The sequence below is a fragment of the Pseudarthrobacter sp. RHLT3-21 genome (assembly GCF_059383495.1).
Genome location: NZ_JBWZCI010000001.1, coordinates 402679 through 513928, shown reverse-complemented (window position 1 = coordinate 513928; position 111250 = coordinate 402679). Strand labels below are relative to the sequence as shown.

112 protein-coding genes, 5 tRNA genes, 1 other RNA gene and 1 riboswitch (2 of these 119 running past the window's edge) are annotated in these 111250 nt (G+C 65.0%); of the genes, 48 read left to right on the top strand and 70 right to left on the bottom strand.

Annotated elements, in window-relative coordinates; translation table 11 throughout:
• Positions 1-2861, bottom strand: the 5' portion of a protein-coding gene (locus AC50YA_RS02435) for an Rne/Rng family ribonuclease (RefSeq protein WP_494980774.1). Its footprint begins 430 nt before the window's first position; the window shows 2861 of its 3291 coding nt (coding positions 1-2861); it begins with the start codon at positions 2859-2861; its stop codon lies off the left edge, out of view.
• 454 nt (positions 2862-3315) lie between these two features.
• Here AC50YA_RS02435 and AC50YA_RS02430 point away from each other — a divergent pair, with 454 nt between their 5' ends.
• Positions 3316-3990 carry a vitamin K epoxide reductase family protein gene (locus AC50YA_RS02430; RefSeq protein WP_494980773.1) on the top strand — a complete coding sequence of 225 codons (675 nt, stop codon included), beginning with the start codon at positions 3316-3318 and terminating at the stop codon, positions 3988-3990.
• Positions 3991-4115: 125 nt separating this feature from the next.
• Here AC50YA_RS02430 and ndk read toward each other — a convergent pair whose 3' ends face one another.
• Genes ndk through ileS form a run of 4 tightly spaced genes read right to left on the bottom strand, consistent with a single transcriptional unit; the run spans position 4116 to position 9736 of the window.
• Positions 4116-4535, bottom strand: a complete 420-nt coding sequence (gene ndk, locus AC50YA_RS02425) for a nucleoside-diphosphate kinase (RefSeq protein WP_494980772.1) — start codon at positions 4533-4535, stop codon at positions 4116-4118.
• Between the two features lie 39 nt (positions 4536-4574).
• A complete protein-coding gene (locus AC50YA_RS02420; RefSeq protein WP_494980771.1) occupies positions 4575-5021 on the bottom strand; it encodes a DUF4233 domain-containing protein in 447 nt (148 codons plus the stop codon).
• A gap of 2 nt (positions 5022-5023) precedes the next feature.
• Positions 5024-6382, bottom strand: a complete 1359-nt coding sequence (locus AC50YA_RS02415) for a bifunctional folylpolyglutamate synthase/dihydrofolate synthase (protein WP_494980770.1) — start codon at positions 6380-6382, stop codon at positions 5024-5026.
• Positions 6383-6385: 3 nt separating this feature from the next.
• A complete protein-coding gene (gene ileS, locus AC50YA_RS02410; protein WP_494980769.1) occupies positions 6386-9736 on the bottom strand; it encodes an isoleucine--tRNA ligase in 3351 nt (1116 codons plus the stop codon).
• A 425-nt stretch (positions 9737-10161) separates the two neighbouring features.
• On the opposite strand from ileS, the gene AC50YA_RS02405 reads away from it, so the two are divergent.
• Positions 10162-11220, top strand: a complete 1059-nt coding sequence (locus tag AC50YA_RS02405; RefSeq protein WP_494980768.1) for an endonuclease/exonuclease/phosphatase family protein — start codon at positions 10162-10164, stop codon at positions 11218-11220.
• A gap of 47 nt (positions 11221-11267) precedes the next feature.
• Complete coding sequence (locus AC50YA_RS02400; protein WP_494980767.1) at positions 11268-12266, top strand: endonuclease/exonuclease/phosphatase family protein; 999 nt, start codon at positions 11268-11270, stop codon at positions 12264-12266.
• A gap of 72 nt (positions 12267-12338) precedes the next feature.
• Here the strand turns inward: AC50YA_RS02400 and AC50YA_RS02395 are convergent, their stop codons facing one another.
• Both AC50YA_RS02395 and AC50YA_RS02390 read right to left on the bottom strand, forming a co-directional pair.
• Positions 12339-13097: an SDR family oxidoreductase gene (locus AC50YA_RS02395; protein ID WP_494980766.1), complete on the bottom strand. Its 759-nt coding sequence runs from the start codon at positions 13095-13097 to the stop codon at positions 12339-12341.
• Positions 13098-13121: 24 nt separating this feature from the next.
• Entirely contained in the window at positions 13122-13487 is a 366-nt protein-coding gene (locus AC50YA_RS02390) for a DUF488 domain-containing protein (protein WP_494980765.1), read from the bottom strand.
• A gap of 51 nt (positions 13488-13538) precedes the next feature.
• Between AC50YA_RS02390 and valS the strand changes: the two genes are divergently transcribed.
• Complete coding sequence (valS, locus tag AC50YA_RS02385) at positions 13539-16157, top strand: valine--tRNA ligase (protein ID WP_494980764.1); 2619 nt, start codon at positions 13539-13541, stop codon at positions 16155-16157.
• Between the two features lie 324 nt (positions 16158-16481).
• On the opposite strand, the gene AC50YA_RS02380 is transcribed toward valS, so the two are convergent.
• The 6 genes from AC50YA_RS02380 to AC50YA_RS02355 form a co-directional block, all read right to left on the bottom strand.
• Positions 16482-17096 carry a mycothiol-dependent nitroreductase Rv2466c family protein gene (locus tag AC50YA_RS02380; protein ID WP_494980763.1) on the bottom strand — a complete coding sequence of 205 codons (615 nt, stop codon included), beginning with the start codon at positions 17094-17096 and terminating at the stop codon, positions 16482-16484.
• Between the two features lie 69 nt (positions 17097-17165).
• Complete coding sequence (gene clpX / locus AC50YA_RS02375) at positions 17166-18446, bottom strand: ATP-dependent Clp protease ATP-binding subunit ClpX (protein WP_252565723.1); 1281 nt, start codon at positions 18444-18446, stop codon at positions 17166-17168.
• 182 nt (positions 18447-18628) lie between these two features.
• On the bottom strand, positions 18629-19288 hold the full coding sequence (locus AC50YA_RS02370) for an ATP-dependent Clp protease proteolytic subunit (protein ID WP_104060840.1): 660 nt from the start codon (positions 19286-19288) through the stop codon (positions 18629-18631).
• 38 nt (positions 19289-19326) lie between these two features.
• Complete coding sequence (locus AC50YA_RS02365; RefSeq protein ID WP_494980838.1) at positions 19327-19950, bottom strand: ATP-dependent Clp protease proteolytic subunit; 624 nt, start codon at positions 19948-19950, stop codon at positions 19327-19329.
• Positions 19951-20174: 224 nt separating this feature from the next.
• Positions 20175-21566 carry a trigger factor gene (tig, locus tag AC50YA_RS02360; RefSeq protein WP_494980762.1) on the bottom strand — a complete coding sequence of 464 codons (1392 nt, stop codon included), beginning with the start codon at positions 21564-21566 and terminating at the stop codon, positions 20175-20177.
• An 85-nt stretch (positions 21567-21651) separates the two neighbouring features.
• Positions 21652-21726 (bottom strand) — tRNA-Pro (locus tag AC50YA_RS02355).
• A gap of 148 nt (positions 21727-21874) precedes the next feature.
• Here AC50YA_RS02355 and AC50YA_RS02350 point away from each other — a divergent pair.
• A tRNA-Gly gene (locus tag AC50YA_RS02350) sits at positions 21875-21945 on the top strand.
• A gap of 78 nt (positions 21946-22023) precedes the next feature.
• Here AC50YA_RS02350 and AC50YA_RS02345 read toward each other — a convergent pair.
• From AC50YA_RS02345 to AC50YA_RS02335, 3 genes are all read right to left on the bottom strand, one after another.
• Positions 22024-22944 (bottom strand): Fpg/Nei family DNA glycosylase, encoded by a 921-nt coding sequence (locus AC50YA_RS02345; protein ID WP_494980761.1) that lies wholly within the window; start codon positions 22942-22944, stop codon positions 22024-22026.
• Entirely contained in the window at positions 22944-23438 is a 495-nt protein-coding gene (locus tag AC50YA_RS02340; protein ID WP_354251608.1) for a ribose-5-phosphate isomerase, read from the bottom strand. The genes AC50YA_RS02345 and AC50YA_RS02340 overlap by 1 nt, the downstream gene beginning before the upstream one ends.
• 78 nt (positions 23439-23516) lie before the next feature.
• Positions 23517-24533: a hypothetical protein gene (locus tag AC50YA_RS02335; protein WP_494980760.1), complete on the bottom strand. Its 1017-nt coding sequence runs from the start codon at positions 24531-24533 to the stop codon at positions 23517-23519.
• Between the two features lie 110 nt (positions 24534-24643).
• On the opposite strand from AC50YA_RS02335, the gene pepN reads away from it, so the two are divergent.
• Complete coding sequence (pepN, locus tag AC50YA_RS02330) at positions 24644-27217, top strand: aminopeptidase N (RefSeq protein WP_494980759.1); 2574 nt, start codon at positions 24644-24646, stop codon at positions 27215-27217.
• A 9-nt stretch (positions 27218-27226) separates the two neighbouring features.
• Positions 27227-27700, top strand: a complete 474-nt coding sequence (locus AC50YA_RS02325) for an OsmC family protein (RefSeq protein WP_494980758.1) — start codon at positions 27227-27229, stop codon at positions 27698-27700.
• A gap of 101 nt (positions 27701-27801) precedes the next feature.
• Here the strand turns inward: AC50YA_RS02325 and AC50YA_RS02320 are convergent, their stop codons facing one another.
• Positions 27802-28794: an NAD-dependent epimerase/dehydratase family protein gene (locus AC50YA_RS02320; RefSeq protein WP_494980757.1), complete on the bottom strand. Its 993-nt coding sequence runs from the start codon at positions 28792-28794 to the stop codon at positions 27802-27804.
• Positions 28795-28928: 134 nt separating this feature from the next.
• Between AC50YA_RS02320 and AC50YA_RS02315 the strand changes: the two genes are divergently transcribed.
• Positions 28929-29624 carry a mechanosensitive ion channel family protein gene (locus tag AC50YA_RS02315; protein WP_494980756.1) on the top strand — a complete coding sequence of 232 codons (696 nt, stop codon included), beginning with the start codon at positions 28929-28931 and terminating at the stop codon, positions 29622-29624.
• 4 nt (positions 29625-29628) lie between these two features.
• Positions 29629-30081 carry a globin gene (locus AC50YA_RS02310; protein ID WP_494980755.1) on the top strand — a complete coding sequence of 151 codons (453 nt, stop codon included), beginning with the start codon at positions 29629-29631 and terminating at the stop codon, positions 30079-30081.
• A 54-nt stretch (positions 30082-30135) separates the two neighbouring features.
• On the opposite strand, the gene AC50YA_RS02305 is transcribed toward AC50YA_RS02310, so the two are convergent.
• A complete protein-coding gene (locus tag AC50YA_RS02305) occupies positions 30136-30792 on the bottom strand; it encodes a DUF8185 domain-containing protein (RefSeq protein WP_494980754.1) in 657 nt (218 codons plus the stop codon).
• A gap of 63 nt (positions 30793-30855) precedes the next feature.
• Between AC50YA_RS02305 and AC50YA_RS02300 the strand changes: the two genes are divergently transcribed.
• On the top strand, positions 30856-31836 hold the full coding sequence (locus AC50YA_RS02300) for an acyl-CoA thioesterase (protein ID WP_494980753.1): 981 nt from the start codon (positions 30856-30858) through the stop codon (positions 31834-31836).
• A 59-nt stretch (positions 31837-31895) separates the two neighbouring features.
• Here the strand turns inward: AC50YA_RS02300 and ettA are convergent, their stop codons facing one another.
• From ettA to AC50YA_RS02285, 3 genes are all read right to left on the bottom strand, one after another.
• A complete protein-coding gene (ettA, locus tag AC50YA_RS02295; RefSeq protein WP_494980752.1) occupies positions 31896-33578 on the bottom strand; it encodes an energy-dependent translational throttle protein EttA in 1683 nt (560 codons plus the stop codon).
• A gap of 46 nt (positions 33579-33624) precedes the next feature.
• Positions 33625-34182: a DUF6993 domain-containing protein gene (locus tag AC50YA_RS02290; RefSeq protein WP_494980751.1), complete on the bottom strand. Its 558-nt coding sequence runs from the start codon at positions 34180-34182 to the stop codon at positions 33625-33627.
• Positions 34183-34290: 108 nt separating this feature from the next.
• The gene (locus tag AC50YA_RS02285) at positions 34291-34869 is read right to left on the bottom strand and encodes a single-stranded DNA-binding protein (protein WP_494980750.1); all 579 of its coding nucleotides are present in this window, start codon (positions 34867-34869) and stop codon (positions 34291-34293) included.
• A 214-nt stretch (positions 34870-35083) separates the two neighbouring features.
• Here AC50YA_RS02285 and AC50YA_RS02280 point away from each other — a divergent pair.
• A tRNA-Arg gene (locus AC50YA_RS02280) sits at positions 35084-35156 on the top strand.
• Positions 35157-35266: 110 nt separating this feature from the next.
• Here the strand turns inward: AC50YA_RS02280 and AC50YA_RS02275 are convergent.
• Genes AC50YA_RS02275 through AC50YA_RS02265 form a run of 3 tightly spaced genes read right to left on the bottom strand, consistent with a single transcriptional unit; the run spans position 35267 to position 38486 of the window.
• On the bottom strand, positions 35267-36106 hold the full coding sequence (locus AC50YA_RS02275) for a sugar phosphate isomerase/epimerase family protein (RefSeq protein WP_494980749.1): 840 nt from the start codon (positions 36104-36106) through the stop codon (positions 35267-35269).
• Complete coding sequence (locus AC50YA_RS02270; RefSeq protein WP_494980748.1) at positions 36103-37317, bottom strand: dihydrodipicolinate synthase family protein; 1215 nt, start codon at positions 37315-37317, stop codon at positions 36103-36105. The genes AC50YA_RS02275 and AC50YA_RS02270 overlap by 4 nt, the downstream gene beginning before the upstream one ends.
• Positions 37317-38486, bottom strand: a complete 1170-nt coding sequence (locus tag AC50YA_RS02265) for a Gfo/Idh/MocA family protein (RefSeq protein ID WP_494980747.1) — start codon at positions 38484-38486, stop codon at positions 37317-37319. Before AC50YA_RS02265 ends, AC50YA_RS02270 begins: the two co-directional genes overlap by 1 nt.
• A 178-nt stretch (positions 38487-38664) precedes the next feature.
• Between AC50YA_RS02265 and AC50YA_RS02260 the strand changes: the two genes are divergently transcribed.
• Positions 38665-39753, top strand: coding sequence for a LacI family DNA-binding transcriptional regulator (locus AC50YA_RS02260; protein WP_494980746.1), 1089 nt, complete (start codon positions 38665-38667; stop codon positions 39751-39753).
• Positions 39754-39755: 2 nt separating this feature from the next.
• Positions 39756-40532, top strand: coding sequence for an alpha/beta hydrolase (locus AC50YA_RS02255; protein WP_494980745.1), 777 nt, complete (start codon positions 39756-39758; stop codon positions 40530-40532).
• On the opposite strand, the gene map is transcribed toward AC50YA_RS02255, so the two are convergent.
• Positions 40519-41286: a type I methionyl aminopeptidase gene (map, locus tag AC50YA_RS02250; protein ID WP_494980744.1), complete on the bottom strand. Its 768-nt coding sequence runs from the start codon at positions 41284-41286 to the stop codon at positions 40519-40521. The two genes, AC50YA_RS02255 and map, sit on opposite strands and share 14 nt — an antisense overlap.
• A gap of 131 nt (positions 41287-41417) precedes the next feature.
• Between map and AC50YA_RS02245 the strand changes: the two genes are divergently transcribed.
• The gene (locus AC50YA_RS02245; RefSeq protein ID WP_494980743.1) at positions 41418-42203 is read left to right on the top strand and encodes a DNA alkylation repair protein; all 786 of its coding nucleotides are present in this window, start codon (positions 41418-41420) and stop codon (positions 42201-42203) included.
• Between the two features lie 15 nt (positions 42204-42218).
• On the opposite strand, the gene mptB is transcribed toward AC50YA_RS02245, so the two are convergent.
• Entirely contained in the window at positions 42219-43775 is a 1557-nt protein-coding gene (gene mptB, locus AC50YA_RS02240) for a polyprenol phosphomannose-dependent alpha 1,6 mannosyltransferase MptB (RefSeq protein WP_494980742.1), read from the bottom strand.
• Positions 43776-43937: 162 nt separating this feature from the next.
• On the opposite strand from mptB, the gene orn reads away from it, so the two are divergent.
• The 3 genes from orn (at position 43938) to def (ending at position 45459) form a co-directional block, all read left to right on the top strand.
• Positions 43938-44570, top strand: coding sequence for an oligoribonuclease (gene orn / locus AC50YA_RS02235; protein ID WP_494980741.1), 633 nt, complete (start codon positions 43938-43940; stop codon positions 44568-44570).
• Positions 44571-44698: 128 nt separating this feature from the next.
• A tRNA-His gene (locus AC50YA_RS02230) sits at positions 44699-44771 on the top strand.
• A 115-nt stretch (positions 44772-44886) separates the two neighbouring features.
• Positions 44887-45459, top strand: coding sequence for a peptide deformylase (def, locus tag AC50YA_RS02225; protein ID WP_494980740.1), 573 nt, complete (start codon positions 44887-44889; stop codon positions 45457-45459).
• 18 nt (positions 45460-45477) lie between these two features.
• Here def and AC50YA_RS02220 read toward each other — a convergent pair whose 3' ends face one another.
• The 4 genes from AC50YA_RS02220 to rnpB all read right to left on the bottom strand — a co-directional run bounded on the left by AC50YA_RS02220 (position 45478) and on the right by rnpB (position 48820).
• Positions 45478-46275, bottom strand: a complete 798-nt coding sequence (locus AC50YA_RS02220) for an HNH endonuclease family protein (RefSeq protein WP_494980739.1) — start codon at positions 46273-46275, stop codon at positions 45478-45480.
• Between the two features lie 125 nt (positions 46276-46400).
• Complete coding sequence (locus tag AC50YA_RS02215) at positions 46401-46604, bottom strand: hypothetical protein (protein WP_494980738.1); 204 nt, start codon at positions 46602-46604, stop codon at positions 46401-46403.
• Between the two features lie 81 nt (positions 46605-46685).
• Complete coding sequence (locus tag AC50YA_RS02210; protein WP_494980737.1) at positions 46686-48164, bottom strand: glyceraldehyde-3-phosphate dehydrogenase; 1479 nt, start codon at positions 48162-48164, stop codon at positions 46686-46688.
• A gap of 269 nt (positions 48165-48433) precedes the next feature.
• An RNA gene (rnpB, locus tag AC50YA_RS02205) (RNase P RNA component class A) lies at positions 48434-48820 on the bottom strand.
• 56 nt (positions 48821-48876) lie between these two features.
• On the opposite strand from rnpB, the gene AC50YA_RS02200 reads away from it, so the two are divergent.
• On the top strand, positions 48877-49641 hold the full coding sequence (locus tag AC50YA_RS02200; RefSeq protein ID WP_494980736.1) for a YaaA family protein: 765 nt from the start codon (positions 48877-48879) through the stop codon (positions 49639-49641).
• Positions 49642-49722: 81 nt separating this feature from the next.
• Here AC50YA_RS02200 and AC50YA_RS02195 read toward each other — a convergent pair whose 3' ends face one another.
• Both AC50YA_RS02195 and AC50YA_RS02190 read right to left on the bottom strand, forming a co-directional pair.
• The gene (locus tag AC50YA_RS02195) at positions 49723-50478 is read right to left on the bottom strand and encodes a zinc ribbon domain-containing protein (protein ID WP_494980735.1); all 756 of its coding nucleotides are present in this window, start codon (positions 50476-50478) and stop codon (positions 49723-49725) included.
• A gap of 62 nt (positions 50479-50540) precedes the next feature.
• Positions 50541-51470 (bottom strand): Nif3-like dinuclear metal center hexameric protein, encoded by a 930-nt coding sequence (locus AC50YA_RS02190; protein WP_494980734.1) that lies wholly within the window; start codon positions 51468-51470, stop codon positions 50541-50543.
• A 99-nt stretch (positions 51471-51569) separates the two neighbouring features.
• Here AC50YA_RS02190 and msrA point away from each other — a divergent pair, with 99 nt between their 5' ends.
• The 3 genes from msrA (at position 51570) to epsC (ending at position 53719) form a co-directional block, all read left to right on the top strand.
• Positions 51570-52094, top strand: coding sequence for a peptide-methionine (S)-S-oxide reductase MsrA (gene msrA / locus AC50YA_RS02185; RefSeq protein WP_494980733.1), 525 nt, complete (start codon positions 51570-51572; stop codon positions 52092-52094).
• A gap of 65 nt (positions 52095-52159) precedes the next feature.
• Positions 52160-53095, top strand: a complete 936-nt coding sequence (gene cysK, locus AC50YA_RS02180) for a cysteine synthase A (RefSeq protein ID WP_494980732.1) — start codon at positions 52160-52162, stop codon at positions 53093-53095.
• Positions 53096-53134: 39 nt separating this feature from the next.
• Positions 53135-53719, top strand: coding sequence for a serine O-acetyltransferase EpsC (epsC, locus tag AC50YA_RS02175; RefSeq protein WP_494980731.1), 585 nt, complete (start codon positions 53135-53137; stop codon positions 53717-53719).
• A gap of 14 nt (positions 53720-53733) precedes the next feature.
• Here the strand turns inward: epsC and AC50YA_RS02170 are convergent, their stop codons facing one another.
• Entirely contained in the window at positions 53734-54567 is an 834-nt protein-coding gene (locus tag AC50YA_RS02170) for an oxidoreductase (RefSeq protein ID WP_494980730.1), read from the bottom strand.
• Between the two features lie 121 nt (positions 54568-54688).
• Complete coding sequence (gnd, locus tag AC50YA_RS02165) at positions 54689-56125, bottom strand: NADP-dependent phosphogluconate dehydrogenase (protein ID WP_494980729.1); 1437 nt, start codon at positions 56123-56125, stop codon at positions 54689-54691.
• A 173-nt stretch (positions 56126-56298) separates the two neighbouring features.
• On the opposite strand from gnd, the gene AC50YA_RS02160 reads away from it, so the two are divergent.
• A complete protein-coding gene (locus AC50YA_RS02160; protein WP_494980728.1) occupies positions 56299-57027 on the top strand; it encodes a FadR/GntR family transcriptional regulator in 729 nt (242 codons plus the stop codon).
• A gap of 32 nt (positions 57028-57059) precedes the next feature.
• On the opposite strand, the gene AC50YA_RS02155 is transcribed toward AC50YA_RS02160, so the two are convergent.
• The 3 genes from AC50YA_RS02155 to AC50YA_RS02145 are packed head-to-tail and all read right to left on the bottom strand — an operon-like array spanning position 57060 to position 59895.
• Complete coding sequence (locus AC50YA_RS02155; RefSeq protein ID WP_494980727.1) at positions 57060-58184, bottom strand: L-idonate 5-dehydrogenase; 1125 nt, start codon at positions 58182-58184, stop codon at positions 57060-57062.
• A complete protein-coding gene (locus AC50YA_RS02150; RefSeq protein WP_494980726.1) occupies positions 58184-58954 on the bottom strand; it encodes an SDR family oxidoreductase in 771 nt (256 codons plus the stop codon). Before AC50YA_RS02150 ends, AC50YA_RS02155 begins: the two co-directional genes overlap by 1 nt.
• A complete protein-coding gene (locus AC50YA_RS02145; RefSeq protein ID WP_494980725.1) occupies positions 58951-59895 on the bottom strand; it encodes an NAD(P)-dependent oxidoreductase in 945 nt (314 codons plus the stop codon). The genes AC50YA_RS02150 and AC50YA_RS02145 overlap by 4 nt, the downstream gene beginning before the upstream one ends.
• A gap of 73 nt (positions 59896-59968) precedes the next feature.
• Here AC50YA_RS02145 and AC50YA_RS02140 point away from each other — a divergent pair, with 73 nt between their 5' ends.
• Positions 59969-61033 carry a D-2-hydroxyacid dehydrogenase gene (locus tag AC50YA_RS02140; protein ID WP_494980724.1) on the top strand — a complete coding sequence of 355 codons (1065 nt, stop codon included), beginning with the start codon at positions 59969-59971 and terminating at the stop codon, positions 61031-61033.
• A gap of 237 nt (positions 61034-61270) precedes the next feature.
• Here the strand turns inward: AC50YA_RS02140 and AC50YA_RS02135 are convergent, their stop codons facing one another.
• From AC50YA_RS02135 to AC50YA_RS02105, 7 genes are all read right to left on the bottom strand, one after another.
• Entirely contained in the window at positions 61271-62620 is a 1350-nt protein-coding gene (locus AC50YA_RS02135) for an MFS transporter (protein ID WP_494980723.1), read from the bottom strand.
• A 180-nt stretch (positions 62621-62800) separates the two neighbouring features.
• Entirely contained in the window at positions 62801-63598 is a 798-nt protein-coding gene (locus AC50YA_RS02130; protein WP_494980722.1) for an IclR family transcriptional regulator, read from the bottom strand.
• 265 nt (positions 63599-63863) lie between these two features.
• Positions 63864-64154, bottom strand: coding sequence for a hypothetical protein (locus tag AC50YA_RS02125; RefSeq protein WP_494980721.1), 291 nt, complete (start codon positions 64152-64154; stop codon positions 63864-63866).
• Between the two features lie 169 nt (positions 64155-64323).
• Positions 64324-64399, bottom strand: a tRNA-Val gene (locus tag AC50YA_RS02120).
• A gap of 101 nt (positions 64400-64500) precedes the next feature.
• Positions 64501-65421 (bottom strand): NAD-dependent protein deacetylase, encoded by a 921-nt coding sequence (locus tag AC50YA_RS02115; protein WP_494980837.1) that lies wholly within the window; start codon positions 65419-65421, stop codon positions 64501-64503.
• Between the two features lie 7 nt (positions 65422-65428).
• Positions 65429-65923 (bottom strand): peroxiredoxin, encoded by a 495-nt coding sequence (locus tag AC50YA_RS02110; RefSeq protein WP_494980720.1) that lies wholly within the window; start codon positions 65921-65923, stop codon positions 65429-65431.
• Positions 65920-66339 carry a DUF3052 domain-containing protein gene (locus tag AC50YA_RS02105; protein WP_111909742.1) on the bottom strand — a complete coding sequence of 140 codons (420 nt, stop codon included), beginning with the start codon at positions 66337-66339 and terminating at the stop codon, positions 65920-65922. Before AC50YA_RS02105 ends, AC50YA_RS02110 begins: the two co-directional genes overlap by 4 nt.
• Positions 66340-66737: 398 nt before the next feature.
• On the opposite strand from AC50YA_RS02105, the gene aceE reads away from it, so the two are divergent.
• The 6 genes from aceE to AC50YA_RS02075 all read left to right on the top strand — a co-directional run bounded on the left by aceE (position 66738) and on the right by AC50YA_RS02075 (position 74720).
• Positions 66738-69506 (top strand): pyruvate dehydrogenase (acetyl-transferring), homodimeric type, encoded by a 2769-nt coding sequence (gene aceE, locus AC50YA_RS02100; RefSeq protein ID WP_494980719.1) that lies wholly within the window; start codon positions 66738-66740, stop codon positions 69504-69506.
• Positions 69507-69681: 175 nt separating this feature from the next.
• Positions 69682-70926 carry a PucR family transcriptional regulator gene (locus AC50YA_RS02095; RefSeq protein ID WP_494980718.1) on the top strand — a complete coding sequence of 415 codons (1245 nt, stop codon included), beginning with the start codon at positions 69682-69684 and terminating at the stop codon, positions 70924-70926.
• 88 nt (positions 70927-71014) lie between these two features.
• Positions 71015-71944, top strand: coding sequence for an ACP S-malonyltransferase (locus AC50YA_RS02090; RefSeq protein ID WP_494980717.1), 930 nt, complete (start codon positions 71015-71017; stop codon positions 71942-71944).
• Positions 71941-73002 carry a beta-ketoacyl-ACP synthase III gene (locus AC50YA_RS02085; RefSeq protein ID WP_494980716.1) on the top strand — a complete coding sequence of 354 codons (1062 nt, stop codon included), beginning with the start codon at positions 71941-71943 and terminating at the stop codon, positions 73000-73002. The genes AC50YA_RS02090 and AC50YA_RS02085 overlap by 4 nt, the downstream gene beginning before the upstream one ends.
• 81 nt (positions 73003-73083) lie before the next feature.
• Entirely contained in the window at positions 73084-73329 is a 246-nt protein-coding gene (locus tag AC50YA_RS02080) for an acyl carrier protein (protein ID WP_009359314.1), read from the top strand.
• Positions 73330-73484: 155 nt separating this feature from the next.
• Positions 73485-74720 carry a beta-ketoacyl-[acyl-carrier-protein] synthase family protein gene (locus AC50YA_RS02075; protein WP_494980715.1) on the top strand — a complete coding sequence of 412 codons (1236 nt, stop codon included), beginning with the start codon at positions 73485-73487 and terminating at the stop codon, positions 74718-74720.
• Positions 74721-74868: 148 nt separating this feature from the next.
• Here AC50YA_RS02075 and AC50YA_RS02070 read toward each other — a convergent pair whose 3' ends face one another.
• The 3 genes from AC50YA_RS02070 to dprA all read right to left on the bottom strand — a co-directional run bounded on the left by AC50YA_RS02070 (position 74869) and on the right by dprA (position 77810).
• On the bottom strand, positions 74869-75372 hold the full coding sequence (locus AC50YA_RS02070) for a DUF3145 domain-containing protein (protein ID WP_056349065.1): 504 nt from the start codon (positions 75370-75372) through the stop codon (positions 74869-74871).
• 275 nt (positions 75373-75647) lie between these two features.
• Positions 75648-76574: a tyrosine recombinase XerC gene (locus AC50YA_RS02065; protein ID WP_494980714.1), complete on the bottom strand. Its 927-nt coding sequence runs from the start codon at positions 76572-76574 to the stop codon at positions 75648-75650.
• Between the two features lie 51 nt (positions 76575-76625).
• Positions 76626-77810 (bottom strand): DNA-processing protein DprA, encoded by a 1185-nt coding sequence (dprA, locus tag AC50YA_RS02060; RefSeq protein ID WP_494980713.1) that lies wholly within the window; start codon positions 77808-77810, stop codon positions 76626-76628.
• Between the two features lie 139 nt (positions 77811-77949).
• Between dprA and AC50YA_RS02055 the strand changes: the two genes are divergently transcribed.
• The 14 genes from AC50YA_RS02055 to AC50YA_RS01990 all read left to right on the top strand — a co-directional run bounded on the left by AC50YA_RS02055 (position 77950) and on the right by AC50YA_RS01990 (position 85514).
• Positions 77950-79344 carry a recombinase family protein gene (locus tag AC50YA_RS02055; protein ID WP_494980712.1) on the top strand — a complete coding sequence of 465 codons (1395 nt, stop codon included), beginning with the start codon at positions 77950-77952 and terminating at the stop codon, positions 79342-79344.
• The gene (locus AC50YA_RS02050) at positions 79341-79916 is read left to right on the top strand and encodes a hypothetical protein (protein WP_494980711.1); all 576 of its coding nucleotides are present in this window, start codon (positions 79341-79343) and stop codon (positions 79914-79916) included. Before AC50YA_RS02055 ends, AC50YA_RS02050 begins: the two co-directional genes overlap by 4 nt.
• Before the next feature lie 146 nt (positions 79917-80062).
• Positions 80063-80260, top strand: a complete 198-nt coding sequence (locus AC50YA_RS02045) for a hypothetical protein (RefSeq protein WP_494980836.1) — start codon at positions 80063-80065, stop codon at positions 80258-80260.
• A 280-nt stretch (positions 80261-80540) separates the two neighbouring features.
• Positions 80541-80687 (top strand): hypothetical protein, encoded by a 147-nt coding sequence (locus tag AC50YA_RS02040; protein WP_494980710.1) that lies wholly within the window; start codon positions 80541-80543, stop codon positions 80685-80687.
• On the top strand, positions 80684-82093 hold the full coding sequence (locus AC50YA_RS02035) for a DNA primase family protein (protein WP_494980709.1): 1410 nt from the start codon (positions 80684-80686) through the stop codon (positions 82091-82093). Before AC50YA_RS02040 ends, AC50YA_RS02035 begins: the two co-directional genes overlap by 4 nt.
• Positions 82094-82217: 124 nt before the next feature.
• Entirely contained in the window at positions 82218-82382 is a 165-nt protein-coding gene (locus AC50YA_RS02030) for a hypothetical protein (protein WP_494980708.1), read from the top strand.
• 64 nt (positions 82383-82446) lie between these two features.
• A complete protein-coding gene (locus AC50YA_RS02025; RefSeq protein ID WP_494980707.1) occupies positions 82447-83052 on the top strand; it encodes a hypothetical protein in 606 nt (201 codons plus the stop codon).
• A 141-nt stretch (positions 83053-83193) separates the two neighbouring features.
• The gene (locus AC50YA_RS02020) at positions 83194-83484 is read left to right on the top strand and encodes a hypothetical protein (RefSeq protein WP_494980706.1); all 291 of its coding nucleotides are present in this window, start codon (positions 83194-83196) and stop codon (positions 83482-83484) included.
• A 1-nt stretch (position 83485) separates the two neighbouring features.
• Entirely contained in the window at positions 83486-83692 is a 207-nt protein-coding gene (locus AC50YA_RS02015; protein WP_494980705.1) for a hypothetical protein, read from the top strand.
• Positions 83689-83823 (top strand): hypothetical protein, encoded by a 135-nt coding sequence (locus AC50YA_RS02010; protein WP_494980704.1) that lies wholly within the window; start codon positions 83689-83691, stop codon positions 83821-83823. Before AC50YA_RS02015 ends, AC50YA_RS02010 begins: the two co-directional genes overlap by 4 nt.
• Positions 83820-84053: a hypothetical protein gene (locus AC50YA_RS02005; protein WP_494980703.1), complete on the top strand. Its 234-nt coding sequence runs from the start codon at positions 83820-83822 to the stop codon at positions 84051-84053. The genes AC50YA_RS02010 and AC50YA_RS02005 overlap by 4 nt, the downstream gene beginning before the upstream one ends.
• Positions 84054-84067: 14 nt before the next feature.
• Positions 84068-84211, top strand: a complete 144-nt coding sequence (locus AC50YA_RS02000; RefSeq protein WP_494980702.1) for a hypothetical protein — start codon at positions 84068-84070, stop codon at positions 84209-84211.
• Positions 84212-84222: 11 nt separating this feature from the next.
• The gene (locus AC50YA_RS01995) at positions 84223-84960 is read left to right on the top strand and encodes a hypothetical protein (RefSeq protein WP_494980701.1); all 738 of its coding nucleotides are present in this window, start codon (positions 84223-84225) and stop codon (positions 84958-84960) included.
• Between the two features lie 185 nt (positions 84961-85145).
• The gene (locus AC50YA_RS01990) at positions 85146-85514 is read left to right on the top strand and encodes a phage terminase small subunit (protein WP_494980700.1); all 369 of its coding nucleotides are present in this window, start codon (positions 85146-85148) and stop codon (positions 85512-85514) included.
• 524 nt (positions 85515-86038) lie between these two features.
• Here the strand turns inward: AC50YA_RS01990 and AC50YA_RS01985 are convergent.
• Complete coding sequence (locus tag AC50YA_RS01985; protein WP_494980699.1) at positions 86039-86452, bottom strand: hypothetical protein; 414 nt, start codon at positions 86450-86452, stop codon at positions 86039-86041.
• 275 nt (positions 86453-86727) lie between these two features.
• Here AC50YA_RS01985 and AC50YA_RS01980 point away from each other — a divergent pair, with 275 nt between their 5' ends.
• Both AC50YA_RS01980 and AC50YA_RS01975 read left to right on the top strand, forming a co-directional pair.
• A complete protein-coding gene (locus tag AC50YA_RS01980) occupies positions 86728-87129 on the top strand; it encodes a type II toxin-antitoxin system RelE/ParE family toxin (RefSeq protein ID WP_494980698.1) in 402 nt (133 codons plus the stop codon).
• On the top strand, positions 87107-87415 hold the full coding sequence (locus AC50YA_RS01975; protein ID WP_494980697.1) for a helix-turn-helix domain-containing protein: 309 nt from the start codon (positions 87107-87109) through the stop codon (positions 87413-87415). The genes AC50YA_RS01980 and AC50YA_RS01975 overlap by 23 nt, the downstream gene beginning before the upstream one ends.
• A gap of 136 nt (positions 87416-87551) precedes the next feature.
• Here the strand turns inward: AC50YA_RS01975 and AC50YA_RS01970 are convergent, their stop codons facing one another.
• The 16 genes from AC50YA_RS01970 to AC50YA_RS01895 all read right to left on the bottom strand — a co-directional run bounded on the left by AC50YA_RS01970 (position 87552) and on the right by AC50YA_RS01895 (position 97787).
• Positions 87552-87962, bottom strand: coding sequence for a hypothetical protein (locus tag AC50YA_RS01970; protein WP_494980696.1), 411 nt, complete (start codon positions 87960-87962; stop codon positions 87552-87554).
• A gap of 103 nt (positions 87963-88065) precedes the next feature.
• Complete coding sequence (locus tag AC50YA_RS01965) at positions 88066-88338, bottom strand: hypothetical protein (RefSeq protein ID WP_494980695.1); 273 nt, start codon at positions 88336-88338, stop codon at positions 88066-88068.
• 77 nt (positions 88339-88415) lie between these two features.
• Complete coding sequence (locus AC50YA_RS01960) at positions 88416-88595, bottom strand: hypothetical protein (protein ID WP_494980694.1); 180 nt, start codon at positions 88593-88595, stop codon at positions 88416-88418.
• A 27-nt stretch (positions 88596-88622) separates the two neighbouring features.
• On the bottom strand, positions 88623-90086 hold the full coding sequence (locus tag AC50YA_RS01955) for a YifB family Mg chelatase-like AAA ATPase (protein WP_494980693.1): 1464 nt from the start codon (positions 90084-90086) through the stop codon (positions 88623-88625).
• Complete coding sequence (locus AC50YA_RS01950) at positions 90087-90443, bottom strand: YraN family protein (protein ID WP_494980692.1); 357 nt, start codon at positions 90441-90443, stop codon at positions 90087-90089.
• A 122-nt stretch (positions 90444-90565) separates the two neighbouring features.
• The gene (locus AC50YA_RS01945; RefSeq protein ID WP_160671739.1) at positions 90566-90892 is read right to left on the bottom strand and encodes a DUF2469 domain-containing protein; all 327 of its coding nucleotides are present in this window, start codon (positions 90890-90892) and stop codon (positions 90566-90568) included.
• Positions 90893-90970: 78 nt separating this feature from the next.
• A complete protein-coding gene (rnhB, locus tag AC50YA_RS01940) occupies positions 90971-91687 on the bottom strand; it encodes a ribonuclease HII (RefSeq protein WP_494980835.1) in 717 nt (238 codons plus the stop codon).
• Positions 91688-91719: 32 nt separating this feature from the next.
• A complete protein-coding gene (gene lepB, locus AC50YA_RS01935; protein WP_494980691.1) occupies positions 91720-92607 on the bottom strand; it encodes a signal peptidase I in 888 nt (295 codons plus the stop codon).
• Complete coding sequence (gene lepB / locus AC50YA_RS01930; protein WP_494980690.1) at positions 92608-93285, bottom strand: signal peptidase I; 678 nt, start codon at positions 93283-93285, stop codon at positions 92608-92610.
• An 84-nt stretch (positions 93286-93369) separates the two neighbouring features.
• Positions 93370-93729, bottom strand: a complete 360-nt coding sequence (gene rplS / locus AC50YA_RS01925) for a 50S ribosomal protein L19 (RefSeq protein ID WP_056349088.1) — start codon at positions 93727-93729, stop codon at positions 93370-93372.
• A 243-nt stretch (positions 93730-93972) separates the two neighbouring features.
• The gene (gene trmD / locus AC50YA_RS01920; protein ID WP_494980689.1) at positions 93973-94830 is read right to left on the bottom strand and encodes a tRNA (guanosine(37)-N1)-methyltransferase TrmD; all 858 of its coding nucleotides are present in this window, start codon (positions 94828-94830) and stop codon (positions 93973-93975) included.
• Entirely contained in the window at positions 94831-95376 is a 546-nt protein-coding gene (gene rimM / locus AC50YA_RS01915; protein ID WP_494980688.1) for a ribosome maturation factor RimM, read from the bottom strand.
• Positions 95377-95487: 111 nt separating this feature from the next.
• A complete protein-coding gene (locus AC50YA_RS01910; RefSeq protein WP_056349097.1) occupies positions 95488-95730 on the bottom strand; it encodes an RNA-binding protein in 243 nt (80 codons plus the stop codon).
• 1 nt (position 95731) lies between these two features.
• Positions 95732-96148, bottom strand: a complete 417-nt coding sequence (gene rpsP / locus AC50YA_RS01905; protein ID WP_160671759.1) for a 30S ribosomal protein S16 — start codon at positions 96146-96148, stop codon at positions 95732-95734.
• Positions 96149-96360: 212 nt separating this feature from the next.
• Positions 96361-96798, bottom strand: coding sequence for a hypothetical protein (locus tag AC50YA_RS01900; RefSeq protein WP_494980687.1), 438 nt, complete (start codon positions 96796-96798; stop codon positions 96361-96363).
• A gap of 113 nt (positions 96799-96911) precedes the next feature.
• Positions 96912-97787: a VOC family protein gene (locus AC50YA_RS01895; RefSeq protein WP_494980686.1), complete on the bottom strand. Its 876-nt coding sequence runs from the start codon at positions 97785-97787 to the stop codon at positions 96912-96914.
• Positions 97788-97941: 154 nt separating this feature from the next.
• Positions 97942-98049: riboswitch (TPP riboswitch) on the top strand.
• Here AC50YA_RS01895 and thiC point away from each other — a divergent pair.
• A complete protein-coding gene (gene thiC / locus AC50YA_RS01890) occupies positions 98044-99861 on the top strand; it encodes a phosphomethylpyrimidine synthase ThiC (RefSeq protein ID WP_494980685.1) in 1818 nt (605 codons plus the stop codon). Its footprint overlaps the riboswitch before it by 6 nt.
• 4 nt (positions 99862-99865) lie before the next feature.
• Here thiC and AC50YA_RS01885 read toward each other — a convergent pair whose 3' ends face one another.
• Both AC50YA_RS01885 and ffh read right to left on the bottom strand, forming a co-directional pair.
• Positions 99866-100600, bottom strand: coding sequence for an alpha/beta hydrolase (locus AC50YA_RS01885; protein WP_494980684.1), 735 nt, complete (start codon positions 100598-100600; stop codon positions 99866-99868).
• Positions 100601-100703: 103 nt separating this feature from the next.
• Positions 100704-102284 carry a signal recognition particle protein gene (ffh, locus tag AC50YA_RS01880; protein WP_494980683.1) on the bottom strand — a complete coding sequence of 527 codons (1581 nt, stop codon included), beginning with the start codon at positions 102282-102284 and terminating at the stop codon, positions 100704-100706.
• Between the two features lie 88 nt (positions 102285-102372).
• Between ffh and AC50YA_RS01875 the strand changes: the two genes are divergently transcribed.
• Positions 102373-103776: a glucose-6-phosphate dehydrogenase gene (locus tag AC50YA_RS01875; RefSeq protein WP_494980682.1), complete on the top strand. Its 1404-nt coding sequence runs from the start codon at positions 102373-102375 to the stop codon at positions 103774-103776.
• A gap of 97 nt (positions 103777-103873) precedes the next feature.
• On the opposite strand, the gene AC50YA_RS01870 is transcribed toward AC50YA_RS01875, so the two are convergent.
• A complete protein-coding gene (locus AC50YA_RS01870) occupies positions 103874-104212 on the bottom strand; it encodes a P-II family nitrogen regulator (protein WP_056349123.1) in 339 nt (112 codons plus the stop codon).
• A complete protein-coding gene (locus AC50YA_RS01865) occupies positions 104209-105567 on the bottom strand; it encodes an ammonium transporter (protein WP_494980681.1) in 1359 nt (452 codons plus the stop codon). Before AC50YA_RS01865 ends, AC50YA_RS01870 begins: the two co-directional genes overlap by 4 nt.
• A 226-nt stretch (positions 105568-105793) precedes the next feature.
• Between AC50YA_RS01865 and AC50YA_RS01860 the strand changes: the two genes are divergently transcribed.
• Complete coding sequence (locus tag AC50YA_RS01860; protein ID WP_494980680.1) at positions 105794-107035, top strand: MFS transporter; 1242 nt, start codon at positions 105794-105796, stop codon at positions 107033-107035.
• Between the two features lie 82 nt (positions 107036-107117).
• On the opposite strand, the gene ftsY is transcribed toward AC50YA_RS01860, so the two are convergent.
• Positions 107118-108320 (bottom strand): signal recognition particle-docking protein FtsY, encoded by a 1203-nt coding sequence (gene ftsY, locus AC50YA_RS01855; RefSeq protein WP_494980679.1) that lies wholly within the window; start codon positions 108318-108320, stop codon positions 107118-107120.
• 55 nt (positions 108321-108375) lie between these two features.
• Positions 108376-111250, bottom strand: the 3' portion of a protein-coding gene (gene smc / locus AC50YA_RS01850) for a chromosome segregation protein SMC (protein ID WP_494980678.1). 716 nt of this gene lie beyond the right edge of the window; the window shows 2875 of its 3591 coding nt (coding positions 717-3591); the start codon falls outside the window, past its right edge — the gene reads right to left on this strand; it ends in the stop codon at positions 108376-108378.

Below are 111250 nucleotides of genomic sequence, written 5' to 3'. Positions count from 1 at the left end.
AACGGCAGCACAACCTGCTCTCCGCCGAACGTCAGCACAGCGGCCGGGCGGCCGTTGGAGTCCGTCTCGGAGCGCACGGCCGGAGCCGGCGCCGGCGCAGCGGGCAGCTGTCCCGCGGCGGCTGATGCGAGAGCCACCTCGTCGTCGTGCATGTGCGCAGCGTGGGCTGCCGCCGCAATGTTCGCAAGCGCTGCCCGCGTGGCCTCCGCCTTGGCATGGCGCTCGGAATCACTGGGTTCCGGGTGGACCGTGTGGATCTGCACCGGCGCTGCCGGTGCAGTTTCCAGCGGCTGGCCGCCCCGTCCGCGGCGGCGCTTCCGGTCAGTGCGGCCACCCGGCTGGCTGTCCGGGCGCTGACTGTCCGTGCGCACGGTGTCCGGGCGCTGATCGTTGATGCGGGGGTCCTGCCGGCTGTCCACCCGCTGCACATGGTGCTCAGCGGCTACGGTGTTGACGCGGCGGTGCTCCACGGGGTCGTCGTGGGTGACGATCCCGCGGCCCGCACAGGTTTCACACTGCTCGCCGAAGACTTCCAGGAGCCCGGTGCCCATGCGCTTTCGCGTCATCTGCACGAGGCCCAGCGAGGTCACTTCGGCTACCTGGTGCTTCGTCCGGTCGCGGCCCAGGCACTCCACCATGCGGCGGAGGACCAGGTCGCGGTTGGATTCGAGGACCATGTCGATGAAGTCGATGACGATGATGCCGCCGATGTCGCGGAGCCTCAGCTGCCGGACCACTTCTTCAGCTGCCTCGAGGTTGTTCTTGGTGACGGTTTCCTCGAGGTTGCCGCCGCTGCCGGTGAACTTGCCGGTGTTGACGTCCACCACGGTCATGGCTTCGGTGCGGTCGATGACCAGCGAGCCGCCCGAGGGCAGGAAGACCTTGCGTTCCAGGGCCTTGTGGATCTGCTCGTCGATGCGCCAGGCCGCGAAAATGTCCGTGTCCTTGGTCCACTTTTCCAGCCGGCCGACGAGGTCGGGCGCCACATAGGTGACGTAGGCCTCGATGGTGTCCCAGGCCTCTTCACCGGAGACGATCAGCTTGGAGAAGTCCTCGTTGAAGACATCGCGGACCACCTTGATGGTGAGGTCAGGTTCGCCGTAGAGCAGCTCCGGCGCGAGGATCTTGGTGGACGTGGACTGGCTTTCGATGCCCTCCCACTGCGCCCGCAGCCGGTTGATGTCGTGAGTGAGCTCCTCTTCCGAGGCGCCTTCGGCAGCGGTGCGGACGATGACGCCGGCGTGCTCCGGGAGGCGGTCCTTGAGGATGCGCTTGAGGCGGTTGCGCTCGACGTCGGGCAGTTTGCGGGAGATGCCGGTCATGGACCCGCCGGGCACATAGACCAGGTAACGGCCGGGCAGCGAGATCTGGCTGGTCAGGCGTGCACCCTTGTGGCCCACGGGATCCTTGGTGACCTGGACCAGGACGGTGTCGCCGGACTTGAGCGCGTTTTCGATCCGGCGCTGCTTGCCTTCGAGGTTAACGGCTTCCCAGTTCACTTCACCGGCGTAGAGGACGGCGTTGCGGCCGCGTCCGATGTCAACAAACGCCGCTTCCATGGACGGCAGGACGTTCTGCACCTTGCCGAGGTAGACGTTGCCGATCAGGGAGTCCTGCTGGGTCTTGGAGACAAAATGCTCGGCCAGGACGCCGTCTTCGAGGACGCCGATCTGGATTCTGTCGTCGCGCTGGCGGACGATCATCTGCCGGTCGACTGATTCACGGCGTGCCAGGAACTCAGCCTCGGTGATGACGGTGCGGCGACGGCCGGTATCGCGGGATTCGCGGCGGCGCTGCTTCTTGGCTTCGAGGCGGGTGGAACCCTTGACGGACGTGACGCGGTTGTTGACCGGCGCTTCGGTGGCGGCGCGCGGCGCGCGGACGCGGGTCACCGTGTTGGGCGGGTCGTCGCCTTCTCCGCCGGTCAGTTCCAGATCCTGGTCGCCACGGCGGCGACGGCGGCGACGGCGGGACGTCACGCCCTCATCGGCCTGCCCGGCGGATTCGTCATCAGTTTCATCGGCTGCGCCGTCGTCGCCTTCGTTATCGCCGTCAGCATCACTTTCGCCGGTGCGGCTGCGTCCGCGGCGACCACGGCTGCGGCGCCTGCGGCGGCCGTTGGCGTCGTCCGCTTCGCCGTCTTCGGCGTCGTCCTCTTCCGGCTCTTCAACCACGGCGGCGGCCGGTGCCGGGCGGACCACGGTGCTGAGGTCAGGGGCCTGGAAAAGCACAGACGTGGTGGACGCCGGCTCAAGGAACAGTGAGCTGAACGGGCTGGCAGGCTCGGCATCCGCCGGTTCTTCAGCCGGCGCGGCGGCAGCGTTGACGGCGGCAGCCTTGGCGGGTGCGACGGCGGCGGTTGCTGCGGGCGCGGCGGCCTCCGCAGCTGCGACTTCCTCTGCTTCCGGGGCCGGCGTCGCTGCAGCTTCAGGGGCTGCCTCAGGAGCTGTTGGTTCCACGGCCGCGGGGGCGACGTCGGGGGCCGAGGTTTTGCGCGTGGCCACGCGGCGGCGGCGGACAGGCTTGGTCTCCGCTGCAGCCTCAGGGGCTGCAGATTCGGCGGCGGCAGGCTCTACGGCGGAGGGCTCTACGGTGGCCTCGGTAACAATCGCGGCGGCGGGTGCTTCAGTGGCCTCAGCCGCGAAAGCCGGCAACGGCTCGGCGGTGTCCACCTTCTTACGTGCGCGGGTCCGGCGAACCGGTGCCTTGGGCTCCGGCGCGACGTCCTCAGCAGCGTCAGTCACCGGTGCGGCCTCTGCGGCCTTCGGCACTGCCTTCCGACGCGTCCGGGTGACCTTCTTGGGCGCTTCCGCAGCCTCGACGGCTTCATCATTAACGGCTGGTGCTTGTTCGTTTTCCATATGTGGCAACACTCCTGCCCCTGACGTACCGCCACATCCGGCACCCATTGGGGCACATATTGTCAAAACCCGCAGGCGTTGACAGAAGTCAAGTGGATACTCCCAGGTTCGCACCGGCAGAGGGGTGCGGCAGCCCGTGGGAGCCGTCGGCTGTGTCCTGAAACCCGTTGTTCTACACGCCACAACCAGGTGCCGACCAATGGAATTGCGGGAAGCCGGATCAGAGAATCCGAAGCCTGCCCTGCTCATCATTGGCGGTCTTGAAACAAGCCACCGGACCGGAGTCCGAATGTGGGTCGGCCTCCAGCCATGTTCATTCTCTCACACCCGGGCTGAAAGACGGCGGAAGCAAGGGCAACGGATCAGGACGTGAGGGCCCCGACTGAATGCTGCTTCCAGCCACCGGCGTTACAATCGGGGAAAGGAGCACCCGAAGCAAAGGACGCCACACACCATGCCCAGCATTTCCTCCCACGGCACCGACACGCCGGCGGCTTCCCCTGCGGCAGAGCCGTTGCCCGCCACGCCCGGGACTGTGCCGCCGATGGCACGTAACCGAGCGTTCGGCTGGCTGATGGTCATCACCGGCGCCATCGGCTGGCTGGCCTCGGGATCACTGGTCCTGGAAAAGCTCGCCCTCCTGGAGGATCCGAATCACGTAACGGCCTGCGACGTAAATCCGTGGATCTCCTGCGGCCAGGTCATGCAGACCTGGCAGAGCTCGGCGTTCGGGTTCCCCAACATGTTTATTGGCATCGTGGCGTTCGCTGTCATCATCACCGTGGGCATGGCCCTGTTGTCCGGCGCCACGTTTGCACGCTGGTACTGGGCAGGACTCCAGGCCGGCGTCACGCTCGGCTTCGCTTTTGTGGTGTGGCTCTGGTCCCAGGCACTTTACGACATCCACATTCTGTGCCCGTTCTGCATGATCGTCTGGGCCGCGATGATCCCACTCTTCGTCTGGGTAACCATCCGTAACGTCGTCCATGGCATCATCCCCGTCCCGGCAGGTGCGGCACGTGTGCTGGGCGAATCGGGCTGGATCATCACCGCGTTGCTGTACGTGGCAGTCATCGCCAGCATCTTCTTCGCGTTCATCCAGGTGTTTGCCGGAACATCAGGCTTCTAAGCGAGCCCCGCAAAACGCACACAAATACCACACACAACAAGGCGCGAACCGGCACGTAATACCCTCAAATCCGAGATTTGAGGGTATTACGTGCCGGTTCGCGCCTTTACTTGGCGGTGCGGGACTTAGTCCTGGAACCAGATCTTGATTTCGCGCTCGGCCGAGTCCACGGAGTCGGAGCCGTGGACCAGGTTCTGCTGGACCTTCAGGCCCCAGTCGCGGCCGAAGTCGCCACGGATGGTGCCGGGAGCCGCAGTGGTGGGATCGGTGGTGCCAGCCAGGGACCGGAAGCCTTCGATGACGCGGTGGCCTTCGAAGATCGCGGCGACAACCGGTCCGCTGAGCATAAATTCGACGAGGGGCTCGTAAAACGGCTTGCCCACGTGCTCTTTGTAGTGCTGCTCCAGCAGTTCCCGGCTGGCGTCAACCTTCTTCAGTTCGGCGAGGGTGTAGCCCTTTGCCTCAATGCGGCCCAGGATGGCGCCGCTGAGGTTGCGGGCAACGCCGTCGGGCTTGATCAGTACCAGGGTGCGCTCAATGGTCATAGCTGCTCCAATGCGTAATGGGTGGGTTTCGGGACTATTCTACGAGGATTCCGTGGCGTCCCCGTGCGACGCATTCCACTCGGTCTGTTCGCGTTCGCGCTGTGCGGCCTCGGAGTCGATCCTGATGCCGGTGCGGATTCCGTACCACCAGGCCAGGCCGAACAGCGCACCGACCAGGAACATCATGGGCTCAACAATGCCCGTCAGGATCAGCACAATCTGCAGGATCCAGCCCAGCCCCACGCCCCACGGTTTGGACAGCACAGCGCAGGCAAGGACCATCACGACGCTCAGCGCGATGCCGATCCCCAGGATCAGCGCCGGCGGAAACTCACCGCGTTTGAGTCCAAAGACGGCCAGCGTTGCGAAGAACACCACAAACGCCTCAAGCAGCAGGACTGTGGAGGCAAACATCACCTTGGTGGACCGGCGCTTCTTGGGCATTCCCGGGCGCCATTCGCGCTGGGCTTTGGTTAGCTTGGCCACGCCTAGGCCTCCGTCTTTCCGAGCAGGATCCGGGCTTCCGCCACCAGGGTAATGGAACCCGTCACCAGCACGCCGCCGGAGAGGTCGTCGTTGGCTTCGGCGCGTTCCACGGCCCATTCGAGGGCGTCGTCGAGCTTCTCAGCAATGTGGATGTTGTCTTCCCCGAAGCCCATTTCAACGGCCAGTTCGGCCAGTTCGGCCGCGGGCACTGCCCGTGGCGAGTTGGACTGGGTGAAGCAGTATTCCTGGGCGATGTCGCCCAGGGATTCCTTGAGCTGGCGCAGGATCTCTTCGGCGTCCTTCTCCTTCAGGACTCCGACCACCGGCACCAGCCGGGTGAAAGTGAAGGCCTCCTGGATGGCCTCGGCCGAGACCCTGATGCCGTCCGGGTTGTGGGCCGCGTCCACGATGATGGTGGGCGCCGTCCGGACAACCTCAAGGCGGCCGGGGGACGTGACGGACGCGAAGGCTTCCTGGAGCACCTCGGCGTCAAGTTCCTTTTCGCCGCCGAAGAAGGCCTCGAGTGCTGCCACGGCCACTGCCGCGTTCTGGGCCTGGTGCGCGCCGTGCAGCGGCAGCAGCAGTTCCGGGTACCGGCCGGCGATGCCTTGGATGCTCACTACCTGGCCGCCCACAGCTACCGTCCGGGATTCGACGCCGAACTCCACGCCTTCAAACCGGAACGGGACTGCCACTTCCTTGGCTTTCTCGAGCAGCACCTGCGCAGCATCAACGGGCTGCGAGGCACTGATGAGGTAACCGCCGGGCTTGATGATGCCGGCCTTCTCGTAGGCAATGTCCTCGGTGGTGTCGCCCAGCAGGTCGGTGTGGTCCAGCGAGATGGGGGTGACCACCGAAACCAGGCCGTCGCCCACGTTGGTGGCATCGGTGATGCCGCCCAGGCCCACCTCGATCACGGCCACGTTGACGGGCTGGTCCGCGAAGATCGCGAAGCCCAGGATGGTCAGGCACTCGAAGTACGTGAGCCGGGGCTCCCCCGCCGCGGTGAGTTCGTCGTCGACGATCTGCAGGTACGGGCGGATCTCGTCCCAGATCCGGACGAACGTTTCGTCAGAGACGGGGTGGCCGTCGATGCTGATCCGCTCAGTGACCTTGGACAGGTGCGGGCTGGTGTAGCGGCCGGTGCTTAGGCCGTGCGCGCGCAGCCCGGCCTCAATCATCCGGGCCGTGGAGGTCTTGCCGTTGGTGCCGGTCACATGGATGATCGGGAAGGCCTTGTTGGGCTCCCCCAGTACATCCATCGCCCGGAACAGCGGCGCGAGACGCGGCTCCATCTTGTTTTCCGGTGCACGCCCCAGCAGCTCGGCGTAGACACTTTCCACGGAGAATTCGTCAGTCATGGCTCAGGCCTCTGCTTTTTCGACGGTGATGCGTGGTTCGCCTGACTCAGCCGGAACTGTGGCCAGCTCCAGGGTCAGGGTTTCGGTCTTGACCAGCTTGGCGTTGGCCAGCAGAGCATCGAGCACGGTGGGAACGGCCGTAACGGTGGTCCGGATCCGGTCGCTCACGTTCAGTCCGGAGTCCTTGCGTGCCTGCTGGATGGCGCGGACCATGTCGCGGGCCGTCCCTTCGGCCTCAAGTTCGGGCGTGACCTCGGTATTGAGCACCACAAAGCCGCCTCCGGGCAATACTGCGACAGCAGAGGATGCGGTAGCAGAACCGCCGTCGGACTCCGCCACTACTGTCTCCAGCGTGTATTCCTGGGGTTCCAGCTCCAGGCCGCCGGAAACAACGACTCCAGCGACGCCGTTTATTTCTTGAACCGACCAGTCACCGGACTTGGCGCCCTTGATGGCCTGCTGGACGTTCTTGCCCAGGCGCGGTCCCGCGGCGCGGGCGTTGACCACCAGCTTCTGCTCGATGCCGAACTCCTCCGGGGAGGCGCTCTCGGCGTCCAGCAGGCGGACGGAGCGCAGGTTCAGTTCATCGGCGACGACGGCGGCGAAGCCTCCCAGCGCATCCGCGCCGGGTGCCACAACGGTCAGTTCCTGCAGCGGCAGCCGGACGCGAAGGTTGGCGGCCTTGCGCAGCGAGGATCCGGTGGAGCAGATCTGCTGCACGCGGTCCATCGCTTCCACCAGCGAAGCGTTGGCCGGGAACAGGTCAGCGTCCGGCCAGTCGGCCAGGTGCACGGAGCGGCCGCCGGTGAGGCCGCGCCAGATCTCCTCGGAGACCAGCGGGAGCAGCGAGGCGGCCACGCGGGACACGGTTTCGAGCGCTGTGTAGAGCGCGTCGAACGCGTCAGCGCTCTCGTCAAAGAAGCGCTGACGGCTGCGGCGGACGTACCAGTTGGTGAGCATGTCCAGGTAGCTGCGCAGTTCGTCGCAGGCGCCGGAGATGTCGTAGCTGTCCAGCTGGGCGGTCATGTTCCGGACCAGGTCGCCGGTGTTGGCCAGCAGGTACTGGTCCAGGGTGTCTGCGTACCCGTCGTAGCGGAGCTTCGCGTCGTAGCCCGAACCGCCGCCGGCTGCGTTCGTGTACAGCGTGAAGAAGATGTAGACGTTCCACAGCGGCAGGATGACCTGGCGGACGCCGTCGCGGATTCCCTGTTCGGTGACCACCAGGTTGCCGCCGCGCAGGATGGGGCTGGACATCAGGAACCAGCGCATGGCGTCGGAGCCGTCGCGGTCCAGGACCTCCGAGACGTCCGGGTAGTTGCGCAGGCTCTTGGACATCTTCTGCCCGTCCGAGCCCAGCACGATGCCGTGGCTGATGACGTTCCGGAAGGCCGGACGGTCAAACAGAGCCGTGGACAGGATGTGCAGCATGTAGAACCAGCCGCGGGTCTGGCCGATGTACTCCACGATGAAGTCCGCCGGGTTGTGCGTGTCAAACCAGGCCTCGTTCTGGAACGGGTAGTGCACCTGGCCGTACGGCATGGAGCCGGAGTCGAACCAGACGTCCAGGACGTCCTCCACTCGGCGCATCACGGACTGGCCCTCTTCGGGGGTCCGGGGGTCGTCCGGGTTCGGGCGGATCAGTTCGTCGATGAACGGCCGGTGCAGGTCAACCTGGCCGGCCTTGTTCAGTGGCAGGCGGCCGAAGTCCGCCTCGATCTCGGCCAGGGAGCCGTAGACGTCGGTGCGCGGGTACTCGGGGTCGCTGGACTGCCACACGGGGATGGGGCTGCCCCAGTAGCGGTTGCGGCTGATGGACCAGTCGCGGGCGTTGGCCAGCCACTTGCCGAACTGGCCGTCCTTGACGTTCCCGGGGATCCAGTTGATCTCCTGGTTCAGTTCGGACATGCGGTCCTTGAACTTGGTGACTTCCACGTACCAGGAGGAAACAGCGCGGTAGATCAGGGGGTTGCGGCAGCGCCAGCAGTGCGGGTAGCTGTGCTCGTAGCTTGCTTGGCGGACCAGGCGACCCTGCGCCCGCAGCACCTGGGTGATGGGTTTGTTGGCCTCGAACACCTGCAGGCCCACGATGTCGTGCAGGTCGCCGTGGCTGAACAGCGGCAGGAACTTGGCGCCTTCATCGACGGACAGGACTACCGGGATGCCGGCCTCTTCACAGACCTTCTGGTCGTCTTCACCGTAGGCGGGCGCCTGGTGGACGATGCCGGTGCCATCGGTGGTGGTGACGTAGTCGGCCACGAGAAAACGCCAGGCGTTCTGGGTGCCGTACTTTTCGTCGTCGCGGAAGTCGTTCCACAGCGGCTGGTACGCCAGGCCCGCAAGTTCCGCGCCGGTGTGGGTTGACGTCACGGCGGCCTCGGCGGAATCCACATCCTCATAGCCCAGGTCCTTGGCGTACGCGGCCAGCAGGTCAGCGGCCAGGAGGAAGCTTCCGGTAACCGGGGCGTCCGGCGAGGCGGCCTTGACGCCGCTGGGTCCGGCGGGCAGCACGGCGTAGGTGATGGAAGGCCCGACGGCGAGCGCGAGGTTGGTGGGCAGCGTCCAGGGCGTGGTGGTCCAGGCGAGCGCCTGCACGCCGGCGAGCTGCTTCGACAACTCCGTCTCCCCTGCAGTGATGGGGAACGTCACCGTGACTGTTTGGTCCTGGCGGTTCTTGTAGACGTCGTCGTCCATGCGCAGTTCGTGGTTGGACAGCGGCGTTTCGTCCTTCCAGCAGTAGGGCAGCACGCGGTAGCCGTTGTACGTCAGGCCTTTTTCGTGCAGCTGCTTGAAGGCCCACAGGACCGATTCCATGTATTCGACGTTGAGCGTCTTGTAGTCGTTGTCGAAGTCCACCCAGCGGGCCTGCCGGGTGACGTAGCTCTTCCATTCATCGGCGTACTTCATCACGGAGGCACGGCAGGCGTCGTTGAACTTGTCGATGCCCATGGTCTCGATCTGGGTCTTGTCAGTCATGCCCAGCTGCTTCATGGCTTCCAGTTCAGCCGGCAGGCCGTGGGTGTCCCAACCGAAGCGGCGTTCCACACGGCGGCCGCGCTGGGTCTGGTAGCGGCCCACGAGGTCCTTGGCGTACCCGGTCAGGAGGTGGCCGTAGTGCGGCAAGCCGTTGGCGAAGGGAGGACCGTCATAGAAGACGAATTCGTTGCTGCCGGGCTGCCCGCCGGGGGCGTCGGCGCTGCGCTGGTCGATGCTGGCCTGGAAGGTGCCGTCCTGGTCCCAGTACTTCAGGATGCGCTCTTCGATCTCCGGGAACTTCACGGAGTGGGAGACACCAGCGGCAGCGCCGCTCGAAACGGTAGCCGAAGGGGAGGCTGAGGCTTTGGGGTAATACGTCATTCTCGACATCCTGGGTTGAGCTGGTGAACCATTCAGCCGCTGCTGACTGGTTCCGTTCAGGATGCGAGGACGGCTCGTGTGCTGTCCTGGGACTGCACGCTGACCGCGGTACCACCTCACTTACCGGCACTCCACCACGCTCCGTGGAGAGCTGTTGTTGCGCCGGCCGCTCATTACTGCTGTGACGGGCTTACCCGTCCGGTTCTAGTAACACCGGCTGCCAGATGCCTGGCGGTCGGTGCGTTCTTCCGGAAGCTCACCGGTGATCGCCGGGTCGTAGCCATGTCTGAGTCTACTATCGCCTGCCCGTCTACCGCCATTCTCCGGAGCGCGGGGACCCGCGCCGGGACCAGTTTGAGGATCAGGGGCAGCATTAGCGGGCCAAGTCATTGGAGGATGCGTGCCGGCCCCCAATAATGAACGGTATGCAGACGGCCGGTATGCGCGGGGAGGACAGGCGGTTCCGGCGCGTAAGCGCGTGGTTCTGCTGGGCCGTCGCGGTAGTCCTTTGCCTGCCGGGCGCCGCGCTGACAGTACTGCGTTTTATCCCGTGGGACCTCGGCACGCCTTGGATCCAGCTGCTGTCCCTGTTTCCCGCAAGCCTGCTGGCCACGGCGACAGCCCTTGGAGCCATGGTCCTCGCCGTGTGCCTGGATCCCCGGCCCGCCCGCACCATCCTCGCCGCATTGGTAACCGCCGTACTGCTGCTCCAGCTGGTTGCGGTCGCGCCCCGCGTTATGTCCACCGAAGGAGCCGCAACGGCACTTCAGGCTGCGGGGGCCTCTGGCTCTCTTGGTGCCGGCCGGACGGTGACGGTGATGGCCCTCAACGTGGGCTCAATGGGAGTTGATGCCGACGCGCTGCTCTCGCTGGCCCGCGTCAGGAACATCGACATCCTGGCCCTGCCGGAGCTTGCTCCGCCAGGGCTGGAAGCCCTCGAAGCTGCTGGGCTGGCCGCACAATTCCCCTACCGTGCGCTGGACGTCGACTGGGCAGGCACAGGCAGCGCAATCCTTTCCCGGTTCCCGCTGGACTCCTCGGCGCGCGTGCCGGAAAGCAACTTTTACCAGAGCAGGGCCGAGGCGGCCATTCCCGGGACATCCGGTGGCATCCACGTGACGGCCGTTCACATAGACTCGCCCCGGCCGGGGCATACACCGTTTTGGCGGAAAGAACTGCGGCAGCTAGGAGATCTCCAGCGGGCGCTGCCCGGTTCGCCGCCCGCCATCCTGCTGGGCGATTTCAATGCCGGCCACGACCACCGCGAGTTCCGGGAGCTTCTGGCCACCGGGTTTATGGATGCCGCCCAGGCGGCCGGCAAGGGCCTGGCGCCAACCTGGCCGTCCGGATCCAGCATCCCGCCGTTCGTAGCACTGGATCATGTCCTCGTAACCCCGGACATCGAGGTCATGGCCTTCGCGACCATCACGGTTCCCGGCACCGACCACTCCGCCGTCGTGGCAGAGCTCACGCTTCCCGGATAGCAGCCTGACTCCCGCCAACAGGCACGTCTGTGCCTAGACTCGGAGCCATGACTTCCGCCCACGGCTTTCTCGGCACGGCCTGCCGCTGGCTGGCACTCTTTGCTGTGCTGCCCGTCCTGGTACTGTCCGTGTTCCGCGCGATCCCTGCCGACTGGCCGGTGCTCGCGGTCCAGCTGCTGTCCTTCACTCCTTGGCTGGCGGTGCCCGCTGCGCTGGCCACGATCCTGGCCGTTGTTGGCCGGAGCAGGTGGCAACAGACGTCCGCCGGAGCGCTTCTGCTGTGCCAGATCTTCTGGCTCTTCCCCTTCGATGCGGCGCGTCCTGCCGCCGCTGCCAGTGCGGGAGCCACGGTGGAACTAACGGCGATGAACATCAACTCGGAGTTCGGCCAGGCGGATGCGGCCCGCATCGTGCAACTGGTCAAGGACAACGGTGTAGGCCTCCTGACGGTCCAGGAGCATTCGCAGGCCCTCCAGGACCGGTTGAGCGCCGAAGGCCTGGACAGCCTCATGCCCCACCGGATCAGCGATCCGACTGATGACGGCGCCGGCAGTGCCGTGTACTCCAGTTATCCCCTCGACCTGGTGGGCATCCTCCCGGACACGCCGTTCCGGATGCCCACCGTCCGGGTGACGGCCGCATCGGGTGGATCGGTGGCGGTCCTGGAAGTCACGAACGTCCACGCCCTGCCGCCGGTGGATGTCAGGGTTGACCAGTGGCGCAGCGACCTCGCGGCCGTAGGCCGGCTGGCGGAGCGTCCCGGCAACAGGCTGCTGATCGGCGACTTCAACGCCACCTATGACCACCAGGAGTTCCGGGCGCTGCTTGGCGCGGCCCCGGACCGTACGGAACTGGTTGACGTGGGGATGGCGTCAGGATCCCGGCTGGTGCCCACCTGGCCGATGGAGGGTCCGCGGCTGCCGGGGATCGCCATCGACCACCTGGTGACCACACCGCTGGTGGGGAGCACCGGATACCAGGTCCAGCGCGTGCCGGGCACGGACCATGCGGCCGTCCTGGCCACGCTCGCCGTCCCGGCCGGCTAAGCACCCGCCACAAGGCACCCGCCAGGGGGGCACACGCCACGAAGTACTGCCGGTCGGCCGCAGCGGACCAGTTCACCCCTTGCGGATCAGCTTGTGGGTGGCCGCCTGGGCAACGGGCCGGATCACGATCTGGTCCAGGTTGACGTGGTGCGGTGCACTGACGGCGTAGCGCACCACGTCGGCTACGTCGGCCGGCGTCAGGGGCTTCTCCACACCCTGGTAGATCTTCGCGACAGCGTCCTTGTCACCGAGGCGGTTGAGCGCGAACTCTTCGGTGTGGACAAGGCCGGGGGCTACCTCGATGACGCGGATGTTGTGCTCCGCCTCTTCCAGCCGGAGGGCACCGGTCAGTGCGTGCTGGGCAAACTTGGCGGCGTTGTAGCCGCCGCCGCCCTCGTAGGCCACCAGCCCGGCGGTGGACGTCAGGTTCAGGACAGTTCCTTCGCCGTTGGCGCGGAGCATCGGCAGGAACGCCCGGGTGAGCTTCATGGTGCCGAGGACGTTGACCCGGAACATCCATTCCCAGTCCTCGGTGTTGGCAGCGCCCACCAGGTCGGCGCCCCGAGCCCCGCCGGCGATGTTGATCAGCGTCCCCACACCGCCCGCTTTGGTGACACGGGCAAGCAGCCGGGCGACGTCGTCGTCCTCGGTGATATCAGCGGGAATTCCGACGGCGCCCGTTTCAGCTTCCAGCGCGGCCAGCCGTTCTGCGCGGCGTGCCACGGCGAACACGGTCCAGCCTTCTGCCGTCAGGGCGCGGACTGTTGCCTCGCCGATGCCGGTGCTGGCCCCTGTAACAACTGCTGCTTTGTTCCGTGAATCCTCAGTCATGGCACCACCCTAACGGCATCGGCGCTACGGATGCTCCCGCATGAACTCCAGTAACACCCGGGCGTGGTTGACCTCAGGATCCCGGGCTCCGTAGAGGAGGGTCACCCGGCTATGCGCGAGCCCCAGCTCCAGGAGGGTGGCGACAGCCGGGTTGCTTTCCAGCTCCTGGCGGTACTTCAGCCGGAAGTCGCCGAAGTGCTCCTTCATGTGCCCGAATTCCTGCCGCAGCGGCGCTGAAGGCGCAATGTCCTTCAGCCAGACGTCCAACTCAGCGGCTTCCTTGCTGACCCCGCGGGGCCAGAGCCTGTCCACCAGAACCCGGCAGCCGTCGTCGTCCGTTGGCGCGTCATAGATGCGTTTGATCACAAAAGATTCCGCGGTTGTGCCCATCTCCGGCATGATACGGCAGGCCGCGCCACCGGAACATGAAACAATTGCCAGATGGCTGAAGACACTCAGGGTACAGACACGCCCTCCACCGCCCCTATCAACGTTCCGGACAAGCCCGCCCTTGAGGGGCTCGAAGCTGCCCTCACGCAGCGCTGGCTTGCCGAAGGGACCTACAAGTTCAACCCGGACACCACCCGGGAGCAGGTCTACTCGATCGACACTCCCCCGCCCACCGCGTCGGGCTCCCTGCACGTGGGGCACATGTTCTCCTTTACGCAGACGGATGTGCTGGCCCGCTACCAGCGCATGATCGGCAAGAACGTGTTCTACCCGATGGGCTGGGATGACAACGGCCTGCCCACCGAGCGCCGCGTGCAGAACTACTACGGCGTGCGCTGCGACCCGGCCATCCCGTACGATGCCGGTTACCGCGCACCGGCCGAGCCTGCCAAGAACCAGCGCGACTTCGACGTCGTCTCGCGCCGGAACTTCATCGAGCTGTGTGAAGAACTGGCCGTGGAGGACGAGAAGGTCTTCGAAAGCCTGTTCCAGCAGCTCGGGCTCTCCGTTGACTGGCAGCTGACGTACCGGACCATCGATGACGCCTCCCGCGAAGTCTCCCAGCGCGCCTTCCTGGCCAATCTGGCAGCCGGCGACGCCTACATGGCCGAGGCACCAACCCTGTGGGACATCACTTTCCGCACGGCCGTGGCCCAGGCTGAACTGGAAGACCGCGAAGTTGCCGGCGCGTACTACCGCTACCCGTTCTTCACCGAAGACGGCGACAAGATCTACGTGGAGACCACCCGTCCTGAACTGCTGGCAGCCTGTGCCGCCCTGGTGGCAAACCCCGACGACGAGCGGTACCAGCCGCTGTTCGGCAAGAAGGTCACGTCCCCGGTCTTCGGTGTTGAGGTTGAAGTCAGGGCCCACCCGCTGGCCAAGGCGGACAAAGGCTCCGGCATCGCCATGGTGTGCACCTTCGGTGACCTCACCGACGTCACCTGGTGGCGGGAACTCCAGCTGCCCACCCGCGCCATCGTTGGCCGGGACGGACGGATCATCGGCGAAACCCCGGGCTGGATCACCACCGACGCAGGCCGCACCGCCTACGAGGCCATCGCGGGCAAGACCGTCTTCAGCGCCAAGGAAGCAGTGGTGGAGCTCCTGGCCGCCGAAGATCTGATCGACGGCGAACCGAAGAAGATCATGCACCCGGTGAACTTCTACGAAAAGGGCGACAAGCCCCTCGAGGTTGTCACTTCACGCCAGTGGTACTACCGCAACGGCGGCCGCGACGAAGAGCGCCGCGCCCGCCTGATCGCGCGCGGCCACGAGATCGACTTCCACCCGGCCTTTATGCGGTCCCGCTACGAGAACTGGATCTCCGGGCTGAACGGCGACTGGCTCGTATCCCGCCAGCGCTTCTTCGGTGTGCCCATCCCCGTCTGGTACCCGCTGGATGCCGATGGCAACCCGCAGTACGACGCCCCGATCGTGCCTCTGGACGAGCAGCTGCCGGTTGACCCTGCGGCCGATGCCGCACCAGGTTACGACGAAGCCCAGCGCGGTGTTCCCGGTGGCTTCGCCGGCGACGCCGACATCCTCGATACGTGGGCCACGTCTTCCCTGACGCCGCAGATTGTGGGCGGCTGGAGCCGGGACGAGGACCTCTTCGCCAAGGTCTTCCCTTTTGATCTGCGCCCCCAGGGCCACGACATCATCCGCACCTGGCTCTTCTCCTCGGTGGTCCAGGCTGATGCGCTGCAGCACGCCGCACCGTGGAAGCACGCTGCCATCTCGGGCTGGATCCTTGACCCGGACCGGAAGAAGATGTCCAAGTCCAAGGGCAACGTGGTGGTTCCCACCGACGTGCTGGACGAATTCGGCTCCGACGCCGTCCGCTACTGGGCCACGTCCGCCAAGCTCGGCGCCGACACGGCCTACGAGATCGCGCAGATGAAGATCGGCCGCCGCCTGGCCATCAAGCTGCTGAATGCCTCAAAGTTCGTCCTGAACCTGGGTGCGACGGAGAATTCTGTGGTCTCCGGCGACCTCTCGGTCCTGGCCAACCCGCTGGACCGCGCGGTGCTGGCCCAGCTGGCCGAGGTGGTGCGCCAGTCCACCAAGGCGTTTGAGAACTACGACTACGCCCGGGCCCTGCAGATCACCGAGAGCTTCTTCTGGCAGTTCACGGACGATTACGTGGAGCTCATCAAGGACCGCGCCTACGGTGCCGCCGGCGACGCCGAGCAGGAATCCGTGCTGGCAGCCCTCGCCACCAGCCTGGACACCCTGCTGCGCCTGTTCGCCCCGTTCCTGCCCTTCGCCACCGAAGAGGTCTGGGGCTGGTGGCGAAACGGCTCCGTGCACCGCGCGCAGTGGCCCACCGCCGTAGAGGTGGACGGCGACACCACCCTGCTCGCCACCGTGGGCACGGCCCTCAGCGGCGTCCGCAAGGCAAAGTCCGAGGCCAAGGTCAAGCAGCGCACCGAGGTCCTCTCCGCCACCATCACGGCGTCGGAATCCCTGACCACGCAGCTGAAGGCCGGCCTCGGCGACCTGAAGGCAGCCTCGAACGCCCGCGAACTGACCCTCGTGGCTGGCGACGGCGAACTGACAGTCAGTGACGTTGTCCTGGCAGCTCCGGAGGAGCAGCCCAAGGCCTGACCGGATTTTGGCCTGATTTTGGGCAAAGGGGAAGCCCCATCAGCGTTTTGCCGTTGGTGGGGCTTCGACTTTGCGGCCATCCTGGTGACGTCTTTGATGGTCTGGCAGGATCCTCGGATCTTCAGGTCTTCCTACCTCGTCACTGGTAGCTTGTATCTGACTTTGCCGATGGCTGCGTCGGATACATATCACTGAATCTTTGGTTCCTGCGTCCCGCTTCTTTCGAAGTGGGTAAGACCATTGTTGTCCCGCCGGTTTGGATGCGCAAGAGCCCCGGCAGAATTACATCAGAGTAGTTCTTCCGGGGCTTTTCGCTGTCTGCGTTTAGCCGAATTCGGGGCGTTCGCTGCGGCTGCGCTTGATCTCGAAGAAGTGCGGGTAGGAGGCGAGCGTGACGGTGGCATCCCACAGCTGGCCGGCCTGTTCTCCGCGCGGGATGCGGGTCAGCACGGGGCCGAAGAAAGCAGTTCCGTTGAAGGCAACAACCGGCGTTCCAACCTCCTGGCCCACCAACGAGATACCCTCTTCGTGGCTGGCCCTCAGCTGGGTGTCAAAGGCGTCCGTGGTGGCAGCGTCTGCCAAGCTGGCCGGGAGTCCGCACTCGGCCAGCGCTTTGCTGATGACAACGCCGAAGTCCTTCTCTCCACCCTGATGGATCAGTGTGCCCATGGCGTCGTAGAGCGGCTTCACCACCTGGTCACCGTGCTGCTCCTGGGCCGCGATGATGACCCGGACCGGGCCCCACGCCTTGTCCATGAGCTCCCGATAGCCGGCGTCGAGTTCGCGCCCTTCGTTGAGGACGGCCAGGCTCATCACATGCCACACCGTCTCGATATCGCGGACGGCCTCTACCTCGCCGATCCAGCGTGAGGTGATCCAGGCGAACGGGCACAGCGGATCGAACCAGAAGTCGGCCTGGTTGATGGTTGTTTCAGTCATGCGTGAGTCCTCTGGTTCCTGGGCGTGCGGGGATGGAAGGTGGAAGTGTCAGGCTGGGTGGCGGACGCGTCAGGCGGACTTGCGTCGCTTGGTCACGTGCGGAATGAGGGTGGGCTCTGCCTTGCTGAGAACAACGTCAGCGGTGATGACCACGCTGGCCACGTCCTCGCGGCTGGGGAGGTCGAACATGACCGGGAGCAGCACTTCCTCCATGATGGCGCGGAGGCCGCGGGCACCGGTGCCACGCTCAAGGGCCTGGTCGGCGATGGCGTTGAGGGCGTCGTCATCGAAGACGAGTTCCACGCCGTCGATCTGGAACATCTTCTGGTACTGCTTGACCAGCGCGTTCTTCGGCGTGGAGAGGATCTGGATGAGGGCGTCGCGGTCCAGGCTGGAGACCGTGGTGATCACGGGCAGGCGGCCGATGAATTCCGGGATGAGTCCGAATTTCAGGAGGTCCTCGGGCATCACTTCCCCATAGGAGTCCACCTTGTTGCTGGCGTCGTTGAGCGGGGCGCCGAAGCCGATGCCCTTGCGTCCGGAACGCGAACCGATGATCTCTTCCAGCCCGGCAAAGGCGCCCGCCACGATAAACAGCACGTTGGTGGTGTCGATCTGGATGAATTCCTGGTGGGGGTGCTTGCGTCCGCCCTGGGGCGGAACGGAGGCCACTGTTCCTTCGAGGATCTTCAGGAGAGCCTGCTGCACGCCCTCACCGGAGACGTCCCGGGTGATGGAGGGGTTCTCGCTCTTGCGCGAAATCTTGTCGATTTCGTCAATGTAGATGATGCCCTGCTCGGCCTTTTTGACGTCGTAATCCGCTGACTGGATGAGCTTGAGGAGAATGTTCTCCACGTCCTCACCCACATAGCCGGCTTCGGTGAGCGCGGTGGCGTCCGCGACGGCGAACGGAACGTTCAGCCGGCGTGCCAGCGTTTGGGCGAGGTAGGTTTTGCCGCAGCCTGTGGGGCCGATCAGGAGGATGTTCGACTTGGCGATTTCAACGTCGTCGTGGTGGCCGCCATCGGCGAGGCTGCCGCTCTTCGGGGCGTGGCCTGCCTGGATCCGTTTGTAGTGGTTGTAAACGGCGACGGCGAGGGAGCGCTTGGCAGGCTCCTGGCCGATGACGTATTCCTGCAGGAAGTCGAAGATCTCGCGGGGCTTGGGCAGTTCGAAGCTGCCCAGATCGGCGACTTCCGCAAGCTCTTCCTCAATGATCTCGTTGCAGAGCTCAATGCATTCGTCGCAGATGTAGACACCGGGCCCGGCTATGAGCTTGCGTACCTGCTTCTGGCTCTTTCCGCAGAAAGAACACTTCAGCAGATCCGTGCTCTCGCCAATCCGAGCCATATGTGAACCCCTTTAGAATCTTGCTGCCAGGCAGCTGTGCACCGTTGCTGGAATCGTGGCGGGCCTGGGAGGGCCGGCCGTGACAACTTCCACTCTAGGTCACATTCGGCCTCAAGGGTGGAAAGAGAAGGCCGGTGCGGCCCAAAAACAAACTGGACCGCACCGGCCTTTGAAGAGCCTTACTACCTGGTAATTGCCTGCGGCTTCATCTTGCGGGAATCAAGGACCTGGTCAATGAGGCCGTAATCCAAGGCCTCCGCCGCGGTCAGGATCTTGTCACGCTCGATGTCGTTGTTGACCTGCTCCGAGGTGCGGCCCGAGTGGTGGGCCAGCGTGTCCTCAAGCCAGGCGCGCATCCGCATGACTTCAGCGGCCTGGATCTCAAGGTCCGATGCCTGTCCGCCCTGGCCGCCGGAGAGTGCCGGCTGGTGGATCAGGACACGGGCGTTGGGCAGGGCCAGCCGTTTGCCCGGTGTGCCAGCCGCGAGGATCACGGCGGCAGCACTAGCGGCCTGGCCGAGGCAGACGGTCTGGATCTCCGGGCGGATGTACGTCATGGTGTCGTAGATCGCGGTCATGGCGGTGAAGGAGCCGCCCGGGGAATTGATGTACAGCGTGATGTCGCGGTCCGGGTCGGTGGACTCGAGCACCAGCAGCTGGGCCATGACGTCGTCAGCGGAGGCGTCGTCGATCTGGACGCCGAGGAAGATGATGCGGTCCTCGAACAGCTTGGTGTACGGGTCCTGGCGCTTGAATCCATAAGGCGTGCGCTCTTCGAACTGGGGAAGTACGTAGCGGCTGGTCGGAAGGTTACCGGCAGTCGATCCGAAGTTGTAGTTCATTTTTGTTGCTCCTGATCTGAGTGTTCGAAAGTGCCGGGTTACTTCTCGGACGCCGACTCGCCGGAGGTACCGCTAGCGGTTCCGCCACCGCCGGAGACGGAACCGGCGTGGGCCGCGATCTTGTCGAAGAAGCCGTATTCGAGGGCCTCCGTGGCAGTAAACCACTTGTCGCGGTCGTTGTCCTTGAGGATGGTTTCCACCGCCTGGCCGGTCTGCTCCGCAGTCAGTTCAGCCATGACCTTCTTCATGTGCAGGATCAGCTCGGCCTGGATCTTGATGTCCGAGGCTGTGCCGCCGATGCCGCCGGAGGGCTGGTGCATTAGGACGCGGGCGTTAGGAGTGGCGTAGCGCTTGCCCTTGGTGCCGGAGGAGAGCAGGAACTGGCCCATGGAGGCTGCCAGGCCGGTGGCGACGGTGACGACGTCGTTCGTGATGAACTGCATGGTGTCATAGATGGCCATGCCCGCGGTCACGGAGCCGCCGGGAGAGTTGATGTAGAGGTAGATGTCCTTTTCCGGGTTCTCGGCGGACAGGAGCAGCAACTGCGAGCAGATGGCGTTGGCGTTGTCGTCACGCACCTCGGAGCCCAGCCAGATGATCCGCTCTTTCAGGAGGCGGTTGTAGATGTAGTTGTCCTGGCTGGCCGGATCGACAGTCGCCATCCGGGGGGCCTCTGCGTGCTGTGACATGTGTACTTACCTCTCGCTGGTGACGGTGACATCACTGAACTTCACTACTTGGACACTAACCGGTTTGATCACCGATTTGTTCGCCGGAATCGCGCTGTTCGCTGACGGCGCACGACCCCTGCGGCTGCCCATTAACCAAGGCAGCCCCCGGACCAGTAGGTCCGGGGGCTGCCTTTAGTCGCACTGCCAGGGGCGTGCTAGAACTTCACGGCTGCCGGGTCGTCACTCGGGGTGGCCTCGGTCTCGGCGTTGGTGTCTTCAGCGGCCTCGGCCTCAACGGCGGGAGCCTCTTCTTCGCCGCCGGGGCGGACGAAGTCGCTGAGGTCAACAGTCTTGCCGGCGGTGTCGGTCACGGTGGCCTGGCCCAGGACAACGGCCAGTGCCTTCCGGCGGCGGACCTCGGAAACCATCATGGGAACCTGGCCGCTCTGATCGATGATCTGGGCGAACTGGTTCGGGTCCATGCCGTACTGGCTGGCGGCGCTGACGATGTAGTCGATCAGCTCGGCCTGGCTGACGTTGACTTCTTCCTTTTCGGCAATGGCGTCGAGGATGACTTCGTTCTGGAAGGCGCGGGCGGTGTTGGCCTTGACTTCTTCGCGGTGCTCCTCGGTGTCGTGCTCGCCTTCACCGTGGCCGTTGCCCTCCTTGAAGTGGGCTTCGACCTGCTCTTCGACCACGGAGTCCGGAACCGGAACCTGGACGAGTTCAACGAGCTTGTCCAGGACCTTGTCGCGGGCCTCTACGCCCTGCTCAACAACCTTGGAGTCGGCAGCCTGCTTGGCCAGGTCCTCGCGGAGTTCGGCCAGGGTGTCGAACTCGGAGGCCAGCTGGGCGAAGTCGTCGTTGGCTTCCGGAAGCTCGCGCTCCTTGACGGCCTTGACAACAACCTTCACCTGAGCGGACTCGCCGGCGTGGTCACCGCCCACCAGTGTGGTTTCGAAGATGGCGTCTTCGTCAACGCTGAGGCCGGTGACGGCCTCGTCCAGGCCCTCAAGCATGGTTTCGGTGCCCACCTGGTAGGACAGGCCGGACGCGGAATCAACGTCGGCGCCGTCAATGGTGGCGGTGATGTCGATGGTCAGGAAGTCGCCATCGGCGGCCGGGCGGTCCACGGACTTCAGCGTGCCGAAGCGGCCGCGCAGTTCATCCAGGGCCTTGTCAACGTCCTCGTCGGAGGATTCCGCTGCGGCTACCTCGACCTTGATGCCGGCGTAGTCCGGGAGTTCGACCTCCGGACGGATATCAACCTCGGCGTGGAACTTCAGTTCCCCGTCCGTGGAGCTGGGGTCCGGAACTTCGGTGATTTCAACCTCGGGACGGCTCAGGGGGCGGATGCCGGATTCCTGGACTGCAGCCTGGTACCAGCCGTTGAGGCCTTCGTTGATGGCCGTCTCCAGCACGTAGCCGCGGCCAACGCGCTGATCGATCAGCTTGGACGGGACCTTGCCCTTACGGAAGCCAGGGACCTGGATCTGCGAAGCAACAGTCTTGTATGCCTCGTCGATGCTGGGCTTCAATTCCTCAAAAGGGACCTCAACATTGAGCTTGACCCGCGTGGGGGTGAGGTTCTCGACAGCGCTCTTCACGGTCTAAGTACTCCTGGGTTTGTGGGATGGGTTTCTGCAAACGCAGTTTTCTGCCCGGGCCGTATGCACGGCCCGAGCCGCAGAGTCGGGGTGACAGGATTTGAACCTGCGACTTCCTGCTCCCAAAGCAGGTGCTCTAGCCAAGCTGAGCTACACCCCGTAAGTGCACAGGCAAGTCTACGTTCATCCGGGCGTTCTTTGCACATTTGACACGTGGGGCATGAATTAGGTTTAGTTGTATCCGGCTTCAACAGCCAGCCCGAAGAAACGCAGTACAGCCTGATTCAACAGCTGAGCTGCATTTTTCCGGGGACGTAGCTTAATGGTAAAGCCTCAGTCTTCCAAACTGATTACGCGGGTTCGATTCCCGTCGTCCCCTCCGCACACAAGCAGGGCCCCTCGCTGAGGGGCCCTGCTTTTTGTTTGGCCGACTTAGGTGTTGGCCGACTTTTGTTGGCTACTGCTGGCAGCCGGGACACCAGTACAGCTTGCGGCCCACCATTTCGGTGACGGCCACCGGCACGGCACAGACCCTGCAAGGCTGCCCTTCCCGCTTGTACACAAAGTGGGCGTCGACGCCCGAGGGCAGGACCGCCCCTGGTTCCCAGGAATCCGGCTCCCAAAAATCCGCCGGCGTGGTGATGATCCGCCCGTCGCGGACGCCGTCGGCCATTACTGCGGAGGTATCGTCCCACAACAGACCGGCGGCACTGCTGGAGAGTCCAGTACCGGGCAGCCACGGATCCAGCCGCTGCCGGAACAGCACTTCAGCCCGGTAGACATTCCCGACGCCGGCAATCACCTTCTGGTCCATCAGCAGCGCAGCGATCGGCGTCTTGCGGGACAAAAGGCCCGTCACAAAGCGGGTCCTGTCCGCGGGATGGTTGTGCAGCGGATCCGGCCCCAGCCGGGCCAGGACGGCCCGCGCTTCTGCCTCCGTGATGGCCGCGCAGGTGGTGGCACCGCGCAGGTCTGCCCAGCCATGGCGGCTGACCAGCCGGACGCGTACGGCTCCCTTGGGCTCGGGCGGGCCTGCGTACTCAACCGTCCCGGCGTCGTCGACAGTGTTGCGGTCGTCGAATACCTCGCGCTCCCCGATCTTCCGCGGCGCGCCGATGCTGGAGGCGCCGCTGAAGGTCGCGTCGCCGCCGAAGTCCCAGGCACCATAGAGCCCCAGGTGGATGTGCAGCACCACGGCGTGGTCAAAATGCAGGAAGAGGTGCTTGCCGTGGGCGCGCGAATCCGTCATGACCTGGCCGTCCAGCAGGGCTGCGCTGGCAACGAACCGGCCCTGCGGGCTGCTGACGGACAGCGCCTCGCCGGTAAAAACGTCCCCGAACTGTTGCGCCAGGCGGCGGACTGAATGCCCTTCGGGCACTACTCGATGACCTCGCCCGTAGTTTCGTAAGCCGCGATCTTGCCGATGCGGCGGACGTGCCGTTCGTCGTTGCTGAAGGGCTCAGCCAGGAAGGCCTCGATCAGTTCGGTTGCTTCCTCGACCGTGTGCTGGCGGCCGCCCACGGCCACCACGTTGGCGTCGTTGTGTTCACGTGCCAGGGTGGCGGTGGAGTGGTTCCAGGCGAGGGCTGCGCGGACCCCCTTGACCTTGTTGGCCGCAATCTGTTCGCCGTTGCCCGAGCCGCCCAGGACAATGCCGAGGGCGTGGATTCCTGCCTGCTGGTCGGCCACGACGGCGAGCGCTGCGTTGATGCAGAAGGACGGGTAGTCGTCCAGGGCGTCATATTCCTTGGGGCCGTGGTCCACCACGTCGTAGCCCTTGGCCGCGAGGTGGCTGACCAGGTGGGCGCTGAGTTCCATGCCTGCGTGGTCGGTGGCGATGTGTACCCGCGGGAAGGCAGGGGAAGAAGTCACAGCAGTATCCGTTCGTTTAGGCGCCGGGGGCCAGCAGTGCTGGTTCAGGCCAGGGTCAGATCATCACGGACAAGGTTACTAGGACTCAGACTCCGGGGCACGTTCGCCCGAGGCACCCCCGTGTGCCCTGGCAGCCACCCGGGTCAGGACTTCTGCCAGCCGGGCCGCGGATGCCGGGCTGCCGCCGCTGACCGCAAGGTTGCGCCCATCGGTTTGATGCACAACGACGGCGGGGCCGCTGCTGACCAGCATCGCTGCGGTGCCGCTGTGGTTGCGGTAGCCCCACCCGCCGTAGTCGGCGGCGCGGACGTCCGCGGCACTTGCGGTGGAGATCGCGGCAGCCGGCACATCCATGACCGGCAGCACGCCGGCCACCAGGACGCGCAGGCCGCGGCGGTCGGCCTTGACGCGGGCGCAGAGGAAAGCAGCGGCCACCACAGCGAGGGCAGCGACCAGGGCCCCGAGCCAGGGCAGCGCCACAGCGATCAGCGCGGCCGGGAACAGGCTGGCCACCGCGATCATCACAAAGACGGAACTGCGGGCGTGCACCCACATCCGGAAGGTGTCTCCCGCAAGCTCCGGGTCAAGCTCGCGGGCGAGAGCCAACTCCAGGGCCCGGTCATCCTCGGACGACCACTGCCTGTCGGCTTTGAAGACAAACCCCATGATGACGCCCAGCGACAACGCCGCCCCGCTCCCGAGAGCGAGGACCGTAAGATCCACCCGGGACTCCCGGGCGTCGGCGAGGCCGGCCTGGCCCACCAGGCCGGCGGCAAGGACGCTCGTGATGAACAGGCTCAGGAACAATCCCGTCCCCATCATGATCCGGCGCATAACAGCGGGCCGGGACAGCGGCACCGCCTGGGACAGCACCAGCCAGCCTGAGGCGATGATGAGCAGCGCGCCGCCGGCCGCATAGGCGCCGAACGGGGCAAAGGAGGCGCCGCCGTCGGCCGTCCAGCTGATCGCCACGGGGTCCGGCAGATCGGGCCGCAGCAAAAAGGCGCAGAACACAAAAGCCGCCGCCAGGACCACGGGAAAGCCCAACGCGAAGCGCAGTGCCTTGGTATCCACCGAATCCCGGAACTTTCCCATGCATTAACGCTACTCCCGCCGGAGGCCGTGACAGAATGACTTCACTGTGCCGGTGCTGGCCACCGCCCGCCGGCAACCGCAACCCCTTCTGGAGGCCCCACTTGCCAGGTATGAACCTGACTCGCGCCGAAGCCCGCGAGCGTGCCGAACTCATCAACGTTGACTCCTACGATGTCATTCTGGACCTGACCAGGGGCGAGAAGGTCTTCGGGACCACCACCACGGTGAAGTTCACGGCAGTCCCGGGTTCCGCCACGTTCATTGATGCCGTCACCCACGCCGTGCACAGCGTCACGCTCAACGGGCGCGCCCTCGACCCTGAGGTAGTGTCCGACGGCGTCCGGATCCAGCTGCCCGGCCTGGCGGAATTCAACGAACTCACGGTAGCGGCCGATGCGCCCTACATGAACACCGGCGAAGGCCTGCACCGCTTTGTGGATCCGGTGGACAACGAGGTGTACCTGTACACGCAGTTCGAGGTTCCCGATTCGCGCCGGATGTTCGCGGTGTTTGAGCAGCCTGACCTCAAGGGCACCTTCAGGTTCACCGTCACGGCGCCCTCGCACTGGGATGTCATCTCCAACTCCCCCACCCCTGCCCCTGCCCCGGTTGAGGCCACACCAGCGGACGACGGCGGCGCCCGCTCGGTCTGGGCGTTCGCCCCCACACCGCGGCTGTCTTCCTACGTCACTGCCCTGATCGCCGGCCCGTACCAGTCGGTCCGCAGCGAAGTGGCCAGTTCCGACGGCCGGGTGATCCCGCTTGGTGTTTTTGCCCGGAAGTCCCTGATGCAGTACCTCGATGCGGACAACATTTTTGAGCTGACCCGTCAGGGCTTCGAATTCTTCGAGGCGCAGTTCGGTTTCCCGTACCCGTTCGAGAAGTACGACCAGCTGTTTGTGCCCGAGTTCAACGCCGGCGCCATGGAGAATGCCGGCGCGGTGACCATCCTCGAAGGCTACGTTTTCCGGAGCAAAGTGACCGGGGCGCAGATCGAGCGCCGGGCCATCACCGTGCTGCACGAACTCGCCCACATGTGGTTCGGCGACCTGGTGACCATGCGCTGGTGGAACGACCTCTGGCTCAACGAATCCTTCGCCGAATACATGTCCCACCTCGCGGCCGTGGAAAACACGTCCTTCACGAGCGCGTGGACCACGTTCGCCTCCGTGGAGAAGTCCTGGGCCTACCGCCAGGACCAACTGCCCACAACGCACCCGATCTTCGCCGACATCAACGACCTGCAGGATGTGGAGGTCAACTTCGACGGAATCACCTACGCCAAGGGTGCCTCAGTCCTGCGGCAGTTGGTGGCCTGGGTGGGGCCGGAGCAGTTTATGGCCGGGGTCCGGGAGTATTTCGCCAAGCACGCCTGGCAGAACACCGAGCTCAGCGACCTCATGGTGGAGCTCAAGAAGGCCAGCGGCCGCGACCTGGACCAGTGGGGCCGCCTCTGGCTGGAGACCGCCGGCGTCAATACGCTCAAGCCGGAACTCGCCGTGGACGACACAGGGACGCTGACGTCCTTCACCATCGTGCAATCAGCCGTCGAGGAGTGGCCCACCATCCGTCCGCACCGGCTCGCCGTGGGGTTCTACAACCTGAACAGCGCGGGCAAGCTGGAGCGCGTGCACCGTGAGGAGCTCGATGTCGACGGCGAGCGCACCGAGGTCCCGGACCTGGCGGGCCTGGCCCAGCCTGACCTGATCCTGGTCAACGACGACGACCTCGCCTACGCGAAGGTCCGGCTGGACGAGAAGTCCCTCGCCACGGCAACGGCGCACCTGAAGGACTTCAGCGAGAGCCTGCCGCGCACCCTGGTGTGGAACTCCGCCTGGGACGCTGCCCGCGACGGCGAGTCCCCGGCGCGCCGGTACGTGGAGCTGATCCTGGCCAACGTGGCCGCGGAATCGGATTCTTCGGTGATCCTGGTCCAGCTGCGCCAGCTGGCCACCACGCTGAACTTCTATGTGGCCGGGGAGCACCGCGAGGCCACCACGGTCGCCGCCGTGGACACGCTGTGGGACCTTGCCAGCGCAGCACTCGGCGGGTCCGACGCCCAGCTGCAGTTTGTGAAGTCGTTTGCCCTGCTGGCCCGCAGCTCAGGCCAGCTGGACACTGTCGCCGCGCTCCTGGACGGCACGGCCACCCTTGACGGGCTGGCCGTGGACCAGGACCTCCGCTGGGAGCTGCTGGCCTCGCTGGTGGCCGGTGCCCGGCTGGGCCAGGCTGAGATCGCCGCCGAACTGGAACGCGACAACACCGCGAGCGGACAGAACGCCGCAGCCCAGGCCACGGCGGCCATCCCCACCACCGAAGCCAAGGCCGCCGCCTGGGACTCGATCGTGGTCACGGGAGAACTCTCCAATGCACTCCAGGGTTCAGCGGTCAACGGCTTTATGCGGGTGCTGGACCGTTCGCTGCTGGAGCCGTACGCGGAAAAGTACTTCGAAGCTGTTCCCTCGATCGTGGCAAGCCGCACCCACGCTCTCGCCCAGCAGATCGTCGTCGGGCTTTACCCGGCACTGCTGACCACGCAGGCAACGGTGGACCGGACGGATGCTTTCCTCGCCGGCCTTCCGGCAGACAGCGCCGCCCTGTGCCGCATGATGCTCGAAAACCGCGACGGCGTGGCCCGGGCACTGCGGGCACGCGCGGCCGACGTGCTGCCGGGCGAGCTGTAGGCCGGCGCCATGAGCCTGGGCGAGCACCACTATTCCCTGACGGTGCAGTGGACCGGCAACCTGGGAGACGGCACGTCGTCGTACCGTGGCTACTCACGGGACCACGATGTCCGGATCCCCGGGCTGCCGGTCCTGCCGGGTTCCGCCGATCCGACGTTCCATGGCGACCGTGACCGCTACAACCCTGAACAACTGCTCCTGGCGGCGCTGGCGCAGTGCCACATGCTGTCCTTCCTGCACGTGGCCGTGCGGCACGGGGTGGTGGTGACCGACTATCAGGACAACGCCACCGGTGTTATGCGCCTGAACCGCGACGGCAGCGGACAGTTTGAGTCCGTCACGCTGAACCCCCGGGTGACCGTGGCGGACGCGGCCCATGTGGATCTGGCCGAACAGCTTCACCGCGAAGCCAACGCTGTCTGTTTCATCGCCCGGAGCGTCAATTTTCCCGTGCTTCATTCACCCGTAACTGTGGTGGCCTGAGACCCCCAACTAGGTCGCGCTAACTGTCGTTATGAGCGCTCATAACGACAGTTACTGCTACCTACTTGGGTGGGGTGCTACCCAGTTCGGGGGGGACGGAGTCAGCGGCTTCGAAGAAGCTCCGCTGCCAGCCGTGTTTCGGTGGCGGGCGTGAGCCCTGCCTTGCGGGGGCGGTCCAGGCCACGGCGGCGCTCGTCCTCAAGCGTGTCCGCCAGCGTTTCCTGCCAAGGCCTTATTGCGAGCCCGGCGGCCATGGCGGCCTGGTTGCTGCGGTTGCAGAACCCCTCGTGGCCGGGCGGCAGCCACAGCGGGAGGGAATCCGGTCCGGCCCAATAGTCGATCCCGCGTTTGACCAGCCAATCCTCCGGGGCCTTGAGGACCTCGCCCCGGTATTCGGCCACTGTTGTGGCCGCCTCGATGTACTCTCCGAAGGGCACCTGGTCCCCCACGGCATTCAGCGGCCCGGTCACCTCGCGCTGCGCGGCCGCGAGGATCCAGGCCGCGAGGTCCCGCACATCAATGACCTGCGTGGCGTGGCTGGCGATGGCCGGGACCACGGCCGGGCCGTTGTCCCTGGCGAACCTTGCGGGCCAGTAGCCATACCGGTCCGTCCCGTCCCCAGGGCCGCTGATCAGGCCGGCGCGGCAGAGGTGGGCTCTGTCTCCCGCGGCCTCCAGGGTGGCCTGTTCAATCGCTGACTTGGATTCCCCGTAGTTCTCCGGGGTGGATTCTGTGCCGGCTGGCAGCGGTGCCAGCAGGTCAGCGTCCTCAGCCGCTCCCAGCGTCGAAGGGTCTGCATAGACCGAGCAGCTGGACACAAACGTCCAGTGGGCGGTCCGGCGGGCCAGGGCGGTCAGCGCCTCCTTGGCCAGGACAGGATCGCGGGCCACGTCAATGACCGCATCCCAGTCCCCCGCCACCTGTGCGTAGCTGTTCGCGCCGAGTGAACGGTCCGCTTTTACCCATTGGACTCCGTCCGGCGGTTCCGTCGCCGATCCGCGGGCAAGGCAGGTGACCGCGTGACCTGCGGAAACGGCCTGCCGGGCGATTTCAGAGGAGAAAAAGGCGGTTCCGCCCAGAATGAGGATGCGCATGGGGCCACGCTACGGCGCTAGGGTGGAAAGAGAATAGAGCCTTATGCCGCGGGCGAACCTGTGCATGGGCCGACGTCATCCCCCGGCCGCCGCCGGTGATCCCCCCAAGGAGTTCTGCCCCTATGTTCAGCACGATGTCGCTTACACCCCCGCCTCTCACCTCGCAGCCCAACGGCGTCAGCGTCACGGGCATTGTGATCAGCCTTGGCGTCGGAATCGCGATATGGCTGGTGGCCACCTTTGTAATTTCCCGGATCAGCAAGCGAGTGGCGTCGGGTACCAATTTCTTCAAGAAACCGCACTTCAAGTGGGTTGCCCCCGCCTTGCGGGCCCTGGATCACGAGCGCCGCGTGCAGCGGGCGGAAACCATCGGTTCCCTGCTCAACAGCATCGTGGGCGTGCTGGTGGCCGTGATCACCACGATGTATGTGCTGCAGAACCTGAACATCAACATCGCCCCGCTCCTGACCAGCGTGGGAATCCTGGGTATCGCCATCGGTTTTGGCGCCCAGCAGCTGATCCGCGACTTCCTCGCCGGCATCTTCATCACGATTGAGGACCAGTATGGGATCGGCGACGTGATCGAAACCAGCGAAGTGGTGGGTGTGGTCGAGTCCATGGGGCTTCGCATCACGCGGGTCCGGTCGGAGGACGGCGCCATCTGGTACCTCCGCAATGGCGAGATCCTTCGCGTCGGCAACCGTTCGCAGGGCAAGTACGTGCCGGTGCAGGACCCGCCGGTACCGGACTCGCCGGAGGCCAGGCCGGACACTGCCCTCAGTGCCCCTGCCACCGAGGCGAAAAAGACAGAGCAAAAGGCCGGAGAATAGAGACATGACCACACCCGCCGAGCCGCAGCAGGCACGCCAGCTTATGCAGAACGATCCCTTCAGCCAGCCCGGCTACACGGACAACTTCTACGATGCCGTGGGCGGACACGAGACGTTCGTCAAGCTGATCGATGTCTTTTACGACGGCGTCGCCACGGACCCGCTGTTGCGCCCGATGTACCCGGAGGAGGACCTTGAGCCGGCCAAGCGGCGGTTCCTGATGTTCCTGGAGCAGTACTGGGGCGGGCCCACCACGTACGGCGAGGAGCGCGGCCACCCGCGCCTGCGGATGCGCCACATACCGTTCCGTGTCACACCCGAGGCCAAGGACCGCTGGCTGTTCCACATGCGGACGGCCGTCGATTCCCTGGAACTGCCTCCCCTGTACGAGGGAACGCTCTGGGACTACATGGAACGTGCCGCGTTGTCCATGGTGAACAGCCCCTCGGACGCCTGACGCCCGGCCCGCGGGCTTTGCGTCCTAACGCGTACGACGACGGCTGGCCGGGTACTAGAGGCCGCTGCCGGTCCGCGCCAGGACGTGCCCGCGCGGACCGCTGAGGCGGAACCAGCGGCCCGCCCGGTACAGCTTCTGGTCCGCGTCTGCGAGGAATCCCAGGGTGAGGGCAGCGAAGGCGGCCCCTGCCGGGAGGCCGGAGTCGTCAAGGGCCCGGCCCCACACAGCGGCGCGTGCGTTGTTGACGATCAGTGCCCCCGGCCGGGCGGGCACGATGCCCGCCACTTCGGTGATGCCGGCTTCAGCCGCGCGCCGGAGTTCGGCGTCCGACAACACACCCACCAGCTCCCAGCCGGTGCGCGGCGCACCGACGCCCGTCCACGATTCGGTCACGGTGGACGGCGGAACCGGCAGCTCGACGTCGTCTTCCCCTGCCCTGGCAAGCCGGTCAAGTACGGCTGAGAGCGGCACCGTCACGTCAATCGCGGAAGGTTCCGCCAGCGCCATGGTGCGCAGGCCCAGGATGGTGGGGGTGGATTCGCCCAGCAGGCGGGGCCGCAGAACGCAGACGTATGCCGCGAGAACGGAACCTGCGGCCTGAAGCCGGATGGCGCCGTCATCCACGGCCTTGGCACGGGTGGTGAAGGTGCGCAGATCGGCGAGATCACGCGGGTCGGCGAACCGGAAGGACTTCGTAAGTAGGTCAGACACACTAGGAACACTACCGGCTGAAGCTTGGTTGAGCAGCGGCGGGGCGACGTCTAGAGTCAATCCATGACTGAAGCCGAAACCGGACTGCTGGCGCCACCCAGCGGCGACCCCACCGAAACGCTCATCAAACTCCTTGACCTCGGTGAGCTTGAAGGCGCCCGGACCGATGAGGACATCTTCCTTGGCCCATCGCAGCAGCAGCCCCGGCAGCGCGTGTTCGGCGGCCAGGTGCTGGCCCAGTCGCTGGTGGCCTCCATGAGGACGGTGGACCCGGAGCGGTTTGTCCATTCCATGCACGGCTATTTCCTCCGGCCCGGCGACGCCAACAAGCCCATCACGTTCGGTGTCCAGCGCCTGCGTGACGGGCGGTCCTTTTCGGCCCGGCGTGTCCATGCCTACCAGGAGGGCGTGCCGATTCTTTCGATGATCGCGTCCTTCCAGGACCTGGACGAAGGGCTGGACCACGAATCCAAGATGCCCGCCGGCATTCCCGATCCTGAGTCGCTGCCGAGCACGGCCGACCTGCTGGGCAAGTTCGACCACCCCATCGCCCAGCACTGGGCTTACGAACGGCCCTTTGATATCAGGCACGTTGACCCGCCGCTCTACGTTTCGGCCAAGGGCAAGAAGGAGGCCCGGAACGCTGTCTGGATGAAGACGTTCGGGCCCATGCCCGATGATTCAAACCTGCACCGGGCCGCCCTGGCCTACGCCAGCGACTACACGCTGCTGGAATCCATCCTGCGCCGCCACGGGCTGAGCTGGATCACGCCCGGCATGAGTGTCGCCAGCCTGGACCACGCCATGTGGTGGCACCGTCCCGCCCGTGTGGACGAATGGCTGCTCTACGTCCAGGAATCGCCCAGCGCCCAGGGAGCCCGCGGCCTCGCCACGGGCAAGATCTTCAACCGGGCCGGGCAGCACGTTGCCTCGGTAGCGCAGGAGGGCATGGTCCGGGTTCCCACCGACCTGAAAAACAAGGTAGTTGGTGCCTTCCAGTCCAAAGTCCTGGAGCACCAGATCCGCAAGGCCGGGCGGGCCTGACTTCCGGCAGGCAGCAGAAAGGCCGGCGCCCCTGACGGGGTGCCGGCCTTTCATTGCGATCAGTCGCGGGTGAGGCGGCGGTGGGTCACCCGGTGCGGCTTGGCAGCATCGGGTCCGAGCCGCTCTACCTTGTTCTCCTCGTAGGATTCGAAGTTGCCCTCGAACCAGTACCACTTGGCGGGGTTCTCCTCGTCGCCTTCGTAGGCCAGGATGTGGGTGGCCACCCGGTCCAGGAACCAGCGGTCGTGCGATACCACTACGGCGCAGCCGGGGAACTCCAGCAGCGCGTTTTCAAGGCTGCTGAGGGTCTCGACGTCGAGGTCGTTAGTGGGCTCGTCAAGGAGCAGCAGGTTGCCGCCCTGCTTGAGGGTCAGCGCAAGGTTGAGGCGGTTGCGCTCACCACCGGAGAGCACACCGGCCTTCTTCTGCTGGTCCGGACCCTTGAAACCGAAAGCGGCAACGTAGGCGCGGGACGGCATTTCGACCTGGCCCACCTGGATGTAATCGAGGCCGTCGGAAACAACTTCCCACAGGGTCTTGTTCGGGTCGATGCCGCCGCGGCTCTGGTCCGCGTAGGAGATCTTGACCGAATCGCCGATCTTCAGCTCTCCGCCGTCGAGCGGCTCCAGGCCCAGGATGGTTTTGAACAGCGTGGACTTGCCCACGCCGTTGGGGCCGATGACGCCTACGATGCCGTTGCGGGGAAGAGTGAAGGACAGTCCGTCGATCAGGGTGCGGTCGTCGAAGCCCTTCTGCAGGTCCCTGGCTTCCAGGACCAGCCCGCCCAGGCGCGGTCCCGGCGGAATCTGGATCTCTTCGAAGTCAAGCTTGCGGGTGCGGTCAGCCTCGGCTGCCATCTCCTCGTAGCGGGCCAGACGGGCCTTGGACTTGGTCTGGCGGCCCTTGGCGTTGGAGCGTACCCATTCGAGTTCCTCGGTGAGGCGCTTGGCCTGCTTGGCGTCCTTTTTGCCCTGGACTTCCAGGCGGGCACGCTTCTTCTCCAGGTACGTGGAGTAGTTGCCCTCGTAGGGGTACAGGTGGCCGCGGTCAACCTCGGCGATCCATTCCGCGACGTGGTCAAGGAAGTACCGGTCGTGGGTGACGGCCAGGACTGCGCCTGCGTAGCTGGAGAGGTGCTGTTCCAGCCACAGCACGCTCTCGGCGTCCAGGTGGTTGGTGGGCTCGTCCAGGAGGAGGAGGTCGGGCTTCTGCAGCAGGAGCTTGCAGAGGGCCACGCGGCGGCGCTCACCACCGGAGAGCAGTGTCACGTCGGCGTCCGCGGGCGGGCAGCGGAGGGCGTCCATGGCCTGCTCGAGCTGGGAGTCGAGATCCCAGGCCTCCGCGGCGTCAATGGCCTCCTGCAGCTGACCCATTTCTTCGAGCAGGACGTCGAAGTCAGCGTCGGGGCTGGCCATTTCCTCGGAGATCTCGTTGAAGCGCTGGATCTTGCCGTAGATCTCGCCAACACCTTCCTGGACGTTGCCCAGGACAGTCTTTTCCTCGTTCAGTGGCGGTTCCTGCAACAGGATCCCCACGGTGTAGCCGGGACTGAGCCGGGCCTCACCGTTGGAGGGGATGTCCAGTCCGGCCATGATCTTCAGGATGGTGGACTTACCGGCACCGTTCGGGCCAACAACACCGATTTTGGCGCCCGGGAAGAAGGACATGCTTACGTTGTCAAGAATGAGTTTTTCGCCAACTGCCTTGCGGGCATTGGTCATTGTGTAGATAAATTCCGCCATGGTTCCAAATCTAGTGGGTTGGCGGGCTTAACTCACATTCGGGGCCTCAGGCAGCCGCCCCTACGAAGCACTTGCCGCTGGCCAGGACCGGAAGAACGATGACGGTTACGTTGCCGTCGCGGACCTGTCCCACCACACAGTCGGTGCCCTGCAGCACTGCGGCTTCAATGGCGTCGGCTTCCAGCCCGGTGGGCGTCCGGCTCGCCGACACTTCAAGGGCCGCCGGGGCAATCCCGGCGCCGGTCAGGGCATCGGTCACCTGGGCTGTGGCCGGCTTTGGTGTCCCCGCCGCCAGCCTGCCCAGCGCATCCGTCACCGTCTGTTTCATGACCGCTGTGGCCGGATCCTCCGCCGGGGACGTGGCGGCGGGCTGGGTGGAGCCCGTGGTGGCCGGCTCCGAGGGGGTGACGACCTCGCCGGGGGTGGCAGCGCCCTGACCGGCCCCTGTTGGGGAGCCGCCGGTGCAGGCTGCAAGCGCGAGAACCATCAGGAGGCTTCCGGCGAGCGCCGTGGGCGCCCGTCCCGCATGTGACCCAAACCGCCGGGAACGGGTGGTCCGGCTGATGATTGGGGTTGCCTGCCGGTTGTCCGTCGCGCGATTCATGCCGCCATTCTTCCACGCGGCCAAGCCTGGGACGGAACGGTCCCGGCGCGGGCGGACTGCCGGCACCGGGCCCGCCCGCGTCCCGTGCGGTATCCAACGCCTGCACTTTCAGACGGTGGCTCCGGCGAGCTCGCCTGTTTCAGCGTCCACCGGAATGTGGTTGCCGTCTGCATCCTCGTGGAAGACTCCCAACGCTGCAGCGTCGTCGTCCGCGTGCTCCCCTTCTTCCGGGTCTCCTCCGTCATCGTCAGGATCAGCAGGGCCGATGCTGCTGCCCGCCGCCGTCTCCTGGCCTGCCGCGCCGTTGTCTGAAACGAGGTGCAGTCCGGTGTCACTGGTGCGGATGTAGTTGGCCGAACCACGCTTGAGGTCGTGGCCCACGGAATCCGCATCGATTTCGGCCGAATGGTAGACCCGGCCGTCCTTCTCCCAGCTGCGCAGCTTGAGCCGGCCAACGACGATGACGCACTGGCCCTTCTTGATGCTGCAGGCCATGTTCCCGGCCAGCTGACGGTAGCCCTGGACGTTGAACCAGTTCGTGTGGCTATCCACCCAGGTACTGGTGGCCCGGTCAAAACGCCGCGCCGTTGAACCGAGGCGGAACGAGGCGGTGCCAACGCCGCCAGGGGTTGTGGAGGTCTTGATATCCGTGGCAACGAAGCCCCGGAATGTTTGGTAGTCAGTCATCATCGTGTCCTGTCTCGAAGGGTGGCGCCTTAGCGGCAAAACCAGCTTCGCGCGGACGGCACCGGGCCGCGAGGGACAACTTCGCGTATGTGCACAACCCTGCCTGAACCCGCCTTGTTGAGGAGAAGTACCGGCAGCGGGCGACGCTGACGCGGCTGCACGTCGGGGCAATGTAGACTTTTTATGCGCCGGATCTATGGTCGTGGCGCCACGTGCCCCAGTAGCTCAGGGGATAGAGCAGCGGCCTTCTAATCCGCCGGTCGGGGGTTCGATTCCCTCCTGGGGCACAAGATGATGAGTTGGCACGTCCTTGACGGGTGCGCCGGTCAGCAAAAAACACCCCGGTCAGCAGACCGGGGTGTTTTTCATTGTGTGACTGGTGTGGAATTGCCGTTTCTCAGGCGTAAGGCAGGACAAGTTCCGCGTAGCGCGCCTTGACGGTCTCCATGACAACGTCGCCGTCGGCGTCCCAGATCTCCTGGTTGAAGATTTCAACCTCGATGTCCCCGGCATACCCGGCGTCCCTGACCCAGGTGCTGATGGTGGCGAAGTCAATGACGCCGTCGCCCATAAAGCCCCGGGACAGCAGCGGATCGGCCGCGATGGGCATGTTGAAGTCGCACACCTGGTAGGAGGCGATGCGCCGTTCCCTGCCGGCGCGTTCGATCTGCGCCTTCAGCTCCGGGTCCCACCAGACGTGGAACGTGTCGACGGCGACGCCCGCCGCCTGCGCATCAAACGGGGCTGCAAGATCCAAGGCCTGGCCCAGGGTCGAGATGACGGCGCGGTCCGCGGCGTACATGGGGTGCAGGGGTTCGAGCACCAGCCGGATGCCGTTCTCCGAGGCGAACGGCACAAGATCGGCAAGGCGGTCTGCCACCCGCTGGCGTGCAGCCACCACATCCTTCTCCCCCGGCGCCAGTCCGCCGACCACCAGGAAGAGTTCCCTGGTGTCCAGCGCAGCCGCCTCGAGGACGGCAGCGCGGTTGTCCGCCAGGGCAGCGGCCTGGCCGTCGGCGTCAGCCGCAGTCAGGAAGCCGCCACGGCATAAGGAGGAGACCCGTAGGCCCGCGTCCTTGATCAGCTTCGCGGCCTTGTACAGCCCCGCTTCTTCAACCCGGTCGCGCCACGGGGCGATCGCGGGGATTCCCGCGCGGAGGCAGCCATCAACCACTTCGGCAAGGGTCAAATTCTTGGTGGTGGCGCTGTTCAGGGAAAGCCGTGAAAAGTCGCTCATACTCCCACTCCGTTGATGCGCAGGTAGTCGGACATCCGGAACGCGGCGAGCGCCGGATCCTTCAGCAGCCCTGCCTTGTCGGCCAGTTCGAAGGTCTTGGCCAGGTGGCAGACGGAGCGGCCGGAGTGCAGGCCGCCCACCATCTGGAAGCCGGGCTGCTTGCCGTTAAGCCAGGACATAAAGGCGATCCCGGTCTTGTAGTAGAACGTGGGGGCGCTGAAGATGTGTTTGCCGAGCTCGCGGGTGGAGTCCAGGATGGCGCGCGCTTCCGCAGCCTTGCCGGCGTCGTAGTTCTGCAGCGCAACCGAAGCCGCCGGGTAGATCGCCGCGAAGATGCCCAGCAGCGCGTCCGAGTGGTGGCTGCCGTCGCCGTCGATCAGTTCCGGGTAGTTGAAGTCGTCGCCGGTGTAGAGGCGGACGCCTTCGGGAAGGGCAGCGCGCAGGGCAACCTCATGCGAAGCATCCAGCAGGGACACCTTCACGCCGTCCACCTTGTCCGCGTGCTCGCGGATCAGGGCCAGGAACGTCTCGGTCGCGGCAGCGACGTCGTCAGAACCCCAGTAACCGGCCAGCGCGGGATCGAACATGGTGCCGAGCCAGTGCAGGATGACCGGCTGGTCCACTTCCTGCAGCAGCGTTGAGTAGACGTGCAGGTAGTCGTCCGGACCGGCGCCCACGCGGGCCAGCGCCCGGGAGGCCATCAGGATGATCTTGGGCCCGGCTTCACTGACGACGGCGATCTGCTCCCGGTAGGCGTCCAGGACGGCGGCAAGACCCGCGCTGCCGGTGGGCAGCGTGGCAAGGTCCAACTGGTCGGTGCCGGCGCCGCAGGAGACGAGATCGCGGACAGTCTTGCCGGCGGTGGCGGCATTTCCGGCGGAGACCACCGAAGCGGCTTCCACACCGGTGCGCTTGATGAGCTGCTGGGTTGCGGCCCAGTCCAGGCCAATGCCGCGCTGGGCCGTGTCCATGGCGTCCGCAACACCCAGGCCGTAGGACCAGAGTTCGTGCCGGTACGCCATGGTGGCATCCCAGTCGAGGCTGGCCGGGGCACCTGGCGTGTTGTCCGCCAGGACCTCGGGAATGACGTGCGCGGCGGCGTAGGCCCGCCGCGACGTGAGCGGGGCGGTGGGGCGGGCCCACGACACGCCGCCCTGGAGGCGGTACTCGCGGGTGCCGCCGTCGTGCGTGGGAAGGATCAGGGAAGTCATTAGAGCGTGATCTCCGGGATGTCGATGGTGCGGCGTTCGTCGTTGGACTGCAGGCCAAGCTCGGCGAGCTGTACGCCGCGGGCTGCCGACAGCAGGCCGAAGCGGTGCTCTCGGCCGGCCACGACGTCGCGGAGGAATTCCTCCCACTGCAGCTTGAAGCCGTTGTCCAGCTCGGCGTTGGCGGGGACTTCCTGCCACTGGCTGCGGAAGGATTCCGTGACGGGCAGGTCCGGGTTCCAGACGGGCTTGGGGGTGTGGGCGCGCTGCTGGGCTACGCACTTGTTCAAACCGGCCACGGCAGAACCGTGCGTGCCGTCAATCTGGAATTCCACCAGTTCGTCGCGGTAGACGCGGACGGCCCAGGAGGAGTTGATCTGGCCGATGACCGGATCGCCCGCCGGAGTCTCGAGTTCGAAGATGCCGTAGGAAGCGTCGTCGGCGGTGGCCTTGTACTCCTTGCCGGCCTCGTCCCAGCGCGCCGGGATGTGCGTGGCGGTCTTGGCGTTAACGCTCTTGACCTTGCCGATGATGCCTTCGAGGACGTAGTTCCAGTGGCAGAACATGTCCGTGGTCATGCCGCCGCCGTCTTCCTTGCGGTAGTTCCAGGACGGTCGCTGCGCTGCCTGGACATCTCCTTCGAAGACCCAGTAGCCGAATTCGCCGCGGATGGACAGGATGCGGCCGAAGAAGCCTTCGTCCACCAGGCGGCGGAGCTTGACCAGGCCGGGCAGGTACAGCTTGTCGTGCACAACGCCGGCCGTGACGCCGGCTTCCTTGCCGATGCGGGCCAGTTCGATAGCCTCTTCGAGGGTTTCGGCGGTGGGCTTTTCGGTGAAGATGTGCTTGCCGGCCAGCATGGCCTTCTTCAGGGTGGCGGCACGGAGGCTGGTCATGGAGGCATCGAAGATGATGTCTACCGAGGGATCGTTGATCACGGAATCCAGGTCGGTGGTCCATTCGGCCACCTTGTGCAGCTCTGCCAGCTCGCGGATCTTGGCTTCATTGCGGCCTACCAGGATCGGCTCCACCTGGACCTTGGTGCCGTCCTCCAGTGTGAATCCCCCGGCGTCGCGGATGGGAAGGATGGAACGCAGCAGGTGCTGGCGGTAACCCATCCGGCCGGTAATGCCGTTCATGGCGATACGGATCGTCTTTGTTTCGAAGCCCATGTGTCCTCCACGGTGAGTGAGCAATGTTACTCAAGCTGTATTGGGAAAGCGCATTCCCACTGCATCCATCATGCACCGTTCAGCTCGGCATTGGCAAGCGCTTTCCCCGGGTATCTCAAAACTGCCATACTGAAGTCGGCGCCCTTAGCGCTGAAAGTCTGTACGAACAGGAGAAGCTGTGGCTGCAAGTACCCTCACCGAGGTGGCCCGGCTGGCGGGCGTTTCGCCGGCCACCGCCTCCCGCGTGCTGAACGGCTCCGCCCGGATACCGGGCAAGGATATTGCCGACCGGGTGCGCCAGGCTGCCGAATCCCTCGGCTACATTCCCAACGCCCAGGCACAGGGGCTGGCCAAGTCCAGCTCCGGGCTCATCGGGCTGATCGTGCACGACATCGCCGATCCGTACTTTGCCGCCATCGCCCGCGGCGTCCAGGAAGCCGCGAGGGAACAGCACAAGATGGTACTGCTGGCCACCACCGAGGGCGCCCCGGAGAGTGAGAAGGAAGCCGTGGCTGCCTTCGCCGCACGCCGCGCCGATTCCATCGTGATCGCAGGATCGCGGACTTCCCGCGCCGGGGACCGGGAAGGCAACACCGAACTCGCTGCCGAACTGGACCGCTACTGCCGCAACGGCGGCCACGTGGGCGTGATCGGCCACGGGATTGTGGGCGCCACCGCAGCGGACGGCTACCACGTGGTGCGTGTGCCCAATGAGGAGCTGGCCGCGCAGCTCGCGGCTGAGCTGGCCGCGTCGCGCGAAGAAGACTTCGTCATCATCGGCGGCCCGGAAGGGCTGTTCACGTCCGACGACCGGATCCGTGGGTTCCAGCACGGTCTTGCCAGCGCCGGCCTGCCTGCCGCGGACGTCATCCGCACGGACTTCAACCGTGCCGGCGGGTTCGAGGCCGGCCTCGCCCTGGCTGCACGGATCACAGCGTCCCAACCCGGGGGCGGGACAAAACGGCTCTGCATCTTTGCCGTCAATGATGTTATGGCCATCGGGGCCGCCGCCGCGCTGCGCGCCGAGGGACTGCGGATCCCGCGGGACGCCGCTGTTGCCGGTTTTGACGACATTGAGACCCTTCGTGATTTCCGCCCGGCCCTCTCCACGGTGCACCTTCCCCTGGAGGAGATCGGACGGCAGGCCGCCTGGAGCGCGGCCGGCCTGGCGTCCAACGACGCCGGATCGTCCCCGATAACCGGCCAGGTCACACTCCGGCGCAGCACTGACGTGGCACAACCGAGCAGCGCCGGGTCGGTGGCCTGAGGATGCTCCCGGGCTCATTGACTGCCGTGCCTGCCCGCGGCAATGCAGGGCCGCGCCCGGCGGTTCTCGTCCTTCCCGGTGGAGGGTATGCAGGACAGGCCGACCACGAGTCAGAGCCGGTTGCCGAGTGGCTCGCCGCGCTGGGGATCCATGCCTATGTGCTGCGGTACAGGGTTGCCCCGCACCGCCATCCGGCGCCGCTGGAGGACGGCAAGGAGGCCCTTCTGGCGATCCGCGAAGGCGCCCTTGGCCTGGCGGTGGACAACACGCGGGTGGGCGTCCTGGGCTTCTCGGCCGGCGGCCACCTTGCGGCAACGCTGTCGACGGCGGTCGCCACCGGAAATGCCTCGCTGGATGTCGAGGCCGCCCTTCCGGACCTGACGATTCTGTGCTATCCGGTTGTATCCTTCACGGACGCGGTCCACCAGGGGTCAGTGGACAACTTAGCGGGCGGGTCGCCGTCGGACGATCTGCTCCGGGCGCTGTCCCCCGATCTCCAGGTCACGGCCGCCACGCCGCCGGCCTTTGTGTGGCACACCGCCGATGATGCGGCGGTACCGGTCCGCCACAGCCTCTCCTACGCGGGGGCGTTGGTCCGCGCCGGCGTGCCGGCCGAACTCCACGTTTTTCCACAGGGCCGCCATGGCCTCGGCCTGGCCCGTGAGCTGCCGGGTCCGGATCAATGGACATCTCTGTGTGCGGCCTGGCTGGACAGGATGGGATGGACCGCAGTACCGACTGAACTGTCGGCCGGAACCACCGGACCTACGGAAGGGTAAGGATCAGCGGGCCATCAGCGGTGATGGCAACCGTGTGCTCGCTGTGGGCGGCCCGGCGTCCGTTGGCGGAGCGCAGCGTCCATTCGTCGTCGTCGTGGTAGTAGTCGTCTTTGCGGCCCTGGATCAGCATGGGCTCGATGGCGATGACCAGGCCCTCGGTCAGCTTGATCCCGCGGCCCGGCCTGCCGTCGTTCGGAACGGGCGGTTCTGCGTGCATGGTGCAGCCGATCCCGTGGCCGCCGTGGTCAGCCAGCAGCCCGTAGCCTGCCCGCCGCGCGGCGCCGCCGATCGCGTAGGCAAGATCGCCCATTTTGTTGCCGATCCTGGCGGCCTCGATCCCCCGTGCCAGGGCGGCGTCCGTGGCATCGATGAGGGCCTGGTCCACAGGATCGGGTGTTCCCACAATGAAGCTGATGGCGGCATCGCCGCACCAGCCGTCCAGGAATGCCCCGCAATCCACGCTGAGCAGGTCACCGTCCAGGAGCGTGTATCCGTCGGGGATCCCGTGGACCACGGCGTCATTCACGCTGGCACAGATCACTCCGGGAAAGGGAACTGAGGCCCAGCGCGGGTGGTAGTCCAGGAAGGCCGGTGTGGCTCCTGCCTTGGCTATGGTCTCTGCGGCCAGTGCGTCGAGGTCACGCAGGGTGACGCCTACTCCGGCCGCCTCACGCACGGCCGCCAGGGTGTTTGCCACCACCCGCCCGGCTTCGCGCATCAGGGCAATCTGTTCGGGAGTCTTGATCATGGACATGCAGGGAACCTCCGACGTCGGGTCGCACGGCCCAAGGGAGCGTGCAGTTTGTCTGGTCCCACTCTAGAGCCGTCCCGCTGGGGACAAACCCGCCGGCATCCACGTCGCCGGCGCCTCGCTACAGTTGCAGCATGGACGGATTATCGCCGAATGAGGAATCGCTGGACAAGGAGCCTTCGGACACGGCAGCTCCGGCCACGGAGGCTCCGAACCGCGTGTTGCTCCACACCGTCCGCGCGGCGCTGCGGGAGCGGACGGACCCGGTGCGGGCAGCCGGAGCGCAGGCGTATATGAAGTCCACGCTGCCGTCACTGGGCGTCAGGGTCCCGGAGGTCAGGCGGCTGGCGCTGGCCGCGGCCGGCGCCCATCCCTTTACGTCGGCGGGCGAGTTGCGGGGCACGGTGCTTGAGCTCTGGCGCGGCTCCACGGTGCGCGAGGAACGCTATGCAGCCATTGACCTGACGGGCCTCCGGTTAGTGGCCCGTGACCAGCTGATGCTCCCTATCTATGAGGAGATCATCCGCACCGGCGCGTGGTGGGACTTCGTTGACGGGGTGTCGCATCGTATCGTCGGGCTTCTTCAGGCCCACCGGCCAATGATGACCGAACTGATGCTGGCCTGGAGTACAGACCATGACTTCTGGATCAGGCGGTCGGCCATCACCTCGCAGTTGAAGGCCAAGATCCGCACGGATCAGGCCCTGTTGCGGGCCGTGATCGAGCCGAACCTGGCGGACCCGGAGTTTTTCATCCAGAAGGCCATTGGCTGGGCGCTTCGGGAATACGCCAAGACGGACCCGGACTGGGTGCGCAATTTCGTGGTGGAAAAGGGAACCCAGTTGAGTCCGCTATCCCGGAAGGAAGCCTTGCGGCATTTGGAACAAGGCACGACGGCGGGAATCGCGGGCGCCGGATAGCGGCGCCTGCGGAGACTAGATAACGGGGCGTTCGGTCACCGGCTCCGCCGACTTCCGGAAAAGCCGCTTGGTGCCTGGATCCATGAAAATCAGGTACATGGCAAAAAGCAGGCCGGTAATCGCCGCCGCGAACCGGGCCAGGACCAAAGCAAGTCCCAGGTCCTCGGTCTGGAGGTAGGGAAATACCTCCAGCTGGTCGGAAATGGCGTAGATCATGAAGAACGAGACGATGAAATACAGGGCTTTGACCTGCCAGTCATTGCGGATGCCCGTCACCGCGAACAGCGGGATGAGCCACACCACGTACCAGGACTGGATCATCGGTGCCAGCACCACAATGGCCGCAAAGGCTAAGGTGAGGCGGCGAATCAGCCGCTCATGCTCACCCTTGAAGATCTGGAAGGCGACGATGCCTATGGCAAGTATTTTGCCGGCGTCGAACACCCAGTCTGCGATGGTCCACCCGTCGAGGCCGAAGGCATTCGAAACGGAAGCGACCACGAGCCCTACCAGGCCCACCGGCGCGTACCAGATGAAGAGGCTGCCAGGGGCGGACAGCCCGTTGACCCAGCCGAAGCCGAAACCATTGACCAGGCTCAGCCCATACAGAATGGCCAGGCTCAGCCCTCCCGTCAGTCCCCAGAATAGGAATTTCCGCGGCCAACCGGCATTCTTGCCTGCCCAGATCAGGCCGATGAACGGCAGGAAAACGATGGTGATGGGCTTGACGGCGATGGAAAGTGTGACCAGGACTATGCCCAGCACCACGCGCCTGGTGGCCGCGTAGTACAGCCCGGCAAGGGCCAACCCGATCATGAGGGCATCGTTGTGGACACTGGCGATGAAGTTGGTGAGGAACAGGGGGTTGGCCGCGGTGAGCCACAAGGCGCGGTGCGGATTGACGCCGTGAAGCTCTGCCAGCTTGGGCACAAAAATGACGCAGAGGACCACGCCAAACAGCGCAACGAGCCTGAAAAGCATGACGCTCGCCTCGGGCTGGACGTTGGTGGACCAGACCACAAACTGCTCAATCCACAGGAACAGCTGGCCGTACGGCACGGGAGCTTCGGTCCACTGTTTGTCGGCGCCAAGCTGGAAATAGTTGGAAAGCGCCGAGATGCCGTTCTCGTAGGGGTTGAAGCCCTCCACCATCAGCCTGCCCTGACCTATGTAGGCATACACGTCGCGGCTGAAGAGCGGGACGGTGAACATCAACGGAAGGCCCCACGCGGCGATGGCCTGCAGCGTTGCCTTTCGCGCCGCCGGCCCCCACACGCGGACCCGCTGGCCGAGCCTCAGCCAGGAACGGACCAGGAGCATGCCGCCCACCGCAACCAGCACGATGGCCAGGGCAACGCCGATGGCCTCCGTGCGCATCCAGATAAAGATCGGCACCCGGCGAAGTTCGGAAACGGGGGCCAGCCAGCCGACGCCGAGGGATCCGATAACCATAAGGACAGAGCCGACAAGACCGGCAAGGATGGGAGACCTGGCGTTATCCACTTCAGCCGCTGCGGACTCCGGGACCACGCTGGCGGCCATCTCCCCCGTTGCAGGCACAGGCGCCGTCATCTCAGGATCGTCCAATCTCTTTGCATTCGGCGCTCCAGCCCCGCGGGCGGCAGTGGCCGCCCGGGCCGCGCAGGCACAGCACGGCGGCAAAATCCTCGCCCCCATGTACCCGAAATCCTAGCATCGGACGGTTGCGCCGGAGCTAAACGGTAGGCTGGTCCGGTGCCTATATCTAACGAACGCATCGTCTGGATCGACTGCGAAATGACCGGCCTGGACATCAAGAACGACGCCCTGATCGAGGTGGCGGCGCTGGTGACGGACTCAGAGCTCAACATTCTCGGCGACGGTGTGGACGTGGTGATCAAGCCCGAGGATGCTGCCCTTGCCCAGATGAACGACTTCGTCCGGGACATGCACACCCGGTCCGGGCTGCTCAAGGAACTGCCGCACGGCAAGACCATGGCCGAGGCCGAGGCCGCCGTGATGGAGTACATCGAAAAGTGGGTGCCGGACCCGCGGAAGGCACCGCTGGGCGGCAACTCCGTGGGGACCGACCGCGTCTTCCTCTCCCGCGACATGCCGGCCGTCGTAGAACACCTGCATTACCGCGTGATCGACGTGAGCACCATCAAGGAACTCTCCCGCCGCTGGTTCGCCCGGGCTTACTTCCAGTCCCCCGCCAAGAAGGGTGGCCACCGCGCCCTGGGGGACATCCATGATTCCATCGACGAGCTACGCTACTACCGCGAGGCGGTTTTTGTACCGGCTCCCGGACCTGACAGCGCAACGGCCCGCGAAGTCGCCCAGCGCATCACTGCCACGCCCGGCACAGCAGGTATCCCCAAAGAGTAATCTGCACCACGTTTGGCGGAAATTTTCGCAAAAGCCCCAAAAGTGGCACAAGCACCCCCGAACAGCAGGTAAGCTATTTGAGTTGCCTTTCCAGAACACCGGATCACCGGAAATCTGCGGGGCACATGGTGGGCTTAGCTCAGTTGGCAGAGCGCCTGGTTGTGGTCCAGGAGGTCGCGGGTTCAACCCCCGTAGCTCACCCTCATAGGGCGGAAGTAACAGCCGTCCAGTTGGAGGCCGTACCGGATATCCGGTGCGGCCTCCATTTTTTTGCATAACGCCGGCGTCACGCCGCACGCACGAAGGGCCGCCTGACATGACAGTTCTGCCAATCACCGTCTGGGGAGAACCGGTGCTGCACCGCCGCGCCGCAGAGGTGGAGGTGTTCGACGACGAACTGCGCACCCTGATCGCGGACATGTTTGAAACCAACGACGCTGCCAACGGCGTGGGTCTGGCGGCGCCCCAGGTTGGGGTCGGCAAGAGAATCTTCATCTACAAGTACGACAATGACGACGGCGCTCCCCCCACCGGAGCCCTGGTCAACCCCGTGCTGACGCTGTCCAAAATCTCCGGCGCCGTGCCCGACCCCGACGACGAGGAAGAGGGCTGCCTCTCGTTTCCGGGCGGCGCATACCCGCTCAAGCGTGCGGAGTGGGCACGGGTGGAAGGCTTTGATGGCTACGGGCAGCCGGTTGAATTCGAAGCGACAGGCTGGTTCGCCCGGGTGATCCAGCACGAATACGACCACCTCGACGGAAAACTTTACGTCAACCGACTGACGGACCGCTATGCCCGGAAGGCCATGAAACAGGCCAAGAAGAGCGGCTGGGGCGTGCCCGGGCTGACCTGGATGCCCGGCGTGGATCCGGACCCGTTCGGCCACTAAACCGGCGCAGGCCACGCACTACCGGGCGCTGATGGTTGGCTGGTCCGGGCACGAGTCCAGGACACGCTTCATCGCATCCTTCTCCGGCTGCGTGACCCATAGTCCGTAGGACGCCTTCACCGAGATCTGGCGGGCAATATAGTGGCAGCCGATGTTCTTGTTCTTCGGCAGCCAGGTGGCCGCGTCGCTTGCGCTCTTCTGCTGGTTGGCGGGACCGTCCGCAGCGATGAGGTTCAGCGGATCGTTGGCCAGGCTCTGGCGCTGCTGCGGGGTCAGCCCCTGCGCGCCCTTCTGCCACGCGTCGCTGAGCGCCACGACGTGATCGATCTGGATTTCCTTGCTGCTCTCCGGGCCACGCCGGAACTCCATGGCTTTCCCCGTGTACGGCTCCTGGATGGCCCCTGTCGCTACCCTGCATTTGGACCCCTCCGAGAAGCCCACGGCGGTCAGGTCCCTCCGGAGGATGTCATTGCGGGTGTCGCAGCCGTTGCGGTCCACGTCCAGCCAGGCCTGCCCGAAGGCCTCACGCTGGTAGTTGTCCTTGGGAGCCCGCCCCTTGACGGCCAGCCCCTCGAGGGCGTCCCGTGCACTCCCCTGCGGTACTACGTGAACCGGAACCACGGGCTTCATCCAGGTCCCGTCGAAAACAGGCGCCTCGCTGGGTCCTGCGATTGCCGGTTCTGCCGCTGCGAACTGGCCGGCAGTGAAAAACCACACCGCAGAGCCCACCACTGACAGTGCCAGCACCGCCAGGAAAGTCCAGGCCTGCCTCGAGCGGCGGCGGGCACGGCGGTAGGCACGCCAGCTGACGGTCATGGGCAACCTGCTCTTCGGGAAATGTAATGCACCAGAAGAGCCTAGGCCACGCCTCTGACACTGAAGCAGTTGTCCACATTGGGGAGGAAGAGTGGCCGGGCAGGCCACCTACCTGCTAGGACCGGTTACTGCTCCCGGGCCACGCGGCGCAGGTCTTCTTCGGCAACCTGGAGGAGCCCCTCGAGCTGGCGCACCCGGTCCTCCCCGACGTCGCCGGACATCCGGGACGTGCGCGCCTGGTCCAGGAGCCTGATGGCTTCCTTGTGGTTGGCCTTGGCGACGTCGAGGGCGTGCTCAAGGGTGGTCTCGTGGAGAGTTTCGTTATCCATGCCACCAGTGTGGTCCCGATTCCCGGCTGATTCCAGTGAATCAGCCGGGAATGTCGGGCAGCCGGCCCGGCAGGCGAGCCTCTAGACAGCGATTGCGGCCAAGGCAGCAGCGGGTTCCTTGGCAGGGAAGGACGGCGGGTTGACGCCGGCCATCTCTTCCATAACCCGGACTACCTGGCAGCTGTAGCCGAACTCGTTGTCGTACCAGACGTAGAGGACCAGGTTCTTCTCGTTGGAGATCGTGGCCAGGCCATCAATGATGCCGGCGCGGCGGGAGCCGACGAAGTCCGTGGAAACCACTTCAGGTGAGTCGATGTAGTCGATCTGCTTACGCAGGTCAGAGTGCAGTGACATCTCGCGGAGGTAGTTGTTGACCTCATCCTTGGTGGTGCCGTTTTCCAGGCTGAGGTTCAGGATGGCCAGGGAGACGTCAGGGGTGGGGACGCGGATGGAACTTCCTGTGAGCTTGCCCAGCAGCTCGGGCAGCGCCTTCGCCACGGCTTTGGCGGCGCCGGTTTCGGTGATCACCATGTTCAGCGCGGCGGAGCGGCCGCGGCGGTCGCCCTTGTGGAAGTTGTCGATCAGGTTCTGGTCGTTGGTGAAGGAGTGGACGGTCTCCACGTGGCCGTGGATTACACCGAACTTGTCGTTGATGGCCTTCAGGACCGGGGTGATGGCGTTGGTGGTGCAGGACGCTGCGGACACGATCTGGTCCGTGTCCTCGATGGTGCGGTGGTTGATGCCGTGCACAATGTTTTTGAGTTCGCCCTTGCCCGGTGCCGTGAGGAGAACGCGGGCAACGCCCTTGCTCTGCAGGTGCTGCGACAGGCCCTCGGCGTCGCGCCAGCGTCCCGTATTGTCCACCACCAGGGCGTTGTGGATGCCGTAGGCGGTGTAGTCGATCGTGGCGGGATTGTCCGAGTAGATGACCTGGACCTGGACACCGTTTGCGGTGATGGTGTTGGCGTCTTCGTCCACACGGATGGTTCCCTCGAAGGAGCCGTGGACCGAGTCGCGGCGCAGGAGGCTGGCGCGTTTGGTGAGGTCCTTGTCCGAGCCGCGGCGCACCACGATGGCGCGCAGGCGCAGGCCGTGGCCGCCGCCCGCCTTTTCGATCAGGAGGCGGGCCAGCAGGCGGCCGATCCGGCCGAAGCCGTAAAGCACAACGTCGGTGCTGGTGCGGTCATCGCCGCCGCGCTTGCCCACTACCTCGGCAAGTTCGGCGCGGAGGAACTCTTCCAGGGTGGCGCCGTCGCCTTCTGCCTTGAACTTCTCCGCCAGGCGGGCGACGTCGATAGCTGCCGCACCAAGCTCCAGCTGCGCCAGGATGTTCAGCAGCGGTGCGGTCTCTTCGAGCAGGAGCTCGGTGTTGCTCATGCGGCGGGCGAAACGGTGCGCCTTGAGGATGTTCATGGTGGACTTGTTGATCAGGCTGCGGCCGTGAATGCTGGTCACCACGTTGTTTTCGCGGTACAGCCGGCCAATCACCGGAATCATGGCCTCGGCGAGAGCCTCCCGGCCCATCCACGTATCAAGACAAGAATCTGACGTCTGGCTCACAGAACTACCTTCCTCGGTTCAGCCGCATACGTCGTCGTACGCGGTTGGCGGCCACCTGATGTTGTCCAGGGGCTCTGGCACCGGCAGGATGCAGTCCATCCCGGGTGCCGTGGAGAAGCGTAAAGAAAGGCCGCCGGCTGCGAACGCAGACCCGGCGGCAGAACCTCTACGTTCGCTCTTCATTCTAGGCTGGAGCAGCCCCCGCGGACCGCCGCCGCCAGCGTGAAATCACTCACATGCGGGGCAGGTCCGTGCCGGGTGATGGTGGTGGGATGGGTTGACCGATACGCCGGGTTCTGTGCTCCCGTGCCGTTACCAGCGCGGGAGTAGCGGCCATCCATCTACGGACGCCGTTGCCGACGCCCTCCAGCGGCCTACCCGGACACTCGGGCGGGCAGCCCTCAAACGTGTCCTGTCTGGCCTTGCTCCGGGTGGGGTTTACCTAGCCTTCCCGGTCACCCGGGAAGCTGGTGGTCTCTTACACCACCGTTTCACCCTTACCTGCTGACCTTCCGTTGCCGGAAGACGCAGGCGGTCTGTTCTCTGTGGCACTGGCCTGCGGGTTACCCCGAGTGGGCGTTACCCACCACCCTGCCCTGCGGAGCCCGGACGTTCCTCGAGTCACTTGCGTGACGCGCGGCCGCCTGGTCAACCCATCCGCAGCCAGTCTACCGCCGGAAGGGGGAACCGCCGTCGCCGGTAGGATCGTACGGTGCTGATTCTGCTTCCCCCTTCCGAAGGCAAGACCCCGGCAGTCCGCGGGTCCGCCGTCGACTGGCCGTCACTGAGCTTTCCCGAACTCAACACCTACCGGGCCAAGGTCCTGGAGGCACTGGGGACGGTCAGCGCACATGAGGATGCCCTCGCCCTGCTGGGCGTCGGCGCATCGCTGCAGGACGACGTCGAACGCAACACCCGCCTCCATGCCGAACCGGCGGCCCCTGCGCACCAGATCTATTCGGGCGTTCTGTACGACGCCCTTGGCTACAAATCCCTGACCCTCGCGCAGCGCCGGAAGGCCGATGTTTCGGTGCTGGTGATCTCGGCACTATGGGGTGCCATCCGCTTCGCCGACCGTGTACCCGCCTACCGGCTGTCGATGGGAACGGCACTGCCCAACGTCGGCCGCCTCGCCTCGTTCTGGAAGCCACAGCTTTCGGAGGCCCTCGCGGAGTCCGTGTCCGGGCACCTGCTCGTGGACTGCCGCTCCAGCACGTATGCCGCGGCATGGGCACCGCCGCCGGCTCAGACGGTGGCCGTCAACGTCTTCACCGAGGTCAACGGCGTACGCAAGGTGGTCAGCCACTTCGCCAAGCACACCCGCGGCGAGCTGGCGCGGCACCTGCTGGCCCGCCGCGGCAACGCCCCGCAGACCCCGGCGCTACTGCTGAAGGCCGCGCGCGAAAAATGGGACGCGGAGCTGGTGGATGGTTCAGCGCGGAAGCCGCATGCCCTGAATATTCTCCTGCCCAACTAGGTAGCACTAACTGTCGTTTTGAGCGTTCAAAACGACAGTTAGTGCGACCTACTTGGGCTGCTAGCTAGTTGGGGCGGGCTGCTAGCTAGTTGGGGCGGGCGTGTTCCACTCGGCGGTGCGCACCAGGATGGCTCCCGAATCCGGGCAGAACACAATGACGTCTGCGGCGGCGGCCTTGATCTCGGCGAGGTCTCCGGGGCTCAGCTTCATTCCGGAGGCCTCAGAGGTTCCGTGGAACAACCGGGCGGCGCCCACTCCCCGCTTCGCCAGCGTCTTTTCGTAGACCGCCAGCATCCCGGCGTCAAGTCCTTCAGCGAATTCGGCACGCTTGCCACGGACAACGGCCGCTTCAGCGGCTACTTCGGCCAGGGCTTCATCGAGTTCGGCGCGGATGCCGCCGAACGAGCCCTGGACGTTGTCCACGATGACCTGCTGGGCAGCCTGCCGCTCGCGCAGCGAATCCAGGCGTTCCAGTATTTCCAGCTCAACGTCTTCAAGGTCCGAGCGGCGCTTGTTCAGCGATGCGATGTCCTTCTGCAGGGCAACGAGGTCCTTGGACAGCCCCGTTCCGCTGTTGAGCCGGGCTTCGTCGCGTTCGATGCGGGAGGCGACCTGTTCGACGTCGGCCTCGGCGCGCTTCAGCTCAGATTCGGCGTCATGGACGGCCATCTTGGCGGAGCCGAGTTCACCGTTGGCGACGGACAGGGCAGATTGCAGGTCCTCGATCCGGGGATCGGTTTCCAGGGCGCGACGGCGGTTGGACAGGGACTTGAGCTTTGCGTCCAGCCCCTGCAGTTCGAGCAACTTCAACTGTTCCGCCGGTGCTGCCTTGGCCACTATTTACCTCCGCTAAATCCAATCCGGCCGAAGCCGGGCACCGTATCGGCGCTCTATAGACTCTAGTCCCCGCCCGGAGTCAGAATGAAGTCCCACGGATCGCTGTTGGTGGTGCTTACCTGGATCTCGACGTCGTGGCCCTGATCGGCGAGCACATTACCCAGTGCCGACGCCGCGGCGGGAAGCCACAACCACTCGCTGGCAAAGTGCGAGACGTCAATCAGGTACGGCCGGCCGTTCACTGCCGCTTCGCGCGCTTCGGACGCAGGATGGTGGCGGAGGTCGGCGGTGACATAGACGTCGGCGTTGTTGGCCCGCACCTCGTTGAACAGGGAATCGCCCGCGCCGCCGCACACCGCAATGCGCCGCACCAGGCCGTCCTTGTCCCCTGACACGCGGACTCCCCCGGCTACGGACGGCAGGATGCCGAACACCCGGGCAGCGAAATCGCCCAGGCTCATCACGTCAGCCAGGTCCCCCACGCGTCCGATGCCTTCCTCGGGCAGTCCGTTCGCGGCAACCGTCAGCGGGACAACGCCCTCCAGTCCCAGCGCGTCAGCCAGGACATCGGAAACGCCCCCGACGGCGGAATCACCGTTGGTGTGGACGGTCAACAGCGCGGTTCCAGACTCGATCAGCCGGTGGATGGCCTGTCCTTTGGCGGTGGTGGCCGCCACTGACGTGACGCCTTTGAGGAGCAACGGGTGGTGGGTAATCAGGAGCTCCGCACCCCGCTCCACGGCTTCCTCGATCACCGTAAGCGTCGGATCAACGGCGAACATCACCCTCGTAACGGGCGCAGACGGATGGCCGGCCACAAGCCCCACTTCGTCCCAGTTTTCGGCCAGGGACTCGGGCCAGAGTTCCTCGACCGCCAGCAGCACCTGGCCCAGGGTGGGAGCAGCCGGACCGTCCGCTGTAGCGTCCTCGCCGAATAGCGTCCCGTCGTCGTGCTTGTCCGCATGTGTGACACCGATGTCTGCAGGTTCCATGCTCCCAGTTTTACCCCATCCGGCCATTTGCCCGGCATGTTTCAAAATCTCGTAGGGTAGTCAGGGAATCATCCGGCGCGCTCAACCATTGAAGAGGTCATGAAAACTTTTGTTCTTGGCGGGGGCTGCTTCTGGTGCCTTGACGCTGTCTACCAGAAAACCAAGGGCGTCGCGTCGGTGGTTTCCGGCTACACGGGCGGCCACGACCCCCAGCCGGACTACTACTCCGTCTGCGGCGGGACCACGGGCCACGCTGAGGTAGTTGCAGTCACTTTTGACGAGACCATCATCCCGGCCGAGATCATCCTGGACATGTTCTTCGCGCTGCACGATCCCACCACGCTTAACCGCCAGGGCTACGACGCGGGCACGCAGTACCGCTCGTCCATGTTCTATGAAACCACCGAAGAGAAGATTCTCTTCGAGGAAGCCATCGAACGGAACCAGGCACTGTGGTCGCACCCGATCGTGACCGAGGTCAGTCGGCTGCCACGGTTCCATACCGCGGAGGACGTCCATCAGGATTACTACGCCAAGTATCCCGAGCAGGGTTACTGCCAGGTGATCATCAATCCGAAGCTCGCCAAGGCCAGGAAATATTACTCTGCGTGGCTTAATGCTTAGCAGCGGCTGCTCAGCCATCGTTAGGCTGACCTCAGTATTCACACTTGAGAGATAGGCATATCTACATGGCACGGATCTATGACGATGTAACGCAGTTAGTCGGCGGCACCCCGCTGGTCCGCCTGAACCGGCTCACCGAGGGCCTGGACGCCACTGTGGCCGTCAAGCTCGAGTTCTACAACCCGGCCAACAGCGTCAAGGACCGCATCGGCGTGGCCATCGTTGACGCCGCTGAGAAGTCCGGCGCCCTTAAGCCCGGCGGCACCATCGTTGAAGGCACCTCCGGCAACACCGGCATCGCCCTGGCCATGGTGGGCGCAGCCCGCGGCTACAAGGTCATCCTGACCATGCCCGAGACCATGTCCACCGAACGCCGCGTCATGCTCCGGGCGTTCGGTGCCGAGATTGTGCTGACCCCGGGTTCCGAGGGTATGCGCGGCGCCGTGGACAAGGCCCAGGAAATCGTGACCAACACAGAGAACTCCATCTGGGCCCAGCAGTTCGCCAACGAGGCCAACCCTGAGATCCACCGCACCACCACCGCCGAGGAAATCTGGTCCGACACCGACGGCAAGGTGGACATCTTCGTCGCCGGCATCGGCACTGGCGGAACCGTCACCGGCGTCGGCCAGGTCCTGAAGGAGCGCAAGCCTGAGGTCCAGATTGTTGCCATCGAACCGAAGGACTCCGCCATCCTGAACGGCGGCGCTCCCGGGCCGCACAAGATCCAGGGCATCGGTGCGAACTTCATCCCGGAAATCCTGGACACCAACGTCTACGACGAAGTCCTGGATGCCACGCTGGAGGATTCCGTCCGTGTCGCCCGTGAACTCGGCGTCAAGGAAGGCATCCTCGGCGGCATCTCCTCCGGCGCCATCGTTTGGGGTGCCCTGGAACTCGCCAAGCGTCCGGAGAATGCCGGCAAGCTGATCGTGGCGGTTGTCTGCGACTTCGGTGAGCGTTACATCTCCACCGTGCTCTATGACGACATCCGCGGCTGATCAGTCCGTTGTCGCCCCGTTTCCTGTAGAAAGAACTTTGTGGGCTTTTTCGCAAGACTGAAGGAAGACCTCGACGCCGCCCGGTCACATGACCCGGCGGCCCGAGGTTCTTTTGAGAACTTTTTCGCCTATTCCGGGCTTCACGCCATCTGGATCCACCGGCTGACGCACCGGATGTGGCAAACCTCGGGACTGCGGTTCCCGGCGCGGCTGGTCTCGCAGCTGGGCCGCTTCCTGACCGGAATCGAGATCCATCCCGGCGCCACGATCGGCCGGCGCTTCTTCATCGACCACGGCATGGGTGTGGTCATCGGCGAGACCGCCGAAATCGGCGAAGACGTGATGATCTACCACGGCGTCACGCTGGGCGGCCGCTCCCTGGCCAAGGTCAAGCGCCACCCCACCATTGAAGACCGGGTCACCATCGGTGCCGGAGCCAAAATCCTGGGACCCATCACTATCGGCCGGGACAGCGCCGTGGGCGCCAACGCCGTGGTGGTCAAGGATGCGCCACCGGAATCGATCGTTACCGGGGTGCCCGCCAAGTGGCGCCACCGCGATGCCCAGCGCGAAACCAAGCCCGCTGTGGATCCGGCCGAATACGACATCGAATACCGGATCTGACCTTCAGCTGGGGCTCATCCGGCGACACGCTTCAGGACTGCCATGACCACCGCATCGTAGAGCCGGTCCGGCAGGACCCGCCGAAGTCCCAGAATGGCCGCCGCTCCCCTGCCCACCGGATACCGGGTCCGGGGACGCGCAGCCGTGGCCGCGTGCAGGACAGCCGCCGCAATCACCGCCGGCTGCGTTGACGTTTCAGGCCTGTCCGTGGACGCCAGGACATCCGCCATGTGCCTTGCCTGGGCAGCGTACGGCCCCTCGCCGCTGCTGGCCAGCAGCCCGTCAGCGGAAATCCGGCCCCATTCGCTCAGCGTACTCGCCGGTTCAATGATGGCTACCTCGATGCCGTGCGGCTTGAGTTCCAGCCGCAGTGCATCGCTCATGCCCTCGACGGCGAACTTCGTGGCGTGGTACCAGGCACCGAGAGGCTCGTAGAATTTGCCGCCGATGGACGAGATGTTGATGATCCTGCCCCGCCCCGCACTCCGCATGGCCGGCAGGACCAGCTGCGTCATCCTGGCAAGGCCAAAGACGTTCACCTCGAACTGGCGCCGGCCTTCGGCCAGATCCACCTGTTCCAGCGCCCCGTAGGACCCGTAGCCGGCGTTGTTGACCAGGACATCTATCCGCCCGCGCTCTTCCAGGACACGGCCGACGGCGGCACGCATCGAATCGTCGTCCGTCACGTCCAGCGCCAGGACCTGGATACCAAGGGCTTTCAGCGGCTCCATTCTGTCGACCCGGCGGGCGCCGGCATAGACGATTAAGCCGTGGCTGCTGAGCTTCTTCGCCGCCTCGAAGCCGATACCCGTGGAGGCTCCCGTAACTAATGCGACTGGCTTGGGCATTCTGACTCCTTGGATGGACGGACACCACAAATGCCGGAAACGCCAACGGCCGGCAGCTCCCAGAATATCTGGGAAATGCCGGCCGCAGGGTTTTCAGCTTGATGCAATCAGAGCGTGGTGATTAGTGCGTGTCCACTGCTTCGATTTCGGACTTGTCCTCGCCCCAGAGGGTGTGGAACGTGCCCTCGGCGTCGACACGGCCGTAGGTGTGCGCGCCGAAGAGGTCGCGCTGGCCCTGGATCACTGCGGCCGGCAGGCGCTTACGGCGCAGGCCGTCGTAGTAGGCCAGTGAAGAGGAGAAGACCGGCACGGGGATGCCGAGCTGGACGGCGGTGGAGACCACGCGGCGCCATGCCGGCAGGACATCGGCGATGGCCTTGGTGAACGCCGGGGCGAACAGCAGGTTGGCCGGCTTGTCTTCGGCGGCGTAGGCCTTGGTGATTTCCTTGAGCAGTTCTGCACGGATGATGCAGCCGCCGCGCCACAGCGAAGCGATCTCGTCCAGCTTGAGGTCCCAGCCGTATTCCTTGGCAGCGGAGGTCAGCATGTCCAGGCCCTGGGCGTAGGAAACCAGCTTGGAGGCGTACAGCGCCTGGCGGACGTCCTCAACAAAGGTGTCCGGAACGTCGACGGCGATTTCCTCACCGGCGAGCAGTTCCTGGGCGATCTTGCGCTGCTCGGCCTGCGATGAGAGGGCGCGGGCGAAAACGGACTCGGCGATGCCCGACGTCGGGGAACCAAGCTCCAGCGCGGAGATGACCGTCCAGCGTCCGGTGCCCTTCTGGCCTGCGGCATCCACCACAACGTCAACAAACGGCTTGCCGGTGCGGGTGTCAACGTGACCCAGGACCTCGGCGGAGATTTCGATGAGGAAGGAGGCGAGCTCGCCCTTGTTCCACTCTTCGAAGATCTTGGCCTGGTCGGCGGGCTCGATGCCGGCGCCGGAGCGGAGGAGGTCGAAGGCTTCGCCGATGACCTGCATGTCGGCGTATTCGATGCCGTTGTGGACCATCTTGACGAAGTGGCCGGCGCCGTCGGTGCCGATCCAGGCGCAGCAGGGCTTGCCGTCGACGTGGGCGGCGATCTTTTCGAGCAGCGGACCGAGGGCGTCGTAGGACTCCTTGGAACCACCGGGCATGATGGACGGGCCGTTCAGGGCACCTTCTTCACCACCGGAGACGCCGATGCCGACAAAGTGAAGGTCCTTCTTCGCCAGTGCGGCTTCGCGGCGGCGCGTGTCCTCGTAGTGTGAGTTTCCGGCGTCGATGATGATGTCGCCGGCTTCCAGCAGGGGTTCAAGCTGCTCGATGACCGAGTCAACCGGCTTGCCGGCCTTGACCATGATCAGGACGCGGCGGGGCTTCTCCAGGGAGTCAACCAGCTCCTGCAGCGTTTCGGTGCGGACGAAGTCGCCGTCCGTGCCGTGCTTAGCGAGCAGCGCGTCAGTCTTTTCGACGGACCTGTTGTGCAGGGCAACGGTGAAGCCGTTGCGGGCCAGGTTGCGGGCCAGGTTGGCGCCCATCACCGCAAGGCCGGTGACACCGATGTGTGCAGACATCAAAACTCCAATTTCGTTGTGCAAATGGATGTGCAGATGGCTCCGCGTTCGCTGCGAAGCACGCTGTCACGAACCGATCGATCCTAATAAAGCATATATATTCAATCGGATTGAGGGAAGCGGTGCCCACTTTGTGGAACGGGGCCAGTCAATCCCAGTTTAGGCTTGAGTCCATGTCGACCAGCCTGCACCACCGTGCCATTGAGAACCTTGGCACCCGGATCATCACGGGCGAGCTGCCCACCGGACACATCATGCTGGCCGAGCACCTTGAGGAAGAGCTGAAGGTTTCACGGTCCGTGGTCCGCGAGGCCGTGCGGGTCCTCCAGTCCCTGGGCCTGGTGGAAACCACCAAGCGGGTGGGCATCCGCGTGCTGCCGCCGAGCCGCTGGAACCCCTTCGATTCCCAGGTCATCCGCTGGCGGCTGTCCAGCGACGCCCGCGGCGCCCAGCTGCGGTCACTGGTCGAACTGCGTTCCGCCGTCGAGCCCGCCGCTGCCGAACTGGCAGCGAACAATGCACCGGCGCAGCTGCGGCGGGAACTGGTGGACATTGCCCATGCCCTGCGCGACGCCGGCCACTCCGGGGACGCGCAGAAGTTCCTCGAGCTGGACATCGCTTTTCACTCGGTCCTGCTCTCCGGGTCGGGCAACGAAATGTTCGCCAACCTGATGGGGCAGGTGGCGGAGACGCTGACTGGGCGCACGGTCCACGGACTGATGCCGGACCACCCCCATGAGGGGGCGCTCCAGTGGCACGTCGACCTGGCAGAAGCGGTCGCAGCCGGGGACGCCGCCACGGCCCGGGACGCGTCCGAACAGATCATGCGCCGCACCACCTCCCGGCTGTCCGGAACCTGGACGGACCAGCCCCGGGTGTTTATCCCGGTCCGCCGGAACTGACCGCGCCCGGAACCAGCCCGTCCGCAACGGCGCTACTCGGGTTGGAAGTTGAGGAGTACTTTTCCTGATTCGGCGGAGTTCCTGGCTGTTTCGAAGGCCTCGAGTCCTTGGCTGAGGGGGTATTCGTGGGTGATGACGGGGCTGATGTGCAGGGTGCCGTCGGCGAGGGCGGTGATGACGTCGTCGATCTCGTTGTTGAAGCGGAAGGATCCGCGCAGGTCCAGTTCCCGGGTGATGGCCAGGGAGATCAGGACCGGCTGGGGTCCGGTGGGCAGCAGCCCGACCATGACCACGGTCCCGCCGCGGGCCGCACCCTGGATCGCTGAGGCCAGGCCGTGGTGGCTGCCCGAGGATTCAATGACCACATCGGCCTGCACCGCGGCGATCGCGTCCGCGTCGCCGGCCTGCAGGACCGCGTCCGCGCCGACGGCGGCGGCGATCTCCAACGGTTTGGCATGGACGTCGACGGCGGTGATCCGGGCCGCCCCGGCACGTTTAAGGACCGCGACGGCCAGCGCACCGATCGGGCCGCAACCGATCACCAGGACACTCTTGCCCGCCACGTCCCCCGCCCTTGCGACGGCGTGCCAGGCCACGGCGGCCGGCTCGATCAGGGCCGCGGTCCGCAGGTCCAGGCCGGCCGGGAGCTCCCGGAGCATCCGGGCAGGCAGGTTCACGTAGCGGGCGAACGCGCCGTCGGTGTGCGGGAACCGTGCCGCGCTGCCCAAATAGGTGCAGCCCGGGGACAGGTTGGGCCGGTCCGCCGGATACCGCACATCCCCCGCACCCGGGCCCGGGGTGGCGGGGTGGACCGCGACCGGGGTCCCCACTACCGGGCCGGTCCCGTCCGCCGCGGCCCGGACCACGGTCCCGGAAATCTCATGCCCCAGCACCATCGGCGCCTTCAAGATCGATTCCCCCGCCGCGCCGTGCAGCCAGTAATGCAGGTCCGACCCGCAGATCCCGCCATACGAAACCTCGACCACGGCCTCACCCGCGGCAGGTCCCGCCAGCGGGACCTCCTCGATCCGCAGGTCCCCCGCCGCATACGCCACCACCGCCGCACCCGAAACCGGCAAGGCAGAACTGGGCAGGGCAGCAGCGGGCAGGACAGACCCGGTGACAGCCGCCCCGGGCAGTGTTGTGTTCGTGCCCATCAGACCACCACCGTCATGCCGCCGTCGATAAAGATCGTCTGCCCGTTCACAAAGTCCGACCCGTCCGAGGCCAGCCACACCGCCGGGCCGGCCAGGTCCTGGACCGTGCCCCACCGGTGCGCCGGGGTCCGGCCCAGGATCCAGGCATTGAACTGCCCGTCATCGACCAGGTTCTGGGTCATCTCGGTATGGATGTAGCCCGGGGCGATCCCGTTGATCTGCAGCCCGGACCCCGCCCACTCCGCCGTCATCGCCCGGGTCAGGTTCCGCAGCCCGCCCTTCGCCGCAACATACGGGGCGATCGCGGGCCGGGCCAGGTCCGTCTGCACCGAACAGATATTGATGATCTTGCCCTTGCCCCGCGGGATCATGTGCCGTGCCGCCTCCCGCCCCACCAGGAACGCGCTCGTCAGATCCGTCCTGATCACCCGCTCCCAATCAGCCACATCCAGCTCCAGCATCGGCACCCGGTGCTGGATCCCGGCGTTATTCACCAGGATCTGCAACGGCCCCACATGCTCCTCCACCCACGAAATACCCCGCGCAGCCTCGGCATCACTCGTGACATCAAACGCGACACTGTGCACCCGCCCCGGCGCGAAGTCAGCAGCCATCGCCACCTCCGCAGCCTTCAACCGCTCCGCATTGATCCCGTTCAACACCACCGTCGCCCCGGCCTCAGCCAAAGCCCGCGCCAACGCATTACCAATCCCCCGGCTCGAACCCGTCACCAAGGCAACCCGCCCCGTCAGATCAAAAAGTCCACTCATGGTGCAGCTGTCCCTTTCGTTACGGCATCCGCAGGTTCCGCGATATTGGTGTTGTCGCTCAGGTTCGAAATGGCCTGGCGGACCACGGCAAGGTCCTGATCGCCAAGGCCCTGGCGCTTGAGTTCGGCGTAAAGCTCGACGCCGGCAGTCGCCATCGGCACGGCAGCGCCGGCCGCCCGGGCTGATGCGAGCACAAAGGACAGGTCCTTGTGCATGAATTTCGCCGGGCCTGTTGGTGTGTAGTCCTTCCGGACCAGACGCGGTCCCACGTTCTCCAGCACACGGCTGCCCGCAAGGCCGCCGGCCAGGACGTCGAAAAGCGCTGCCGGATCCATCCCGGAGCGCTCGGCGAGCTCGGCCGCCTCGGCGAGCGCCGCCGTCGTGGTTCCTACAATGAGCTGGTTGCAGGCCTTGGCGAGCGACCCCGCGCCCGATGGGCCCATGTGCCTGACGGTGGTCCCCATCGCGTTGAAGAAGGGCCCAAGCCGCCGGAAATCGTCCGCGGTGCCGCCGGCCATGATGGCCAGGGTCCCGTCGGTCGCGCCCTTGGTTCCGCCGCTGACCGGGGCGTCCACCACGGTGGCGCGGCCGTGGCTTGCCTCCTGGACCCAGCGTCCGAAGTCCTGGACCTTCTCCGCTGAGACGGAGCTCATGACCACCACGGCAGTGCCGGCCTGCGGCGGAGTTTCTTCCCAGCTCGCCAGCAGCCCCGCCGAGGCCTGCTCGATGAAGGACAGGTCCGGGAGCATAAACGCGATGATTGGCAGGTCCCGCAGGGATGCAACGTCCGGCGCGGAGTGGCCACCCTGCGCCAGGAACTCCTGCAGGGGTCCCTCGGATCTGTTCCAGGCCGTGACTGTCCAGCCGTCGCGGATAAGATTCGCCGCCATGGGCAGCCCCATCAGCCCCAGGCCTACAAAGCCCGCTGTTCTGTCTTCCATATATAGGCCTCGACTCACATCGTTGTGTGGTTAATGAAGGGAAATCTGTCCAATATCCTAGCCGCTATTCAGTATGATGAACACTATGACGACTCTAACCACCGTCGCGATCGCCGTCCCGCTCGAAGCAGAGCTGGTGGAGCGCATCCGCGCCGTAGACCCCTCCGTAACTGTCCTCTATGAGCCAGACCTGCTTCCGCCCGAGCGTTTTCCGGCCGACCACTCCGGGGATCCGGACTTCAAACGCACTCCCGCGCAGGAGGAGCAGTACTGGGCCATGCTCAACCAGGCGCAGGTGCTGTACGGCCTGCCCAATGAAAGTCCCGCGGGCCTGGCACGCATTGCGCGCGAGAATCCGCGGCTCCAGTGGGTCCATGCGATGGCCGCCGGCGCCGGCGGTGCCGTTAAGGCATCCGGACTGGACCAGGAAACCCTCCTCAAATTCAAGGTGACTACTTCCGCCGGCGTCCACGCCCTGCCGCTGGCAGAATTCGCGGCCCTGGGGATCCTCAACGGCTTCAAGCGAAGTGCCGAGCTGGCCCAGGACCAGGCCGCCAAGGTGTGGCCCGAGCTTCGGACCCCCACCCGTCTGGTCAGCGGTTCCACGCTGGTGGTGACCGGCCTGGGCGAAATCGGCCTGGAGACGGCCCGGATCGCCCGCGCCCTGGGCATGACGGTCAGCGGCACCAAGCGGAACGTTGAGCCGATCGAAGGAATCGAGCAGGTTGCCGGCAACGACGGACTGCCCGGGCTGCTCGCCTCGGCGGACGCCGTCGTCAATACCCTGCCGGGGACGCCGTACACGGAAAGGCTGTTCAACCGTGAGGTGTTTGCCGCGATGAATCCGGGAACGGTGTTTGTGAACGTCGGCCGCGGCAACGTGGTGGACGAGGACGCCCTGCTGGAGGCCCTGGACAACGGCCAGGTCTCCTACGCCTGCCTCGACGTCTTCGCCGTGGAACCCCTCCCTGCGGACAGCCCGCTGTGGAACCACCCCAAGGTCATGGTGTCGCCGCACACCTCGGCGCTCAGCGCAGCGGAGAACCGCCTCATCGCGGAGCGCTTCTGCAGCAACCTGCGCACGTTCCTCAACGGCGGCGACCTCCCCCATCTCGTGGACCCGGTCCACTTCTACTAACGGACAGCCCCCCGGCCCGCAGCACAGAGCCCCTGCCGTGGATCCTGGAAACAGGAATCCGCAGCAGGGGCTCTTTTGTGTCAGCGTCGTGTCGGCGGTTGTGTCGGCGGCTATCTCGACGTCCAGCCGGGGAACAACCAGCCGGGTGGCACCGGGAACGCGCATCTGGCGTGGGCATTAACGCAGGAAGGCGGCCTCCCCATCCAGGGGAGGCCGCCTATTGCGTGAGTGGAGTGCCTAGCTGGCATCCTCCACCAGGAGCAGGTCCCGGCCGTTGGTTTCCGGGGTGAAGAAGGTGGTGCCGAAGGAGATCAGCGCCAGGACCAGTGAGTAGATGGCGGGAACGAGCCAGGAGTGGCCGGTCGCAGCCAGCAGCGCTACACCGATCATGGGTGCGAATCCGCCGGCCAGGACGGCGGAGAGTTCACGGCTCAGCGCTACGCCGGTGAACCGGTGCTGGGAGCCGAAGAGTTCCGGGAGCATGGCACACTGCGGACCCAGCATGGACTGCACCCCGAGCGAAATGCCCACCACCATGACCACCCAGACGAGGGTGACATTGCCAAGCGTGACCAGATAGAAGGCCGGCAGGGCGATGACAGCCTGGAAGAGGGCGCCGTAGCGGTACACCGGAACGCGGCCGAAGCGGTCGGACAGGGCGCCGAAGGTGACCACCATGACCGCTGCGAATCCGGCGGCGATGAGGAGGCCGGCGGGGCCGATGAACTTGTCGCCGGCGAAGATTCCGGCGGGCATGCTGATGAAGGACACCAGGAGGGCGGAGTAAATGGAGGAGTTTCCGTTTTCACCCATGCGCAGGCCGATGCCGATGAGCACGTTCTTCTTTGAGTGCTTCCAGATCTGCACCACGGGGTTCTTGACCACGGCCTTGTGTTTTTCCAGTTCCTGGAAGACCGGCGTTTCCTTAAGCCGGAGCCGGATGAAGACCGCGATGACAATCAGGATGACACTCGCCAGGAACGGAACGCGCCACAGCCAGCCCTGCAGCACTTCCTTGTCGGCCAGTGCCATCAGTGCGAAGGTGCCTGCGCCGAGCAGGGTGCCCAGCTGGATGCCGACGAACGGCAGTGCGGCAAAGAAACCACGACGGCGGCGCGGGGCCACTTCTGAAATCAGGGTGGTGGCGCCTGCCTGCTCGGCACCGGCGCCCAGGCCCTGGAGGATTCGAAGGGCCACCAGGAGCACCGCGCCGACCATTCCGGCCTGTTCAAAGGTGGGCAGCAGCCCGATGGCGAAGCTGGCCATGCCCATCAGGCCGATGGTCAGGATCAGGACCATCTTCCGTCCGAACCGGTCGCCGATGTAGCCGAAGACGACGCCGCCGAACGGCCGGGCCGCGAAGCCCACACCGTAGGTGGCGAACGACGCGATCACCGCGCCGCTTTCCCCCAGCGGTGAGAAGAAGAGCGGTCCAAAGATCAAGGCCGAGGCGAGGCCGTAGATGTAGAAGTCGTAGTACTCCAGTGCGGACCCTACTGAACTGGCAAGAGTTGCCCTTCGCAGCTGCTCCGGATCGACGGCGGCGCCGTCCACGTCGGTCTGCGGTGATTTAGTACGAGTTGTCACAAGAACTCCCTCAAAAACACTCCAGGCCCCCGTTGGCCTGGTGGGATAGCGAGGACACCCCGTGGCGTCGATCACTATATTGAACAGAGTACAGCAAGTTGAACACGTAGCAAGTGGTCGGCGGATATTTTGTTCACAACCGGGGTTATGAACGTAAATAGCGCCGCCCGGGCGCGGCACTCAGCCCATAGGGTTGCCCAAGGACCGCGCCAGTTCGTTCAGTTCCTTGACCATCCGGGAACCCTGTTCCTCGGAGTATGTGGCCTTCAGTGCCGTGACTGACAAACCAAGGCTCGGGCCATGGGCGCCGCGCGTCGGGACCGAGACGGCCAGGCAGACTACTCCCGTAGTGGATTCCTCATCTTCGAACGCATAGCCCAGTTCACGGATGGTGGTCAGCTGGGCCTTCAACTCGGCCCCGCTGCGGAGGGACTTGGGGGTCAGCACCGGAAGCTCGGCATCATCGGAAAACATTGCCTCGATGTCGTGGTCATGAAGGCGGGCAATCAGGGCTTTGCCCACGGCACACAGTGACACTGGCATCTTGTCGCCGATGTTGGACGTCAGGCGGACCGCCGGATGCCCCTCGTAGCGGGCCAGATAGATCACGTTGATTCCGTCCAGCATGGCGATGCGTACTGTCTCCCCGGAAAGGGTGGGCGCCTGCTCGCAGAACTTGTAGAACTCCTGCACCTCGTCGAGCCGGCTGAGATATGCGGCACCGAGTTCCACGAGCTTGCGGCCCAGCGTGAATTCGGCGCCCTGGCGGCTGATCAGCCTGGCTTCTTCCAACGCCAGCAACAGGTTGGAGGTGGACGACTTGGGGATTCCCAGCTCGCGGGCCAGGTCGCTCAGTGTCAGCCTTCCGGTAGCAGAGGCTGCCAGCGCGTCCATAACGGCGGCGGCACGCGTGACCGCCGGCGCGGGCGATGTGCTCCCCAAACCCTCAGAGGAGCGGGGGGTGCGGGAATCGGCCATGATTCTCCTTCGATCGGCACGCCGGGGCGCTTCGCGTAGATGCGTTCATTCTGCTGAACACTAAACATCATAATGGCTTAGCGGCGATTCAGGGCCCGAGGCAAGGCGCGTTCCGCCGCGCCACGCAACCCCGTTCGCGTGGCATTTGTTTGTTTCAGGAAGTTCACGGTATATTCATTTCAGACCCTCCACCGCGGCATCCCCCAATAGTCGCGGTGGAGGGTTTTCCAATGCCTAAATGTCGTCTTGGCATCTGCCGCCGGGTTCAGGCAACATCCGCCGCGGATTCCCGCAGCTTCCAGCCGCCACCAAGGCCGTCGCGCTCCAGCATCATGGTGGTCAGTGCGGAGTGCGGATTGCCGCCCAGCCGCACCTGGACCTGCAACACCTCAACATCCACGCGGCCAAGCCCTTTGGGCATACGGCGCTGCGCCTCCCACCAGCTCACACGTTCAAACCATCTCACCGAGTCGGCACCGACTGCCCATTCCCTGCCGTTGCTGACTACCGCCGTCGGGCTGCCGTCCCTGGACGTCTTCACCACCACATATTCCATAGCGGGAACACTAGGGACTGCCACCGACAATATGGCGCCATTTCTGATCCGCCAGCCTGCGTTTGAAGCTGGCGACCTTAAGTGTGCTGCCGACCCTACGCCCTGAACCGCGCAGGGCAACAAAAACCCCGCCGTCCCAGCCGCTGGGGCCAGGAACAACGGGGTGTGGTGGTGGGTCCTACCGGGATCGAACCGATGACATCCACGGTGTAAACGTGGCGCTCTACCAGCTGAGCTAAAGACCCATACTGCCAGCTTTTCGCACCTCAGCGCGTCAACCAACGAACATAAACTCTACCTGACGGGCGGGACGAAAAGCCAATCGACACACTCGGCCCCGCACGGATCAAAGAACGGGGAGTTCGACGGCGAGCCAGGTCATTGCCTCGCTGACGCCTGCGTGGAGCTTGATGGCGGCGTACTGGTCGCCCCGGGTATCGCCCCTGTTGATGATCACTACAGGCTTGCGGTCCTTCGCCGCGTACCGGACGAAGCGCAGTCCGCTCATCACAGTCAGCGATGATCCCGCAACAAGCAAAGCAGCGGCGCTGTCCACCATCGCGTAGGCGTCTTCCACGCGCTCCCTGGGCACATTCTCGCCGAAGTAGACAAAGTCAGGCTTGAGCATTCCGCCACAAGCGGGGCAGGCAGCAACCACAAAACCGCTGATCAGCGCTGTGTCCTCAACAGTGGCGTCGGCGTCGGGCGCCACTTCCACCAAGCCGGACGCGGTGGCGCGCGCCAGGAAGCCGGGATTCAGTTCCTCGAGCACCCCGGCCAGCAGGTGGCGTGTGTAGGTGCGTTTGCAATCCAGGCACACCACCCGGTCATAACGGCCGTGGAGGTCAATGACATTCCGGCTGCCAGCGTCTTCATGCAGCCGGTCCACGTTCTGCGTGATCAGCCCGGTAAGAAGTCCCCGCCGCTCCAGTTCTGCCGCCGCACGGTGCCCAGCGTTTGGATCTGCGTGCCGCAAGTGGGACCAGCCGATGTGATTCCGCGCCCAATAGCGCTGGCGGTTGGCGGCGTCGCGCACAAACTCCTGGTAAGTCATGGGCGAACGTGGAACGGCGCCCGGCCCACGGTAATCCGGAATGCCCGAGTCGGTACTCAGACCTGCGCCGGTCAGCAGCGCCAGCCGCTTGCCGGACAACAACTCCCGGACCCGTTCCAGCCCTTGAAGGTCCGCACTGGACAGAGCAGCGGGGTCAGCGGCCGGCAGGCTGGCGAAGCCCGTCAGGCCGATACCGTGCCGCTGCTGGTCCATGCCGGCGTCAGGCCTGTTCCAGACCTGCCAGAGCATCCTGGTACTCGGCGAGCTCGCGGGCCTGCCCACGCGGATTCACCACAACGTAGCGGATTGTTCCGGCTGCATCGATGATGAACGTCCCGCGCCCAGCCATACCGCTCTCCGGGTCGAAGACACCGTACGCGGTAGCGACAGCGCCGTGCGGCCAGAAGTCGGCCAGGAGATCAAAGCCGTAGCCTTCCTTCTCGGCATAGGCCCGCAGGCTGAACTTGCTGTCCACGGACACTGCCAGGACGGTGGCCCCGGCATCCTCGAACGCGGCCAGGTTGTCCCGGATCTCGCAGAGCTCGCCGGTGCAGACACCCGAAAATGCAAACGGATAAAACACCAGCACAACGTTCTGACCGCGGAAAGAGGACAACCGGACTGGTTCTCCGAACTGGTTCACCAGCTCAAAGTCCGGGGCAAGCTCCCCCACCGCCGGAACAGTCTGCCCGGCTACGGCAAGAGCTGCCGTCACTTGTTCTTCCTGCTGACCAGACGGGTGGCGCTCCAGTCCTTCGACACACCTGCTGAGGTGGTGAGGTGCAGGCCCGCAGTGGGCGCCGCTTCCTGGATTTCCGCCGGCGACACATACCCGGTGCGCCCGGACTTTGGCGTCAACACCCAGACAACCCCGTTTTCACTCAGGGTAGTCAGGGAATCCATGAGGGTATCGACCAGATCCCCGTCGCCGTCCCGCCACCAAAAAATGACGGCGTCAACAACGTCGTGGTCGTCCTCGTCCAGGAGCTCGGACCCTGTCAGGTCCTCAATATCATCACGTAAGTCGAAATCGACGTCGTCGTCGTAACCGAACTCCTGAATCAGATCCCCGTTTTTGAAACCCAATTTTTCCGCCACATTTACCGAAGTGGCGGCGTCGGCCTCGCTCACGTGTTCCTCCAATGCCTAATACATGCAGTGCGCATAGTGATTTCCATTACTCCCAGCCAACACCCTTTGTGCCTGCGCTTCAAGCTGCCACCACCGCGATCCGCCATATTCTGCGTCACATCCGGCACCGTCAGCCTGCGTTGCAGCGGCTTTCGTCACACAACCAGTATGACGGCGAAATACAACCGGGACGCCATGGACGCGGCTACGCATCGCGCTGGAGTCACAGCTAGAGTGACTGGTGACAACTATGCCTGCGGGGCGACCGCCTGGAACTCAATGGCAGACATAGGCGTGATAGGACCCTGCCCGGCGCACATGACCGGGCTGTTGTAACCGATACGTCGCACACGTCGCATTCATGCCGGACAGTCACCCTGCCCGGTATGTGGGCGCCGATGCATGCGCGCAAAGAGAGGTTGGACGTGGCTGCAGGAGAAGATACCTCCCATATCCTCAGCGGGTTGACAAACCAGCTGCCCGATCGTGATCCGGAAGAGACCGCCGAATGGCTGGAGTCCCTGGATACGCTGATTCAGGAACAGGGCACGGAACGTGCCCAATACATCATGCGGAGCCTGCTCCAGCGCGCCGGCGCCCAGAGCGTGGGCGTGCCGATGGTGACCACTACGGACTACGTGAACACCATCCCGGTGGACCAGGAAGCTCCGTTCCCCGGCAACGAGGAGTTCGAGCGCCGGTACCGGGCGTACATGCGCTGGAACGCCGCCATCATGGTGCACCGGGCGCAGCGGGCCAACATCGGCGTGGGCGGACACATCTCCACCTACGCCGGCGCAGCCACCCTGTATGAAGTCGGCTTCAACCACTTCTTCCGCGGCAAGGACCACCCCGGCGGCGGTGACCAGGTCTTCTTCCAGGGCCACGCCTCCCCCGGCATGTACGCCCGCGCGTTCATGGAAGGCCGGCTGTCCGAGGAGGACCTGGACGGATTCCGGCAGGAAAAGTCCAAGGAAGGCCACGCGCTCTCCTCCTACCCGCACCCGCGCCTGATGCCGGACTTCTGGGAATTCCCCACGGTGTCCATGGGCATCGGCCCGATGAACGCGATCTACCAGGCCCAGTCCAACCGGTACCTGCACAACCGCGGCCTGAAGGACACCTCGGACCAGCAGGTCTGGGCGTTTCTGGGCGACGGCGAAATGGACGAGCCCGAGTCCCGCGGCCTGCTCCAGCTCGCCGCGAACGAGAACCTCGACAACCTGAACTTCGTGATCAACTGCAACCTCCAGCGCCTGGACGGTCCCGTCCGTGGCAATGGCAAGATCATGCAGGAACTCGAAGCGTTCTTCCGCGGCGCGGGCTGGAACGTCATCAAGGTCGTCTGGGGCCGGGAGTGGGATGACCTGCTCTCCAAGGACTCCGACGGCTCGCTCGTGAAGATCATGAACGAGACCCCGGACGGCGACTACCAGACCTACAAGGCAGAGTCCGGCGGATTCGTCCGCGAGCACTTCTTCGGCAAGACCCCGCAGACCAAGGACATGGTCGCGGACCTCTCCGATGACGAGATCTGGAACCTCAAACGCGGCGGCCACGACTACAACAAGGTCCACGCCGCCTATAAGGCAGCCACCGAATTCAAGGGCAAGCCCACCGTGATCCTGGCCAAAACGGTCAAGGGCTACGGACTCGGACCCCACTTCGAGGGCCGCAACGCGACCCACCAGATGAAAAAGCTCACCCTGGACGACCTGAAGAAGTTCCGCGACCACCTGCGGATCCCGGTCACCGACGAGCAGCTGGAGAAGGACCCGTACCGGCCTCCGTACTACCACCCGGGCACCGATGCGCCGGAGATCCAGTACATGATGGAACGCCGGGCCCAGCTGGGCGGTTCTGTTCCTGAGCGCCGCTCCAAGCACCAGAAGCTCGCCCTCCCCGAAGCAAAAACGTACGAGGTCGCCAAGCGCGGGTCCGGCAAGCAGCAGGCCGCCACCACCATGGCGTTTGTCCGGCTCCTCAAGGACCTCATGCGGGACAAGAACTTCGGCAAGCACATCGCGCCGATCGTCCCCGATGAGGCCCGCACGTTCGGCATGGACGCGTTCTTCCCCACGGCGAAGATCTACAACCCCAAGGGCCAGAACTACCTGTCCGTGGACCGGGACCTGGTCCTCGCGTACAAGGAATCGGCCCAGGGCCAGCTGATCCACCCCGGCATCAATGAGGCAGGCGCCGTCGCGGCTTTCACCGCTGCCGGAACTTCCTACGCCACCCACGGTGTACCGCTGATCCCGGTGTACGTGTTCTACTCCATGTTCGGCTTCCAGCGCACCGGCGACGCCTTCTGGGCCGCCGGGGACCAGATGGCCCGCGGCTTCATCATCGGCGCCACCGCCGGCCGGACCACCCTGACCGGCGAAGGCCTCCAGCACGCCGACGGCCACTCGCCGCTGCTGGCCTCCACGAACCCGGCAGTGGTCACCTACGACCCTGCCTACGGGTACGAGATGGGCCACATCATCCGGGACGGCATCGAGCGCATGTACGGGCCCGATTCCGCTGACCGGAACCTCATGTACTACATCACGGTCTACAACGAGCCGATCTTCCAGCCCGCGGAACCCGAGGAGCTCGACGTTGAAGGTGTCCTCAAGGGCATCTACCTCCTGGCTCCGGCGAAGATCGACGGTCCACGGACCCAGATCCTGGCCTCCGGCGTCTCGGTCCCCTGGGCCATCGAAGCCCAGCGCATCCTCGCGGAGGACTGGGGCGTCTCCGCCGACGTCTGGTCCGTCACGTCCTGGACCGAACTGCGCCGCGACGGCATGGCCGCGGAGGAAGAGGCGTTCCTGAACCCGGGCAAGCCCGCCCGTGTTCCGTTTGTGACCCAGCAGCTCGCGGGTGCAACCGGCCCCGTCGTGGCAGTCTCGGACTACATGAAGGCCGTCCCGGATCAGATCCGCCAGTTTGTGCCGAACGAGTTCGCCACCCTCGGAGCGGATGGCTTCGGCTTCTCGGACACTCGCGCAGCTGCCCGCCGCTTCTTCAAGAACGACACCCACTCCATCGTGGTCCGTTCCCTGGAACTGCTGGCGCGCCGCGGCGAAGTTGATGCCCAGACCCCGGCCCAGGCCATCGAGAAGTACCGGCTGCACAACGTCAACGCCGGGACCACCGGCGGCGCCGGAGGCGAGTCCTGATCAACTCCTGCTGACAGCGGAAATGAACGACGACGGCGACCCTCACCGAAAGGCGAGGGTCGCCGTCGTCGTTCGCTTGCGTTTCTGGACAGGAGACCGCCTGTGATGCAGGTCCAACACCGTTGTAGCCTTTGCACAAATGGAGCTTGCCGGGCAGGCACCGTATGCTCGAAGGATGCCAGAGCCAACCACCCCGCCCGTGAAGCGCAAGCCGTCCTCGCGCAGCATGACACCGGAGAAATCCGAAACCCTGAAAAAGCTCCGGGCAAGCGTGGGCCAGCTCTCCACCACCACCCTTCGCCAGCTGGAGAAATCGCTGCCGTGGTATTCCCGGCTCAGCTCCGATGAGCGCTCGGCGCTGGGCATGGTGGCGCAAAACGGCATCGCAGCGTTTGTCACCTGGTACGAGCGGCCCAGCTCGCCGTCGTGGATCCTCTCCGACGTCTTTGGGACGGCCCCCACGGAGCTGACGCGCTCCATCAGCCTCCAGAAGGCGCTTCAGCTCATCCGGATCGTGGTTGAGGTGGTGGAGGACCAGGTGCCCGTCATCGCACCCGAAGCGGACCAGACCTCGCTCCGCGAAGCCGTACTACGGTACTCGCGGGAAGTGGCTTTCGCCGCCGCAGACGTGTATGCGAGGGCAGCCGAATCCCGCGGGTCCTGGGACACACGCCTGGAAGCGCTGATCGTGGACGCCATCCTGCGCGGCGAAAACACCGACGCGTTGCGCTCCAGGATCGCCGCGTTGGGCTGGAAGGCCCAGGAACGGTTCACTGTGATGGTGGGCAATTCGCCGTCAGAACCCAGCGCCAGCTATGTCAGCGAACTGCGCCGCCTGGCAGGCCGCTATGCCGAGGACGCGTTGGTGGGCATCCAGGGCGACAGGCTGATCCTGATCCTTGGCGGCGTCCAGGACCGCGAGACGGCGTACCTGAAGCTCAGCGAAATGTTCGCCCCGGGACCCGTGGTCTACGGCCCGGAAGCCGGTTCCCTGCTGGAGGCCAGCGGATCAGCACAGTCGGCCTTTGCCGGCCTGACCGCCGCGAGGGCCTGGCCCGCCGCTCCCCGGCCCGTGGCCGCCGATGACCTGTTGCCGGAACGCGTCATCTCCGGTGACGAAGCGGCGCGCCGTTCCCTGGTGAAGAACATTTACCGTCCGCTTGTCGCTGCCTCCAACGGGCTGGTGGAGACCCTGGGCACCTACCTGGAGCTGGGCCATTCCCTGGAGGCCACTGCCCGCGAATTGTTTGTCCACGCCAACACTGTCAGGTACCGGCTTAAGCGCGTCTGCGACGTCACCGGCTGGGATCCGCTCCTCCCCCGGGAGGCGTTTGTGCTGCAGGCGGCGCTGGTAGTCGGGCGGCTTTCGGCACCGCCAAAAGCGCCGACCGAACGTCATCCGGCGCGGAATCAGCCCTGAGTCGTTGTAGACTTCCTACAATCTGACCCCTTGAGCTTGGTGCAGAAATACACCGCTGGATGACCCCGAAATTTGGAAAGCTGGATACGTGCTTGCAATAGTCTGCCCTGGACAGGGCTCACAGACCCCGGGTTTCCTGGCCCCCTGGCTGGAACTGCCTTCGGCAGCAGGCCATCTGGCCTCCCTCAGTGAGATCGCAGGCATCGACCTGACAGCCCACGGGACCACTTCGGACGAAGAAACCATCAAGGACACCGCCGTTGCGCAGCCCCTGATTGTTGCCGCCGGGCTGGTCGCCGCAAAGTCCCTGTTCGACGTCGAACTCGGCACCCTTCCTGTGATCCTTGCCGGACATTCCGTGGGCGAAATCACCGCCTCGGCCCTCGCCGGTGTGCTCACCGAGCAGGAAGCCATGACGTTCGTCCGTGAACGCGCCAACAGCATGGCCGCCGCCGCTGCCGTGACGCCCACCGGAATGAGTGCCGTCGTGGGCGGCGACCCTGCAGAGGTCCTGGCTGCCATCGAGGCTTCCGGCGCGACGCCGGCCAATGTCAACGGAGCGGGCCAGACCGTGGCGGCCGGAACCTTCGAACAGCTCAAGGCCCTGGCGGACAACCCGCCGGCCAAGGCGCGCGTCATCCCGCTGAAGGTGGCCGGAGCGTTCCACACCTCGCACATGTCCTCCGCCGTGAGCGCCCTCGAGGCGCTGAAGCCGGGCCTTAAGCCGCAGAAGCCGCAGGTGCCGCTGCTCTCCAACTTTGACGGCCGGGAAGTGACCGACGGCGACGCCGCCGTCGAGAGCCTCATCGCGCAGGTCTCCCGGCCGGTCCGCTGGGATCTCTGCATGGAAACTCTTGTGCAGCGTGGCGTCACCGGTGTCATTGAGCTGGCCCCGGCCGGAACCCTGGCCGGGCTCGCCAAGCGCGGCATGCCCGGCGTCAAGACCGTTGCAGTCAAAACCCCGGACGACCTCACGGCCGCACTGGCACTCTTCGCAGAATTGGAGGGAAATGCATGAGCGTTCCCACGCTGAAACAGGTTCCCGTAAACGAATACAGCCGCATCCTCGGCCTCGGGGCATTCCGGCCTGACGTTATCGTCACCAACGACGACGTCTGCCAGTGGATTGATTCCTCGGACGAATGGATCCGCCAGCGGACCGGCATCGTGACCCGTCACCGGGCCGCCGCCGACGTCAGCGTCATCGACATGGCAGAGGGCGCCGCCCGGGAGGCCCTGCAGAAAGCAGGCATCGAAGCCTCCCAACTGGGCGCCGTCATCGTTTCCACCGTCACCCACCCGTACGCCACGCCGTCGGCCGCTGCCGCCCTGGCTGACCGGATCGGCGCGACGCCGGCGCCAGCCTTCGACATTTCGGCCGCCTGCGCCGGGTACTGCTACGGCATCGCCCAGGCAGATGCCTTGGTCCGTGCCGGTACCGCCACCTACGTGCTGGTGGTTGGCGCGGAAAAGCTTTCCGACGTCATCGATAACCGGGAACGCACCATTTCCTTCCTGTTGGGCGACGGTGCGGGCGCTGTTGTCATCGGCCCTTCGGACACTCCCGGCATCGGACCGTCGGTGTGGGGTTCGGACGGCAGCAAGTGGGACGCCATCGGCATGACGCGTTCCATCCTGGATGTACGCGACCTCAGCATGGCCGCCCGCCAGTCCGACGAATCGGGCGACTTTGCCCTGCTCGAAGAGGCGCAGGAGCTCTACCCCACCCTGCGCCAGGACGGCCAGACGGTCTTCCGCTGGGCGGTCTGGGAAATGGCGAAGATGGCACAGCAAGCAATGGACGTCGCAGGCGTCCAGGCTGAAGACCTTGTCGCGTTTATTCCCCACCAGGCCAACATGCGGATCATCGACGAAATGGTCAAGAAACTCAAGCTTCCCGAATCCGTTACCGTGGCCCGGGACATCACCGACGCCGGGAACACCTCGGCAGCCTCCATCCCCTTGGCCACCCACCGCCTGCTCCAGGAAAACCCTGGGCTCAGCGGCGGCCTCGCACTCCAGATCGGCTTCGGCGCCGGGCTGGTCTTCGGCGCCCAGGTAATCGTCCTTCCTTAGGAACGCCCCACACAGGCCGCATCCGCGGACTGCACCGTTTCCGGCACCCCCTGCCGGCAATAACAAGAAAAGGAGCCATCAATGGCTAGCAACGAAGAGATCCTGGCCGGCTTGGCTGAAATCGTCAACGAAGAAACCGGCCTTGCCCCCGAGGCTGTGGAACTGGACAAGTCCTTCACCGAGGACCTGGACATCGACTCCATCTCCATGATGACCATCGTGGTCAACGCCGAAGAGAAGTTCGGCGTGCGTATCCCGGACGAAGAGGTCAAGAACCTCAAGACCGTGGGCGACGCCGTCAGCTTCATCGCCGGCGCACAGGCCTAGCCAAGGCTTCAGCCCCTTACGGCTGACTGGGCTGCCGGTCCGTGCTCAGGCCGGACCGGCAGCCCACCTTATTTATTCGGCAGCCAGCTGCCCCACACGCGGGACCCCGCCGGAGTTTACCGGATACGGCCTGCCCACCGACAGAGAGTGATCCAATGACACGCAAAGTAGTCATTACCGGTCTGGGTGCCACCACGCCCATCGGCGGCGACGTACCTACCATGTGGAACAACGCGCTGAAGGGGGTCTCCGGTGCCCGCACGCTGGAAGACGAATGGGTTGCCAAATACGAGCTGCCGGTCCACTTTGCCGCCCGCTGTTCCACCCCGGCCCTGGAGGTCCTGGGCCGTGTCGAAGCCAAGCGGATGGACCCGTCCACTCAGTTCGGCGTTATCGCTTCCCGTGAAGCCTGGGCCGATTCGGGCATCACGGAAATTGACCACGACCGCCTCGCGGTCGCCTTCGCCACCGGCATCGGTGGCGTCTGGACGCTGCTGGATGCGTGGGACACGCTGAAGGAAAAGGGTCCTCGCCGCGTCCTCCCCATGACCGTTCCCATGCTGATGCCCAACGGCGTCGCAGCAGCCGTCAGCCTTGACCTGGGCGCCCGTGCCGGCGCCCACACCCCTGTTTCTGCCTGCGCGTCCGGCACCGAAGCCCTTCACCTGGGCCTGGAGCTGATCCGCTCCGGCAAGGCCGACGTGGTGATGTGCGGCGGCGCGGAAGCTGCCATCCACCCCATGCCGCTGGCCGCGTTCGCCTCCATGCAGGCGCTCTCCCGCCGCAACGACGACCCCCAGGGAGCCTCCCGCCCCTACGACCTGGGCCGCGACGGCTTTGTGATGGGCGAAGGCGCCGGTGCCCTGGTCCTTGAGGCCGAGGAGCATGCCCTCGCCCGCGGCGCCCGTATCTACGGTGAGCTGGCAGGCACGTCCGTGACCGCGGACGCGTATCACATCACCGCCCCGGACCCCCAGGGCCTGGGCGCTACCCGCGCGCTCAAGGCAGCCATGTTCGACGGCCGGATCCAGGCCGAGGACGTTGTCCACGTCAACGCGCACGCCACCTCCACCCCCGTCGGTGACAAGCCCGAGTACACGGCGCTCCGTGCCGCCCTGGGGAACCACCTAGACAACGTTGCGGTGTCCGCCACCAAGTCGCAGATGGGCCACCTGCTGGGTGCATCCGGCGCCGTGGAGGCAGTGCTCACTGTCCTGGCCGTATACCACCGCAAAGCTCCGGTCACGATCAACCTCGAGAACCAGGATCCCGAGATCCCGCTCGACGTCGTCACGTCGGCCCGGGAGCTGCCGGCTGCCGACGTTGTGGCGCTGAGCAACTCGTTCGGCTTCGGCGGCCACAACGCCGTGATCGCGATCCGCAGCATCTAGCAGCCGCGCGGCACCAGCAAGTACCGCAGACAAACGGAGAGGCCTCGCCATATGGCGGGGCCTCTCCGTTTGCTATGTAGCGCCGCTTTCCAATCCTGCACGGCTTTTGCCAGGACAGACGTCCTGAAGTATGACGGCGTGACGGCGGTCAGCCCACCTGGTGCAGCCAGCGGACCGGAGCGCCCTCGGCTGCGTGGCGGAAAGGCTCGAGTTCTTCGTCCCAGGCCTCACCCAGGGCCAGCGAGAGTTCGTGGTACACGGCAGAAGGATCGCCGGCGCCCGATTCGTAGGCGTACCGGATGCGGTCCTCTGAGACCATGATGTTTCCGTGGACATCCGTCGTGGCGTGGAATATTCCGAGTTCGGGTGTGTGTGACCAGCGGCCGCCATCAACGCCCTGGCTCGGCTCTTCGGTGACCTCGTAGCGAAGATGGGCCCAGCCGCGCAGTGAGGAAGCCAGCAGCGATCCGGTGCCCGGGGTTCCCGTCCAGGAAAGCTCGGCGCGGAACATTCCGGGCGCGGCAGGCTGAGGCGTCCACTCAAGATCCGTCCGCTTGTCCACGACGGATCCAATGGCCCACTCAACGTGCGGGCACAGTGCTGTAGGGGCTGAGTGAACAAACAGCACACCGCGGGTCATTGCAACAGACATTCCATCCTCCATAGCTGTAGGTACGTCTTCCCCAACGACCTCTGCCTGGATGAAACTGCCCGGTGCTGTAAGGTCCAGCGGCGGTGTTCCCTGCCTGATTATTAAGCTGTGTCCGGACTTGAGGTGCCGCGCGAAGCAAAAGAGCTTCAAGCGAAACTTGAAAGTTGCCGGACGTGACTCTTATTGTGCCGTACGCCGCGTAATTACGCCAGTGCGATTCGCCACACGTGACATGGTCCAGGATTTGCCGGTCCTCGGCGGGAATCCGACGGCGCTCAGGCCCGGGGATGTGCCTGCTGGTAGCTGCTCCGGAGCCGCTCAACGGACACATGTGTGTAGATCTGCGTGGTGGCGAGGCTGCTGTGGCCCAGGATTTCCTGGACCGCACGAAGATCCGCGCCGCCATCGAGCAGGTGCGTTGCCGCGGAATGCCTCAGCGCGTGCGGGCCGGTTGCTGACGTGTCTCCCAGGGCTTCGAAGAGGGCATTCACCACGGTCCTGACCTGGCGCTGGTCAACGCGGTTTCCTCTGGCGCCCAGGAATAGTGCCGGTCCGCTGTGCCCCGTAACCAGGAGCGGCCTGCCCCTGCGGAGCCAATCGTCGACAGCGAGTGCAGCCGGGACGCCGTAGGGCACCGTCCGCTCCTTGTTGCCCTTCCCGACCACCCGCAGCGTCCGGCGGTCCGGGTTGAGATCGTCCACATCCAATGCAGCCAACTCCCCCACCCGCAGCCCGGTGGCGTACAGGAGCTCCACCATGGCCCGGTCGCGGACCCTAACCGGTGACCCGTCAGTCGCGGCTTCCTCCAGCCTGTTCAGCAGCCTGAGGAGCTGTTGGGACTGCAGCACCCCGGGCAGGGACTTTTCAGCTTTGGGAGCCCTGAGACGGAGTGCAGGGTCGGTCACGATGAGTTCTTCCCGCACGGCCCACGTGGTGAAGGATCGTGATGTAGCCGATCTCCGTGCAAGGGTGGCCCGGGACATGCCCGCCTGGCTCTGCGCCCCCAGCCAGCGCCGGAGAGTGCCCAGCTCCAGGCCTGGCAGATCCGTAATGCCCTCGGCGGCGGCGTATTCCAGGAGGCTTCGAAGATCGGACACGTATGCCCGAAGCGTATGCCCGGACCGGGCCCGCTCGGCTGTCAGGTATCTGCCGAAGCCGGCAAGGGCCTGCTCAAACGCCCGGGGCAGTTCCTGATTCTCCACTGTTCCACTGTCCCAGAATTCCGCGCGGAATCCCCTGCCGGACACAGGCAACTACACTGATTCCTTGGCCCGTTTCCAGCCGCCCCTTTCGGAGACTGCGAGCCCCAGCAGGCCTAGCCTGCCCAATCCAGCCCGCACCGATTCCGCGCTGAGGCCTGCAACTGCGCAGAGCTTTTCCACGGACGTGGTGGACCGCAGCGGCAGGGCATCAAGAAGGATCAGGTCCTCCAAGGTCAGTCCGTCATGGTCGGCCGCAGGCGCGGTTCGGGGCTCCGCAAGCCCCACACCGCTTGGCGAGGCCAGCTCGGCGATCTCCGCGGCGTCAGTCACGCAGACAGCGCCGCCATCCCGGAGCAGCCGGTGGCAGCCAGCTGAGTTGGCGCTTTGCACGGACCCCGGAACGGCTCCGACCGCCCGGCCAAGCGCCTCCGCGTGGTGGGCCGTATTCAGCGCACCGGATCGCCAACGGGCTTCAACCACCACCGTCACAGCGGCCAAGGCCGCGATAAGTCTGTTCCGCTGGAGAAAGCGGTAGCGGGTGGGCGCCGAACCCGGCGGCACCTCGGCGAGTACCGCTCCTTGGTTGCAGACCGCCCGCAGGAGCTCATCGTTGCCGGACGGGTAGAACCGGTCCACACCACCTGCCATCACCGCGATGGTAGGAACGGCCGCTGATCCCCCGGCCAGCGCTGCCCGGTGCGCGTGGGCGTCGATGCCGTACGCGCCCCCGGAAACCACAGTGAAGCCCCGCTGGGCCAGCGAGTAGGCAAGGTCCCCGGTCACCGAGGCGCCGTAGCTGGTGCTGTCGCGGGACCCCACCATCGCCACGCTCCGTGCCGGACCGGGAAGCTCCTGTTCCAGGCCCCGCCACCACAGACAGATGGGCTCCTGCATACCAAGGTCACCGAGCTGGGCAGGCCAGAGATCATCCGAGGGGATAATCAGCCGGCCGCCAAGGCGTGCCATGGTGGCCAGGTCACGCTCGGGCGCCAGATCGGGAATGCGGGGAGCCCAGCGTTTGAGGGAGGCAGCCATCCCGGCCCAGCTGGTACCTGCGCCGTCGTCCGCCAGCAGTCCAGTGATCTCCCGCTCCAGCGCCGGCCCGGCGGCCGCCTGGCCGGTGGCGATCTTCAAGGCGTCGAGTGCGCCGGCGGCCTGCACGAGGGCCAGTCCGGCAGCATCCTGCGGTTCCATGAGCCGCGACAGGGCGGCCCGGGCGATCCGTTCGTTGTCCATGTGGATTCTTCCTTCACGCAGCTGCCGAAGCAGCTTGCCGGAGGCCCAGGGCCTGACCGATGTCGTTGGTGTCGGGCCTGTCGCGGTGCGACAGGTCCGCCAGGGTCCAGGCAAGCACGTGGATGCTATAGTTGCATATGTGAAGGCAATCATTTATCTACGCATCAGCGAAGACCGCACCGGCCAGGAGCTAGGCGTCACCCGCCAGCTCGAAGACTGCACGCGCAAGGCATCCGAGCGCGGCCTGGAAATCCTCAAGGTGGAAACCGACAATGACATCAGCGCGTACAGCGGCAAGCGCCGCCGCGGCTTCGAGGCCATCCTAGACGCCGTAAACACCGGCACCGCCCAAGTAGTCATTGCGTACTCACTGGACAGGTTGCAGCGTAACCGCCGCGACGAGGTTCGACTGTATGAGGCCTGCCGGGACAAAGGCGCCCAGCTCGCCCTGGTAAACGGCGCTGACCTCGACTTTTCAACAGCCGGTGGGCGGTTCCTCGCCGACTCTCTCGGTAGTGTCGCCCGTATGGAAGTAGAGATGAAGTCCGACCGGCAGCGCCGCGCCGCAGAGCAGGCCGCATCGGCAGGGAAACGCCAAGGCGGGCGCCGGCCCTTCGGCTACGACCAGGACGGCATCACGGTACGCCCCGCGGAGGCTGCAGCCGTCGCCGCGGGATTCCATGACTTCCTCGCCGGTATCCCTGTTGCCGAGATAGCCCGCCGCTGGAACTCTGACGGCTTTGTGACAGGCCAGGCCCGGCAAGGAATCAACGCCGGCCAACCCTCGCCGTGGACTCGGTCCAGTGTCCGCGACGTACTGGGCAACCCCCGGTACATGGGCAAGCGAGCGCACAAGGGCGAAATTGTCGCCGATGCAGTATGGCCCGCACTTGTTCCCGAAGAGACATGGCAGGCAGCCCAGGGCATCCTGGCCCACCGCGCCGGGCATCGGTCCCCGGCCGCAGCGAAGCAGCTCCTTTCCGGGATCGGCCGTTGTGGTGTGTGTGGTGGTGGCATCCATGCCGGCGCATCGGCCCGCCCGGGGATCCGCGGTTACCGCTGCGCCGCCACTACGGGCCATTTCTCCCGCGTCGCCGCACCCGTAGAGGAATACGTCTCCCAGGTCATCACAGCCCGCCTGTCCCTGCCAGACGCCGCCCACCTCCTCACGGACACGGAACGCCCTGACCTGCCCCAGCTCCGCACCGAGGCCACCGCACTCCGGCAGCGCCTAAACACCCTCGCAACTGACTTTGCGGAGGGCGACCTGACAGCCCAGCAGCTCCGAGCCGCGACGGCCCGCATCAAGGAAAAGCTGACCGCCGCCGAGTCCGCCATGGCAGACGCCGGCCGCGTGAACCTCCTAGGCCCGCTAATCAACACCAGCGACGTCCGCGCCGCCTGGGACGCCATGCACACCAGCCAGCGCCGCGCCGTCATCGACATACTGGCAACCGTGACCGTCCATCCGCCAGGGCGCGGAGCCCGGATCTTCAACCCTGAAACCGTCACTATCGAATGGAAGACAGTATGAGCTGGGAATGGGACAGGGGAAGAACGGGCCGTGATCCGTTTTCGTGGGGAAATAAGGACGGGTCTCAAGAGTTCGGCCAGTTGGTCGACTACGCCGAAACGCGGGAAACAGAAGACTCCGAAATCGAGCGACTGAGAAGCGACCCCGCGATACTTGCGATGGTCTCAAAGCGTGTCAAGAAATCCATCGGGCGCACGGCCGACATCCCCATCCGGTGCGGTACGAGGCTTGAGGGCAAGAGTCTTGCGTTCGGCATCGTGAGCGGCAGAGTTGAACTGGTCATGATCGTCCATGCGAATCCCGCATTCACGGATGCCGTCACGCAGGAATTCCGCCTGACGGGCGAAGATACGGTAAATGTGCCGATGCAGTTTCCCTGCGTCTGTGAGGCTGCGCCGCCCACGCCGCCAGCGCCGGGCGGGGAACCCAACCCAGGCCGTCGTATTGCCTGGATGTCGGCCATGGCCAAGCGCCAAGGATCCAGAAGGACTCGCCTCTGGCTGTACCGGGCTGCTCTAGCTGCGCTCGCCAGTGACACGCGGAAGCGGCCAGTCGTGCAGTTGCATACCTAGACTTATTGTTGTGGTACGTTTATTGGACATGGTTGCGGAAGCCTAGGATTCCGTCATACAGGGCCCCAAAAGGGGAAGTAGCCTAGAAGCTCCCAGTGAAATGCATCTCACGATGCTCTCACTAGGGAGTTTTTCTTTTGTCCCAGATGCTCAAAGCCCGAAGCGCAGTAGGGGTAGCGGTCCGCCGCGGTGACCCGGAAGCCGAGGCATTAGCCCGCCGTGATCTAGCGGCCGCAAAAATCGAATCCTACGTAGCCAAAGTGGTGGCAGAAGCCCCGCCGCTCTCCCCCGAGCAACGAGACAGACTCGCCATGCTCTTCCGCCCCATCGGCGGTGCCGCTTGACGCAGGCACGAGAAAGCCGCCCAGGTGGGGGAACCCGGACGGCTGAAATCTCTAGGGGAGATAACCAGAGCATATCAGCGGACGCCGACGATACGACGGCGGCCGCACTGGTTACCGGCGTGCATGTCGTGGTTGTGGAGACCCCGGCCGGTAAGTACCGCCGCCGTTGCTATTTCAATTTGCCAGGAGCGCAAAAGGCAGCTGACAAAGCCGTCATGGCAGGACACTCCGCTCACGTCATCTTGTGCCGGCTGGTGCCCGTTGCAAGCGGTGCAGACCTGTGACCGATGACGAGATCCGCGAATTCATGGCCGATGCCCCGGACGTGCGCACCATTGCACGGCGGGCTGGTGACTGGATCGGCGTCATGGTCCACCGTGCGTCCCCGGAATCCTGCTACGTGCCGATGGCCGGTGGTAGCCGATGACAACAATTCCTGACTACTTCCGGGCTGACGCGTTCGACGACGTAGCCACTACCGATGACATCACGGCTGAAGGGGAGAAGCACCGCGGGCAGGCCCGCATGGCCTACCGTCTCGCAGCTGCCTACAGTTCCCGCCTCATGTACGTCCGCGGCATCGGCTGGCACGTCTGGGATGGGCTGCGGTGGGCTGAGGATGAGAAGGACACCGCGAAGAATGCGGTTCTAGACGTGCTGCGCCGGGCCCTGGCTGACTCCATCGAGGACAAGGAGCTGCGTTCCGATGTGCGAAAGTGCGAATCATCTGCGGGCATTTCCGGCGTCCTGGATATCGCCTCAGCACTGCCGGCGCTCCGGGCCGCGATTGCTGACCTGGACTCAGACCCGTTCCTTTTGAACTGCGCCAATGGGACGCTCGACCTCCGCACCCGCGAACTGCGGGGACATTCCCCGGCTGACCGAATTACCCGCGTCACCCGCGGTTCCTACAACATGATGTGCGACCGGGCCCACTGGAACACGTTCCTTGGATCCGTCCTGCCAGACAAAGACGAGCGGGAATACCTACAGCGCGTCATAGGCCAGAGCGTTTACGGCAGCGTGCGGGAACACCTGTTCCCCGTCCTGACCGGCACCGGATCAAACGGCAAGGGGACCGCCTACGGGGCGATAACCAACGCGATGGGGGATTACGCCACCATCATCAATCCAGACATCCTGATGACCTCAGAGCGGGGCGGCGGAGGCCCGGAAATGATGACCCTGCTAGGCGCCCGGCTGGTTATCGGCTCCGAGACGGAAGAGGGCCGGCAGCTCGACGCGGCCACCATGAAGCGCCTGACCGGCGGCGATGAACTCACCGCCCGGCGGCTCTACCAAGAGCCCGTGAAGTGGTCCCCGACTCACCAGCTCGTGTACGTGACCAACCACCTGCCCAAGGTCAAAGGCAATGACCCGGCAGTGTGGCGCCGCGTCCGAGTGATCCCGTTCGACATCGTGGTAGCCGACGACCAGCGGGACCCCGAACTGCCGGAAAAGCTCAAGCACTCCGCGGACGCGATTCTGACATGGGCGGTAGAGGGCTGGTACGCCTACGAAGATCTAGGCGGAATGCATGAGCCGGCATCAGTAGTGAACGCAACGGATAACTACCAGACCGAATCCGACGCCGTAAAGCGATTCATCCAAGCCGAGTGCATCACCGGGCCTTACGTCCACGCCAAGACTCGAGAGTTGTTCCACGCCTGGACATCATGGGTAGCCGCAGACGGCGCGGATCCGCTCAAGGAAACGCCGTTCGCCAAGGAACTGGACAGGCTCGGCTACGCGGCCAAGCGGACGACGGCCGGAATGGTCCGTCAGGGGCTCGGATTACGCGCTGACGACGACCAAAACGAAGGGGACATGTAGGGTCATGCACCCCTTTTGCAAACTCTCTCATGAGCAGGGATATAGAAAAGTTCCCGAAAGGGCTACATCACCCTACATTGAGCCCCCAAAAACCCCGGAAACACGCGGAAAAGGAGAAAGCAGCATGAGCGCCAAGCCCCAGCTAACATCCGCCAACGGCACCCCAGAGGAACCACTGCCGGAATCCCCGGTACTCACCGCCCGCGAAGACGATATTCCCCACCGCGTCCGCCGTGTCATCCGGTCCTTCACCGATCACGGGCCCGAAGGAATGGAGCCCTGCTCATGAGCACGGTCACCACCGAACCCACCCCAACCGGGCAGCGGCCCACCACCGAAAAGGACAGCAAATAATGGGCAGTCAGCCAGGTATCGCCGGATCAAATTTTCCGGGCGAGGACGCAATGGGTCGCAGGGTCAAAGACCTTGAGCGGCAGATGCAGCAAGTCATGGCAACAAACCCGCTGGCAACCGCGGGTATCAAAGCGGTAGCGGGCGGGTTTACGGTCACGGGCTCAATGGGTCTTCCCGCCGGCATCATCGGGGACGCCGCCCTTGCTAACCCGCTTCAGATCGGCACGGCAAGCAACGGGATTTCCAACTACGCCATCACCACCACATCAACAGTCCGGGCTTTCGTGACCTTGACCGTCCCGGCCGGCTTTACTCAGGCAGTCATAATAGCCAACGCAACGGCCATGGGCACGAATAGCGGCGCCGCCGCGGATTACCTCTATGTGGCCGCTGTGGTGCAGACCGTCAACGGCGGAGAGCTCTACACTTCCGCCCCCGCCGGATTAGGCGCCGGGCTAGCCTCCCCGTTCAACACCACGCTTACCGGCCTGTCAGGCGGGCAGACCATCACGGTAGGTGTCGCCACCCGTGTCGGATCCAGCACATGGGCAGCCGCCGCAGCCAATCAGGCCAGCATTGCCGCCACTGCCCTTTACCTGAAGTAGGAGATAGACCATGACCACTCAGACGCCCGAACCCACCGCCCCGACACCTGTAACAAATGTTCCACCTGAAGCCCCGCTGACGTTCGAAGCCCCGCCGCCGGCCGCCCCAGGCCAGCCCAACCCCATCCAACGCGGGATTCCGTGGGGCGAACCCATCACGCCTACGACGACGGCAACATCATGATCATCCCCGCCGTCAACGTCCGCCCAATCGACAGGGCCCGCGCCATCCGCGCCATCCTCGCCGTCCGCCAGGCGGACCAGGTAGGGCTCACCCACGTAGCCAAGGAAGCGGCAGCGGACGCAGACCCGGAATCCGTGGCGCAACTGGTCCTGGCGCTCACCGAAATGGCTGCATCATTCCTCCGCGCCATCCCGGACGGCGACGCCCAGCTACAGCAGATCCTGCTGGCACACGCAAAGGAGAACTGACGTGGAGAACAGTCTCACACCCCGCCCCGCGTCATCATCAGCCGGCATCTATTCAGACCGGACCCTCAACGGTTGGAACGCCCCCGCTGCGGCCGCTGCCCTCTGGGAACGCGCCAAGCACCTGCAAGAGCAAGTGGACTACTGGAGGCGCCGGGCAACCTCAGCAGAGTCCCGGATGCTCGCCCACCACTGTCAGGAGAACCAATGACCCGCGCCACCAGCCAATGCTCAATGCATCCCACGCCGCAGCCAAGCATCTGCTTTACCTGCAACCAGATCAACCGCGACGGCTGGGGCTCGACCGAGCAGCAGCCCACCGAGAAGGAGAACCGCAAGTGACCATCCGCCCCACACTTTTCACTACCAAGCCGGAGTACTACGCCGACAATGTACTCCGCGCTTCCAAGCTCCGCGCCGCTCACGGATTCATCGCCAAGCCCGACGGCGCCACGGAACCCGCAGTCATCATCTTCAACGGCCACGGATTCCAGTACGCACTGGACGAAACGCAGGCGTACAAGGTGGCTGATTCCATCGCCACCGCCCTCGAATACCACCGCCAGAACTGACCCAGGAGACAACCGTGACTGAACAGCCAGACACCCCAGAGCCCACCGACCAGGAAGACGGGGACGCCTTTTACGAAACTATCTACGGCGGACCGCAGCCCTCCGAACTCACCACCGAAGACCAAGACCTCTACACCCAGTACTTCCCCAACAACTGAAAGGCAACACCATGCCCCGCTTCAACCCCGCCCTGATCACAATCAGCGAACTCCGCGACGTCGTAGAGTCCGCCGTTGCCTACGGCATCAAGCCCGATCCCGCCGTTGCCCACGGCATCAACATCCACGACATGATTCACCACCGAACGGCCACCAGACCAACGGCGCGCATTCTGGATCTCACCGAAAACCAGGCGGTTGAGCACACTATCAAAATCGCCCGCACGATGGCGCAGTCCATCCAAGGCAACGGCATTGTTGCAGTCGGCACGGCAGCATCACTGGTACAGGACCAGCTCAACCGCGAAGTGCTGGAAGTGCTCGCCGCCGACACGCCCCGCATCATCAAAGGCCTCCGCCCCGCCTTCGACGCCGCAGCATCACGCCTGGCCGAAGCCATAGCCGCGGGCATCACCGCCAAGTCCACCCCACAAGACGTACTCAACCTCGAAGACGCAGCAGCAGCCGTCATCTGGAATGACCTGCCCGGCCACGTCCGCACCCTCGAGGGGATCAAGAGCCTACGCGGCAAGCTCTCCACCACCCTCGGCATCGCACCGCAGACCCCCTACAGTGACGACCCGTTCACCGACTACACCGCCTGCTTCGTCCACCCGGACACCGGCATCACATCCGGGTACATCGTGGCCTACCCCAACAACAGCGCCGGCCGCAGCAACTTCACATCACCCCTCGAATCGTGGCTGAGCCTGGCGACCGCGACCAACGGCAAGATGCAGCTCAACTAGAACAGGCACACGGCGCGGGCCAGTGACAGGCTGGCCCGCGCCGTGACCACCAGCAGGAGGACCGATGACAAGGCGCGTGGGGACCTTCCCGTAAGCCGACCTCCGAATCCGGCCCGCCGGGGAGAACGAAAGCTCCTTTCCAAACCGGATGGCCTCACTCCAACCGTCCCGAAAGGACCGTTTCAATGCCAGGACCAGCAGCAAACCCGATGAAGCCGCATAGCCGCCGGCACCGCGGAACCTCGCGGACTACGGGCATGATCGAACTACCGGCTGAGGGCTGCGAATTGCCCGTGCCGACCCTTCCCAGGCCGCGCAAATGGACCCCAGAAGAGCGCAAATTATGGCGGAATCTGTGGGAATCGCCGCAGGCAACACAGTGGGATGACTCCTATATGGCTGCCGTCGCCGCTTATGTCTGCCATGCGACCGCGGTTTACTCGGGGGAAGCGGCAGCGTGGCAGGCTCAGGAGATGCGCCACCTTGGGGCCCAGCTTGGCCTCACGCCTCAAGGGATGCTTTCCCTCGGTTGGGTGATCTCTGATGGCGAGTAACCGGCGTCTTGCCCGCAAAGAATCGGCCGAACCGCCGGATCATGTCGCCAATGTTTCGCGGACACATGCCTTTGAGCATCCGGTGTTCGGGAAGGTGTGGGCCAGCATGCGCGGCAACCAGGTTACCCGTGTTCGGTGGTCCTCGACCGACTACGGCCCGAACGGATATTCACGTGCATCTAACCCGGAAGACTTCCCCGACATCCTCAAGCGCTTGGGCCTCTAAGGCGCCGCGCAGCAGGCACAACGGAGGGCACGGCATGAGTAGCCCAGGAATGCCGGAGTTTGTCCATGCCTTGAACGCGCCTAGTCTGCCCCGATCAGCAGGACGACGATGACCCGTTCGAATGACCACACCCGGGCCGCCGCCCTCGCCCCGGCCCCCTGGAATTTCCCCGCCGGGGAAGGTGATTATGTTGTGTACGCTTGCCGGGATCTGAAGCACGGCCCTACCCGGGTGCGGGCATACCCTCAAGGGGACCCAATTGCGGACCACCGGGGAGCAAAACGCGTACCGCCGCGAATTAGGGCTTTTGTGTGGAGGCGTTCAGTTCGGCGCCCGCGGTCTTCTTGATCAGGTCAGTCCAAGTTGTATGAACCATCCAAGACTTCGTGTCCATGAAATGCAGGGTCCATGACAGGACCTGCTTCACCGAACGGAGATCCGCCGTGCCCAGGGCATAGGTTGTGCCCTCCGGGTCAGGATCACAGGCGCCGTGGTACACGTGCCAAGGCACACGGTCAGGCATCCGAAGGATGTCGTTGAAAGACACAGCCTTCGGGGTAGTCGGGTCTGGTTGGTTCTCAGCATCCCAATCAGCCTGAGCCGCCTGCGCCCGGTTCACCGTTGGCATGTCAACCACGACATAGCCATCGAAGTCGGCTACCTCCTGACCGCACACATCGCAATCCCACACAAGCTCACGCGTCTCTGACATAGCAGGGCTCCTCCCCATAGATGTGGCTCAACCATAAGCCCATCCTTGGACTCCAGCGCGAGCGACACCAAAGGCAGGTGGGCACCCAATCCATAGGCACGCACTAAGCACCACCGAGGGTGAGCACCCTCGCAGTTCAGAGCAACCTGAAATGTCATCCACCCAACGACTACGGCAAGCACTCCGAAGCTCTCAAAGCAGTGCTATAGACTCAGGCAACAGGCCGGAAAACTGCCGATGTCGCTTAGTTGATCGAGGGGGATACAACCTAGGACTTGTACAAGTTCTGGGTTGTTGTTATCGTAAATATGTCTTGGAACGTAGATCTGGAGAAGATCCAGGAATGGTTGGACGGGTTGGATGAAGACTCTTACTCTGCGGTCGTCGCAGCGTTAGAAATCCTCGAAGACAAGGGTCCGAATCTTGGGCGCCCTCTGGTTGATATTATCCAGCACTCGGATCACAGCAACATGAAGGAACTCCGACCTGGCACTAAGGGTCGGGGAGCGATCCGCATATTGTTTGCATTTGACCCGGAGCGGCGAGCGATAATGCTCGTGGCTGGGGACAAGGAAAATAAGTGGAAATCTTGGTACAAGAAGTTCATTCCTGTAGCAGACAATTTGTGGACAGAACATCTGGGGAGGATCAAAAATGACACCCGTATCTCTAAGTGATCAACTCAAGCGCCGCCCTGCCAATCGAGTCGCAGTCGACGCGCTGAAGGCAGAGATGCTGCGTGAGGTTGAAGCCTATCGCCTGGCTGACCTCCGTAAAGAGTTGAACGTTAGCCAAAAAACCGTGGCGCAGCTTGCCCATATTAGCCAAAACCGCGTGTCTCAAATTGAACGTGGCGATATCGAGCACACGCAGCTAGACACGATTCAAAAGTACGTTGAGGCGCTCGGAGGCACGATCGAGATTCGTGCCAAAATCGCCAACGAGAGCTACATACTCACGTAGCGTCGATTTGCTCGAAACCCCCGCCAGCGGTGTGCTGGCGGGGGTTTTTGTTTGGCGCCCTGGCAACCAGGCGGTGTGGGCAACGCTACTAGCGGGCGGGAAACAGCACGGGCGTGCTAAATAGTTCTTCGTGGGATTACGGCACGGTCTCGGCTGAGACGGGAACGGATGCAGCCTTCAAGGACAGTTTCTTGACAATCCCGATGATGAGAGCCGGAATGCTCGTAACGACGGCAAGCAATGCAATCATCATCAGCGGGGGAAACTGCAACGCAGCGTAGACAAAAATGAGCACGAATCCCAGGGGAAATGCAATCACTGCGTAAATGAGCGGAGTGCTCCCAGGCTTGCGGCCCTGCTCCCGGTATGCAGCAAGCGCCACACACAATGACGCGGCAGCAATGACAAGCAAACTAACCACAGCGGCGATTAGCCCAGTGACGCCGCCTCTGACGCCACCAAAAACGACCATTAGGGCGAGAGCCAAAACAAGGCCGGCAGTCGCGACGAGTCCAGAAATCTTGAAAAGCTTCCCCTGATTATTCATGTCGCAACTGTAACCGCGGGCACAGACAAATTGGAGCAGGCACAGGAAAGCCCCGGACCTATGACAGGTGCCGGGGCAGTTCCTACGCGCTTAGGAAATCGGGCTACTCAGCCTCTTCCCCCATATCCTTCAGAGCCCCGGTCAGTGTGGCGATCAAGTCGCGAATTTCGGGCACGGTGAACGGCTCGTCGTTCTCGCGGTCGATGAACAAGCTCAATCCCGCGCCTGGAGTCCAGCTGCTCAGGATCTTGTAGCCCGGCCGCTCGATGACTGGCGCCGAGTAGTCGACCAGTTCGAGAGTGTCGCCGGCGAGGAACTCGTTCACGAAGTAGTTAGGCGTGAATCCGGCAGGCATCTTGTAAATGGTTGTAGTCATGGCTGAGACCAACTTTCATACTTGATTGGAAGCATCCCCCCGCGGGATGCCGTGAGCCTACCCTGACGGGCAGACAATTAGATGACGCGGATATCTTCAGGGTGGAGCTGTTCGCGGTGGTCATCCTCGAAGGTGACCCAGACGCCGCGGTTGGTGACTCGCCAGACTTTCCCGATGGGCCCGTCAACGTCGCCCGTCATGCCGATGAACTGCACACGCTTGCCGGCAAACTTGTCTTTCATCTCTTCGAGCGTCATTGCCGGTCCCCTAAATTTCAACGTCTGCTAATTACGTGTACACCGTAGCCGCAGAACCCTGTCATAGCCCCTGGCTGTCAGCACGCCACGCTCCAGTGAGTGGTCCAGGATCCGGGTGGCGCCGGCCGGCAACCGCAGAGCACCGCGCAGAATCCGTCCGGGCACCTGCGAGTTCGTTTCCATCCCCAGCGGTTGCAGCCGTTCAGCCTGCCTTCGGCGTGCGTCAAAGACCCGCCGGGCCACGGCGGCAGTGTCCTCTTCGGCGCCCGCCTGGCCGAAGTCGGCCAGCGACACGCGTTCCACCTGCAGCTGGATATCAACCCGATCCAGCAGCGGACCGGACATCCTGGCCACGTAGCGGCGCCGCATCATGGGCGTGCACGTGCAGTCCAGGCCCTTTCCCGAAGCCTTTCCACAGGGACAGGGGTTGGCGGCAAGAACCAGCTGGAACCTGGCTGGATAGGCCGCCGTTCCTGCCGAGCGGTGAATGACCAACTCCCCGCTCTCCAGGGGCTGGCGAAGGGCGTCCAGGACCCGCCGTTCGTATTCCGGGGCCTCGTCCAGGAACAGGACTCCGCGATGGGCCCGCGACGCCGCACCCGGGCGGGGCAACCCGGAGCCCCCGCCGATAATGGCGGCGGCTGTAGCCGAATGATGCGGATTTTCGAACGGCGGCCGCCGCACGAGCTGAACGGCGGAGGAAGGAAGGCCGCAGAGCGAGTGGATGGCGGTGACTTCCATGGCCTCATTGTCGGCAAGGTCCGGCAGGAGACCGGGCAGTCTTTCTGCCAGCATTGTCTTGCCCGCGCCCGGAGGGCCGGTCAGGAGCAGATGGTGGGCCCCGGCAGCGGCCACCTCGAGTGCACGCCTGGCTTCGCCCTGGCCGGAGACGTCGGCCATGTCAGGAACGGTCTGCACTCCCGGTTCGGAATCCCCGTGACAGGCCTCGTCCTCCGGTTCGAAATCAAGGGCGAGCTCCTGCGGGTCTGCACCGAAATCGAGCGCCAGCCGCGCCAGCGTGCGGTACCCCCGGACGTTGGCTCCGGGGACCAGCGAGGCTTCGCCGAGGTTGGCGTGCGCGACCACGACGTCCGGATAACCGGCCTGCACCGCCGCCATCACCGACGGCAAGATGCCGCGTACCGGCCGCAGCCGGCCATCCAGCCCGAGTTCGGCGATGAAGACGGTCCGGCCGGTGGCCTTGATGTCATTTGCGGCCCTCAGGACCGCCATGGTCACGGCAAGGTCGAAGCCGGAACCGCGTTTGGGCAGCGACGCGGGGATGAGGTTGGCTGTGATCTTTCGCCTGCTCAGCGGAATTCCGGAATTCTTGGCCGCGGAACGTATCCGCTCCTTGGCCTCGTTGAGGGCGGCATCCGGCAGCCCCAGGATCACGAAAGCCGGCAGCGTCTGGCCGATATCGGCCTCCACCTCCACGATGTACCCGTTCAAACCCACCAGCGCCACGGAGTAGGCCCGGCCCAGCGCCATCTACCCCACCCCCTTGAGGTGTTCCACCAAGGGGTCGCCGCCGCCGTCGTCCACCACGGCAATCACGTCCACGCGCCGTAGCGGCATCCGCAGCTCCCTGTCCCGGCACCACGCCGAACCGAGCCGATGCAGCCGGGCGAGCTTGTCCGGACCCACGGCTTCGAACGGATGCCCGTAGTCGAGGGAGCGGCGGGTTTTCACCTCTGCGATGACCAGCGCGTCCCCGTCCAGGGCCACAATGTCTATTTCACCTTCGGTGCAGCGCCAGTTGCGTTCCACCACCAGCATGCCTAGCGATTCAAGATAGCCGGCGGCGAGCTCCTCGCCACGCCGGCCCAACAGGTCTTTGGATTTCATTTCTACCTCCGCAACCAGCCTGCAGTGGCAGGACAGCGGAGGACAGGCGGCTATTCGCGTATGTGAGTAACCCGGGAAGAACGCCCGTTACGGCGGAGCTGTTGAGGAGAAGTGGGCCGGCGTCAGTTGCCGAGGTCAACGTCCTTCGGCAGGGCGAGTTCCTCGTTGCGGGGCAGTTCTTCGACGTTGACATCCTTGAACGTGAGGACGCGGACTGTCTTGACGAACCGTGCCGAACGGTACACGTCCCACACCCAGGCATCCTGCAGCGTCAGATCGAAGTAGACTTCGCCGTCGGCGCTTCGGGACTGCAGGTCAACATGGTTGGCGAGGTAAAAGCGTCGTTCGGTCTCGACAACGTAACTGAAGAGCCCGACCACATCGCGGTATTCACGGTAGAGCTGCAGCTCCATGTCGGTTTCATAGTTTTCAAGATCCTCTGCACTCATGCTTCCATCTTGCACCATCCAGGGCGCCGCAGTCGCAGCGTCCGCGCCGCGTGAGCCGCACACTAGTGCGGCAGGGAATCAGAGCTCGCCGCCCAGGAGGTTCCAGCTCACCCGGTGGTACGGTGTGGCTCCTGCGGCGCGGAGCGCGTCCCGGTGACTTGCCGTGGCGTAGCCCTTGTTGATGTTCCAGCCAAATTCGGGGTATTCGCTGTGCAGGCCGCGCATCTGCTGGTCTCGTTCCACCTTTGCAATCACGCTGGCCGCGGCCACGCTCAGGCACTGCATATCCGCCTTGATCTTGGTGTGGACGGGGGCAAGGCAAGCGAAATCCGTGGGTGGCGCGTCAAACAGGGAAGGCTGCCCGGCGGGCGAGAGCCAGTTATGGCTGCCATCGAGCAGCACCACATCAGGGCTGACGCCGGCCGCAAGGATGTCCTGCCACGCGCGCGTTCCGGCGAGCCGCAGCGCAGCAATGATGCCCAGCTCGTCGATTTCCCGCGCGGAGGCGTGCCCGACTGCCGACGCAACGCTCCAGCGTCGGACCAGCGGTTCCATTCGTTCCCGTTCTGCGGGGCTGAGGAGCTTGCTGTCCCGCACACCGGCCAAGGGCTTCTGGCTGTGGAGGTCAACGACGGCGATCCCGACGCTCACGGGCCCTGCCAGAGCCCCCCGGCCCACTTCGTCCACGCCGGCCAGGTAGCGGGCACCTTGCGCTTTGAAGGTCCGCTCATGCCGCAGCGTCGGCGCTTTGGAGCGGACCCCCGGCCTCTGGCGGGCGGGAGCGTTGGCCTTGATGGCCGTCGTGGCCGGAATCACTGCGGACACTGCTAGCCTCCCGCAGGCACATTCCGGAAGACGGCCGGATAGTTGTCAAGGACAGTGATCCGGTTCAGCGGCCACGCGATGACGGCGGCTTTGCCCTCGACGTCCACGAGGTCGACGAATCCGCCATTGGACTCCAGGTGCGAGCGGGAATCCGCGGAGTGGTTCCGGTTATCGCCCATGACCCAGATCTTTCCTTCCGGAACAACGACGTCGAAGGCACGGATCTGCGGTTCTTCGGCCCCGTTGACATAGGTTTCATCAATAGGGGATCCGTTGATGGTCAGTTTACCGCCGGCGTCGCAGCAGATCACCGCGTCACCGGGAAGCCCGATGACGCGTTTGACGAGGTGCTGCTCGGAGTTGTCCGGCAGGAGTCCGACAAATGTCAGGCCGTCCTGAACCCATGTGAACGGTCCATTCGGTTCATCCGGCGCGGTGCTCAGCCAGCCCTTGGTGTCACGGAAGACCACAACGTCGCCGCGTGAGAGGGAAAACGGCTCCGGAACCAACAGGTTCACGAAGATGCGGTCGTTGACGTCCAGGGTGCTGACCATGGACTCGGATGGAATATAGAACGCGCGGAACAGGAAGGTCTTGATCAGGAAGGACAGGACTACGGCGATCACCACCACCGTAGCAACCTCCTTCAGCCAGATAAAGAGCTGGCTGGGTGCGGCCGGCTCGGTACTCGGCGCCGCGGATCGCCTTCCGGAATGTGGCGCCGAAGTACTGCCATCGGCATCGCCGTCCGAGGCGTCAGAGGCCCCGCCGTCGGCAATCACGGCGGAGGCCCCTTCGGCGGAAATCGCGTTGGCGGACGCACCGTCGACGTCGGCACCGGGGGCGCCTTCGCGAGGCGGCTCGGGTGTCCGGGCATTGTTCTCGGGCATTTACTGTCCGTCCTCTGTTGTTGATCCTGCCGCTGGCGGCCGTGGTATTGCAGCAAATCTATCAAGTGGCCAGACAATCTGGACCGGTCTGCCGATGACCCGGTCTTTTGGCACCATGCCACCGCCGGGCGCACCGAGCAGGCTGCGCGAATCAGCGGACGCCGAGCGGTGGTCACCGAGCAGCCAAAGCCTCCCGTCGGGCACCACGGCACTGAAGACCTGCGTGCTTGGGCGGTCTCCGTCGAACAGGTAAGGCTCATCGAGCGCCTCGCCGTTGACGGTGATCTTTCCCTGCGTATCACAGCAGACCACGGTATCGCCCGGAAGCCCGATGACACGCTTGACGTATGTGGTGTCACTGCCGGCCAGGCCAAGCCACTGCCCGGCCGCGGCAACGGAATCCAGAAGGGGCCCCTTCCCGCTGTTCAGTGGAGCAAACGAACCCCTGCCGTCAAAGACCACAATGTCGCCCCGCCGGATGGGTTTGGTGTGGAAGTCTGTCCTGGAAACCAGGATGCGGTCCCCGTTCGCAAGGACGGGCTCCATGGATTCGGACGGAATGTAATACACATCCAGCCACAGGGAACGGACCAGCCCGCTCATAACCACGGCGAGGAGAAGTGCCAGGAACACAAAACGCCAGCCCATTCTTCTGGGCTGGCGTGTTGTCTGGTCCATGATCCGTATTCCTGGGGCGCTGTTGCGAAGGGCTCCGGCGCTGGCCTGGTACGGCTGGGGCCTGCTTTGTAGGTCCCTGGGGACTTACTTCTTGGGCTGGAAGTCGCGCTTTTCCTTGATCTTCGCAGCCTTGCCGCGCAGGTCGCGCATGTAGTACAGCTTCGCGCGGCGCACATCACCCTTGGAGACGACCTCGATCTTGTCGATGATCGGGGAGTGCACCGGGAAGGTACGCTCCACACCGACGCCGAAGGAGACCTTGCGGATGGTGAAGGTTTCGCGAAGACCGTCGCCGTGGCGGCCCAGGACGAAGCCCTGGAATACCTGGACACGGGAGTTCTTGCCTTCGATGATGTTCACGTGAACCTTGAGGGTGTCACCCGCGCGGAAGACAGGAACATCGGTGCGCAGCGAGGCTGCATCTACTGAATCGAGAATATGCATGATTGCACTCCTGGTGAACGCCACAGGTCATTCACTTTGGGTCACGGCGGGCAAGCCCGGAAGCACCGGAAATTACCGCCGAAAGTTAAGTGGGTCCGGTTCCTTCACTGATTGAAGGTCCCGGGGTGTCCAGCTGTTGGTTGCGCTCCCCCTGTGGCAGGTGCGGACCCAGCAGACACAAAGACTAATTTTGCCACACTCGCAGGCCCACAGCCAATCGCCGTAGACCGCCGCCGCGCCGGTTCAGGCTGAGGCGTCGGTTCCGTTGTCCTGGCTGGTACCGGCCTGCCGCCGCGCCCGGAGGTGACCGTCGACGACGTCGTACCCGAGGTCGCCGAAAGCCGTACGGTCGGCACGTGGCAGCTTCCCGGCGTCGAACGTTTCGAGCAGGTCCGGGCGGCGTTCCGCCGTCCGCCGGTACTGCTCGTGGCGGCGCCACTGTGCGATCTTCCCGTGGTTGCCGCTCAGCAGCACCGCAGGGACCTCACGGTCCCGCCAGCTGGAGGGTTTGGTGTACACGGGGTATTCCAGCAGCCCGTCCGAATGCGACTCCTCGACCAGGGAATCGGGGTTGCCCACCACGCCGGGCAGCAGCCTGCCGATGGCTTCGACCATGGCCAGGACGGCCACTTCGCCGCCGTTCAGCACATAGTCACCAAGGCTCATGGGGCGCACCGTGAAGTGCTCTTCCGCCCACTCGATGACACGCTCGTCGATGCCCTCATAACGGCCGCAGGCAAAAACCAGCTGATCCTCTTCGGCGAGCTCGTAGGCCAAGGCCTGGTTGAAGCGCTCCCCCGCCGGCGACGGGACGATCAGCACCGGCTTGGCGGACTTGCCCGCCGTTACTTCGTCGCCGTCCTTGGCTTCACCGTCTCCGGCGACAGCAGCCAACGCCTGTGCCCACGGCTCCGGCTTCATCACCATGCCTGCACCGCCGCCGTAGGGGGTGTCGTCCACTGAGCGGTGCTTGTCGGTGGTGAAATCACGCAGGTCATGGACGCGCAGGTCCAGCAGGCCGTCCTGGCGGGCCTTGCCGATGAGCGAGAGTTCCAGGGGCGCCAGGTACTCCGGGAAGATACTGACGACGTCGATTCTCATCTACGCGTTTTCCTCGGGTTCGCCAGGGCCGGCTTCGCCGTCGTTGACCTCAAAGAGTCCGTCCGGCGGCGTCAGGAGAACAAAGCCGTTGGCCACATTGACCTCCGGAACGATCTGCTCCACGAACGGGACAAGAATTTCCTTGCCGTCCGGAGTTTCAACCACGAGCAGGTCCTGGACGGGCAGGGTGTGCAGGGCGGCGATCTTGCCGACCACTTGCGAGCCAACCCGCGCCTCGAGCCCAACCAGTTGGTGCTCGTACCAGCCTTCGTCGTCGTCCTCGTCCAGCTCTTCGGTTTCGATGAAGAGCTTGGCGCCGCGCAGGGTCTCTGCCTGGTTGCGGGTCTCGATTCCCTCGAACGCGAGGAGCAGGATGTCTTTGTTCCACCGCGCACTCTCAACAATGAGGGCGCCGGCGGATGCAGGCTCCACCACAAATTCCGTACCGGGAACAAACCGGTCCCCCGGAGCGTCGGTCAGCACCTGGACCGTCACTTCGCCGCGGATTCCATGCGGTTTGCCGATTCGTGCCACCTGAAGCTGCATCTGTTCCTCTGTCTTTGATCGTGCCGGGATTAGGCGATGTGGTGAAAGCACTCCGGCCCCTCCACCGTTGCTGGTGGAAGGGCCGGAGAAAAAACTGATGTTGCCGAGCGCTTAGCGGCGGCGGTCGGTATCGACGACGTCGACCCTGACCGGTTCGCCGTCTGCCAGTGCTGCCACAACGGTGCGCAATGCCCGTGCGGTGCGGCCCTGGCGGCCGATCACCCGTCCCAGGTCATCCTGATGAACACGGACCTCGAGGGTGTCCCCGCGCCGGTTGTTCTTCGAGCTGACCTTGACATCTTCCGGCGAATCAACGATTCCCCGGACGAGGTGTTCGAGCGCTTCTGCCAGCAATCTACTCAGCCTCGGTGGTCTCTGCTTCGGCCGGGGCCTCGGCTGCGTCAGACTGCTTTGCCTTCTTGGTGATGGCTTCCGGGATGATCACGGAACCCTTTTCCGGGGCAACAAAGGCAACCTTCGGAGCTTTGGTCTTCAGGGTGCCTTCCTGGCCCGGGAGGCCCTTGAACTTCTGCCAGTCACCGGTGATCTTGAGGATCGCGGCAACCTGCTCGGACGGCTGTGCGCCGACGCCGAGCCAGTACTGGGCACGGTCCGTGTCGACCTCGATGTATGAGGGCTCTTCGGTGGGGTGGTACTTGCCGATCTCTTCGATGGCACGGCCGTCACGCTTGGAGCGTGCGTCCATGACGACGATGCGGTAGTACGGTGCGCGCATCTTGCCAAAGCGCTTAAGGCGAATCTTTACGGCCACTTTTGTGGTCACTCCTGTTTCAGAAAAGGGGTGAACCGACGTTCTGCACCCGTGGGGCGGGCCATACTTGAGGGTTCAAAGGACAGGATCCAGACGCGGAGAGAGGGGCCACGCAGATCGAGTACCTGTTTATTGTGCCAGATCAGCGTCCGGATTTCGACTTGACACGTACGGATGGAGCAGCCGGGCGGACCCGGCAGGCCGCAGCCGGCCTAGGACGACCAGACATATACCCCGGTGCGCGCGGCGTCATCGATGGAGTTGGCCAGCTCCGCGAACTGCTGGACATAGGTCCGGGCCTCGGCCGCGCCGAAGGGCATGTCATCCTGGGTGGCCCACTTTTCAGCGACGTCGTCCAGGACATTGCCTTCACCTTCAGTCTCATAGCTGAGCAGGTCCGCCAGCGCACGCACCATGGCCGGCGGAACTCCAAGGAGGGAATCACTGGCCACGTCAACCATGGCCAGTTCGTAGTCCGCGCCACCGGCATGGACCGCAGCACCGGCAAGGTCGCCCAGCTGTTCGATTTCGAAATCGCTGATTCCGGGGATCCGCAGGGCAGGGCCCGTCGGGGAGCCGCCGTCATCAAGGACATCGGCCCGCCTTAGCGCGGCATCGTGGGTGGCAACAAAAATTTCAGTGAAGCCCATGGGAACAGCTCTCATTCCGTCGACGGTGCGGCCCAGAAGGGCAGCATAAGGCGCCGCCCCGGCCGTTCAGAATCAGCCTAGTACAAGGCGCGCCGCACATTTGGCATCCGCACTCAGCGGACGGCGACACGGATGCTGTTGCGCCAAGGATCCTCGAACCGAAGTTCAGCGCCCGTGTGGTGCGAGGCCACACCGGCGACCTTCAGGCGGTCGGCGAGCGCTCCGACGTCGTCCCCCGAAGGGACCTCGATGAGCACCTCGCCCAGGCCCAGGGTGTCCTTGCGGGGCCCGGCGCCGCGGCTGTTCCAGACGTTCATGGCCATGTGGTGGTGGTACCGGCCCGCGGAGACAAACAGGGCCTGCCCGTGCCAGCCCGCGGTCTTCTCGAAGCCAAGCGTGCCCACGTAGAAATCGTGCGCCGACTGGACGTCGCCCACCTGGAGGTGGACGTGGCCTATGCCGGCTTCGGTGGCCTGCTGGCCGCTCATGGATTCCGGCGTCAGGTGCTGCTCAAGGTAGCGCTGCGGCGGCAGGGCCAGGCTGTCCATCACCACGTCCTTGCCGTTCCAAGACCAGTTTTCGCGGGGCCGGTCCCAGTAGAGTTCGATGCCGTTGCCTTCGGGGTCATTGAAGTAGAAGGCCTCGCTGACGAGGTGGTCTGCGCTGCCGGTGAAGGAGCGGGGTTCGTACTGTGCGGCCGTGGCTACCGTTGCAGCAAGCGAAGCCTGGTCATCAAAGAGCAGCGCGGTATGGAACAGCCCGGCCTCTCCCCTCGCGGGCAGGTTCAACGACGGCGCGGCCGCGAGGTGGACCAGGGGGCGCTGGAGCCGGCCAAGGTAGATTCCGCCGTCCTGTTCGGCGACAACCTCCAGGCCGAGCGCACGCTGGTAGTAGTCGGTCATCAGCTTCATGTCGCCTACCTTGAGCATCACGGTGCCCATGGAGAGATCGGCAGGAAGGAGATCCTGGCTGGTGGCTTCTGCAGACATTGAAAACTCCCGGTCCGGTGGCCTTCGGGGTCGAAGGCGACTATAGCTCCAATTTACTTGAAGCTTCAATTTAATTCAAGTGGCTGAGCAGACAGGTTGCGACCGCTTCCCGTGATTGCTGTCACCAGGCCACCCTCGGCCTGTGGTAGCTTCGAATTGACCACACGGGAGCCCTTGCAGGGGCTGAGATCGGGCTAACGCAGCCTGCGACCGTTGAACCTGTCCGGGTAATGCCGGCGAAGGAAGTGAGTATTCATTGAATACACAAGAAACACAGCTGATCCCTGCCCAAAATGAAGCCGACCAGGATCAAACGGTCCAGCCTGAAACCCAGTCACTGAAGTCCCATTCGCTGGCGTTTATCACTGATGACGCCACCGGGATCCGGGTTCCCGTGACCGAGATCGCGCTGGAACCGTCACCGAACGGCGAGGCGAACGGGCCTTTCCGGACCTACCGCACGGCCGGTCCGGGCAGTGATCCGGTGGTGGGTCTCAACCCGTTCCGCTCGGAGTGGATCGCCGCCCGCGGCGACACCGAGCCCTACAGCGGCCGGGAACGGAACCTGCTCGACGACGGCAAGTCAGCAGTGCGTCGCGGCGCAGCCTCCGCAGAGTGGAAGGGCGCGCAGCCGGTGCCCCGCCGCGCCGTCGGGGGCAAGAATGTCACGCAGATGCACTACGCCCGGCAGGGTCTCATCACGCCGGAGATGCAGTTCGTTGCCCTCCGCGAAAACTGCGGCGTGGAACTGGTCCGCAGCGAAGTCGCTGCCGGCCGCGCCATCATCCCCAACAACATCAACCACCCGGAATCAGAACCGATGATCATCGGCAAGGCCTTCCTGGTGAAGATCAACGCGAACATCGGCAACTCCGCGGTGACCAGCTCCATTGCCGAGGAAGTGGACAAACTCCAATGGGCCACCCAGTGGGGCGCCGACACGGTGATGGACCTGTCCACCGGCGATGATATCCACACCACCCGGGAATGGCTCATCCGCAACTCCCCCGTGCCCATCGGAACAGTGCCCATTTACCAGGCATTGGAGAAGGTCAACGGCGAGGCCAACGCACTGACGTGGGAGATCTTCCGGGACACGGTCATTGAGCAGTGCGAGCAGGGCGTGGACTACATGACCATCCACGCCGGTGTGCTGCTGCGTTACGTGCCGCTGACGGCAAACCGCGTCACCGGCATTGTCTCCCGGGGCGGTGCGATCATGGCGGGCTGGTGTCTTGCCCACCACCAGGAGAACTTCCTCTACACGCACTTCGACGAGCTTTGCGAGATCTTCGCCAAATACGACGTCGCGTTCTCCCTGGGCGACGGACTGCGCCCGGGAGCGACGGCGGACGCCAACGACGCCGCCCAGTTCGCCGAGCTCGACACCCTGGCCGAATTGACCCAGCGGGCGTGGGAATTCGATGTACAGGTCATGGTGGAGGGTCCCGGGCACGTCCCCTTCCACCTGGTGCGGGAGAACGTGGAACGCCAGCAGGAACTCTGCAAGGGCGCCCCGTTCTACACGCTGGGGCCGCTGGTCACAGACATTGCCCCGGGCTATGACCACATCACGTCAGCCATCGGAGCCACCGAGATCGCCCGCTACGGCACGGCGATGCTCTGTTATGTCACGCCCAAGGAACACCTTGGCCTCCCGAACAAGGACGACGTGAAGACCGGGGTGATCACCTACAAGATCGCCGCCCATGCAGCCGACCTTGCCAAGGGCCACCCCGGCGCCCATGAACGGGACGATGCCCTGTCCAAAGCCCGGTTCGAGTTCCGCTGGCGCGACCAGTTCGCGCTATCCCTTGACCCGGTTACAGCGGAGGCCTTCCATGACGAGACGCTGCCGGCCGAGCCGGCGAAAACGGCCCACTTCTGCTCCATGTGCGGCCCGAAGTTCTGCTCCATGAAAATCAGCCAGGACATCAGGGACGAATACGGTTCCGCAGATTCGCAGGCGGCCATCGCCGAGGCCTACAGCGGGATGCGCGAAAAGAGTGCGGAGTTCCTGGCCGCCGGCGGGAAGGTCTACCTCCCCGAGCTGCGGATCCCTGCCGGGAGCTGATGGCTCAGGAAGCCTGAACTGAGCGTGACCTGCCGACGTCGGCGATGAAGGACCGGATGGCACGGTCACCTTCGGCAGAGTCCTGGGGCCGGTGTCCTCCCGCAGCAATGCGGTGCAGGGCACCGGTTTCCTGCAGATATCCGGCGATCTCCTCGTAGAGCGGTTCCCAGCCGCCAGTCAGGACCATGGTGGGGACGCCCGGAACAATGTGCAGCGGCGCGTCCCAGGACGGTGCCTGCAACCGGAGCCGGCGTGCTGACCGTTGTTCCTCCGGCGTGGCGGGCTCCTGCAGGTCCGCCGCGAACATCCTCCGTACGAACTCACGCTGGAAGTCTTCGTCACTGAGTTGGTGCCGGACGTCGAACAGCGGTTGCATCAGGGCCCTGTGGGCAGATGTGGCCGGAAGTTCGGCGGTCAGGGACAGGCACGCCGGTTCAACCAGGGTGAGGGAAAACACCAGATCGGGGCGTTCGACGGCGGCCATCATGGCCGCAATGGCGCCCTGGGCGTGGGCGACAACGTGGCCGCCGGCGGCACCGCGGCCGTCATCGGCAAGGGAGCGCAGGATGATGGCAGTGTCTTCAGTGAACGAGGACTCCATGGGTTCAGCGACGGGGTCAAAGCCGTGCCGCCGCAGGAACAGGGCGTCGTACGTCAGCGCCATTCCATGCTGGCGCGGCCACGCCGCCGCACCGAAAGGTCCGGCGCCGTGCACGAACACTACGCGCTGCTTAAACATGAGCCAACCCTATTCCACGGCAATGACATCCCAACCGGGTAGCCGTAAGTGTCGTTATGAGCGACCAAAACGACACTAACTTCTACCAGGTTGGGAGAGGTGGCTATTTGCCGAGGAACTTGTCGAATCCCTTGGGCAGGTTCAGCTGCGAAGGGTCGAAGTCGCCGCCCTGCTGGCCGAACGCTGCCCCTGTGGGGAGAGCCTTCGCCGCGCCGGCCCGCCGGGCCTCGGCGTCCTTGAGCTCCTGGGCAGCCTTGGCAGGGTTGCCGGAGCGGGCCTTCTTCTTCGGGGCGTTCTTGCCGCCCTTCCGAGCACCGCCGGGGCTGCCCAGGCCGGGCATCCCGGGCATTCCGGGCATGCCGCCGCCCTGGGCCATCTTCTTCATCATCTTCTGGGCCTGGCCGAAGCGCTCCAGCAGGCCGTTGACCTCGGAGACGTGCACGCCTGAACCTCGGGCGATGCGTGCCCGGCGGGAGCCGTTGATGATTTTGGGGGCGACGCGTTCGTGCGGCGTCATGGAACGGACGATCGCTTCGACCCGGTCGATCTCGCGCTCGTCAAAGTTCTCCAGCTGCTCACGGATGTTCTGCGCTCCGGGCATCATCATGAGCATCTTCTTCATGGAGCCCATGTTGCGGATCTGCTGCATCTGGGAGAGGAAGTCGTCCAGCGTGAAGTCTTCCTGATCGGCGAATTTCTTCGCCATCCGGGCGGCTTCGTCCTTGTCCCAGTTCTTCTCCGCCTGCTCAATCAGGGTGAGGACGTCACCCATGTCCAGGATGCGGGAGGCCATGCGGTCCGGGTGGAACAGCTCAAAGTCATCCACGCCTTCGCCGGTGGAGGCGAACATAACCGGCTTACCGGTGACCGACGCGACCGACAGTGCGGCACCGCCGCGGGCGTCGCCGTCGAGCTTTGACAGCACGATTCCGGTGAAGTTCACACCCTCGTCAAACGCCACAGCAGTGTTCACGGCGTCCTGTCCGATCATGGCGTCGATCACGAACAGCACTTCATTGGGGACGATGGCGCGGCGGATCTCGCGCGCCTGATCCATCATCTCGGCATCAACACCGAGTCGACCGGCGGTGTCAACAATCACAACGTCGTGCAGCTTCTGGCGCGCTTCCTCGACGCCGGCGCGGGCGACGGCGACCGGGTCACCGGCGGGGTGCTCCAGTTCCGAGGTGGCTCCGGGGTGCGGGGCGAAAACGGGCACGCCGGCACGCTTGCCGACGACCTGGAGCTGGGTGACGGCATTGGGCCGCTGGAGATCACATGCCACCAGGAGGGGGCTGTGGCCTTGGGCCTTGAGCCATTTGGAGAGCTTGCCCGCGAGGGTGGTCTTACCGGCACCCTGGAGGCCGGCCAGCATGATGATGGTGGGGCCGGTCTTGGCCAGGCGGATGCGGCGGGTCTCGCCACCGAGGATCTCAACGAGCTCCTCATTAACGATCTTGACGATCTGCTGGCTGGGGTTCAGCGCCCCCGATACCTCTGCCCCGAGGGCACGCTCACGGACGCGGGCCGTAAACTCACGCACCACAGAAACGGCAACATCGGCATCCAGGAGGGCGCGGCGGATCTCGCGGACTGTGGCATCGACATCGGCCTCGGTGAGGCGGCCCTTGCCACGGAGATTCTTGAAGGTTGCTGTCAACCGGTCAGAGAGTGAATTGAACACGCGCCGCGCACTTCTTTCAGTGGATTTACAGGGGGGACTCGACTATCTAGGGTACCAAGTCGGGCTTGCCGGATGGCATGCTGGCAGGGTGACGAGCCAAACAAGTGTAAAAACCCTGCTCATTCTCGGTGCCTCCGGCGATTTGACCGGCCGGCTCCTGCTGCCGGGATTGGCCCGGCTGGTGGCGACCGGCCGCGCCGATGACCTGTTCCTGGTGGGCGCCGGCTCCGACGCGTGGACCCCGGAACAGTGGCGGACCCGGGTCCACGAGGCCTTCGCCCCGGCAGCTGAGGCTGCCGACACGGCTGGAAAAAAGGCCCTCACCGCCTTGGCGAAGGCCACGGCCTACCACCAGCTTGATGTTACGGCGGACGGGGCCCTGGCGGCATTGTTGGCCGGGCTGGAAGGCCCCACCGCGATCTACTTTGCGTTGCCTCCCCATGTCAGCCAGCTTGCCTGCGAGTCCCTGCACCCTGACCAGGTTCCGGCCGGAACACGGCTGGTAATGGAGAAACCCTTCGGCTCCAGCGAAGCTTCGGCCCGTTCCCTCAACCGCACGCTCGCCGCCCTGGTGCCGGAGGACCGCATCCACCGGGTGGACCATTTCCTGGGCAAAGCAACGGTGCTGAACATCCTGGGCCTGCGCTTTGCGAACAATTTCCTGGAACCGGTCTGGAACCGCGAGCATGTGGAAAAGGTCGAGATCATCTTCGACGAGGACCTGGCACTGGAGGGTAGGGCGAGGTATTACGACAATGCCGGCGCCCTGCGCGACATGATCCAGAGCCACCTGCTGCAGATCATGGCCCTGATGGCCGTTGAACCGCCGGCCACCATCGGGGAGCGGGACCTCCGGGACGCCATCGCGGCCGTGCTCCGCGCCAGCAGCATCAGCGCGCCGTATGCGAAATCCACGCGCCGGGCCACGTATACGGCGGGTTCGATTGCCGGCAGGAAGGTCCCGGACTATACGCAGGAAGAAGGGGTGGATGCAGCCCGCGGGACGGAGACCCTGGCGGAAGTCCGGGTGGACATCGACAACTGGCGCTGGAAGGGGGTCCCGTTCATCCTGCGGTCGGGCAAGGCCCTCGGGGTGAAACGCAAGGAAGCCGTAGTCACCTTCCGCCCCGTCCCGCATCTTCCGGCAGGATTCACGGGCGTGGACTCCCCCAACCAGCTGCGGATCGGGTTCGGGCCGGATACCCTGGCGTTCGACGTCGACGTCAACGGTCCCGGCAGCATGTTCAGCCTGAGCCGCACAACATTGAATGCGGACCTGAGCGCGTCTGAGTTGCTGCCCTATGGCGAAGTGCTGGAGGGCGTCCTGAGCGGCGACCCGCTGCTCTCGGTGCGCGGCGACACCGCGGAGGACTGCTGGCGGATTCTTGAGCCGGTGCTGAAGGCCTGGCAGCGGGGCACGGTGCCGCTGGAAAAGTACGACGCCGGTACGGCCGGTCCCGCCGGATGGCCAGGTTCTGCGCCGGCTGGCTAAGCGCCGGCTGAGTAGGCCACAACAAACAGAGCGGGCAGCGAACCCTTTCGAGGTTCCTGCCCGCTCTTGCTTGTGGCTCAATAGACTTTTGGAAGCGCTAGATTGCGGCGACGCCGCGTTCTCCCGTGCGGACCCTGACCGCTTCGAAGACGTCCACGGTCCAGACCTTGCCATCGCCCGCGCGGCCGGTGTTGGAGCTGGCGATGATGACGTCAAGGATGTCATCGGCCTGCTCGTCCGTGGCGAGGACTTCAACCCGGATCTTGGGCAGGAGGTCCACGTTGTATTCAGCTCCGCGGTAGACCTCCGTGTAGCCGCGCTGGCGGCCGTAGCCGCTGGCCGCACTGACCGTCAGCCCCTGGACACCGTAGGATTCCAGGCCTTCCCGGATGGCTTCGAGCTTCTCCGGACGGACGATCGCTGTGATCAGTTTCATGCTTCCACGCTTTCCTTGCCGGCTGCCGGCTCAGTCTTCTTGGCACCGGACGCGACGGCGGTTGCACCCTCCGTCGATGTTGCCTTGCCCGTGATCAGTTCGTGGAGCGGCTGGAAGCTCCCGCCGTGGCCGCCCACTCCGAACTCGTACGCCGTCTCGGCGTGCAGGCTGAGGTCAACTCCAACGACTTCCTGCTCCTGCGAAACACGGAAGCCCATGGTCTTGTGGATGGCGAAGGCGATGATCGCCGTGAGGATTGCCGAGTACGCGATGGCGATGCCTGCCACTGCGAGCTGGGCCCAAAGCTGGGCCGGGCCGCCGCCGTAGAAGAGGCCGCCGCCCACACCGTCCGTGGGGAGGGCGATGAAGCCCAGGGCAACCGTTCCGATGATGCCGGAGACCAGGTGAACGCCCACAACATCCAGGGAGTCATCGAAGCCCCAGCGGAACTTGAGGCCGACGGCCAGGGCCGAGGCGACACCGGCGATGACGCCGAGACCGAGCGCGCCCACCGGGCTGACGTTGGCACAGGCCGGGGTGATGGCAACCAGGCCGGCAACCACACCGGAGGCAGCACCAAGGGAGGTGGGGTGGCCGTCGCGGATCCGTTCGGTGACAAGCCAGCCGAGCATTGCCGCGGCCGGGGCTGCGAGGGTGTTGACCCAGATCAGGCCGCCCTGCTCAGCAGTGGTGGCCGCGCCGCCGTTGAAGCCGAACCAGCCGAACCAGAGAATGGCTGCACCGAGCATTACGAACGGGATGTTGTGCGGGCGGTGGTTGGGGTCCTTGCCGAAGCCGCGGCGGTTGCCGATGATCAGGACCAGCACGAGGGCTGCCACACCGGCGTTGATGTGGACCACGGTGCCGCCGGCGAAGTCGATGGCCGGGCCGAGGGCCTGGCCAATGGCGCCCTCGGGGCCGAAGAGGCCGCCGCCCCAGACCATGTAGGCCAGGGGGCAGTAGACGAGGGTGACCCAGACGGGGACGAAGACGGACCAGGCGCCGAATTTGGCGCGGTCAGCGATCGCGCCACTGATGAGGGCGACGGTGATGATGGCGAAGGTGGCGGCGTAGCCGACCTTGATGAGCCCGTCCGGGCTCGTGATGCCTTCAAGGCCGAAGGTGGCGAACGGGTTCCCGACAATCTGCAGGAAGCCCTCGCCGGAACTCATCGAAGCGCCCCAGAGGACCCAGACCACGCCGACCATGCCGATGGAAATGAAGCTCATCATCATCATGTTCAATGCAGCTTTGGCGCGCGTCATGCCGCCGTAGAAAAATGCCAGACCTGGTGTCATGAACAGCACGAGTGCTGCTGCCACCATGAGCCATACGTGACCTGCGGTAAGTTCCATGGTGCACGTCCTCCCTATGATCGATGCTGCGGAATGCTCCGCCTTACTAACGCCTTTTGCGTCCTGCATCGAGTCTGTCCCTGCCGTGTTTCGCCCGCGGAGGATTTACATTGCGGGATTGTTACAACAACCTCCCGGAAGTAAATGGTGCATATCGGGCTTGTTACGGTTATGTTTCACCCCTGCCGCCGGCCACCGGCTGCCTACTTTGCAAGGAACCCGCCCCATGACGGCACCATCACGCGTGAGCCGCGCCACAACACGGATTTTGTCCGTTATCCGCCCGCAGCGGCCCAGGCTTCCGCGCGACATCAAGGTGATGCTCGCTGCGGCGTTCCTGATTGCCCTCGGCTTCGGCCTGGTGGCGCCCGTATTGCCGCAATTCGCCACCACGTTCGACGTCGGGGCGACAGCCGCCGCCGTGATCGTGAGCATCTTTGCCTTTATGCGGCTGGTGTTCGCCCCGGCCGGCGGGGCCTTGATCGGCCGATGGGGTGAGCGGCCGGTCTATGTGGCGGGGCTGCTGATTGTGGCGGCATCAACCGCGGCGTGCGCGTTTGCCCAGGACTATTGGCAGCTCCTGGTCTTCCGGGGGCTTGGCGGCGTGGGCTCGGTGATGTTCACGGTGGCTTCCATGGCGCTTGTGGTGCGGCTGGCGCCGCCGGAAAGCCGGGGCAGGGTGTCCGGCGCTTATGCGTCCGCGTTCCTGATCGGCAGCGTCCTGGGTCCGGTGGTTGGTGGCTTGCTCGCCGGATTCGGCTTGCGGGTACCGTTCCTTGGCTACGCGGCCGCCCTGGTCCTTGCTGCCGCGGTGGTCCAGACCCAGCTCAGCCACGCGCCGTCCGCGGCCCGGTCCACGGTGAGCCGCGCCCCTGACATGCGGTTCACCGAGGCCTGGGGAGTCGGTGTGTACCGCTCGGCGCTGCTGTCCAGCTTCGCCAACGGTTGGGCCACGTTCGGTGTGCGGATGGCCACCGTCCCGCTGTTTGCCGTTGCTGCGCTCGGCGCCGGCCCTGAGGCTGCGGGCCTTGCTCTGGCCGTTTTTGCTGCGGGCAACGCCGCCGCGCTGACGTTCTCCGGCCGGCTGGCGGACAGTCTGGGCCGGCGGCCGTTGATGGTCGTTGGGCTCTTGGTCGCCGGGGTCGCCACGGCCGCCATCGGCTTCACGTCCCACCTGGGGTGGTTCCTCGCCGCGTCTGTTGTGGCCGGGGTTGGGTCCGGACTGCTGGGACCTGCCCAGCAGGCCGCCGTCGCGGATGTCATCGGCAATGAGCGGTCCGGCGGGCGGGTCCTGGCCGCGTACCAGATGACCTCGGACGTCGGGGCGATCGCCGGACCAGTGCTGGTGGGGGTCCTGGCGGACCGGCTGGGCTACGGCTGGGCATTCGGAGTCACGGGCGGCGTGCTGGTGCTCGCGGCGGCCTGCTGGTCCGTAACGCGCGAGCCGCTGAAACACAACGAGGGGTGAGATCCCGCCGCCATAGCTTCTGCTTAGCGGCGGGATCTCACCCCTCGTTTGTGCAAACCCGGTGTTTGGGTAAACCCAGTTCCTAGTTCAGCAGGGCGTCCACAAAGCTCTCAACTTCAAACGGAGCAAGGTCATCGGCCCCTTCGCCAAGACCAATCAGCTTGACCGGCACGCCGAGTGATTTCTGGATGGCAACCACGATGCCGCCCTTGGCGGTCCCGTCCAGCTTGGTCAGGACAATGCCGGTGATGTTCACAACCTCGGAGAAGACGCGGGCCTGGTTCAGGCCGTTCTGGCCGGTGGTGGCGTCCAGCACGAGCAGAACCTCGTCAACCTCCGCCAGCTTCTCGATGACGCGCTTGACCTTGCCAAGTTCGTCCATCAGGCCGGTCTTGTTCTGCAGGCGGCCGGCGGTGTCGATCATGACAACGTCGACTTCCTGCTCAATGCCGGCCTTGACCGCCTCATAGGCGACGGACGCTGGGTCTGCGCCGTCGACGTCGGACTTCACGGTGGGAACACCCACACGCTGGCCCCACGTAGCCAGCTGTTCGGCGGCCGCGGCGCGGAAGGTGTCCGCCGCGCCCAGCAGGACGTCCTTGTCCTCTGCAACGAGCACGCGGGCGAGCTTGCCGACAGTGGTGGTTTTGCCCACGCCGTTGACGCCCACCACCAGCACGATGGCCGGCTTGTCCGCGTGCCTGTCAGTGCGCAGTGCGCGGTCCATGGTGGGATCCACCAGCTTGATCAGTTCCTCGCGGAGCAGTGCCTTGACCTGCTCGGGACTCCTGGTGCCGAGCACCTTAACGCGCTCCCGGAGGGCATCGACCAGCTGCATGGTGGGTTCAGTGCCGAGGTCGGCCAGCAGGAGGGTCTCCTCCACTTCATCCCAGACGTTCTCGTCGATCTTGTCGCTGGACAGCAACGCGAGCAGGCTCTTGCCGAGGATGTTGTTCGACCGGACCAGACGCTCGCGGAGGCGGGTCAGGCGGCCCGCAACGGGAAGGGGGGTCTCAACCTGGATGATTTCCAGGCCTGCCACGTCATCAGGAACATCGGTGACTTCGAGGTCTTCGAGGTCGACGCCGGCGGGAGCGTTGGGCTCGGCCGGAACCCCGGGCGCGTCCTCGAGCAGTGTTCCGCCGCCGGTGACGGGGTCATTGGCGTCGCGCGTCCCGCGGTACTGGGTGATGTTCTTCCGCGTCTTCAACAGGACCGGAATCAGCCCGCCGATAACCGCCAGGGCAGCAACAATGGACAGAATAATGGGGAGGATGTCATTCACTCCCCTAGCTTCTCACAAACGTGGCAGGCGTTCGGGGCTGCCGCCTGCGCGGACGCTATACGTCGGCGCCCAGCCGCTGGCTGATGACGGTGGACACGCCGTCGCCGCGCATGGTGACGCCGTAGAGGGCATCAGCCACTTCCATGGTCCGTTTCTGGTGGGTGATCACGATCAGCTGGCTGGACTCACGGAGCTCTTCGAAGATGGTGATGAGCCGCCCGAGGTTGGTGTCATCAAGGGCCGCTTCAACCTCGTCCATCACATAGAACGGCGAGGGGCGGGCTTTGAAGATCGCCACCAACAGAGCGACGGCAGTGAGGGACCGTTCGCCTCCGGACAGCAGTGAGAGCCGCTTGATTTTCTTACCGGCAGGTCGCGCTTCGACTTCGATTCCGGTGGTCAGCATATCCGAAGGGTCGGTGAGGACCAGCCGGCCTTCGCCGCCGGGAAAGAGGCGTTCAAAGACGTGGACGAACTGGTCCCGGGTGTCCTCAAAGGCTCCGGTAAAGACGCGCTGGACCCGGTCATCCACTTCCTTGATGATGTCCAGCAGGTCCTTGCGGCTGGATTTCAGGTCCTCCAGCTGGGTGCTGAGGAACTGGTGCCGTTCCTCCAGCGCCGCGAACTCCTCCAGCGCCAGTGGGTTAACCTTGCCCAGGGCTGAGAGGTCCCGTTCGGCTTTGCGGAGGCGTTTCTCCTGCTCGTCCCTGGCAAAGGGCTTGCCTTCGTGGACCGGTGTGCCGTCATCATCCACGGGTGTCCGTAGTGCCGCCCATTTGTCCCCGCTTTCCTCTGCGGGGACGGGCACCGGGACGTCCGGGCCGAAGTCCGCCACCAGGACGTCGGGGGTGATCCCGAGTTCATCGATGGAACGTGTTTCCAGGGCTTCAATCCGTGCCCGCTGCTGGGCGCGGGCCAGTTCGTCCCGGTGAACCGAATCCGTCAGTTCGGCCAGCTCGCGGGCGAGGGAGTCATTGGTTGTCCGGGTCTCCAGCAGTGCGCGGTCCCGCGCTTCCCGGTTTTCTTCGGCGAGGTCGCGTTCACGCCGGGCCAGCTCAACAGACACGTCGATGAACCGGATTGCCAGCTCCACCGCGGCGGAGACGGCGGCGGCCCGTCCGGCCTGGATCCGACGGCGGCGCGCCCGTTCGGCGGCCTCTTCACGCGCCCGGCGTTCGGCGGTGGCTGCCCGCTCCAGCGAGAGGGCCCGGTTGCGGGTGGCCGTCAGTTGCTCCTCCGTGCTGCGCAGCGACAGTCTCGCGTCCATCTCCGCAGACCGGGCCAGCGACGCTGCCAAGGCGAGGGCATCGCGCTGCTCGGTGGAGGGTTCCTCTTCGGCCGGCGCCTCCTGCGCCGCAGCCAGCCGCGCCGCTACGGCGGCGAGCGCCTGTTCCTCTGACGCGACGTTGGCCTCCGCCCTGGCCAGTGATGTGGCCAGCCTGTCGCTTTCGCCGACGGCGCTGCGCAGGATGGAGTTCAGGTGGCCGAGTTTTTCGGCCACGGCCGCGAGCCGGGCGTCGGAATCGTGCAGGCGGTCCAGGGCAGCCTCGGCCCTCGTCCGGACTCCGGCGCGCCGGACCTCGGCGCCGGCCAGGGCGAACCTGTTCCGTTCCAGATCCGCGGTGACAACGGCCAGCCGGGCCTCGGCGTCGTCCACGGCGGCCTGCACCTCGAGCAGGGACGGCGCCTTTGCCGAGCCTCCAGTCACTGTGAGGGCGGTAAAAACGTCCCCGGCGCGGGTCACGGCTGTCAGGTCCGGGCGTCCGGCAACCAGCAGCCCCGCACCGTCCAGGTCTTCAACAACTGCCACCCGGGTCAGGAGCGCGGCCACGGCGGGGGCGGGCCCGCCCCCGGCGGAAGCCAGGTCCACAGCCCAGCGTGCGCCCGCCGGCAAGGATCCGCCTGTGGCGGGGTTTGCGACCTGCGCGGGAACAGCAGACGCCAGCAGCAGGGAGGCGCGCCCCGCATCGTCGTCCTTCAGGAGCTGCACCACGACGGCGGCCACGTCAGGGTCCCGGACCACGATCGCTTCGGAGGCATCGCCCAGCGCCGCGGCAATCGCCGTCTCGTACCCCGGGTGAATGGTGAGGGCAGAGACAAGGGTGCCCACAACGCCATCCAGTCCGGAGTTGAGGGCGTGCGCCGTGCCGTCCTTGCGGTTAAGGCCAAGCTGCAGCGCATCCCGGCGGGCAACAAGGGCGTCACGTTCGCGGACAGCTTCTCCCCCTGTGGAGCTCAGATCGGCAATCTCCTGCACAACGGCGTCGAGCTCTGCGCTGGCGTCCTCGTAGTCGGCGTCGAGGCTTTCCTCCCCTTCCTCGACCCCCGCCACCTGGGTTTCAAGGGCAGTGAACTCGGACTGGGCCCGGCGGCGGCGTTCCTGTCCGGCGGCGAGTGACTCCCGCAGCCTGCCCAGCTCGGCCTGCGCGGATTCAACCCGCGATCTTGCCGCACCAACTTGTCCGGCAAGCTTCGCCAGACCCTCGCGGCGGTCGGCGGCAGCCCGGAGGACAGCAGTGAGCCTTTTCTCCTCGGCGGTCGCCTCGAGTTCGGCCCCGGTCTTCGCCGCCGTCGCTGAGTCCAGCGCGCTGCGCCGGCCAAGGATGTGGCGCTCCAGCTCCGTCAGCTCATCCCGGACCCAGGCGGCCTGGCGTTCCAGCTGCTCAGGATCCCTGCCCGAGTACGGTTCAGCATCAACGGCGCCCAGCAGCCGGCCGCGTTCCTGGGCCAGCGATCCCAGGGACCGGAGCCGTTCCCTGGACGCGGAGAGCCGGTACCAGATATCCCGCGCGGCGTTGAGCTTTGGCGTGGCCTCGGCTGCGAGCTGTTCCACGGCTGCCTGTTGACGGCGCCCCGCCTCCAGCTGCAGCTCCACCACGGCGCGGCGGGCCTTCAGGGCCGTTTCGTCGGCCACGTCCTGCTCGAGTGAA

What these genes read in the sequence shown, in the direction of transcription:
- AC50YA_RS02430 (WP_494980773.1), top strand. Translation starts at nt 3,316, where the DNA reads ATGCCCAGCATTTCCTCCCACGGCACCGACACGCCGGCGGCTTCCCCT.
- ndk (WP_494980772.1), bottom strand. Translation starts at nt 4,535, where the DNA reads ATGACCATTGAGCGCACCCTGGTACTGATCAAGCCCGACGGCGTTGCC.
- AC50YA_RS02415 (WP_494980770.1), bottom strand. Translation starts at nt 6,382, where the DNA reads ATGACTGACGAATTCTCCGTGGAAAGTGTCTACGCCGAGCTGCTGGGG.
- ileS (WP_494980769.1), bottom strand. Translation starts at nt 9,736, where the DNA reads ATGACGTATTACCCCAAAGCCTCAGCCTCCCCTTCGGCTACCGTTTCG.
- AC50YA_RS02405 (WP_494980768.1), top strand. Translation starts at nt 10,162, where the DNA reads ATGCAGACGGCCGGTATGCGCGGGGAGGACAGGCGGTTCCGGCGCGTA.
- AC50YA_RS02400 (WP_494980767.1), top strand. Translation starts at nt 11,268, where the DNA reads ATGACTTCCGCCCACGGCTTTCTCGGCACGGCCTGCCGCTGGCTGGCA.
- AC50YA_RS02395 (WP_494980766.1), bottom strand. Translation starts at nt 13,097, where the DNA reads ATGACTGAGGATTCACGGAACAAAGCAGCAGTTGTTACAGGGGCCAGC.
- AC50YA_RS02390 (WP_494980765.1), bottom strand. Translation starts at nt 13,487, where the DNA reads ATGGGCACAACCGCGGAATCTTTTGTGATCAAACGCATCTATGACGCG.
- valS (WP_494980764.1), top strand. Translation starts at nt 13,539, where the DNA reads ATGGCTGAAGACACTCAGGGTACAGACACGCCCTCCACCGCCCCTATC.
- AC50YA_RS02380 (WP_494980763.1), bottom strand. Translation starts at nt 17,096, where the DNA reads ATGACTGAAACAACCATCAACCAGGCCGACTTCTGGTTCGATCCGCTG.
- clpX (WP_252565723.1), bottom strand. Translation starts at nt 18,446, where the DNA reads ATGGCTCGGATTGGCGAGAGCACGGATCTGCTGAAGTGTTCTTTCTGC.
- AC50YA_RS02370 (WP_104060840.1), bottom strand. Translation starts at nt 19,288, where the DNA reads ATGAACTACAACTTCGGATCGACTGCCGGTAACCTTCCGACCAGCCGC.
- AC50YA_RS02365 (WP_494980838.1), bottom strand. Translation starts at nt 19,950, where the DNA reads ATGGCGACTGTCGATCCGGCCAGCCAGGACAACTACATCTACAACCGC.
- AC50YA_RS02335 (WP_494980760.1), bottom strand. Translation starts at nt 24,533, where the DNA reads ATGGGAAAGTTCCGGGATTCGGTGGATACCAAGGCACTGCGCTTCGCG.
- pepN (WP_494980759.1), top strand. Translation starts at nt 24,644, where the DNA reads ATGAACCTGACTCGCGCCGAAGCCCGCGAGCGTGCCGAACTCATCAAC.
- AC50YA_RS02325 (WP_494980758.1), top strand. Translation starts at nt 27,227, where the DNA reads ATGAGCCTGGGCGAGCACCACTATTCCCTGACGGTGCAGTGGACCGGC.
- AC50YA_RS02320 (WP_494980757.1), bottom strand. Translation starts at nt 28,794, where the DNA reads ATGCGCATCCTCATTCTGGGCGGAACCGCCTTTTTCTCCTCTGAAATC.
- AC50YA_RS02315 (WP_494980756.1), top strand. Translation starts at nt 28,929, where the DNA reads ATGTCGCTTACACCCCCGCCTCTCACCTCGCAGCCCAACGGCGTCAGC.
- AC50YA_RS02310 (WP_494980755.1), top strand. Translation starts at nt 29,629, where the DNA reads ATGACCACACCCGCCGAGCCGCAGCAGGCACGCCAGCTTATGCAGAAC.
- AC50YA_RS02300 (WP_494980753.1), top strand. Translation starts at nt 30,856, where the DNA reads ATGACTGAAGCCGAAACCGGACTGCTGGCGCCACCCAGCGGCGACCCC.
- ettA (WP_494980752.1), bottom strand. Translation starts at nt 33,578, where the DNA reads ATGGCGGAATTTATCTACACAATGACCAATGCCCGCAAGGCAGTTGGC.
- AC50YA_RS02290 (WP_494980751.1), bottom strand. Translation starts at nt 34,182, where the DNA reads ATGAATCGCGCGACGGACAACCGGCAGGCAACCCCAATCATCAGCCGG.
- AC50YA_RS02285 (WP_494980750.1), bottom strand. Translation starts at nt 34,869, where the DNA reads ATGACTGACTACCAAACATTCCGGGGCTTCGTTGCCACGGATATCAAG.
- AC50YA_RS02275 (WP_494980749.1), bottom strand. Translation starts at nt 36,106, where the DNA reads ATGAGCGACTTTTCACGGCTTTCCCTGAACAGCGCCACCACCAAGAAT.
- AC50YA_RS02270 (WP_494980748.1), bottom strand. Translation starts at nt 37,317, where the DNA reads ATGACTTCCCTGATCCTTCCCACGCACGACGGCGGCACCCGCGAGTAC.
- AC50YA_RS02265 (WP_494980747.1), bottom strand. Translation starts at nt 38,486, where the DNA reads ATGGGCTTCGAAACAAAGACGATCCGTATCGCCATGAACGGCATTACC.
- AC50YA_RS02255 (WP_494980745.1), top strand. Translation starts at nt 39,756, where the DNA reads ATGCTCCCGGGCTCATTGACTGCCGTGCCTGCCCGCGGCAATGCAGGG.
- map (WP_494980744.1), bottom strand. Translation starts at nt 41,286, where the DNA reads ATGTCCATGATCAAGACTCCCGAACAGATTGCCCTGATGCGCGAAGCC.
- AC50YA_RS02245 (WP_494980743.1), top strand. Translation starts at nt 41,418, where the DNA reads ATGGACGGATTATCGCCGAATGAGGAATCGCTGGACAAGGAGCCTTCG.
- mptB (WP_494980742.1), bottom strand. Translation starts at nt 43,775, where the DNA reads ATGACGGCGCCTGTGCCTGCAACGGGGGAGATGGCCGCCAGCGTGGTC.
- def (WP_494980740.1), top strand. Translation starts at nt 44,887, where the DNA reads ATGACAGTTCTGCCAATCACCGTCTGGGGAGAACCGGTGCTGCACCGC.
- AC50YA_RS02220 (WP_494980739.1), bottom strand. Translation starts at nt 46,275, where the DNA reads ATGACCGTCAGCTGGCGTGCCTACCGCCGTGCCCGCCGCCGCTCGAGG.
- AC50YA_RS02215 (WP_494980738.1), bottom strand. Translation starts at nt 46,604, where the DNA reads ATGGATAACGAAACTCTCCACGAGACCACCCTTGAGCACGCCCTCGAC.
- AC50YA_RS02190 (WP_494980734.1), bottom strand. Translation starts at nt 51,470, where the DNA reads ATGGAACCTGCAGACATCGGTGTCACACATGCGGACAAGCACGACGAC.
- msrA (WP_494980733.1), top strand. Translation starts at nt 51,570, where the DNA reads ATGAAAACTTTTGTTCTTGGCGGGGGCTGCTTCTGGTGCCTTGACGCT.
- cysK (WP_494980732.1), top strand. Translation starts at nt 52,160, where the DNA reads ATGGCACGGATCTATGACGATGTAACGCAGTTAGTCGGCGGCACCCCG.
- AC50YA_RS02170 (WP_494980730.1), bottom strand. Translation starts at nt 54,567, where the DNA reads ATGCCCAAGCCAGTCGCATTAGTTACGGGAGCCTCCACGGGTATCGGC.
- gnd (WP_494980729.1), bottom strand. Translation starts at nt 56,125, where the DNA reads ATGTCTGCACACATCGGTGTCACCGGCCTTGCGGTGATGGGCGCCAAC.
- AC50YA_RS02160 (WP_494980728.1), top strand. Translation starts at nt 56,299, where the DNA reads ATGTCGACCAGCCTGCACCACCGTGCCATTGAGAACCTTGGCACCCGG.
- AC50YA_RS02155 (WP_494980727.1), bottom strand. Translation starts at nt 58,184, where the DNA reads ATGGGCACGAACACAACACTGCCCGGGGCGGCTGTCACCGGGTCTGTC.
- AC50YA_RS02150 (WP_494980726.1), bottom strand. Translation starts at nt 58,954, where the DNA reads ATGAGTGGACTTTTTGATCTGACGGGGCGGGTTGCCTTGGTGACGGGT.
- AC50YA_RS02145 (WP_494980725.1), bottom strand. Translation starts at nt 59,895, where the DNA reads ATGGAAGACAGAACAGCGGGCTTTGTAGGCCTGGGGCTGATGGGGCTG.
- AC50YA_RS02140 (WP_494980724.1), top strand. Translation starts at nt 59,969, where the DNA reads ATGATGAACACTATGACGACTCTAACCACCGTCGCGATCGCCGTCCCG.
- AC50YA_RS02130 (WP_494980722.1), bottom strand. Translation starts at nt 63,598, where the DNA reads ATGGCCGATTCCCGCACCCCCCGCTCCTCTGAGGGTTTGGGGAGCACA.
- AC50YA_RS02125 (WP_494980721.1), bottom strand. Translation starts at nt 64,154, where the DNA reads ATGGAATATGTGGTGGTGAAGACGTCCAGGGACGGCAGCCCGACGGCG.
- AC50YA_RS02115 (WP_494980837.1), bottom strand. Translation starts at nt 65,421, where the DNA reads ATGGACCAGCAGCGGCACGGTATCGGCCTGACGGGCTTCGCCAGCCTG.
- aceE (WP_494980719.1), top strand. Translation starts at nt 66,738, where the DNA reads ATGCATGCGCGCAAAGAGAGGTTGGACGTGGCTGCAGGAGAAGATACC.
- AC50YA_RS02095 (WP_494980718.1), top strand. Translation starts at nt 69,682, where the DNA reads ATGCCAGAGCCAACCACCCCGCCCGTGAAGCGCAAGCCGTCCTCGCGC.
- AC50YA_RS02085 (WP_494980716.1), top strand. Translation starts at nt 71,941, where the DNA reads ATGAGCGTTCCCACGCTGAAACAGGTTCCCGTAAACGAATACAGCCGC.
- AC50YA_RS02080 (WP_009359314.1), top strand. Translation starts at nt 73,084, where the DNA reads ATGGCTAGCAACGAAGAGATCCTGGCCGGCTTGGCTGAAATCGTCAAC.
- AC50YA_RS02075 (WP_494980715.1), top strand. Translation starts at nt 73,485, where the DNA reads ATGACACGCAAAGTAGTCATTACCGGTCTGGGTGCCACCACGCCCATC.
- AC50YA_RS02070 (WP_056349065.1), bottom strand. Translation starts at nt 75,372, where the DNA reads ATGTCTGTTGCAATGACCCGCGGTGTGCTGTTTGTTCACTCAGCCCCT.
- dprA (WP_494980713.1), bottom strand. Translation starts at nt 77,810, where the DNA reads ATGGACAACGAACGGATCGCCCGGGCCGCCCTGTCGCGGCTCATGGAA.
- AC50YA_RS02050 (WP_494980711.1), top strand. Translation starts at nt 79,341, where the DNA reads ATGAGCTGGGAATGGGACAGGGGAAGAACGGGCCGTGATCCGTTTTCG.
- AC50YA_RS02045 (WP_494980836.1), top strand. Translation starts at nt 80,063, where the DNA reads ATGCTCAAAGCCCGAAGCGCAGTAGGGGTAGCGGTCCGCCGCGGTGAC.
- AC50YA_RS02035 (WP_494980709.1), top strand. Translation starts at nt 80,684, where the DNA reads ATGACAACAATTCCTGACTACTTCCGGGCTGACGCGTTCGACGACGTA.
- AC50YA_RS02030 (WP_494980708.1), top strand. Translation starts at nt 82,218, where the DNA reads ATGAGCGCCAAGCCCCAGCTAACATCCGCCAACGGCACCCCAGAGGAA.
- AC50YA_RS02025 (WP_494980707.1), top strand. Translation starts at nt 82,447, where the DNA reads ATGGGCAGTCAGCCAGGTATCGCCGGATCAAATTTTCCGGGCGAGGAC.
- AC50YA_RS02010 (WP_494980704.1), top strand. Translation starts at nt 83,689, where the DNA reads ATGACCCGCGCCACCAGCCAATGCTCAATGCATCCCACGCCGCAGCCA.
- AC50YA_RS01995 (WP_494980701.1), top strand. Translation starts at nt 84,223, where the DNA reads ATGCCCCGCTTCAACCCCGCCCTGATCACAATCAGCGAACTCCGCGAC.
- AC50YA_RS01990 (WP_494980700.1), top strand. Translation starts at nt 85,146, where the DNA reads ATGCCAGGACCAGCAGCAAACCCGATGAAGCCGCATAGCCGCCGGCAC.
- AC50YA_RS01985 (WP_494980699.1), bottom strand. Translation starts at nt 86,452, where the DNA reads ATGTCAGAGACGCGTGAGCTTGTGTGGGATTGCGATGTGTGCGGTCAG.
- AC50YA_RS01975 (WP_494980697.1), top strand. Translation starts at nt 87,107, where the DNA reads ATGACACCCGTATCTCTAAGTGATCAACTCAAGCGCCGCCCTGCCAAT.
- AC50YA_RS01970 (WP_494980696.1), bottom strand. Translation starts at nt 87,962, where the DNA reads ATGAATAATCAGGGGAAGCTTTTCAAGATTTCTGGACTCGTCGCGACT.
- AC50YA_RS01965 (WP_494980695.1), bottom strand. Translation starts at nt 88,338, where the DNA reads ATGACTACAACCATTTACAAGATGCCTGCCGGATTCACGCCTAACTAC.
- AC50YA_RS01960 (WP_494980694.1), bottom strand. Translation starts at nt 88,595, where the DNA reads ATGACGCTCGAAGAGATGAAAGACAAGTTTGCCGGCAAGCGTGTGCAG.
- AC50YA_RS01955 (WP_494980693.1), bottom strand. Translation starts at nt 90,086, where the DNA reads ATGGCGCTGGGCCGGGCCTACTCCGTGGCGCTGGTGGGTTTGAACGGG.
- AC50YA_RS01950 (WP_494980692.1), bottom strand. Translation starts at nt 90,443, where the DNA reads ATGAAATCCAAAGACCTGTTGGGCCGGCGTGGCGAGGAGCTCGCCGCC.
- AC50YA_RS01945 (WP_160671739.1), bottom strand. Translation starts at nt 90,892, where the DNA reads ATGAGTGCAGAGGATCTTGAAAACTATGAAACCGACATGGAGCTGCAG.
- lepB (WP_494980691.1), bottom strand. Translation starts at nt 92,607, where the DNA reads ATGCCCGAGAACAATGCCCGGACACCCGAGCCGCCTCGCGAAGGCGCC.
- lepB (WP_494980690.1), bottom strand. Translation starts at nt 93,285, where the DNA reads ATGGACCAGACAACACGCCAGCCCAGAAGAATGGGCTGGCGTTTTGTG.
- rplS (WP_056349088.1), bottom strand. Translation starts at nt 93,729, where the DNA reads ATGCATATTCTCGATTCAGTAGATGCAGCCTCGCTGCGCACCGATGTT.
- trmD (WP_494980689.1), bottom strand. Translation starts at nt 94,830, where the DNA reads ATGAGAATCGACGTCGTCAGTATCTTCCCGGAGTACCTGGCGCCCCTG.
- rimM (WP_494980688.1), bottom strand. Translation starts at nt 95,376, where the DNA reads ATGCAGCTTCAGGTGGCACGAATCGGCAAACCGCATGGAATCCGCGGC.
- AC50YA_RS01900 (WP_494980687.1), bottom strand. Translation starts at nt 96,798, where the DNA reads ATGGGCTTCACTGAAATTTTTGTTGCCACCCACGATGCCGCGCTAAGG.
- AC50YA_RS01895 (WP_494980686.1), bottom strand. Translation starts at nt 97,787, where the DNA reads ATGTCTGCAGAAGCCACCAGCCAGGATCTCCTTCCTGCCGATCTCTCC.
- AC50YA_RS01885 (WP_494980684.1), bottom strand. Translation starts at nt 100,600, where the DNA reads ATGTTTAAGCAGCGCGTAGTGTTCGTGCACGGCGCCGGACCTTTCGGT.
- AC50YA_RS01870 (WP_056349123.1), bottom strand. Translation starts at nt 104,212, where the DNA reads ATGAAACTGATCACAGCGATCGTCCGTCCGGAGAAGCTCGAAGCCATC.
- AC50YA_RS01865 (WP_494980681.1), bottom strand. Translation starts at nt 105,567, where the DNA reads ATGGAACTTACCGCAGGTCACGTATGGCTCATGGTGGCAGCAGCACTC.
- AC50YA_RS01860 (WP_494980680.1), top strand. Translation starts at nt 105,794, where the DNA reads ATGACGGCACCATCACGCGTGAGCCGCGCCACAACACGGATTTTGTCC.